This is a genomic window from Shimia gijangensis (assembly GCF_900142085.1).
GTDB lineage: Bacteria > Pseudomonadota > Alphaproteobacteria > Rhodobacterales > Rhodobacteraceae > Shimia > Shimia gijangensis.
On record NZ_FQZQ01000017.1, the window covers coordinates 1 to 96,196 of the forward strand.

Annotated in this window: 102 protein-coding genes; 61 read left to right on the forward strand and 41 right to left on the reverse strand. The window is 56.1% G+C overall.

What is annotated here, in order from left to right; genetic code table 11:
• Nucleotides 1–78 precede the first annotated feature (78 nt).
• The 3 genes from BUC32_RS14300 to BUC32_RS14310 all read right to left on the reverse strand — a co-directional run bounded on the left by BUC32_RS14300 (nucleotide 79) and on the right by BUC32_RS14310 (nucleotide 3,422).
• Nucleotides 79–630 (reverse strand): alpha/beta hydrolase family protein, encoded by a 552-nt coding sequence (locus BUC32_RS14300; RefSeq protein ID WP_073254212.1) that lies wholly within the window; start codon nucleotides 628–630, stop codon nucleotides 79–81.
• Between the two features lie 69 nt (nucleotides 631–699).
• Nucleotides 700–2,100 carry a helix-turn-helix domain-containing protein gene (locus BUC32_RS14305; RefSeq protein ID WP_073254215.1) on the reverse strand — a complete coding sequence of 467 codons (1,401 nt, stop codon included), beginning with the start codon at nucleotides 2,098–2,100 and terminating at the stop codon, nucleotides 700–702.
• 107 nt (nucleotides 2,101–2,207) lie between these two features.
• Complete coding sequence (locus BUC32_RS14310) at nucleotides 2,208–3,422, reverse strand: multidrug effflux MFS transporter (protein ID WP_073254218.1); 1,215 nt, start codon at nucleotides 3,420–3,422, stop codon at nucleotides 2,208–2,210.
• A gap of 185 nt (nucleotides 3,423–3,607) precedes the next feature.
• Here BUC32_RS14310 and BUC32_RS14315 point away from each other — a divergent pair, with 185 nt between their 5' ends.
• The 7 genes from BUC32_RS14315 (at nucleotide 3,608) to BUC32_RS14340 (ending at nucleotide 9,504) form a co-directional block, all read left to right on the forward strand.
• On the forward strand, nucleotides 3,608–5,140 hold the full coding sequence (locus BUC32_RS14315; RefSeq protein ID WP_073254221.1) for an acyl-CoA carboxylase subunit beta: 1,533 nt from the start codon (nucleotides 3,608–3,610) through the stop codon (nucleotides 5,138–5,140).
• 66 nt (nucleotides 5,141–5,206) lie between these two features.
• Nucleotides 5,207–5,578, forward strand: coding sequence for a hypothetical protein (locus tag BUC32_RS14320; protein ID WP_073254224.1), 372 nt, complete (start codon nucleotides 5,207–5,209; stop codon nucleotides 5,576–5,578).
• Nucleotides 5,571–5,978 carry a DUF6497 family protein gene (locus BUC32_RS14325; protein WP_073254227.1) on the forward strand — a complete coding sequence of 136 codons (408 nt, stop codon included), beginning with the start codon at nucleotides 5,571–5,573 and terminating at the stop codon, nucleotides 5,976–5,978. Before BUC32_RS14320 ends, BUC32_RS14325 begins: the two co-directional genes overlap by 8 nt.
• 214 nt (nucleotides 5,979–6,192) lie before the next feature.
• Entirely contained in the window at nucleotides 6,193–6,339 is a 147-nt protein-coding gene (locus tag BUC32_RS20675; RefSeq protein ID WP_175556944.1) for a hypothetical protein, read from the forward strand.
• Nucleotides 6,340–6,414: 75 nt separating this feature from the next.
• The gene (locus tag BUC32_RS14330) at nucleotides 6,415–6,771 is read left to right on the forward strand and encodes a hypothetical protein (RefSeq protein ID WP_073254460.1); all 357 of its coding nucleotides are present in this window, start codon (nucleotides 6,415–6,417) and stop codon (nucleotides 6,769–6,771) included.
• Nucleotides 6,772–7,114: 343 nt separating this feature from the next.
• A complete protein-coding gene (locus BUC32_RS14335) occupies nucleotides 7,115–7,324 on the forward strand; it encodes a hypothetical protein (protein WP_073254229.1) in 210 nt (69 codons plus the stop codon).
• Nucleotides 7,325–7,458: 134 nt separating this feature from the next.
• On the forward strand, nucleotides 7,459–9,504 hold the full coding sequence (locus BUC32_RS14340; protein WP_073254232.1) for an acetyl-CoA carboxylase biotin carboxylase subunit: 2,046 nt from the start codon (nucleotides 7,459–7,461) through the stop codon (nucleotides 9,502–9,504).
• Nucleotides 9,505–9,579: 75 nt separating this feature from the next.
• On the opposite strand, the gene BUC32_RS14345 is transcribed toward BUC32_RS14340, so the two are convergent.
• The gene (locus BUC32_RS14345) at nucleotides 9,580–10,029 is read right to left on the reverse strand and encodes a DUF4174 domain-containing protein (RefSeq protein ID WP_073254235.1); all 450 of its coding nucleotides are present in this window, start codon (nucleotides 10,027–10,029) and stop codon (nucleotides 9,580–9,582) included.
• A gap of 104 nt (nucleotides 10,030–10,133) precedes the next feature.
• Here BUC32_RS14345 and scpA point away from each other — a divergent pair, with 104 nt between their 5' ends.
• On the forward strand, nucleotides 10,134–12,260 hold the full coding sequence (scpA, locus tag BUC32_RS14350) for a methylmalonyl-CoA mutase (protein ID WP_073254238.1): 2,127 nt from the start codon (nucleotides 10,134–10,136) through the stop codon (nucleotides 12,258–12,260).
• A 108-nt stretch (nucleotides 12,261–12,368) separates the two neighbouring features.
• Here the strand turns inward: scpA and BUC32_RS14355 are convergent, their stop codons facing one another.
• The 6 genes from BUC32_RS14355 to BUC32_RS14380 are packed head-to-tail and all read right to left on the reverse strand — an operon-like array spanning nucleotide 12,369 to nucleotide 18,284.
• The gene (locus BUC32_RS14355; protein ID WP_073254463.1) at nucleotides 12,369–12,752 is read right to left on the reverse strand and encodes a Na+/H+ antiporter subunit G; all 384 of its coding nucleotides are present in this window, start codon (nucleotides 12,750–12,752) and stop codon (nucleotides 12,369–12,371) included.
• Nucleotides 12,753–12,760: 8 nt separating this feature from the next.
• Nucleotides 12,761–13,030 (reverse strand): K+/H+ antiporter subunit F, encoded by a 270-nt coding sequence (locus tag BUC32_RS14360; protein WP_073254241.1) that lies wholly within the window; start codon nucleotides 13,028–13,030, stop codon nucleotides 12,761–12,763.
• Nucleotides 13,027–13,524, reverse strand: a complete 498-nt coding sequence (locus BUC32_RS14365) for a Na+/H+ antiporter subunit E (RefSeq protein WP_073254244.1) — start codon at nucleotides 13,522–13,524, stop codon at nucleotides 13,027–13,029. Before BUC32_RS14365 ends, BUC32_RS14360 begins: the two co-directional genes overlap by 4 nt.
• A complete protein-coding gene (locus BUC32_RS14370; protein WP_073254247.1) occupies nucleotides 13,521–15,065 on the reverse strand; it encodes a monovalent cation/H+ antiporter subunit D in 1,545 nt (514 codons plus the stop codon). Before BUC32_RS14370 ends, BUC32_RS14365 begins: the two co-directional genes overlap by 4 nt.
• A complete protein-coding gene (locus BUC32_RS14375) occupies nucleotides 15,062–15,412 on the reverse strand; it encodes a Na+/H+ antiporter subunit C (RefSeq protein WP_073254250.1) in 351 nt (116 codons plus the stop codon). Before BUC32_RS14375 ends, BUC32_RS14370 begins: the two co-directional genes overlap by 4 nt.
• A gap of 1 nt (nucleotide 15,413) precedes the next feature.
• Nucleotides 15,414–18,284, reverse strand: coding sequence for a monovalent cation/H+ antiporter subunit A (locus BUC32_RS14380; protein WP_073254253.1), 2,871 nt, complete (start codon nucleotides 18,282–18,284; stop codon nucleotides 15,414–15,416).
• A gap of 324 nt (nucleotides 18,285–18,608) precedes the next feature.
• Here BUC32_RS14380 and BUC32_RS14385 point away from each other — a divergent pair, with 324 nt between their 5' ends.
• Genes BUC32_RS14385 through BUC32_RS14405 form a run of 5 tightly spaced genes read left to right on the forward strand, consistent with a single transcriptional unit; the run spans nucleotide 18,609 to nucleotide 21,852 of the window.
• Nucleotides 18,609–19,214, forward strand: coding sequence for a VOC family protein (locus tag BUC32_RS14385; protein WP_073254256.1), 606 nt, complete (start codon nucleotides 18,609–18,611; stop codon nucleotides 19,212–19,214).
• Nucleotides 19,211–19,690 (forward strand): GNAT family N-acetyltransferase, encoded by a 480-nt coding sequence (locus BUC32_RS14390; protein WP_073254259.1) that lies wholly within the window; start codon nucleotides 19,211–19,213, stop codon nucleotides 19,688–19,690. Before BUC32_RS14385 ends, BUC32_RS14390 begins: the two co-directional genes overlap by 4 nt.
• 42 nt (nucleotides 19,691–19,732) lie before the next feature.
• A complete protein-coding gene (locus BUC32_RS14395; protein WP_073254262.1) occupies nucleotides 19,733–20,413 on the forward strand; it encodes a molecular chaperone DjiA in 681 nt (226 codons plus the stop codon).
• A complete protein-coding gene (locus BUC32_RS14400; RefSeq protein WP_073254265.1) occupies nucleotides 20,413–21,438 on the forward strand; it encodes an endonuclease/exonuclease/phosphatase family protein in 1,026 nt (341 codons plus the stop codon). The genes BUC32_RS14395 and BUC32_RS14400 overlap by 1 nt, the downstream gene beginning before the upstream one ends.
• Before the next feature lie 36 nt (nucleotides 21,439–21,474).
• A complete protein-coding gene (locus tag BUC32_RS14405; RefSeq protein WP_073254268.1) occupies nucleotides 21,475–21,852 on the forward strand; it encodes a hypothetical protein in 378 nt (125 codons plus the stop codon).
• 5 nt (nucleotides 21,853–21,857) lie between these two features.
• Here the strand turns inward: BUC32_RS14405 and BUC32_RS14410 are convergent, their stop codons facing one another.
• The 4 genes from BUC32_RS14410 to BUC32_RS14425 all read right to left on the reverse strand — a co-directional run bounded on the left by BUC32_RS14410 (nucleotide 21,858) and on the right by BUC32_RS14425 (nucleotide 27,459).
• Nucleotides 21,858–23,399 (reverse strand): Ppx/GppA family phosphatase, encoded by a 1,542-nt coding sequence (locus BUC32_RS14410; protein WP_073254271.1) that lies wholly within the window; start codon nucleotides 23,397–23,399, stop codon nucleotides 21,858–21,860.
• A 52-nt stretch (nucleotides 23,400–23,451) separates the two neighbouring features.
• The gene (locus tag BUC32_RS14415; protein ID WP_073254274.1) at nucleotides 23,452–25,626 is read right to left on the reverse strand and encodes an RNA degradosome polyphosphate kinase; all 2,175 of its coding nucleotides are present in this window, start codon (nucleotides 25,624–25,626) and stop codon (nucleotides 23,452–23,454) included.
• A gap of 95 nt (nucleotides 25,627–25,721) precedes the next feature.
• Nucleotides 25,722–26,390, reverse strand: coding sequence for an HdaA/DnaA family protein (locus BUC32_RS14420; protein WP_073254276.1), 669 nt, complete (start codon nucleotides 26,388–26,390; stop codon nucleotides 25,722–25,724).
• Nucleotide 26,391: 1 nt separating this feature from the next.
• Nucleotides 26,392–27,459 (reverse strand): AI-2E family transporter, encoded by a 1,068-nt coding sequence (locus BUC32_RS14425; protein WP_073254279.1) that lies wholly within the window; start codon nucleotides 27,457–27,459, stop codon nucleotides 26,392–26,394.
• A gap of 51 nt (nucleotides 27,460–27,510) precedes the next feature.
• On the opposite strand from BUC32_RS14425, the gene BUC32_RS14430 reads away from it, so the two are divergent.
• Complete coding sequence (locus BUC32_RS14430; RefSeq protein WP_139280740.1) at nucleotides 27,511–28,131, forward strand: cupin domain-containing protein; 621 nt, start codon at nucleotides 27,511–27,513, stop codon at nucleotides 28,129–28,131.
• A 6-nt stretch (nucleotides 28,132–28,137) separates the two neighbouring features.
• On the opposite strand, the gene BUC32_RS14435 is transcribed toward BUC32_RS14430, so the two are convergent.
• Nucleotides 28,138–29,994: an SLC13 family permease gene (locus BUC32_RS14435; RefSeq protein ID WP_175556946.1), complete on the reverse strand. Its 1,857-nt coding sequence runs from the start codon at nucleotides 29,992–29,994 to the stop codon at nucleotides 28,138–28,140.
• A gap of 233 nt (nucleotides 29,995–30,227) precedes the next feature.
• On the opposite strand from BUC32_RS14435, the gene proS reads away from it, so the two are divergent.
• The 3 genes from proS (at nucleotide 30,228) to BUC32_RS14450 (ending at nucleotide 33,693) form a co-directional block, all read left to right on the forward strand.
• The gene (proS, locus tag BUC32_RS14440; protein ID WP_073254287.1) at nucleotides 30,228–31,580 is read left to right on the forward strand and encodes a proline--tRNA ligase; all 1,353 of its coding nucleotides are present in this window, start codon (nucleotides 30,228–30,230) and stop codon (nucleotides 31,578–31,580) included.
• A 150-nt stretch (nucleotides 31,581–31,730) separates the two neighbouring features.
• Nucleotides 31,731–33,017 (forward strand): lipoprotein-releasing ABC transporter permease subunit, encoded by a 1,287-nt coding sequence (locus BUC32_RS14445; protein ID WP_073254289.1) that lies wholly within the window; start codon nucleotides 31,731–31,733, stop codon nucleotides 33,015–33,017.
• The gene (locus BUC32_RS14450; RefSeq protein ID WP_073254292.1) at nucleotides 33,010–33,693 is read left to right on the forward strand and encodes an ABC transporter ATP-binding protein; all 684 of its coding nucleotides are present in this window, start codon (nucleotides 33,010–33,012) and stop codon (nucleotides 33,691–33,693) included. Before BUC32_RS14445 ends, BUC32_RS14450 begins: the two co-directional genes overlap by 8 nt.
• 12 nt (nucleotides 33,694–33,705) lie before the next feature.
• Here the strand turns inward: BUC32_RS14450 and BUC32_RS14455 are convergent, their stop codons facing one another.
• Complete coding sequence (locus BUC32_RS14455) at nucleotides 33,706–34,152, reverse strand: DMT family transporter (RefSeq protein ID WP_083599340.1); 447 nt, start codon at nucleotides 34,150–34,152, stop codon at nucleotides 33,706–33,708.
• A gap of 13 nt (nucleotides 34,153–34,165) precedes the next feature.
• The gene (locus BUC32_RS14460) at nucleotides 34,166–34,570 is read right to left on the reverse strand and encodes a PaaI family thioesterase (RefSeq protein ID WP_073254469.1); all 405 of its coding nucleotides are present in this window, start codon (nucleotides 34,568–34,570) and stop codon (nucleotides 34,166–34,168) included.
• A 141-nt stretch (nucleotides 34,571–34,711) separates the two neighbouring features.
• On the opposite strand from BUC32_RS14460, the gene BUC32_RS14465 reads away from it, so the two are divergent.
• From BUC32_RS14465 to BUC32_RS14475, 3 genes are read left to right on the forward strand one after another with little or no spacing between them, the layout of a single operon-like run.
• Complete coding sequence (locus tag BUC32_RS14465; protein WP_073254472.1) at nucleotides 34,712–35,077, forward strand: c-type cytochrome; 366 nt, start codon at nucleotides 34,712–34,714, stop codon at nucleotides 35,075–35,077.
• 25 nt (nucleotides 35,078–35,102) lie between these two features.
• Nucleotides 35,103–35,495 (forward strand): c-type cytochrome, encoded by a 393-nt coding sequence (locus tag BUC32_RS14470; RefSeq protein ID WP_073254296.1) that lies wholly within the window; start codon nucleotides 35,103–35,105, stop codon nucleotides 35,493–35,495.
• Nucleotides 35,492–35,896 (forward strand): c-type cytochrome, encoded by a 405-nt coding sequence (locus BUC32_RS14475; RefSeq protein ID WP_073254299.1) that lies wholly within the window; start codon nucleotides 35,492–35,494, stop codon nucleotides 35,894–35,896. The genes BUC32_RS14470 and BUC32_RS14475 overlap by 4 nt, the downstream gene beginning before the upstream one ends.
• Nucleotides 35,897–35,905: 9 nt before the next feature.
• On the opposite strand, the gene BUC32_RS14480 is transcribed toward BUC32_RS14475, so the two are convergent.
• The 4 genes from BUC32_RS14480 to BUC32_RS14495 all read right to left on the reverse strand — a co-directional run bounded on the left by BUC32_RS14480 (nucleotide 35,906) and on the right by BUC32_RS14495 (nucleotide 38,611).
• Nucleotides 35,906–36,562: a DNA-3-methyladenine glycosylase I gene (locus BUC32_RS14480; protein ID WP_073254302.1), complete on the reverse strand. Its 657-nt coding sequence runs from the start codon at nucleotides 36,560–36,562 to the stop codon at nucleotides 35,906–35,908.
• A gap of 81 nt (nucleotides 36,563–36,643) precedes the next feature.
• Nucleotides 36,644–37,711, reverse strand: coding sequence for a YeeE/YedE family protein (locus BUC32_RS14485; RefSeq protein WP_073254305.1), 1,068 nt, complete (start codon nucleotides 37,709–37,711; stop codon nucleotides 36,644–36,646).
• Between the two features lie 52 nt (nucleotides 37,712–37,763).
• Nucleotides 37,764–38,102: an ArsR/SmtB family transcription factor gene (locus BUC32_RS14490; protein WP_073254308.1), complete on the reverse strand. Its 339-nt coding sequence runs from the start codon at nucleotides 38,100–38,102 to the stop codon at nucleotides 37,764–37,766.
• Nucleotides 38,103–38,242: 140 nt separating this feature from the next.
• The gene (locus tag BUC32_RS14495) at nucleotides 38,243–38,611 is read right to left on the reverse strand and encodes a thioredoxin domain-containing protein (RefSeq protein ID WP_073254311.1); all 369 of its coding nucleotides are present in this window, start codon (nucleotides 38,609–38,611) and stop codon (nucleotides 38,243–38,245) included.
• An 83-nt stretch (nucleotides 38,612–38,694) separates the two neighbouring features.
• On the opposite strand from BUC32_RS14495, the gene BUC32_RS14500 reads away from it, so the two are divergent.
• The 16 genes from BUC32_RS14500 (at nucleotide 38,695) to BUC32_RS14575 (ending at nucleotide 52,489) form a co-directional block, all read left to right on the forward strand.
• A complete protein-coding gene (locus BUC32_RS14500) occupies nucleotides 38,695–39,432 on the forward strand; it encodes a cytochrome c biogenesis CcdA family protein (protein WP_073254314.1) in 738 nt (245 codons plus the stop codon).
• A gap of 25 nt (nucleotides 39,433–39,457) precedes the next feature.
• Nucleotides 39,458–40,048, forward strand: coding sequence for a thioredoxin family protein (locus BUC32_RS14505; RefSeq protein WP_073254475.1), 591 nt, complete (start codon nucleotides 39,458–39,460; stop codon nucleotides 40,046–40,048).
• Between the two features lie 173 nt (nucleotides 40,049–40,221).
• The gene (gene soxX, locus BUC32_RS14510; RefSeq protein ID WP_073254317.1) at nucleotides 40,222–40,695 is read left to right on the forward strand and encodes a sulfur oxidation c-type cytochrome SoxX; all 474 of its coding nucleotides are present in this window, start codon (nucleotides 40,222–40,224) and stop codon (nucleotides 40,693–40,695) included.
• A 33-nt stretch (nucleotides 40,696–40,728) separates the two neighbouring features.
• Nucleotides 40,729–41,145: a thiosulfate oxidation carrier protein SoxY gene (gene soxY / locus BUC32_RS14515; protein ID WP_073254320.1), complete on the forward strand. Its 417-nt coding sequence runs from the start codon at nucleotides 40,729–40,731 to the stop codon at nucleotides 41,143–41,145.
• Nucleotides 41,146–41,163: 18 nt separating this feature from the next.
• Nucleotides 41,164–41,493, forward strand: a complete 330-nt coding sequence (soxZ, locus tag BUC32_RS14520) for a thiosulfate oxidation carrier complex protein SoxZ (RefSeq protein ID WP_073254323.1) — start codon at nucleotides 41,164–41,166, stop codon at nucleotides 41,491–41,493.
• A 72-nt stretch (nucleotides 41,494–41,565) separates the two neighbouring features.
• Nucleotides 41,566–42,420, forward strand: a complete 855-nt coding sequence (soxA, locus tag BUC32_RS14525; protein ID WP_073254326.1) for a sulfur oxidation c-type cytochrome SoxA — start codon at nucleotides 41,566–41,568, stop codon at nucleotides 42,418–42,420.
• Nucleotides 42,421–42,529: 109 nt separating this feature from the next.
• Nucleotides 42,530–44,227, forward strand: a complete 1,698-nt coding sequence (soxB, locus tag BUC32_RS14530) for a thiosulfohydrolase SoxB (RefSeq protein WP_073254329.1) — start codon at nucleotides 42,530–42,532, stop codon at nucleotides 44,225–44,227.
• A 110-nt stretch (nucleotides 44,228–44,337) separates the two neighbouring features.
• Complete coding sequence (gene soxC, locus BUC32_RS14535; RefSeq protein WP_139280741.1) at nucleotides 44,338–45,615, forward strand: sulfite dehydrogenase; 1,278 nt, start codon at nucleotides 44,338–44,340, stop codon at nucleotides 45,613–45,615.
• On the forward strand, nucleotides 45,599–46,645 hold the full coding sequence (locus BUC32_RS14540; RefSeq protein WP_073254332.1) for a c-type cytochrome: 1,047 nt from the start codon (nucleotides 45,599–45,601) through the stop codon (nucleotides 46,643–46,645). The genes soxC and BUC32_RS14540 overlap by 17 nt, the downstream gene beginning before the upstream one ends.
• 6 nt (nucleotides 46,646–46,651) lie before the next feature.
• The gene (locus BUC32_RS14545; protein ID WP_073254335.1) at nucleotides 46,652–47,362 is read left to right on the forward strand and encodes a c-type cytochrome; all 711 of its coding nucleotides are present in this window, start codon (nucleotides 46,652–46,654) and stop codon (nucleotides 47,360–47,362) included.
• 29 nt (nucleotides 47,363–47,391) lie between these two features.
• Nucleotides 47,392–48,654: an NAD(P)/FAD-dependent oxidoreductase gene (locus BUC32_RS14550; RefSeq protein ID WP_073254338.1), complete on the forward strand. Its 1,263-nt coding sequence runs from the start codon at nucleotides 47,392–47,394 to the stop codon at nucleotides 48,652–48,654.
• A gap of 354 nt (nucleotides 48,655–49,008) precedes the next feature.
• Nucleotides 49,009–49,641: an ATP-dependent Clp protease proteolytic subunit gene (locus BUC32_RS14555; RefSeq protein WP_073254341.1), complete on the forward strand. Its 633-nt coding sequence runs from the start codon at nucleotides 49,009–49,011 to the stop codon at nucleotides 49,639–49,641.
• 122 nt (nucleotides 49,642–49,763) lie between these two features.
• The gene (gene clpX, locus BUC32_RS14560; RefSeq protein WP_073254344.1) at nucleotides 49,764–51,026 is read left to right on the forward strand and encodes an ATP-dependent Clp protease ATP-binding subunit ClpX; all 1,263 of its coding nucleotides are present in this window, start codon (nucleotides 49,764–49,766) and stop codon (nucleotides 51,024–51,026) included.
• 117 nt (nucleotides 51,027–51,143) lie between these two features.
• Nucleotides 51,144–51,530 carry an NADH:ubiquinone oxidoreductase subunit NDUFA12 gene (locus BUC32_RS14565; RefSeq protein ID WP_073254481.1) on the forward strand — a complete coding sequence of 129 codons (387 nt, stop codon included), beginning with the start codon at nucleotides 51,144–51,146 and terminating at the stop codon, nucleotides 51,528–51,530.
• Nucleotides 51,531–51,539: 9 nt separating this feature from the next.
• Nucleotides 51,540–51,989, forward strand: coding sequence for an outer membrane lipid asymmetry maintenance protein MlaD (gene mlaD, locus BUC32_RS14570; protein ID WP_073254347.1), 450 nt, complete (start codon nucleotides 51,540–51,542; stop codon nucleotides 51,987–51,989).
• A complete protein-coding gene (locus BUC32_RS14575; protein WP_083599342.1) occupies nucleotides 51,986–52,489 on the forward strand; it encodes a DUF2155 domain-containing protein in 504 nt (167 codons plus the stop codon). The genes mlaD and BUC32_RS14575 overlap by 4 nt, the downstream gene beginning before the upstream one ends.
• Here BUC32_RS14575 and aat read toward each other — a convergent pair.
• The 7 genes from aat to topA form a co-directional block, all read right to left on the reverse strand.
• Entirely contained in the window at nucleotides 52,420–53,091 is a 672-nt protein-coding gene (gene aat / locus BUC32_RS14580; protein WP_073254350.1) for a leucyl/phenylalanyl-tRNA--protein transferase, read from the reverse strand. The genes BUC32_RS14575 and aat overlap by 70 nt on opposite strands.
• Nucleotides 53,091–54,443, reverse strand: a complete 1,353-nt coding sequence (accC, locus tag BUC32_RS14585) for an acetyl-CoA carboxylase biotin carboxylase subunit (RefSeq protein WP_073254353.1) — start codon at nucleotides 54,441–54,443, stop codon at nucleotides 53,091–53,093. Before accC ends, aat begins: the two co-directional genes overlap by 1 nt.
• A gap of 9 nt (nucleotides 54,444–54,452) precedes the next feature.
• Nucleotides 54,453–54,953 (reverse strand): acetyl-CoA carboxylase biotin carboxyl carrier protein, encoded by a 501-nt coding sequence (accB, locus tag BUC32_RS14590; RefSeq protein WP_073254356.1) that lies wholly within the window; start codon nucleotides 54,951–54,953, stop codon nucleotides 54,453–54,455.
• Nucleotides 54,954–55,125: 172 nt separating this feature from the next.
• Nucleotides 55,126–55,668, reverse strand: coding sequence for a LuxR C-terminal-related transcriptional regulator (locus tag BUC32_RS14595; RefSeq protein WP_073254359.1), 543 nt, complete (start codon nucleotides 55,666–55,668; stop codon nucleotides 55,126–55,128).
• A gap of 127 nt (nucleotides 55,669–55,795) precedes the next feature.
• Nucleotides 55,796–56,425 (reverse strand): CoA transferase subunit B, encoded by a 630-nt coding sequence (locus BUC32_RS14600; protein ID WP_073254362.1) that lies wholly within the window; start codon nucleotides 56,423–56,425, stop codon nucleotides 55,796–55,798.
• Nucleotides 56,425–57,147 (reverse strand): CoA transferase subunit A, encoded by a 723-nt coding sequence (locus tag BUC32_RS14605; protein WP_073254365.1) that lies wholly within the window; start codon nucleotides 57,145–57,147, stop codon nucleotides 56,425–56,427. The genes BUC32_RS14600 and BUC32_RS14605 overlap by 1 nt, the downstream gene beginning before the upstream one ends.
• 138 nt (nucleotides 57,148–57,285) lie before the next feature.
• On the reverse strand, nucleotides 57,286–59,841 hold the full coding sequence (topA, locus tag BUC32_RS14610; RefSeq protein WP_073254368.1) for a type I DNA topoisomerase: 2,556 nt from the start codon (nucleotides 59,839–59,841) through the stop codon (nucleotides 57,286–57,288).
• 139 nt (nucleotides 59,842–59,980) lie between these two features.
• Here topA and BUC32_RS14615 point away from each other — a divergent pair, with 139 nt between their 5' ends.
• Complete coding sequence (locus BUC32_RS14615) at nucleotides 59,981–60,418, forward strand: hypothetical protein (RefSeq protein WP_073254371.1); 438 nt, start codon at nucleotides 59,981–59,983, stop codon at nucleotides 60,416–60,418.
• A gap of 21 nt (nucleotides 60,419–60,439) precedes the next feature.
• Here BUC32_RS14615 and dprA read toward each other — a convergent pair whose 3' ends face one another.
• Both dprA and tldD read right to left on the reverse strand, forming a co-directional pair.
• On the reverse strand, nucleotides 60,440–61,588 hold the full coding sequence (dprA, locus tag BUC32_RS14620; protein WP_073254374.1) for a DNA-processing protein DprA: 1,149 nt from the start codon (nucleotides 61,586–61,588) through the stop codon (nucleotides 60,440–60,442).
• A gap of 110 nt (nucleotides 61,589–61,698) precedes the next feature.
• A complete protein-coding gene (gene tldD / locus BUC32_RS14625; RefSeq protein ID WP_073254377.1) occupies nucleotides 61,699–63,120 on the reverse strand; it encodes a metalloprotease TldD in 1,422 nt (473 codons plus the stop codon).
• Between the two features lie 184 nt (nucleotides 63,121–63,304).
• Between tldD and coxB the strand changes: the two genes are divergently transcribed.
• The 10 genes from coxB to BUC32_RS14670 all read left to right on the forward strand — a co-directional run bounded on the left by coxB (nucleotide 63,305) and on the right by BUC32_RS14670 (nucleotide 72,257).
• Nucleotides 63,305–64,159 carry a cytochrome c oxidase subunit II gene (gene coxB / locus BUC32_RS14630; protein WP_073254379.1) on the forward strand — a complete coding sequence of 285 codons (855 nt, stop codon included), beginning with the start codon at nucleotides 63,305–63,307 and terminating at the stop codon, nucleotides 64,157–64,159.
• A 50-nt stretch (nucleotides 64,160–64,209) separates the two neighbouring features.
• Nucleotides 64,210–65,148, forward strand: a complete 939-nt coding sequence (gene cyoE / locus BUC32_RS14635) for a heme o synthase (RefSeq protein ID WP_073254382.1) — start codon at nucleotides 64,210–64,212, stop codon at nucleotides 65,146–65,148.
• Between the two features lie 3 nt (nucleotides 65,149–65,151).
• On the forward strand, nucleotides 65,152–65,313 hold the full coding sequence (locus BUC32_RS20680; protein ID WP_175556945.1) for a hypothetical protein: 162 nt from the start codon (nucleotides 65,152–65,154) through the stop codon (nucleotides 65,311–65,313).
• Nucleotides 65,313–65,888, forward strand: a complete 576-nt coding sequence (locus BUC32_RS14640; RefSeq protein WP_073254385.1) for a cytochrome c oxidase assembly protein — start codon at nucleotides 65,313–65,315, stop codon at nucleotides 65,886–65,888. Before BUC32_RS20680 ends, BUC32_RS14640 begins: the two co-directional genes overlap by 1 nt.
• 24 nt (nucleotides 65,889–65,912) lie before the next feature.
• Nucleotides 65,913–66,716: a cytochrome c oxidase subunit 3 gene (locus BUC32_RS14645; RefSeq protein WP_073254388.1), complete on the forward strand. Its 804-nt coding sequence runs from the start codon at nucleotides 65,913–65,915 to the stop codon at nucleotides 66,714–66,716.
• A gap of 100 nt (nucleotides 66,717–66,816) precedes the next feature.
• Complete coding sequence (locus BUC32_RS14650; RefSeq protein ID WP_073254391.1) at nucleotides 66,817–67,506, forward strand: SURF1 family protein; 690 nt, start codon at nucleotides 66,817–66,819, stop codon at nucleotides 67,504–67,506.
• Between the two features lie 5 nt (nucleotides 67,507–67,511).
• A complete protein-coding gene (thrC, locus tag BUC32_RS14655; RefSeq protein WP_073254394.1) occupies nucleotides 67,512–68,900 on the forward strand; it encodes a threonine synthase in 1,389 nt (462 codons plus the stop codon).
• Nucleotides 68,897–70,159 (forward strand): M16 family metallopeptidase, encoded by a 1,263-nt coding sequence (locus BUC32_RS14660; protein ID WP_073254397.1) that lies wholly within the window; start codon nucleotides 68,897–68,899, stop codon nucleotides 70,157–70,159. The genes thrC and BUC32_RS14660 overlap by 4 nt, the downstream gene beginning before the upstream one ends.
• Entirely contained in the window at nucleotides 70,159–70,749 is a 591-nt protein-coding gene (locus BUC32_RS14665; RefSeq protein WP_073254400.1) for a GNAT family N-acetyltransferase, read from the forward strand. The genes BUC32_RS14660 and BUC32_RS14665 overlap by 1 nt, the downstream gene beginning before the upstream one ends.
• A 95-nt stretch (nucleotides 70,750–70,844) precedes the next feature.
• On the forward strand, nucleotides 70,845–72,257 hold the full coding sequence (locus BUC32_RS14670; RefSeq protein ID WP_073254403.1) for an FAD-binding oxidoreductase: 1,413 nt from the start codon (nucleotides 70,845–70,847) through the stop codon (nucleotides 72,255–72,257).
• A 51-nt stretch (nucleotides 72,258–72,308) separates the two neighbouring features.
• On the opposite strand, the gene BUC32_RS14675 is transcribed toward BUC32_RS14670, so the two are convergent.
• The 3 genes from BUC32_RS14675 to BUC32_RS14685 form a co-directional block, all read right to left on the reverse strand.
• Nucleotides 72,309–72,848, reverse strand: coding sequence for an adenine phosphoribosyltransferase (locus BUC32_RS14675; protein ID WP_073254406.1), 540 nt, complete (start codon nucleotides 72,846–72,848; stop codon nucleotides 72,309–72,311).
• An 83-nt stretch (nucleotides 72,849–72,931) separates the two neighbouring features.
• Entirely contained in the window at nucleotides 72,932–73,561 is a 630-nt protein-coding gene (locus BUC32_RS14680; protein WP_073254408.1) for a LysE family translocator, read from the reverse strand.
• Entirely contained in the window at nucleotides 73,558–74,433 is an 876-nt protein-coding gene (locus tag BUC32_RS14685; protein ID WP_073254488.1) for an S-methyl-5'-thioadenosine phosphorylase, read from the reverse strand. The genes BUC32_RS14680 and BUC32_RS14685 overlap by 4 nt, the downstream gene beginning before the upstream one ends.
• Nucleotides 74,434–74,591: 158 nt before the next feature.
• Between BUC32_RS14685 and BUC32_RS14690 the strand changes: the two genes are divergently transcribed.
• The gene (locus BUC32_RS14690) at nucleotides 74,592–75,521 is read left to right on the forward strand and encodes a proline racemase family protein (protein WP_073254410.1); all 930 of its coding nucleotides are present in this window, start codon (nucleotides 74,592–74,594) and stop codon (nucleotides 75,519–75,521) included.
• 99 nt (nucleotides 75,522–75,620) lie between these two features.
• Nucleotides 75,621–77,291 carry a SulP family inorganic anion transporter gene (locus tag BUC32_RS14695; RefSeq protein ID WP_073254412.1) on the forward strand — a complete coding sequence of 557 codons (1,671 nt, stop codon included), beginning with the start codon at nucleotides 75,621–75,623 and terminating at the stop codon, nucleotides 77,289–77,291.
• Nucleotides 77,292–77,321: 30 nt separating this feature from the next.
• On the opposite strand, the gene BUC32_RS14700 is transcribed toward BUC32_RS14695, so the two are convergent.
• From BUC32_RS14700 to BUC32_RS14710, 3 genes are read right to left on the reverse strand one after another with little or no spacing between them, the layout of a single operon-like run.
• Nucleotides 77,322–77,963 (reverse strand): glutathione S-transferase family protein, encoded by a 642-nt coding sequence (locus BUC32_RS14700; RefSeq protein ID WP_073254414.1) that lies wholly within the window; start codon nucleotides 77,961–77,963, stop codon nucleotides 77,322–77,324.
• Complete coding sequence (locus BUC32_RS14705; protein ID WP_083599343.1) at nucleotides 77,957–78,601, reverse strand: CatB-related O-acetyltransferase; 645 nt, start codon at nucleotides 78,599–78,601, stop codon at nucleotides 77,957–77,959. The genes BUC32_RS14700 and BUC32_RS14705 overlap by 7 nt, the downstream gene beginning before the upstream one ends.
• A 2-nt stretch (nucleotides 78,602–78,603) precedes the next feature.
• Nucleotides 78,604–79,209 carry a flavin reductase family protein gene (locus BUC32_RS14710; RefSeq protein ID WP_073254416.1) on the reverse strand — a complete coding sequence of 202 codons (606 nt, stop codon included), beginning with the start codon at nucleotides 79,207–79,209 and terminating at the stop codon, nucleotides 78,604–78,606.
• Between the two features lie 79 nt (nucleotides 79,210–79,288).
• Here BUC32_RS14710 and BUC32_RS14715 point away from each other — a divergent pair, with 79 nt between their 5' ends.
• Nucleotides 79,289–79,780, forward strand: coding sequence for a GNAT family N-acetyltransferase (locus tag BUC32_RS14715; protein WP_073254418.1), 492 nt, complete (start codon nucleotides 79,289–79,291; stop codon nucleotides 79,778–79,780).
• Nucleotides 79,781–79,811: 31 nt separating this feature from the next.
• Complete coding sequence (locus tag BUC32_RS14720; RefSeq protein WP_073254420.1) at nucleotides 79,812–80,600, forward strand: EcsC family protein; 789 nt, start codon at nucleotides 79,812–79,814, stop codon at nucleotides 80,598–80,600.
• Between the two features lie 258 nt (nucleotides 80,601–80,858).
• On the opposite strand, the gene ptsP is transcribed toward BUC32_RS14720, so the two are convergent.
• The 5 genes from ptsP to BUC32_RS14750 form a co-directional block, all read right to left on the reverse strand.
• Complete coding sequence (gene ptsP, locus BUC32_RS14725; protein WP_073254422.1) at nucleotides 80,859–83,102, reverse strand: phosphoenolpyruvate--protein phosphotransferase; 2,244 nt, start codon at nucleotides 83,100–83,102, stop codon at nucleotides 80,859–80,861.
• 214 nt (nucleotides 83,103–83,316) lie between these two features.
• Nucleotides 83,317–84,555, reverse strand: a complete 1,239-nt coding sequence (locus tag BUC32_RS14730; RefSeq protein ID WP_073254425.1) for an aspartate kinase — start codon at nucleotides 84,553–84,555, stop codon at nucleotides 83,317–83,319.
• 180 nt (nucleotides 84,556–84,735) lie between these two features.
• Nucleotides 84,736–85,380: an SDR family NAD(P)-dependent oxidoreductase gene (locus BUC32_RS14740; RefSeq protein WP_073254432.1), complete on the reverse strand. Its 645-nt coding sequence runs from the start codon at nucleotides 85,378–85,380 to the stop codon at nucleotides 84,736–84,738.
• Nucleotides 85,381–85,395: 15 nt separating this feature from the next.
• On the reverse strand, nucleotides 85,396–85,881 hold the full coding sequence (locus BUC32_RS14745; RefSeq protein WP_073254434.1) for a DUF1178 family protein: 486 nt from the start codon (nucleotides 85,879–85,881) through the stop codon (nucleotides 85,396–85,398).
• 111 nt (nucleotides 85,882–85,992) lie between these two features.
• Complete coding sequence (locus BUC32_RS14750) at nucleotides 85,993–86,475, reverse strand: NUDIX hydrolase (protein ID WP_073254494.1); 483 nt, start codon at nucleotides 86,473–86,475, stop codon at nucleotides 85,993–85,995.
• A gap of 234 nt (nucleotides 86,476–86,709) precedes the next feature.
• On the opposite strand from BUC32_RS14750, the gene BUC32_RS21225 reads away from it, so the two are divergent.
• From BUC32_RS21225 to BUC32_RS14800, 10 genes are all read left to right on the forward strand, one after another.
• Nucleotides 86,710–86,925, forward strand: coding sequence for a GFA family protein (locus tag BUC32_RS21225; protein ID WP_456114787.1), 216 nt, complete (start codon nucleotides 86,710–86,712; stop codon nucleotides 86,923–86,925).
• An 801-nt stretch (nucleotides 86,926–87,726) separates the two neighbouring features.
• Nucleotides 87,727–88,230 carry a division/cell wall cluster transcriptional repressor MraZ gene (gene mraZ / locus BUC32_RS14760; protein ID WP_073254497.1) on the forward strand — a complete coding sequence of 168 codons (504 nt, stop codon included), beginning with the start codon at nucleotides 87,727–87,729 and terminating at the stop codon, nucleotides 88,228–88,230.
• Between the two features lie 4 nt (nucleotides 88,231–88,234).
• Nucleotides 88,235–89,227 carry a 16S rRNA (cytosine(1402)-N(4))-methyltransferase RsmH gene (rsmH, locus tag BUC32_RS14765; RefSeq protein WP_073254437.1) on the forward strand — a complete coding sequence of 331 codons (993 nt, stop codon included), beginning with the start codon at nucleotides 88,235–88,237 and terminating at the stop codon, nucleotides 89,225–89,227.
• Nucleotides 89,227–89,586, forward strand: coding sequence for a cell division protein FtsL (ftsL, locus tag BUC32_RS14770; RefSeq protein WP_073254440.1), 360 nt, complete (start codon nucleotides 89,227–89,229; stop codon nucleotides 89,584–89,586). The genes rsmH and ftsL overlap by 1 nt, the downstream gene beginning before the upstream one ends.
• Complete coding sequence (locus BUC32_RS14775; RefSeq protein WP_073254443.1) at nucleotides 89,583–91,367, forward strand: peptidoglycan D,D-transpeptidase FtsI family protein; 1,785 nt, start codon at nucleotides 89,583–89,585, stop codon at nucleotides 91,365–91,367. The genes ftsL and BUC32_RS14775 overlap by 4 nt, the downstream gene beginning before the upstream one ends.
• A gap of 21 nt (nucleotides 91,368–91,388) precedes the next feature.
• A complete protein-coding gene (locus tag BUC32_RS14780) occupies nucleotides 91,389–92,870 on the forward strand; it encodes a UDP-N-acetylmuramoyl-L-alanyl-D-glutamate--2,6-diaminopimelate ligase (RefSeq protein ID WP_073254446.1) in 1,482 nt (493 codons plus the stop codon).
• The gene (locus BUC32_RS14785; RefSeq protein ID WP_073254448.1) at nucleotides 92,867–94,309 is read left to right on the forward strand and encodes a UDP-N-acetylmuramoyl-tripeptide--D-alanyl-D-alanine ligase; all 1,443 of its coding nucleotides are present in this window, start codon (nucleotides 92,867–92,869) and stop codon (nucleotides 94,307–94,309) included. The genes BUC32_RS14780 and BUC32_RS14785 overlap by 4 nt, the downstream gene beginning before the upstream one ends.
• Entirely contained in the window at nucleotides 94,309–95,391 is a 1,083-nt protein-coding gene (gene mraY / locus BUC32_RS14790; RefSeq protein ID WP_073254451.1) for a phospho-N-acetylmuramoyl-pentapeptide-transferase, read from the forward strand. Before BUC32_RS14785 ends, mraY begins: the two co-directional genes overlap by 1 nt.
• 210 nt (nucleotides 95,392–95,601) lie before the next feature.
• Nucleotides 95,602–95,808 carry a hypothetical protein gene (locus BUC32_RS14795; RefSeq protein WP_073254454.1) on the forward strand — a complete coding sequence of 69 codons (207 nt, stop codon included), beginning with the start codon at nucleotides 95,602–95,604 and terminating at the stop codon, nucleotides 95,806–95,808.
• Nucleotides 95,805–96,173 carry a hypothetical protein gene (locus BUC32_RS14800; protein WP_073254457.1) on the forward strand — a complete coding sequence of 123 codons (369 nt, stop codon included), beginning with the start codon at nucleotides 95,805–95,807 and terminating at the stop codon, nucleotides 96,171–96,173. Before BUC32_RS14795 ends, BUC32_RS14800 begins: the two co-directional genes overlap by 4 nt.
• Nucleotides 96,174–96,196 lie beyond the last annotated feature (23 nt).

Consider the following 96,196-nt stretch of genomic DNA (forward strand, 5'->3'; position numbering starts at 1 on the left):
AGCGCTGCTGACATAAAACATCCTCCCAATCAGGATGAATCACAAATCAAACCAAATGGGAATCCCATGATTCAGCTTTCAAGCTCGCCGCTTTAGAACAGTGGCTGCGGGCGGACCAAAGGCCTTGTCTGGGTGCATGGCCGGGGTGTTGAGCAAGGCAATTGTGACTGCAGCTCCAAGGCTTTCGCCATAAAGAACAACCTGCCTTGAGGTCAGATCCGGAAAATGCTGAAACATCGCATGGTAGGTTGTTTCCACGTCCCAAATGAGCGCCGCCTCAGAGGGGCTTCCACTACTGCCCGACGATCCACGATAGGCGGGCGCAAACAGGCCATATCCGCGCGAAATAAATCTATCGAACCGGCCGGCTCGCGCCGCCAGATTGCCCGCGTTGCCATGTAGATAAAAGATCACCGGTTTACCGGCTTTGGGCTTGGCGACCCATGCAATCAGGGTTTCGTTATCATTTTCAAACTGAATCTGGTCAACGCGCTCAAGGCCCGCGTCATGTGGTGATGCCTCTGTGCTGTCAAATGGATAGATCACCCAACGCTCAGCCAGGTTGCCCAGCACCACAGTGCCAAATGCCAGTACACCCAAAATCACTGTTAACCGAAACAGAAACCGCATCTTCACTTTTTCCAAAATACGCCCGCTGGAGGCATCCGACGGTGCAAAGAAATCTCCAAAAATGCGGAATTAGCCCACTTCATATGGCAGTACCCCGCGCTGGTTTTCATCAATGTTCAGACGTCGTTCCAAAGGCGGCACTGAACGCTGGTGACAATGGGTGCGTTCACAAATTCGGCAGGATATCCCAATCGGCTCAAAGGCTTCCGTGGTCGAGATGTCCATGTGATCCGCATAGATAAGCGCGTCCGCATGACGAATTTCGCACCCCAAAGCAATGGCGTAGCGGCGCACCGGTGCACCATAATGCCCCCCGGTTTTGGAGACGTCCCGCGCCAGAGAGAAATATCGCACACCATCCGGCGTCTCGGCCAATTGGCGCAGAAAACGACCCGGTGTCTCAAACGCCTGATGCACGTTCCATAAGGGGCAGGCGCCCCCAAAACGGGCAAATTGCAACCGGGTGGCAGAATGGCGTTTGGTTATGGTGCCTGCCTGATCGACCCGCACGAAAAAGAACGGAATGCCTTTGGCGCCCGGGCGCTGCATGGTCGACAATCGGTGCGCCACTTGCTCGATGGAGGCGCCGAAACGATTGGCCAGCACCTCCAGATCATGGCGGGTGTCGCGCGCCGCCTGCAAAAACTTGCCATAGGGCATCATAGCTGCTCCGGCAAAATAGTTGGCCAATCCGATTTTGGCGATCGCGCGGGCGGCGTCGGTCTGGAACCGGGCCAGATCCAGCGTGGCTTCTAACAGCTTGTCCGCTTGCAAAAGCGCGACCTGCAGCAACATCTGAAAGGTCTGGGTTTCGCTGACGGCACGGCTGGAAAGATACAAGGTTCGCGTTTCTGGATCATAGTGGCGCAAGGGGTCTTTGTCGGCAAATTCAACGGAAATGCCCTTCGCGCTAAGGGCGCGGATGGTTGCGGGGCGAATGCCGCCTTCGGCAACAGCCCGGTTGGCAAAGTTTTCGGCGGCGTGATCGACTGCATCAATGTAGTTGTCGCAATAGTGAAAGAAATCGCGCACTTCATCCCAGGGGCTGGGCTGCATTTGGACGTCTTCGCGCCCCAAGGCTTCGTCCAGCGAGGCCAGTCGCTCATGGGTCTGACGATAGGCCCGGTGCAGTTCCAAAAATGCCCGTGCCAAGGCAGGTGCATTGGAAGCCGTGAGGCGCAAATCAGCCAGAGGTGCGGTGTTTTCAGCCAGCACCGGATCGGCCATCGCCTCGCGCATATCACTGACCAGCCGTTCGCTGTCACCTGTACTCAGTTCGGTGACATCCAGCCCGAATTCCTGTGCCAGCGCCAGAACCACAGTGGTTGACACCGGACGGTTGTTGTTTTCCATCTGATTGAGATAGGGCAGGGACACGCCCAGTTTTTGGGCGAATTCCTTTTGGGTCAACTCAAGCCGCGTACGGATTTCACGCAGCTTGGCGCCAGCATAGAGTTTTTGAGTGGCCATATGTCTCTCACGGGTTTGCTGCTGCAAACATAGCTTTGCAAACTCATGCCGTCACCCCTAATCAGGCGTCGTACTATGCCGGTGTGACTGTGCCGCGCCAAAGGCAATCACATCGACAGCTTGTTTTCGCGGCGTACCACCAGGCCAATCGCCACGATGCCTAAGACGGAAGTAATGAACATGATCCACAGCAGCGGCATCGCCCCGCTATCGACCGTGAGCATGGCGCCAGCCAGCATAGACAACGCCGCCCCGCCGCCAATCATTATGGACCCGGACAATCCAGATGCGGTTCCGGCCAGATGCGGGCGCACGGACAAGGCGCCTGCCGTTGCGTTCGGAATGGTCATTCCATTGCCCAGTCCCACAAGGGTCATGAGGCCAAAAAAGCTTTCGGCACTGCCGATGCCAAACAAGAAAAAGGCCATGGAAATGCCAACGCCAATCGCATTGATGATGCAGCCCCAGGCGACCATTCGATTAACACCGATGCGGGCCGACAAGGCGCCCGACAGAAAGTTACCTGCAAAATACCCGATCGACGGGGTCGCAAAATAGATGCCGAGCTTGGCAGGATCCATATGAAACAGCTCTGTGCCAATGAACGGAGCTCCGCCCAGATAGGCAAAAAAGGCACCCGATGAAAATGCGGAAGCCAGAGTGTACCCCCAAAACCGAGGACTACGCAGAAGCTCTGGGTACTCGCGAAATTGCTGGCCCATCGTGAGCCCGCTTTTATGTCCGGTTTCACCTAGGTCTGCCCAGCAAAGGGCGTAAATCAAAACTCCGAGGCCCAAAAGCATCCAGAAGTTAGCCTGCCAGCCGTAAAACTCGTCCAGAACACCCCCGATTGCGGGGCCAATCATCGGCACAATCGTCATACCCATTGTGACATAGCCGATCATCGACGCGGCCTGATCTTGCGGAACAATATCACGCACAATCGCGCGGCTTAGCACCATCGCTACGACCACTGCAGCCTGCGCCATCCGAAACGCCAAAAACACCTCGGCATTTGGGGCAAGCAAACAGCCCAGCGTCGCCAATAAAAACAGCGCCAATCCCCAAAGGATCACCGGGCGGCGGCCCAGCTTGTCGGAAATAGGGCCGACAAAAAGCTGCAGAACTGCGTTGACGCCCAGGTAAATGCCGACCGAAAGCTGGAGAATGCGGTAGTCGGTTTCAAAGTAGACAGACATACCGGGCAGTGACGGCAGAAAGATATTCATGCTCAGCGCCGACAGCCCCGCCAGCAGGATCAACGTGGAAATATGAGGCGGACTCGTGCGATCCAGGTATCGGATTGATGATTTTGGCTGCATTAGAAATCGTTACGCCGAAGTTTCAAAGATGTCTATGGCCTGCTTGAGGCAATTTGAGCGCCAAACTTTGCAATATTGCATTTTGCTCAATGGCACTCATTTGAAGTTTGCAAATTTGCGCAATTCTGCTTTGCAGCGCGACCTTCACACCCTATTGTCGCACCAAATTCAAGGGGAACCCGATTATGAAAGATATCCTGCAGGAACTGGAAGATCGCCGCAGCGTAGCCCGTCTGGGTGGTGGACAGCGTCGAATCGACAGTCAGCACAAGCGCGGCAAACTGACTGCGCGTGAACGTATCGAACTTTTGCTCGATGAAGACTCGTTTGAAGAGTTCGACATGTTCAAGGCGCATCGCTGCACCGATTTTGGCATGGAAGCCGACAAGCCCGCAGGCGACGGTGTTGTAACTGGCTGGGGCACAATCAACGGCCGTATGGTCTATGTGTTTTCTCAGGACTTCACGGTTTTTGGCGGCTCGCTCTCAGAAACCCACGCCGAAAAGATCTGTAAAATTCAGGATATGGCTGTTCAGAACGGCGCGCCTATCATCGGTATCAACGATTCCGGTGGTGCGCGTATTCAGGAAGGCGTGGCCTCGCTTGCCGGATATGCCGAAGTGTTCCAGCGTAACATCATGGCCTCGGGTGTGGTGCCGCAGATTTCCCTCATCATGGGTCCATGCGCCGGTGGTGCGGTGTACTCACCTGCGATGACGGACTTTATCTTCATGGTCAAAGAAACGTCCTACATGTTCGTGACTGGCCCTGACGTGGTGAAAACCGTCACCAACGAAGTGGTCACCGCCGAGGAACTGGGTGGTGCATCCACTCACACCAAAAAATCTTCTGTCGCAGATGGGGCATTTGAAAATGACGTCGAAGCACTCGCCGAAGTGCGCCGTCTGGTCGACTTCCTGCCGCTCAACAATCGTGAAAAACCGCCCGTGCGTCCGTTCTTTGATGAACCAAACCGGCTTGAGGCTTCGTTGGACACGCTGATCCCGGCCAACCCCAACACGCCATATGACATGAAAGAGCTGATCACCAAGATCGCGGACGAAGGCGATTTCTTTGAAATTCAGGAAGATTACGCCAAGAACATCATCACCGGTTACATCCGTATGGAAGGCCAGACCGTGGGCGTTGTCGCCAACCAGCCAATGGTGCTGGCGGGCTGTCTGGATATCGACTCGTCGCGCAAAGCGGCGCGTTTTGTGCGCTTCTGTGACTGTTTTGAAATTCCTATCCTCACCTTGGTTGATGTTCCGGGCTTCTTGCCGGGCACAAGCCAGGAATATGGCGGCGTGATCAAACACGGCGCGAAACTGCTGTTCGCTTACGGCGAAGCCACAGTGCCAAAAGTCACAGTGATTACCCGCAAAGCTTACGGCGGTGCCTATGACGTGATGGCGTCCAAACACCTGCGCGGCGACTTTAACTATGCCTGGCCCACTGCCGAGATTGCTGTGATGGGCGCCAAGGGTGCGACCGAGATTATTCACCGCGCCGATCTGGGTGATCCTGAGAAAATTGCAGCCCACACCAAGGATTACGAAGACCGTTTCGCCAATCCGTTTGTGGCCGCTGAAAAGGGCTTTATTGACGAGGTGATCCAACCCCGCGGCACCCGCAAACGTGTGGCACGGGCCTTTGCGAGCTTGCGCAATAAGAAGCTCGAAAACCCGTGGAAAAAGCACGACAACATTCCGTTGTGAGGTGCTGGGCGGGGCAATGCCCCGCCTGAAAAACCTGTTTCGTACATTCAACCCAAAGGGAGTCGCATGACCCGCAACCGCTGGCATATCATTCGTGAGGACAATTGCCTCACCGTGACACGGGCCTTGCCTGTGCGCTTTGATGTGGTGGCGGAAACCGTGGTGCCGGATGGGTCGCGCCGCAGGCTTGCGCAGCAGGTCCGTCAGGACCTTTGGCGTCGCTTGCAGGACGTGCGAGGGTTCCAGCCCGCGGTGCAGGTGACACGCGAAGCGGGGGGCTGTCGGATCACAGCAGGAGGCCGCATCGCAGGCCATTTCCCTAAGGCGCGCATTGAATCCGAGATTGCCGATCTGTTGGCGAGCCCAAAGCATCGTGATCGCTGGAGTGCTCAGGCGGCACACAGGACCCATGCAAGAGGAGATCTCGCGCATGGGTAAATGGCTGACAGTTTTCACCGCGTTAGGTGGGGCCTATGCGGGGCCGGCCACAGCCGGAGACCTGAAGGAGGTTCTGACTGTGCCCTCGGGCTACGAATTCCATCTACAGGAAATGCTGTTTGAGACCCGTCAGGACAACAGCGAAGTTGCCCGTTTTCGCTATGTGATGCCGATCATAGGGCAAGAGGGCGTGACCTTTGATGATGTCGAGTTTGATTTTCTGTTTCTGTGCGAAGTTGAGGCCCTCAGATCACTGGAAAAACAGTCCAAAACCGTCGATCAGGTGATCATATCACTCTCGGACCGTGAAACCGAATTCGGAGCCACGACCTCGGTTGCGACCCAGTTTTTTGAGGCCTATAGCGTCAAAGACGGGTCCTGTATCTGGGAGGGTTTCTGATGTTACCACTATATCTTGCGCTTGGTCGCAATCCCCGGGTCCAAAATGCGACTTTCCGGTCACAACGCATTAGCTTGGGCCGCTATCTGTATATTTTTACATCTGAATCCAGTATCCTCGCCCTCGGTTACCTACGTGTGGCCGTGTTAACTATTGTGGGGCAGGCAGGGCAAACTAGCCCTGTTCCAACAGAAAAAAAGAACTGGAGTAAGACATGTCGAACAGTATCAAAACTCTGCTGGCCATTGGTCTGGTTGCGGTTGTCGCAGCCTGTGCAGATACAGCACCCGTCGAAGAGTATGTCGTGGTTGATCCCGCACCAATCTCAGAAGAGCCAGTGTACACCGGCAAATACAAATAATTCCGCCCTAACGGGCCGGCGGGCCGCAATGTGGCCCGCCATTCACCGCAGCCTTCAACCATGGGAGGGCGCGGCATGCTAAAGCACCGTGGTTTCCCCGGACGCCTTCCGGGTACTGATTTTCAATTTGTTATTCGCCGCCCCAATCCCAAAGGGGTCACACCGCTGACCAAGCGCGAGCGTTTTCGTGACCGCAGACCCGCGGACAAGCGCGCTGATGCGGGCTTTATGCAGGCGCTGTGGGAGCAATTCGGCAATGAGCCGTTCGAGCGCGGCAATCTGGATGCGGGGCGCCTGAGCTGGCTGTTTGGCCGCGAAGTGATCCCGGCGACCGACCCGTTTGACCCTGCCAGCTATGACGCAATGCTGGTGATTGATGTGGCCGTCGCGCAGGCGTCTTTCCCGGATGTTTTTGATGGAGATTGGGCGTGATGTTGCCGAACCTGTCATCAAATGCGCAAAAAGCGGCTCAAATGGCTGGGGCAACCCCCAAGGGCGTTGCAACGCGATCCCTGTCTTCCGATAGTCGACCTATGGTTTGCGGGCACACCAGGGCTTGCACCTGTAACAGTATTTTCCGTTACCCTTCCCCTTATGGGTGGTCCGATAGTGTCCCTGTCGGATCACCTATTTTTTGTTTTCATTCAAACGTTTACGGGCAGACTCGGCAAGCACTTGCCGAATCCGGCCCATCACTTCAAAAGAGCTTTTCCCCCGAGTTCAAACGCGCCATCTGTGCTCCTGAGGCAGACAACTTTTGGAGAGGCAGAAAAACATGCGCAAACTCACGGCAACACTTCTTTGTACAGGTGCCCTCGCGGCGCTGGTCGCCTGTGGCGAAACCACGAGCGAACAGGCGCTCATCGGCGCGGGTGCAGGCGCGGCAACTGCCGCTGTTCTTAGCGGCAGCCTTCTTACCGGCGCGCTTGTCGGGGGGGCAGGCAACGTCATTTACTGCAAAGAAAACCCCGGCAAATGTAACTAACCCGAATTTCTCGGCCGCAACCCTGCGGTCTGAAACCCACACAAGAGCCATTGGTGCCACGACGGCGCCAGTGGCTCTTTTCGTATCCACCGCCCGCGGACTGCCTGCGGGACAAGAACCAGAAGGGACATGAAATGTTCGACAAGATCCTGATTGCCAACCGGGGCGAAATCGCCTGCCGCGTGATCAAGACGGCCCGTAAGATGGGCGTCAAGACTGTGGCCATCTACTCAGACGCAGACAAACAGGCACTGCACGTACAGATGGCGGATGAGGCGGTTCACATCGGACCACCCCCGGCGAACCAGTCCTACATTGTCATCGACAAGGTGATGGATGCAATCCGCCAGACCGGTGCGCAGGCTGTTCATCCCGGTTATGGGTTCTTGTCGGAGAACTCAAAATTCGCCGAAGCACTGGCCGCCGAAGGTGTGGCGTTTGTGGGTCCTCCAGTGGGTGCGATTGAGAAAATGGGTGACAAGATCACCTCGAAAAAGATTGCCCAGGACGCCAATGTGTCGACTGTGCCCGGTTACATGGGGCTGATCGAAGACGCCGACGAGGCTGTGAAGATCTCGAACGAGGTTGGTTATCCGGTGATGATCAAAGCCTCTGCTGGTGGTGGTGGCAAAGGCATGCGAATTGCCTGGAATGACGATGAAGCGCGCGAAGGCTTCCAATCCTCCAAGAACGAAGCCGCAAACTCGTTTGGCGATGACCGTATTTTCATCGAAAAATTCATCACCCAGCCGCGCCACATCGAAATTCAGGTGCTGTGCGACAGCCACGGCAACGGTATTTATCTGGGCGAGCGCGAATGCTCGATCCAGCGTCGCCAGCAAAAAGTGGTCGAAGAAGCGCCATCGCCCTTCCTTGATGAAGCCACCCGCAAAGCCATGGGCGAACAAGCCGTCGCCTTGGCCCAAGCCGTGGATTACGCCAGCGCCGGGACGGTGGAATTCATCGTTGATGGTGACAAGAACTTCTACTTCCTTGAAATGAACACCCGCCTGCAGGTAGAGCACCCGGTGACCGAGCTGATCACTGGTGTGGACCTTGTCGAACAGATGATCCGTGTTGCCAACGGCGAAGCACTGAGCATCTCTCAGGATGACGTGCAGCTGAATGGTTGGGCGATCGAAAATCGCTTGTATGCCGAAGATCCCTATCGCGGCTTCCTGCCATCTATTGGCCGTCTGACACGCTATCGCCCACCTGCGGAAACCGCAGCAGGCCCGTTGTTGGACAACGACAAATGGCAAGGCGATGCGCCTTCGGGCAAACTGGCCGTGCGCAATGATACCGGCGTCTATGAAGGCGGCGAGATCAGCATGTATTATGACCCTATGATTGCCAAGCTGTGCACATGGGCTCCAACCCGTGATCAGGCGATCGAGGCCATGCGCAACGCGCTGGACGGTTTTGAGGTCGAGGGCATTGGCCACAACCTGCCGTTCTTGTCTGCCGTGATGGACCATCCGATCTTTATGTCTGGCGACATGACCACTGCCTTTATTGAAGAACAGTATCCGGATGGCTTCCAAGGCGTTGAACTGCCCGAGGAAACCCTGCGCCGTGTGGCCGCTGCAGCCGCCGCTATGCACCGTGTCGCTGAAATCCGCCGCACCCGTGTGTCGGGCCGTATGGACAACCACGAGCGCCGCGTGGGCAAGAACTGGGTTGTGTCGATGCAAGGTCAGGATTTTGCCGTGAAGGTAAAAGCCGACAAGAAAGGCTCGACCATCAAGTTTGACGATGGCAGTAAACTGCGGGTGACCTCTGACTGGACACCGGGCGATCAGCTGGCCACACTTAAGGTCGGTGGCGAGCCGCTGGTGCTAAAAGTTGGAAAAATTCCGGGTGGCTTCCGTCTGCGCAGCCGCGGTGCCGATTTGAAATGCCACGTGCGTACCGCCCGCCAGGCTGAGCTGGCCAAACTGATGCCAGAAAAGGTCGCTCCGGATACATCCAAACTGCTCTTGTGCCCAATGCCGGGTCTGATTGTGAAGGTCGACGTCGAAGTGGGTGATGAAGTTCAGGAAGGCCAGGCGCTTTGCACGGTTGAAGCCATGAAAATGGAAAACATCCTACGCGCAGAGAAAACCACCGTGGTCACCAAGATAAATGCCGCGCCGGGCGACAGCCTTGCCGTGGACGATGTCATCATGGAGTTCGAATAAGGTCATGACAGAACACGCGCATAAAATGTGGGTTTTTCTGGGGGACCATCCCCCGGTGAACCGCTTGCGCGTGACTTATCGGATGGGATCGGCCCGCCTGTCGCGTTCTTCTTGCTGGCGCAGGGGCAGCTTGTCGATGGACCGGGTGATTTCACGCACGTTCCAAGGCGAGGGTTTGCGCAGATATACGGTGCCGTCCTTGCCGATCAGCACCATCATGAACCCACGCGGGCGCAGGGCCTCGCGCAATGTACTGTCTGCGGAGGGGTCACTGTCCAGCAACACCACAACATCGCGGGTCTCAAGCTGGTCCGGCCCTTTCTCCAGCAGGGCAACCTGCTGTTGGAAACGCGGATCATTGGGATTGTCCGCAAACACCACAATGGGGCGCTTGACCCAAAGGTATTCGTCCAGCGTGGCGGATGTACCGTCCACGAACAACGGATCATCCACCGTCTCGGCGGTTTCAGCCGCAACAGCTGTGGTTCCCAGAAATGCAATCAAAACAAATGCCAAGCGGCGCATGGGCGAAGTCTCCTGTCAGACCCAATATAGGTCCCTGCAGCGCGATTAACAGAGATAACCGGACCTGATGCGCAAGCAATCGATCCGAAGACGAGGAATAGAAGATGACCAATAAAGACGACTGGTCCAAGCTGGCCGAAAAAGAACTGCGTGGCCGTCCGCTGGATGATCTGACATGGGACACGCTGGAAGGTATTCCGGTCAAACCACTTTATACGGCGGAAGACACGGCAGATCTTGATCACATGGGCGGAATGCCCGGTTTCGGTCCGTTCACTCGGGGCGTCAAGGCGACGATGTATGCGGGGCGCCCGTGGACCATCCGTCAATATGCCGGGTTCTCGACTGCCGAAGAGTCGAACGCGTTCTATCGCCGCAATCTGGCTGCCGGTCAGCAAGGTGTGTCAGTGGCCTTCGATCTGGCCACCCACCGTGGTTATGACAGCGACCACCCCCGCGTGGTGGGTGATGTCGGCAAGGCTGGTGTGGCGATCGACTCGGTTGAGGATATGAAAATCCTGTTTGATGGCATTCCGCTCGACAAAGTGTCAGTTTCGATGACCATGAACGGCGCTGTGGTGCCGATTTTGGCGAGCTTCATTGTAGCAGGCGAAGAACAGGGACATGACAAGGCGCTGCTGGCAGGCACAATTCAGAACGATATTCTGAAAGAGTTCATGGTGCGCAACACTTACATTTACCCGCCTGAACCTTCGATGAAGATCATCTCGGATATTATTGAGTACACCTCGAACGAGATGCCGAAATTCAACTCAATCTCGATCTCGGGCTACCACATGCAAGAGGCCGGTGCGAACCTCGTGCAGGAACTGGCCTACACGCTGGCTGATGGGCGCGAGTATGTGCGCGCGGCGATGAATGCGGGCATGGATGTCGACAAATTCGCCGGCCGCCTGTCGTTCTTCTTTGCTATCGGCATGAACTTCTTCATGGAAGCGGCCAAACTGCGTGCAGCACGCACGCTCTGGCACCGCATCATGACCGAGTTCGGCGCCAAATCCGAACGCTCCAAGATGTTGCGGACCCACTGCCAGACATCCGGTGTGAGCTTGCAGGAACAAGACCCCTATAACAACGTGATCCGTACCGCCTATGAGGCGATGTCGGCCGTTTTGGGTGGCACGCAGTCCCTGCACACCAACGCGCTGGACGAAGCCATCGCGCTGCCCACGGACTTCTCGGCCCGGATCGCGCGCAACACACAATTGGTCTTGCAGGAAGAAACCGGCGTGACCAATGTGGTCGATCCCTTGGCAGGGTCGTATTACGTCGAAAGCCTCACAGACGACCTGATCAACAAGGCATGGGCCCTGATGGAAGAGGTCGAGGAAATGGGCGGCATGACCAAGGCCGTGGCCTCTGGCATGCCGAAACTGCGCATCGAAGAAAGTGCGGCCACCCGTCAGGCGATGATCGACAAAGGCGACGAAGTGATCGTTGGCGTTAACAAATACCGCAAAGAAAAAGAAGACGTGATCGACATCCTTGATGTGGACAACGTCGCGGTTCGCGAAAGTCAGGTGGCGCGTCTGGAAAGCATCCGGGCCAGCCGCGATGAAAGCGTGTGCACCGCAGCGCTTGAAGAACTGACCCGCGTCGCTCAAACCAGCGGTAATTTGCTTGCCGCCGCAGTCGAAGCTGCACGCGCTCGGGCAACTGTTGGAGAAATCAGCATGGCTATGGAAAAAGAGTTCGGTCGTCACCGCGCCGAAGTGAAAACACTGGCCGGCGTTTATGGCGCCGCTTACGAAGGCGATGAAGGCTTTGCCGCGATCCAGAAATCGGTTGAAGACTTTGCCGAGATCGAAGGTCGCCGCCCCCGCATGCTGGTGGTCAAGATGGGGCAGGACGGTCACGACCGTGGCGCCAAAGTGATCGCAACGGCCTTTGCCGACATTGGTTTTGATGTCGACGTTGGGCCTTTGTTCCAAACCCCGGATGAGGCGGCCCAGGATGCGGTCGACAACGATGTGCACGTCATCGGTATTTCGTCTCAAGCGGCGGGCCACAAGACATTAGCACCGCAGTTGATCGAAGCACTGAAAGGCAAAGACGCCGAAGACATTCTGGTGATTTGCGGCGGGGTAATTCCGCAGCAGGACTATGAATTCCTGCAAAAGGCGGGCGTCAAAGCGATCTTTGGGCCGGGAACCAACATTCCTGAGGCGGCACAGGATATCTTGCGTCTGATCCGCGAAACGCGGACCTAATAGGACAGGCCGGGGATTTTACCCCCGGACCCCAAAGTGTTTTTGCAAGAAAGAAGCTAAAAACGCGGCCCGGTTAAAGGGGCCGTGTTTTTTTCATGCCAAGAAAAACTAAGACGTTTCATTTTCCGGGAGATCTTCGGGATCGCATTGCAATGTTGCCCAACCATGGTCGCCACCCGGATCAGGCAGATCTTCTGGGGTTTCATGGCGGTGAATATGGGCCTTTGCAATAAAGTGGGCCGTGATCGGCGCGGTCAGAAGAAGAAACAGTGTGATCAGCAACTCATGCAAAGACAGTTTACCTTCGATCAGGATGGAATGCAGCATGGAGGCAATGAGAACACCGCCCACACCCAGCGTTGTCGCCTTGGTTGGTGCATGAAGCCGCGACATCGGGTCACCCAGTTTGATCAGGCCGAAAGAGCCGACAATGCCAAAGATTCCGCTGATGACGAGAAAGACAACAATCAGGATTTCGTAAACTTGTTCCATCTGCATCCTCACTCAATAATATTGCCGCGCAGCATAAAGCGGGCATAGGCAACAGTGGACACAAACCCGAGCATCGAGATGATCAGGGCGCTTTCAAAGATGATTTCGGTGCTGTATTGCATCCCATACAAAACGATCAGCGCGATGACGTTGATGACCATCGTGTCCAATGCAAGAACGCGGTCGCCGACCCCTTCGGCTCTTAGGATTTTCCACAAATTCATGAACAGCGAGGCTGTGAAACAGCCAAATGTGAACTGGATGGCGATATCGATCATTCGAAAATCTCCTTCAGGCGGCCTTCATACCGGGTTTTGATGTCTTCGCAGACGGCGTCTGGATCAGGTGCATGCAGGCAGTGCACCAAAAGCGCGTGACCTTCACTGGACACATCACTTGAGACCGTGCCCGGGGTCAGGGTGATGGTTCCGGCCAGAACCGTGATTGCCTCGGGCGATTTCAATTCGAGTGGTACAGAAATCCAAGCGGCCTTTAGGTTTTCGTTTTTGTGGAACAGGACCAGTTTCGCCACCACCACATTCGCAACAACGATGTCATACAGCACCACAAGGATGTACTCGACAATCTTTAGTGGATGGCGAATGCGCGGCATATTTGGCCAGTAGGGGCGGGTGATGAACGGAATGACGATGCCCAAAAAACCACCAAACAGCAGAGAGTTGATCGAGAACCTGTTGACCAGAAGCAACCAAACAATTGTCAGCAACAGGCTGAGCAAAGGGTGCGGGAAAATTCGGCGTATCAGTTTCATTTCACTGTACTCCCCAAGACCGCTTCGATGTAGCGGGCTGTATCAAACAACTGTGCCGCCGTGGCCTCGGCATAGCGCATGGCCGGGTCTGCAAAGATGGTCAGTGCCACCAAGCCAGCAAGTAATCCAAAACACGCGACAAACGGCAATGCCGCGATTGGCGACGCAGTGGCGGCCTGATCAATCGCGTCGTCCTCGCCCGAGGTGCCATCAGGTTCTTCGGGCTCCAGGGTTTTCCAGAAAATTATCCCACCTGCACGCGCGAACCCCATGATCGCAACCAGCGAGGTCACAAGAATAACGGCCCAGATCAAAGTTTGCTGTGGCAACCCATATGAGGCCTGCAGAACCATCAGTTTACCAAGGAAACCTGATAAGGGCGGCATCCCGGCCATGGCAATGGCCCCCGCAAAGAACAACGCCGAGATCAGGCCGCTTTGGGGCATGCGCTGGGCGGGTTGAAGCGCGCCACCACGACGTTCAATCACCATGTCCGCAATCAGGAACATCATTGCAGTCGCTAAAGTGGAATGCACGATGTAGTAAACCGCAGCCCCGGTCGACAAAGGCGTAAAGAGGGCGATCGCAACCAGCAGAGTTCCCATAGAACCGATGGCCGCAAAAGCCACCATGCGGGCAATATCGCGGGCACCGAGAACGCCAATCATTCCAACCGTGAGTGTCAAAAGGGATGCGGGCAGCAGCCACTCTGCGACAAGGCCAGCGCTGACAGGTTCGTTGGGGCCAAAGACCAGCGTGTACATCCGCAAGATGGCATAGGCACCGACCTTGGTCATGATCGCAAAGAGGGCCGCCACAGGAGCTGGGGCAAAGGCGTAGCTGCCCGGTAGCCAGAAATGCAATGGCAACACGGCGGCCTTGATCGAAAAGACCAGCAACAACAGGATCGCGCCCACCCGGATCAGGGCGGTGTCTTCGGCGGAAAGTGCTGCAACCCGCTCGGCAAGGTCTGCCATGTTCAATGTGCCAGTCACCGCATAGATCGTACCTAGCGCAAACAGGAACAAAGTTGATCCCAATAGATTGTAGACCACATATTGAACGCCAGCGCGCAGTCGTTCGGCACCGCCACCATGGATCATCAGCCCGTAAGAGGCGATCAACAGCACCTCAAAGAACACAAAGAGGTTAAACGCGTCACCGGTTAAAAACGCACCGGCCACGCCCATCAGCTGAAACTGGAACAAGGCATGGAAATGGTACCCGCGTTTGTCCCAATCGGATCCGATGGCATAGAGCACCACCGCCAAAGCCAGAAGGGATGTCAAAAGAACCATTAAGGCTGATAGTCGGTCCAGCACCAGAACAATGCCAAATGGGGCTGGCCAATCGCCCAGTTCGTAAACCTGAATGTCACCAGACACAGCCTGACCTGTCAAAGCAAAAGCCACGCCGACCAACGCAAGCGTTCCTGCGACGGAAAAAATGCGCTGGAGATCAAGGTGATGGCGAATGACCATCAGGATAAATGGCGCAATAAACGCCGGCATGACGATCGGAAGGATAATCAGGTGACTCATTGTGCCTCTCCTGACTCTGGCGTGTCCTTCATATCGATCTCATCTTCATCCGATGACAGGAATGCCCCAAGGGCGATCATCACAACAAGGGCCGTCATGCCAAAGGAAATCACAATCGCCGTAAGAACCAGCGCCTGAGGCAACGGGTCCGTGTAGCTGGTGTGCCCGTGTTTGATAAGTATCGGTGGCAGGTGTTGCACCAAACGTCCCGTCGAGAACAAAAAGATGTTCACGGCATAAGACAACAACGAGATCCCAAGGATCACAGGAAACGTGCGTCTGCGCAGTACGAGGTACACGCCGCAAGTGGTCAGAACGGCGATGGCGCTGGCTACAAGAATTTCCATATCAGACCTCCGCCTTTTCAGTATTGTCCAAGGGTGGGTCATCCCTCTCTGGGTTGATGTCCATTGGGTGTTCCGGTTCGATACCGGGCTGCCATGCATACCGGGCGAGGCTTTCCAGTGCCAAAAGAACCGCGCCGGAAACCGCCAGGAAAACACCAAGGTCAAATAACGCGGCTGTGGCCAGTTCGAATTTATCCAGACCAGGCAGATAGACATACCCAAAGGCGCTGGTCAGGAAGGGCAGATCGTTGAACCATGCCCCCATACCTGTGGCGGCTGCGATAAGAACGCCGCTGCCGATCACACCATGATACGGAAAGGTTTGGCGGGCCGCAGTCCATGCAAACCCCGACGCCATGTATTGCATCACAAATGCAATCGCGACGACGAGCCCTGCGATAAAGCCCCCCCCCGGAAGATTGTGCCCACGAAAGAAGATATACACACCCACCATCAAGGCGATCGGCATCATCACGCGCGTGACGACAACCATCATCAACGGGTGCGCGTCTCCGGCTCTTTGCCTGTCGGGTTTACGGTTCAAAAGCTTGGCGCGCACATTTGAGGCTAGGATCGCTTCGGTCAGCGCGAAAATCACCACTGCGGCAATACCCAGAACGATGATCTCTCCAAAGGTATCAAATCCACGAAAATCGACCAGAATAACGTTCACAACATTGGTACCACCGCCGCCCTTATACGAGTTGGCAAGGTGAAACTCGGAAATGGAGGGTTGCGAAAATGTGCCTCGCAGAATGGCATAGGCCAATCCGCCAACCCCCAGACCCGCCGTGCCTGCAATCACGAGGTCTCTGGCACGTCTTTGCAGGGTGCTTGCGACAGGGGTGGTTTTGGGCATGAAGTTCAATGCGAGCAACAGCAAGATGATGGTCACCACTTCGACCGATATCTGCGTCAGTGCCAAATCCGGCGCTGAGAAATAGTTGAACAACAGCGACACCATCAGGCCTGTAACACCAATGACCACCAACGCCAGCAGGCGGTTGCGGTGGAACACGACGACACAGCTGGCCGAGACCACCAGACAAACCCATCCGACGACGGCCAATGCGTCAATGTCGGTCATGGCGGATTGCGCGGCTGGCAAAGTGCCGGTGAAATAGGCGTAGAGCCCCATGACAAGCGTAAAGACTGTGAAAATCGCAGCATACCGGGTCAGCGCGCCATCATGCAGCGTGGCGGTAATGCGATCGGACAGACGGCTCACGACCCCAACACCCGCGTCAAAAATGGTCTTGGCCTCTGGGCGCGGCGCAGCATTCCACAACCGCTCTAGGGCTTTGTGCTGCCACAGCAGGAACAGACCCGCGACCGTGGCAAAGGCTGACATGTAAAGGGCAGGGGTGAAGCCGTGCCAGATTTTGAGAGAGTAATACGGGAGTTTCGCATCCCCTATCACCGCCTGCGACGCAATCGCCACAAGTGGCCCCACGATGACACTCGAAAACAGGCCGATCAGAACCACGAGGCTGACCAGCAAGGCTGGCGGCAACCAAAGACCGGGGCCAGGATCATGGGGATGTGCCGGATAATCGGATCGTTCAGGGCCAAGAAAGGTGTGGGCAATCAGGCGGAAAGAATAGGCCGCCGAAAACGACGCGCCAATCACCACAAGGGCCGGAAGGATGTAATGCGAATGCCACCAAACCGTATGGGCCGCTTCTTCGAGCATCATTTCCTTGGACAAAAACCCATTCAATGGCGGAATGCCCGCCATCGACAGGCTGGCAAGTGCGGCCATGGCAAAAGTCACAGGCATCAGTTTGCGCAAGCCCCCCAACCGTTTGATATCGCGTGTACCGGTCTCGTGATCGATGATCCCGGCCGTCATAAACAGGGCGGCTTTGAATGTGGCGTGGTTGATAATGTGGAACACGGCGGTGACAGCGGCAATCTTGGTGCCAAACCCCAAGAGCATTGTGATCAGACCAAGGTGGCTGACAGTCGAGAACGCCAAAAGCGCCTTAAGATCATCCTTGAACAGCGCGATCTTGGCCCCCAAAACCATTGTCACAAGGCCCGTTGTCGCAACGATATAGAACCACGCTTCGGTGCCCGCCAACACTGGCCAAAGACGCGCCATCAGGAACAGCCCAGCTTTGACCATCGTGGCCGAGTGCAAATAGGCCGAAACCGGGGTGGGGGCCGCCATCGCGTGCGGCAGCCAGAAATGGAACGGAAACTGCGCCGATTTAGCAAACGCACCAATCAGGATTAGGATCAGTGCCGCGAGATAATGAGGCGACGCCTGAATGACATCCTTTTGGGTGAGGATAACACTAAGGTCATAGCTCCCTGCGATTTGCCCAAGAATGAGCAACCCAGCAATCATCGCAAGCCCGCCCATACCCGTGACGGTCAGCGCCATACGTGCACCTTGGCGTCCTTCCGGCAGGTGTTTCCAAAACCCGATCAACAGGAACGATGACAGGGATGTAAGCTCCCAAAAGACGAGTAAAAGCAGTATGTTGTCTGAGAGAACGATGCCAACCATCGCCCCCTGAAACATGAGCAGATACGCATAGAACTGCCCCATAGGATCCTGACGCGACAGATAAAACCGCGCATAGACGATGATCAGCAGCCCAATCCCCAAGATGAGACCCGCAAACAGCAAACCCAGCCCATCAAGGAAAAAGTTTGCATTGAGGCCCAGTCCCGGCACCCATTCAATCCGCGTGTGAACAACCTGCCCCGAGAAAACCTCGGGTGCGTGGGTTAACAACCCAACCAATGCCAACAGAGTGGTCAATCCCGCAGACCAAGCCGCAGCATTGCGCCCCGCACGGATAAGCAAAGGTGGAAGGAATGCGCCCAGAAACGGCAACAGTGCAATTAGGATTAAGGACACTGGAGATACCTCTTCGATCTACAAGTGGAAAACGCCGAATTTTCGATCTGAGAGAAGTCTTCGGGTATATAAGTGCGAATATAGCTCATACTGTGCATCGTTAATTGAAATTATCCTTCGTAGCCAGTGTCAAGGCATGCGCATCGACTAATCCACAATGTGGGCTGACTTAAGGGAAGATTCTCGTGTTGAACTGCATCGTTTTGCCCAAGGGTCGCAAATTGAATTGGCGCTCGGGCCGTCTTGTGGTTTTGTTTTTTGAAACTCATGCTGTAAGAACGCTTTTTGGCGTTGGTTCGGCAATACCTAATTCTGGGGATTTTCATGTATTTGGATCATTTAGCGGTTGCTGGGGACACTCTGGAAGCGGCGGTCGCCCATGTAGAGGCCTCATTGGGTGTCAAAATGGGCGCTGTTGGCCGCCATACACATTTCGGAACGCACAATCGGCTGATTGGTCTTGAGGATGGCTTGTATCTTGAGGCCATTGCCATTGATCCGGATGCAGCCCCCTTGCCCTATGCGCGCTGGTTTGACCTTGATGAATTTTCCGGCGCCGCGCGACTGAACAACTGGATTTGTCATGTCGATGATCTGGGAACGGCCTTGCGTGATCTTCCCAAAGGGGCAGGGCAGCCCGTTGCCCTCACCCGGGGGGATTTGCGCTGGCTGATGGCAGTGCCTGACAATGGCAAACTGCCCTGTGACGGCGGATTTCCCGCATTGATCGAATGGCAAGTGCCGGAACCACCGGGAAAAAATCTGCCATCCTCGGGTCTTCGTATGACGTTGTTGGAGGTGGCCCATCCCGAAGCTGCATGGCTGCGAGAAACCTTGCCCATAAAAGACGCGCGTTTGGCGTTTGTGGAAGGGCCTTTTGCTTTGCGGGCCCATTTTGAAACACCAAATGGTACGCGGGTTTTGGAGTGATCATCCGGCCGGCCAAAGGTTCTGACGCCAGAGCCATTACCGCGATCTGGAATCAAGAGATCATTGAAGGCGTCAGCACGTTCAATTCCCAGGAAAAATCAGTGTCTTCCGTTTGCGACGCAATACTCAGCCGCCCAAATGCGTTCCTTGTGGCAGAAAGTGACGGGGTCGTCGCAGGGTTCGCAACCTATTCCCAGTTTCGGGCGGGCGTTGGCTATGCCCATTCGGTTGAACACACAGTTTATCTTGCGGCGGAATATCGTGGGCAAGGGGGGGGGCGTGCCCTGATGGCCGGGCTGGAAAAGGTGGCAAAAGAGGCTGGCGTTCATGTGGTAGTTGCCGGAATTGGGGGCGAAAACCTGTCTGGAATTGCGTTTCACAAGGCGCTTGGCTTTGTCGAAACCGGTCGAATGCCGCAAACAGGGCGCAAGTTTGATCGTTGGATGGACCTTGTGCTGATGCAGAAAATTCTGTGACGCAGCACTGGCAATCGCAGGCTTAGGACTTACAATACCACTATGTCGATCTGGACCCGAATAAGTGACGCTGTCTCGGCGCTGGCCAAAGGCGAAAGCCTGTCCAGCGTATTTGACCGCCTTAATTCCCCGCCGGAGCGGTCGGTGGCCTTTGCCATTGCCGTGGTCGCGCTTGGCGCCAAGATGGCCAAAGCCGATGGGCTGGTGACCCGTGATGAGGTCACTGCCTTTCGCGAGGTGTTTCAGATCGCCCGGGCGGACGAGGCAGGGGCTGCGCGTATCTTTAATCTGGCCCGCAAAGATGTCGCCGGGTTTGAAGAATATGCCTGGCGGATCAAGGGGTTGTTCGGGCAGGCAAGCGAAAGCTATAGCGACCTGATGGAAGGCCTGTTCCACATTGCCATGGCCGATGGTGAATATCACGAAAACGAAGATGTGTTTTTGATGCGGGTGGCTGAAATCTTTGGCATGTCTGATCGCGATTTCCGTGCGTTACGGGCGCGCTTTGTGCCGGATGCACACCATGACCCCTTTACCGTTTTGGGCGTCAGCCCGGACATGTCTTACGATGAGATTCGCAAAATCTGGCGAAAACTTGTGCGTGAAACCCATCCTGACAGCATGATGGCGCGCGGCGTACCCGAAGAAGCCATCAAACTGGCCGAAAAACGCATGATCGACATCAATCGCGCCTGGGACGAGATCAACGGATCGTCAACCTGATGCGCATTGCCACTTATAACGTTGAGTGGTTTTCCAATCTGTTTGATACAACCGACCATCTTTTGATGGATGACGGCTGGTCGGGGCGTCAGGACGTCACCCGTGCTCAGCAGATTGAGGCGTTGGGCATCGTGTTTACCGCCGTAGATGCGGACGCTTGGATGATCATCGAAGCCCCGGATCAAAACGGCAAGCATTCAACTGAAATGGCGCTGGAAAACTTTGCTGCTGCGTTTGAGCTACACGCCAGCAAAGCCTTGTTGGGTTTCGGCAATGACACCCAGCAAGAAATTGCGCTGCTTTATGACCCGAAAAAGTTGCGGGCGCGGCATGATCCCCAAGGGGTTGAGATCGGCCAAAAGGGTGCCGCGGATACCCCCCGATTTGATGGGGTGTTTCGCATAGATCTGGATGTGGATGCGACCCAGGATACTGTACGGTTTTCCAAACCGCCACTAGAGGTCGCGCTGACGACGGACAAAGGCAACGACCTGCGCCTGATCGGGGCGCATCTGAAATCAAAAGCGCCGCATGGGGCGCGGGGTCGCGATGCGGTGATGCGTCTTTCGATTGCAAATAGGCGCAAACAATTGGCGCAGGCGATCTGGCTGCGCCAGCGCGTGGAGCAACACCTTGACCAAGGCGATCCTCTTATTCTTCTGGGGGATCTCAATGATGGTCCTGGGCTGGATGAATACGAAAATCTGTTTGGTCGATCCTCGGTTGAAATTGTGATGGGAGAAGAGGGAGAGAACTGTTTGTTTGACCCCCATGCCCGGCAGGCGGCGAGGGCCCGGTTTGGCCCGCAAGCGACAACCTCCAGATTCTATTTGTCTAAGAAAAAGAAATATATACAGGCATTGTTGGACTACATCATGGTGTCGCCCGATCTGCGGTCGAAGAACCCGCAATGGCGTATCTGGCATCCCTTTGACGACCCAGATTGTTTTTCGATTCCCGAGTTGCGAGGCGCGCTTTTAACGGCCTCGGACCATTTTCCTGTTGTGCTGGATGTGGATGTCTAGGGTTTAAATACGCGCCGGATTTCCTATGTTAGGGTCATGAAACCTGTATCGATTGCCCCTCGTTTTGTTCTATGTCTTGCGTTGATCGCAAGCCCGGTTGTTGCTGAAGACTCTGAGGACGGCCTGAGCCTCATGGAAGAAGGCGCAATGCTGTTTTTGAGGGGATTGCAAAAGCAGGTTGAGCCAACATTGGAAGACCTCGGGGCTTTGGCCGAAGAGGTTGGACCGGCGCTGAAATCCTTTGCCGATGAGATGGGCCCCGCTTTGGGTGCGTTGTTGGACGAGGTTGAAGACTGGAGTGCCTATCACCCACCAGAAATTCTGGACAACGGGGATATCATCATCCGTCGCAAGCCTCCTGAGGCGGCGCCAGACGCGGCCCCGGAAGATGACAAAGAACAGATTGATCTTTAAAAAGTCTACTTTGCCAAACGTACGATTGGCATTGATTCCAACGCCTCGGCCAAGGATTGAAACCGCGCTTCTGCCACTTCGCCAAACAGCGGCGCCGCGGATTTTGGCAATGTCAGATGCAGCTCGCGTTTTTTGGGACGCCACTTTAACGTGCCCATCTCGGCAGAACTGTCCAACCACAGAATTGCGCCAAAGCGCAGGGCTTTGCCCAGAACTTCGGCTTGTTTTAACTGTTTTTCGTCCAAGAGTTCGTAAAGATCAGCAAACCGGGTGCCCTCTCGTTTGTTACGATAGCGATGCAGCAATGCCAGCCCAAGAAACACCCGCTCTGAATGGCGCAGGCCTCCCAGATTGGCGCGGGTTGCGTTGTCAAAACAGGTTTCCGCGCGATAATCGGGGTGCGCTCGCCAGCTGACATCATGCAGCAGGCAAGCCGCTCTGATGATGCGTTTGCGCTCATCCTTGGCGTTAGCAAACAGGGGCAGGATAAATTTGTACAACTCTTTGCCCAAACCGGGCAGGCGGGCATCCTTGGCTTCGGCAAAACGACAAGATTCAATCAACGGATCACGCCGTCGCAGCCTGTCTGGCATTTGCTCATACAACATGCCTTCGCGAATACCATAAGAACTGACGGCGATATCGTGCGGTTTGAACCGCCGAACCACGCCTTTCAGGACATCAATCGCATAAGGCACCAGCGACATTCGGCTGGAAGAAACACCGCAACGTTGTCGCAACGCTTCCAGATCATTGCTCTTGATGTACTTGGCCGTTGCGTTGATGGCTTTTGCGGTCATCCTGTATTCATGCAGAACATGTAGCGGATACCCGCGCCTTTCCATGTCGATGCGCGCAATCGCCCGCCACGAGCCCCCCACCAGAAACAGGCGATTTCGCTGGCTACCCATCTGTTCTTTGAGCTGATCCAGCGTCTCATTGATATAGGCGTTGCGGCCTTTTTTGCCGCCTTTGATATCTCGCAATTTGAGTGGGCCAAGCGCAGATGTGACCCGTTTACCGACGCGGTCTTTGTCAATCTCGGCCAACTCCATGGACGACCCGCCAATGTCGCAGACCAACCCATAAGAGCCGGGCCAGCCCAGCAGGACCCCCTGAGCAGACAGGCGCGCTTCTTCGGCGCCATCAATAACATGCACTTTCAGCCCCGTTTCGCGCAGGACCTCGGTGCAAAAATCGGCACCATCGTCGGCTTCGCGCACCGCAGCAGTGGCCACGGCCGTCAGGTCACTATGGCAAATCTGGCGGGCAATCTCCTGAAATCGGCGGATGGCCGACAAAGCCCGTTTGCGCCCCTCGGGGTTCAGTTTGCCTGTCTCAGACAGGCCCGCCCCCAACGCACACATGATCTTTTCGTTATAGAAATAGGCCGGGCTTCGGGCCGCGCCATCAAACACCACAAGCCGGACCGAGTTTGACCCAACGTCGACAACACCGACTCGCGACAAGGCGCGCGATGTGGCATCATCGAACAATGGCCGTCCAAACGGCCCCCACTCTTGTGCAGGTTCGTTGTTCCCGTCCATGATGCTCCCCGGTTCGGTTCCCGCTCCAATGTGCGACAGAGGGCGGGCGCGGTCAATCTTCGGTGTGGGTCAGTTTGGGCACATCCGACGCCCCGGCCGAGCCGCGCCCAGACAGGGAAGGGTTTTCCATAAAGAACCTGTGGCAATTGAACGCAAATTCACCTTCAGGGACAGCGCAACGGTCAAACTTGCCATCTGGCTTCATCACCCAGCTTTGCGCCACGTCCGCAAGGTTTGCGGCCATGATCTGGCTGACAATCTGGGCTTTGACGGTGGCGTTGGTCACCTCAATAAGGGTTTCGACCCGACGATTGAGGTTGCGGCCCATCCAGTCGGCCGACGAGATATAGACCCGTGCTTTCCTTGAGGGTAAGCCATGACCATTGCCAAAGCAGGCAATGCGAGAATGCTCCAGAAAGCGCCCCACAATAGACTTCACCCGGATGTTTTCCGAAAGACCTTTGACACCGGGGCGCAGCCCACAGATACCGCGAATGACCAGATCAATCTTCACGCCTGCCTGACTGGCTTCGTAAAGGGCGTCAATCACCTGCAGTTCGACCAGAGAGTTCATCTTTGCCCAAATCTGAGCAGGCTTGCCCGCCTTGGCGTGTTCCATCTCGTCTTTGATCCGCTGGATCAGCGTGGCTTTCAGCGAATGCGGAGAAATCGCAATGTTTTCCAACTTTTCAGGTTGCACATAGCCGGAGAGATAGTTGAACACTTTGGTGGCGTCGCGGCCCAGTGACGTGTCACAGGTGAAAAAACTAAGGTCAGTGTAAATCTTGGCCGTAATGGGATGATAGTTGCCGGTGCCGTAGTGGGTGTATGTGACCAGACGGTCATTCTCACGACGCACCACGGTCGAAATTTTTGCGTGAGTTTTCCATTCGGTAAACCCGTAGACCACATGCGCGCCCGCACGTTCCAATCGACGGGATTGGCGGATATTGGCAGCTTCGTCAAAGCGGGCTTTCAATTCAACCAGCGCGGTGACCGATTTGCCATCCTCAGCAGCCTCGCACAGCGCCTCAACAATGGGCGAGTCCTTGGAGGTTCGATAAAGCGTTTGTTTGATCGCCAGAACATTTGGATCAGCGGCGGCCTGTTTCAGGAACCGCACAACCATATCAAAGGTTTCATAAGGATGGTGCAGCAACATGTCCTTTTGTTTGATGGCGGCAAACATGTCTCCGTCGTGGTCTTGAACCCGTTCCGGCACACGCGGCGCAAATGACGGCCACAACAGGTCGGGACGTTCGTCCAAAACCAGCTCGCTCAGATCAGCGATGCCGATCATACCGTCCACTTCGACCACCTCGTCAGGGTCGACATGCAGTTCGCGCATGATTGTCGATCGTAGGACCTCAGGTGCGCCGGTCGAGATTTTCATCCGCACGACTTCGCCGCGACGACGGCGCTTCAGGGCCACTTCAAATTCGCGTACAAGATCTTCGGCTTCTTCTTCGACTTCCAGATCGCTGTCGCGCAGAACACGGAACGTGCAGTGCCCTTTGGCTTTGTAGCCGGGGAACAGGCTGTCCAGATGCAGCAAAAGCAGGTTTTCCAGTGGCAGGAAGCGATGGCAGCCAGGTTCAGACGGCAGGCGCACAAAGCGATCAATTTGATGCGGGATGGGCAGCAATGCCTTAAGCACGCGCTTGTCTTTGTTGCGCACCAGTTGCAGCGCCAGCGTGTAGCCAGTGTTGGGGATAAACGGAAACGGGTGGGCCGGATCGATGGCCAGTGGTGACAGGACCGGGAAGACCTGATTGAGAAACACGTCAGACAGAAATTCTGCGTCAGTCTCGTTGATGGCTTCATAGTCCAGAATGGTGATGTTCTGGCCTTCCATTTCGTGCCTGAGCAGCCGGAACATGCGTTGCTGGGATTGCAGCAAATCACGGGCGTCGTCATTGATCAGATCAAGCTGTTCGGTGGGCGACAAACCGTCCTGTGCAGGGGTCTGGTTGCCTTCGCGTTGCAGCTCTCGCAGGCCAGCAACCCGCACCGTATAAAACTCATCCAGATTGGTGGCCGAGATCGACAGAAACCGCAGTCGCTCCAGCAAAGGTACCCGTGGATTTTCAGCCTCTTCCAGCACCCGCCAGTTGAACCCAAGCCAGCTGAGCTCGCGATTGTAAAAACGGCCCGGTCCGGTCAGATCGATTCCAGGCAGGTCAACAGGAATTGGCAGGTCAGATTTTAAGAAATCAGCATGAGACATGAGGATACTCTGTCAGTCAAAGATGAAGGGTGTATGATGCGAAGTGCTAGTATCTGCCTGTTTTCGCAGGAAGTCCAGCCGACCAAATGTCACTGTTAGTCGCTTTCAATCACGCGTTTTGCCAAGGCTCGGGTGATCGGTCGTTGCTCACTGAGGGACAGCTGATCAAGCTGCTCAACCAGCTGTCGTGCTGCTTCAAACGAGCGATCCATTTGCTTGACCAGATAGGGGATCGTGTCGGGATGTGGTGCAAGCTGGCGATCGCTGAACAGTTTGGCCAATACGACGCTGAGCAACATATCGTCAGGTTGCTCAAGCGAGGCTACTGTGGTGCCCTGCATACGGCTGAGAAGGTCGGGCAGGGTGAGCCCCCAATGCCCGGGTTGGCCTTCGCCGGTAACCAAAAGCGTATGGCCTTCGGCAAGCACAAGGTTGTGCAGGTGGAACAATGCATTTTGGGCATCCGGGCTGTCGGCAATGGCGTGTGCATCCTCGACCGCGACGGACTCGCGCGCCAAATCTGGAATGTCAGACCCTTCCAGGTCTGTCGCTGCGATGATGCGGGCATCACTAAGAGCAGCCCAGACATGTACAAGATGGGTTTTCCCCGAACCAGAAGGTCCGGAAATAATCAGCTTGCCACCAGACCAGTTTGGCCAGCCTTCGACCAGCCCCAGCGCCATAGCGTTGGCAGGGCTGACAAAGAAATCGTCGCGCCCCAGTGCGGTGCGCACGGGTAAGGTCAGGTTCAGCTGTTTGGACATCTCAGTCTTTTTCGGTTCCGGCGTGGCCGGTATAGAGTTTTGAGCCGGTGTATTGTCCAATCATGAAACGCGCAACCACACCAATTGAGGCAGCAAGAGGCACGGCCACCAACATGCCCACAAATCCGAACAGGGCTCCAAACACGGACAAGGCAAAGATCAGCCAGACGGGGTGCAGGCCTACGGAACTGCCCACCAGTTTTGGCGTGAGTACATTGCCCTCGATCACCTGACCAAAGGCAAAAATGCCTCCGACTAGTCCCAGGGAAACCCAATCCCCCCAGAACTGAAATAACCCCAGCCCGATGGCCAGCGCTCCGCCAATCAACGCGCCAATATAGGGAATAAACGTGAGGATACCGGCGACAAAACCCACCACCAATCCAAATTGCAATCCGACCAGCATCAGGGCAATCGCATAGTAGGCACCCAGCAGCATGCATACCGTGCCCATGCCGCGAATAAACGCCGCCAGAGTGCGGTCAATCTCGGCCGCCAGGTGTCGGATGGTCGGCGCATAGTCACGGGGGATCAGATCGTCCACCTTGGCAACCATATCGTCCCAGTCCAGCAGCAGATAAAAGGCGACCACCGGCACGATGACCATCAAAGCAACCACATTGATCAGCGACATGGCCGAGCTGAGAAACCCTTGTAACAAGTCTCCACCGTGGTCTTTCACAGCATCCCCAATAGTCTGCAATGACCGTTGCACAACCGATCCGTCCTGCATCAGCTCGGGGAAGCGGGTGTTCACAAATGCCAAAAGATCGCTGGCAAATTTGGGGGCCAATTCAATCAAAGCCAGCGTTTGTTCGATCAGCATCGGTACAATCGCCAGAAGCATGATGATCGACACGACCAAAGTTGTCAGGGTTATGATCACTGTAGACAAGACTCGGCTCAGTCCCATTTTTTCGAGCCGGTCCGCGACCGGATCAAGGAAATAGGCAATTGCGCCGCCCAAAACAAAGGGCAGCATGATATCTCCGAGGTACCAAAGCGCCAGAATGAAGATGGCCCAGGCGATACCCCAATAGGTGACCTGCTGTCGAACCGGTAATGCCATGGTTGCCTCATATGCTGCGTTGAGGTTCAGTTCTTGCCTATGGAGGCCCCGGTGACAAGCAATAATGGCTGGACCGGCAAGGGTGCGCTGTGGTTGGGTGCGACAGGTTACTTGGAAATTGCAGCAATGGCGCAAGAATTAAACGTTCAGGACATCATCGCGCGACTGCGTGTTGCAGCCACTCAGGATGATGCGACAAAGGCCGTGCGCGCCATTGTCGAGGAGGTTGTGGCCGACCCTGAGAGCGCAGCGCATGCATTTGGCGATCCCGGTGAAGACGTGATCCTGTACGAAGACGAAACCGTGTCAATCTGGTACACCCATTTTCACCCCGCAATGGCCGTTCCGGCCCATGACCACCAACTGTCGGCCTGTATCGGCGTGTTCCATGGACGTGAGCGCAATGATCTGTTCGAAGCCGGCCCCGATGGCGGCATTCGCAAAAGCTCAGAGGTTTTTCTGGAGCCGGGCGACGTGTTCGCGATTGGCCCAAAGGCAATCCATTCGGTCGCGTGCGTCAGCGAAGGCCCGTGCAACGGACTACATGTCTATCTGGGCAATCTGACCGAGGTTGACCGCACGTTGTTTGATGTCGACACCGGACGCTCAATGAAGTTTGACGATGCAAACTACGAGCGCCTGATGGCTGCGGATCGCTTTGCCAGCGGCTAACAGGGGCTAGAAAACAATATTCAACATCACCAGAGACACCACAAGGAACAGCCCGGTCATGATCGTGCCTGAACGGATGAAGTCTTTGACCTTGTAGCCCGCAGGCCCCATCACCAGCGCATTCACCTGATGTGTGGGAATGATAAAGCTGTTCGAGGTCGATATGGCCACGGTCAAAGCAAACACTGCCGGATTGCCCCCGGCGGCCACGGCAATTGAAATTGCCAGCGGCACCAACAAAACCGTTGCCCCCACATTCGACATGACCAGCGAAAAGCCTGTCGCCAGCAATGCAACCCCGGCCTGCAATGCCCAGATTGGCCAGCCATCCAGCACGCCCAGCACCACCTGCGCGATCCATGCCGCCGTGCCGGTGTTTTGCACCGCCTGTCCCAAAGGTATCAGGCAAGCCAGCAGAAAGACCGTGTTCCAGCCTACGGCGCGGTACGCCTCGTCAATTGACAGAACCCGCGTCAACAACATGCCCACTGCGCCGGTCAACAGACACAGCGACAGGCGCACGTCCGAAAACAGGATCAGCGACAGAGAGATCAGAAAGAACAATATCGCCCAGCCGACCTTTTGCGGGCGTAGCTCTTCCTGAGGGAAGTCCGATGTGACCACAATTAGATCTGAGTTCCGTTTGAGCTTGGTCAACGCCTCCCAGCGTGAATGAACCACCAGCATGTCTCCCGCCTGAAACTTGACCAACCCGATCTGGGTTGGTTCGTGTTCAGGTGTCTGAACGTGACTCAATGTATCTTCGCTGCGATGGATCGCCAAAAGTGACACGCCGGTTGCCTTGCGCAACTGCAATTCACGTGGGCATTTGCCGATCATGTCACTGTCCGGCGGGATCACAAGTTCAGCAATCCCGGCATTGGTTGGCGCAAATTCTTCCGCGAAGACCTCCAACTGAGGCAAGACCCGAAGATTGTACATCTTTGCAAACTCTTCAACCACACGATCTTTGCCGATGATAGCCAGCCGGCACGGTGCCGCGATCTCGGCCGTTAGGATCTGTAACATCGAGACCTTACCTCGGTAGCTGGTCGAGATGATGTAAAGGTGATGCTCGTGGTTGATATCTGCCAGCACCTGGCCGACCAACTCGCTGTCTTCAGGGACTTCTACCTCGAACACGTCAGCGCGAATGCCGTAGACCCGCTTGAGATAGTCCTTGGTGTCCTTGCCCGAGGTTGCATCCGACAATGACTGCGTATCCGGCAGTACCCAGCGCCCCAGCAACAGGAAATAGAGGATACCGGTCGCAATGAGCACAACCCCAATCGGCGTGACCGAGAAAAGCCCGAACTCGGCCATCTGCATATCTGGTGGCAAATTCGCATTGGCCGAACGCAAAAGATCGTTCAACAGGATCAACGGTGACGAACCCACCATGGTCATCGTGCCGCCAAGGATTGCGCAAAATCCCATGGGCATCAGCAATCGTGACAGGGGAATGCCCGAACGTGCCGAAATACGGCTGACCACCGGCATGAAAAGGGCTGCTGCACCGACGTTCTGCATAAACGACGAAATAACCCCCACCGTACCAGACACGATGGGGAGAATACGGGCTTCGGTCCCACCGCCAACTTTGAGGATTTTGGCGGCGACTTTGTTCATGATACCGGTTTTGTCGAGACCCGAACCCAGGATCATCACCGCAATAATCGAGATCACGGCATTTGAAGCGAAACCGTCAAATAACTGGGTGACATCCGCCAGATTGCTCAATCCGGGCGCATAAGACAGCAATCCCACGATCACCAGGACCAGAATTGCGGTCAGATCGATGCGGATCAACTCTGACACAAACAGAAAGACCGTCAGGGCCAACACGGCCAAAACCACGGCCATTTCATAATTGAATACGACTGGTTCCAAAACTCAAATTCCTCGTTTGGCTCGCACAACACCCCTGGCACCCAACCGATAAAGCCAATCAGACACTATTGAGTCCCTTCTGTCACTTGTTTTGCTGAATTCCACTTGCCGCGCGCTTGTCAACGCGGGCAGGCTGGCCTACACCGCTGAGCGAATATTTGGGTCCGGCCCGGCCCACACCCCGATGCAATGAAAAAGAGACCCACATGCGCCTGTCCCGCTATTTCCTGCCCGTTCTGAAAGAAACGCCTGCCGAGGCGCAGATCGTCAGCCATCGCTACATGCTGCGTGCTGGCATGATCAAACAGCAATCTGCCGGGATTTATTCCTGGTTGCCGATGGGCTTTAAAGTGTTGCGCAAAATCGAAAACATTGTGCACGAAGAGCAGATGCGCGCGGGGCACATCCCTGTGCAAATGCCAATCCTGCAAGGCGCTGACCTGTGGCGTGAATCTGGTCGTTATGATGACTATGGACAGGAAATGCTGCGCATGCAGGACCGCCACGGCCGTGATCTTCTCTATACCCCCACAGCCGAGGAAATGGTCACCGACATCTTCCGCAGCCATGTGTCGTCCTACAAAGACCTGCCGCTGACACTTTATCAAATTCAGTGGAAATTCCGCGACGAGATCCGCCCGCGCTTTGGCGTGATGCGGGGCCGCGAGTTTTATATGAAAGACGGCTACAACTTTGACTTGACCAAAGAAGATGCGCTGCACGCCTACAACCGCCATCTGGTGAGCTACCTGCGCACTTATGAGCGGATGGGACTGCAAGCCATCCCAATGCGCGCCGATTCCGGTCCGATTGGTGGCGATGACACGCATGAGTTTCTTGTTCTGGCCGACACCGGTGAATCCGAAGTGTTCTATGACAGCGCCGTGACCGACCTGTCGTTTGGCGACCGCGAGATTGACTATGACAGCCACGAGCAATGCGCCGGCGTTCTGGACGAATTCACGTCAAAATACGCCCGCACGGACGAAACCCACGATGAGGCTCTGTTCAACGCCGTGCCGGAAGAGCGCCGCCGCACGGCGCGCGGCATCGAAGTCGGTCAGATTTTCTACTTCGGCACCAAGTATTCCGAAGCCATGGGGGCCACCGTGCAGGGGCCAGATGGTAAACCCGTGCCGGTGCATATGGGGTCGCACGGTATTGGCGTGTCACGCCTGTTGGGGGCCATCATTGAAGCCAGCCACGACGACAAAGGCATTATCTGGCCCGAGGGTGTCACGCCATTCCATTGCGGGATCGTGAACCTCAAGCAAGGTGACGACGAGGCGGATGCGGCCTGCGACGCGCTGTATAAGTCATTGATCTCGCTGGGCTTGGACCCGCTTTATGACGACCGCAAAGAACGCGCAGGTGGCAAATTCGCGACGATGGATCTGATCGGTTTGCCTTGGCGCATCACTGTGGGCCCACGTGGTTTGAAAAACGGTGTGGTTGAATTGACATGCCGCCGCACTGGCGAGAGCGAAGAAATGCCGCCGGAACAGGCCGTCGCCAAAGTAGCGGCGATTTACGAAAAGCATATGGTGCGCGGGCTGTAAGCCGCGTGACTTAACGGGGCGCCTTACGGCGCGCTGGGCATCTCGGCCAATGGCCTCGGGGTGAAAAGGGGCAGCAGCCCCTTTTTTCTCTACGCTTGACCCGAGTCCTGCACCCAAATAGGTTTGCGCCAATAATAAGCCGGAGCAGTCATGGCAGGCACACCACCCCCTTTTGCCCCCTTCGAGTGGATGATCGCATGGCGTTATCTTCGCGCGCGTCGCGCCGAAGGTGGTGTGAGTGTGATGACCTGGATTAGCCTGATCGGGATCACGCTGGCGGTGTTCGCATTGATCGCAACTCTGGCAGTGCGTTCGGGGTTTCGCGCGGAGTTTGTAGATACGATCCTTGGGGCCAACGCACATGTGACGGTCTATCGCTCTGGGCTTGTGGATTCGACTGGTCGTCTTGACCGGACGATCCCGGATTATGAAGAGGTGGCGACCCGACTGCGCGACGTAGAAGGTGTCACGCGCACAGCCCCATTGGTCAAAGGGCAGGTGATGTCCAGCTTGCGTGGCCGCAACGCCGGGGTGGAAGTCTTTGGAATTGCCAGGGAAAACCTGAAAGAACTGCCGCGTATTGCAGACCCGCTCACAGGGCGCGGAGACATCGACCGCTTTGACGATGGTATTGCCATTGGGTCCGGTGTTGCACGCGAGCTGGGGGCAATCGTTGGTGACAAGATCAAGATCATTTCGCCCAACGGTGTGAAAACGGCCTTTGGAACCTCGCCACGTATCAATGCCTATGAGGTTGTCTATGTCTTTTCCGCGGGCCGTTATGACATCGACCGCACACGGGTTTATCTGCCTTTTAGCGAAGCGCAAAACTTCTTCAATCGAGATGGGGTAGCCGACGAAATTGAAGTGATGGTTGAAGACCCGGACGCGGTGGATGATCTGAGCCTTGATTTATTGCGAGCGGGCGGCGAAAGAACACTTTTGTGGACCTGGCGGGATGCTTCAGGCGGGTTTTTGCGCGCTTTAGAGGTGGAAGACAACGTGATGTTCATCATTATGTCCATCCTGGTGTTGATCGCCGCGATGAATATCGTCTCGGGGCTCATCATGTTGGTAAAGAACAAGGGGCGCGATATCGGTATCCTGCGCACGATGGGATTGACCGAAGGGGCCGTGCTCAGAGTCTTCTTTATCTGCGGGGCGTTTACAGGGCTTATTGGAACGGCGCTCGGCGTCACTTTGGGATGCCTGTTTGCGATCTACATCGATCCGGTGTTCGCTTTTGTAAACATGATGATGGGCGGCGGGGTCTGGGATCCGGCAATTCGTGGGATTTATCACCTCCCGGCCAAGCTTGAGCTGGCTGATGTTCTGAGCGCGGTCATTCTGTCGTTGGGATTGTCCTTTGTGGTGACAATATTCCCGGCGCGCCGTGCGGCGCGCATGAACCCGGTGGAGGCGCTGCGTTATGAGTGATGCTGTCCTACACCTGAAAGGGTTGAAGAAAAGCTATAACAAAGGCTTGGTCAACGAAGTGAATGTTCTTCGAGGGGTTGATCTGACGTTGACCTCGGGAGAGATTGTGGCCCTTGTCGCCCCCTCCGGAGCCGGAAAATCAACCTTGTTGCACATTGCTGGATTGCTGGATGTGCCTGACGCGGGGACCGTTGAAATAGGTGGTCAGTTGCTCAGTGGAAAATCTGATCGTCGTCGCACGGTGTCCAGACGGCAGGATGTCGGATTTATCTATCAATTCCATCACTTGCTGCCCGAGTTTAATGCCTTGGAAAACATCGTTTTGCCACAACTTGCCAATGCTGTGCCGCGCGCCAAAGCGGAAGATCGGGCAAATGAGTTGTTGCAGCGTGTCGGTATCAAAGAGCGCGCTGCACACCGCCCTGCAGCGCTGTCTGGGGGCGAACAGCAACGTGTTGCGTTCTGTCGGGCGCTGGCCAATAGCCCGCGTGTTCTGTTGGCGGATGAGCCCACCGGCAACCTTGACCCGGCGACGTCAGATCAGGTGTTTGCAACGTTGATGCAACTGGTCCGAGAAACCGGCCTGTCCGCACTTATCGCCACACACAACATGGAACTGGCGGCGCGAATGGACCGGATTCTCAAGCTTGAAAACGGCGTCCTTGTTCCGGGGTGACCGGTTTTGTGATCAGGCTTGCTGCGTGAGCCACACGCCCGCTGCCATCAAGGCGATCCCACCTGAACGCGCCAAGGATAGCGGACTGATCTGAGCCCCAAACAAGCCAAAGTGGTCGATGGCCGCTGCCGAAATCAGCTGTCCCAGCAACACAAAAAATACGGCGTTCCCGACGCCGAATTTTGGCGCCACCCAGGTGATCGACAAGACGTAAAAGGCGACCAGAAGCCCCGCCAGAAACAAATGCTTGGGGGCCGCGCTGGCCTTGGCCAGATTGGGCACCCCGCCGCTGAGCACCAAAACAACAATTGCCGCAACAAGTGCCACGCAAAACAAAATTGCTCCGGCGGCAAAGGGCGAGGCCAGACGCTGACCAAGGGCGGCGTTTAGCGCGGCCAGAACAGGAATTCCAATCCCTGCGGCCAGCATAATCAGGGCATATTGCATCGTGGCGGACATGAGGTTTCCTTAATCAGGGGATATAGAATGTCGCGGTGGCTGTCGCGACAGGCTTGTTCAGAGGCAATGCCGTCATTGTGGCGCGTGCGAAAATAAGAGCTTTTCCGGCGCGCACGATTTCGGCGTCGCAGCGGATCATGTCCCCAGTGGCAGGGCGCAGGAATTGCGTGTCGAGATTGGTTGTCGCAACCGGGTGCGGCTGCCCAAGATGCCCAATTGATGCGAAAACCATCGCCGTGTCTGCCATTGCCGCCAAAGCCTGACCCGACACGATCCCCCCCATTCGGGCTAAATTGTCTGTAATTGGCATGGTTAGCGTCGCACCACTTGAGGAAATGTCAGTGATCGTGAGATCCAGCGCCTTCACCCATGGCGCAAATGCTTGCTCCAACAGTTCGTGGGCCGTTGCCGGGGTCATTGCCATTTCCAAAACTCCAATTGCGTTGCCCCAAGAATGACGGTTGTTCCAATGCTTGTCACCAGCATATGATCGGGATCAAGGAGAAACCCAGTGTTTGGTCTAGGCTTGGCATGCGGGCACGAATTGCAGGAGACGCTGATGCGGCTTGGGTTAAGTATTGTTGGACTTGCGGCGGTCGCGGCCCTTTTGGGATGCGTCCACAACGTTGGTGCGGGTCGATTGGTTTACGACAAAAACTGCGTGATGTGTCATGGTGCCGAAGGGCGCGGCGATGGTGATTTTGCAGATAAGTTGTTGAAATTGCCACCTGACCTGACCGCGTTGGAACGTGTAAACGGTGGAGAATTTCCTCGGTTACGGGTCAGCGAGTCCATTATTGGCGATGGGCGGGGCGATCACTTTAGCGGCGCGATGCCCGAATTTTCGGATATGGCCGGAAGCGGTGCTGTCGCAAGTTTTCAACTGGACGCAGTGCTTGATTACCTGGAATCCATTCAGGAATAGACGGCTCAGTGTAGGGAGGCAGACGATGCAAAAAGCAATTTTGACAATGGCTATACTGACTGCGGGAATGGCGTCAGCAGAAGGCGCCACCAAAGGCGAGGCGCTATATCTTGAACATTGCGCGACGTGCCACGGTCTGGATCTGGACGGGCAGGGGCCCATGGCAGGGGTAATGGTCATCAAACCTGTTGACCTGACGGCTTTGACATCAGGAAATCAGGGTGTTTTTCCGGTTGAGAGGGTGGTCAAGCGTATTGATGGCCGCGATCCGCTGGTGGCACACGGAAGCCCCATGCCTGTCTACGGCCATTTCTTTGAAGGTGGAGCCGGCGCATTAAAAACCGCCTCTGGTCAGCCCATTGTGACAAGCAGGGCGATTGTGGAGCTTGTGACGTACATCGAAGGTAAACAGCAATGAGATGGGTCGTAGGTATTGCAATGGCCGCGACGGTGGTTTGGGCCTGTGGCGAAGCCGAGATTCCTGATCAGGAAGATGGCGAGCGTATCTACGAGGCCAATTGTGAAACCTGTCATGGGATCACCGGGCGTGGTGATGGCGTTATCGCGGCAAGCCTGACACCACGGCCCGCAGATCTTAGCGTTCTAGCGCGGCGAAATGGCGGCACGTTTCCTGTGTCAGACGTGCTTAGTAAAATTGATGGCTACACGAGCAATCAGGATGTTCGGGCCGTGATGCCTCAGTTTGGTGCCATGTTCGAAGGCGATCTGGTGCCGGTTGAAACCGAAGACGGTGTTCTGACCCCGACGCCACGAAAACTGGCTGCCCTTCTGGCATATCTGGAGACGATCCAGCGCTAATAATCTGCGCTAAACTGTGAAGGCCAGAACCCGGCTGATCTCGGTCAGCCCGCGCCCGGATTGATCCATCCAGGTGTTAAACCCGGCTTGCACCGCTGTCATGGCACCTTTGGATGTGGCGGGCTTGTCGATTACGCCTTCGCCGATCAGACGCGCGGTTACATCGCGGCTCAGGATAAAAGCATCACGCCCGGCAAAGCGCATGGCATATTGCCCGGTCATCCCGCCAAGCCGCGCGCCGTTCTTTTTCATGGTTTCCAACAGGCCGACATAGTCGGTTGACGGCCAGCCCCCAAGAACCTGGCCTGCGCCACCCTGATCGCGCAACCCTTGCAGGAAATGCGCGTTTTCCAGAACGGTGCGGATTTTTGGGCCATTGCGGACAATGGCTTTGTCCGACATCAACCGATCCATATCTTCGTCATGCATGAACGCACAGCGATCAATGTCAAATCCGTGAAAAGCGGTTTCAAACCCATCCCATTTGTTTTCCACAACCTTCCAGTTGAACCCGGCCTGAAAGATGCATTTGGTCATCGTCGATAACCATCGGTCCTCTGGCAAAGAGGTGACATTCGGGTCAGGGTAAGAGATCAGTTCTTCCAACGCGTCCACACCGCCTTTGCGTTCGGCGGCAATGTCGTAAAGCTCGTCAAATGGGCGCATGGGGCTGACTTTCGCGAAAAGGATTGCGGGCAGAATGCTTAGAATGCATTCGTCACGCGGAGTATTGCAAGAAAGAAGCGGCTATTGCGCAGCCTGGAAGCCTTCGATTAGCTGACGCAGACCCACGGCTGCTCCGGCAAATATTGCCAGAAACGTCACCGGCGCTGAAAAAGCGAGCAAGGAAAATGCTGTGATCCCCTGACCAACGGTGCAGCCGATGGCCAGAATCGCCCCGATGCCCATGATGATCGCGCCAAATATCTGGCGGCGCAATTCGCGTGGGTCTTCGCAGGCCTCCCAACGGAAATGACCCTTTGCGGTTGAGCCGATGAACGCGCCAAGCCACACGCCCGCGACCGAGCCTACGGCAAAAGTCAGCGGGCGCACGGATCCGTTCATGGCAAATAGTATGGTTTCGCCCACCGGTGCCGAGAAACTGTGGGACACCACTGGCACCCCATCAAATCCATTGGTGGCAACCCATTGGCTACCGGACCATCCAGAAACCACTGCAAATGCGACAACCAGCGACCAAAAGATCGACTGGGGATCTTGGCGTATCTCTGAGCTCGACAAGGCGCCGATAATCAAGGCCGCGCCAACCGCAACGCCTATCCAGATCGCAGAAATGCCGGTCAGAGCACCAATCTGATGCGCAATGCCGGGTGGAGCAGGTGAGGTCACATCAATCTGGGGAAAGGCCCAGTTGCGCAACGGCGCCAAAGGGCCCGCGAGGACGACATAGGCCGAAACCCCCATCACCAGAACGATCACAAAGGACCGCAAATCACCGCCACCCAACCTCGCGATCGCGCCAAAGCCACAGTTGCCGGACAACGCCATGCCATACCCAAACATCAACCCGCCCAGAATGCTGGCCAGCGGCATCCAGCGGATCGACAGATAAAACGAGGCATCCGCCTCCAACAGTCCCAACCCCATCAGGGCAAAACTGCCGACAATAGACGTGCCAATTGCCAAAACCCACATGCGCATGCGCAGTGATGAGCCGCCATAAAGCAGGTCTTCGATGGCACCCAGCGTACAAAAGCGGCCGACTCGTGCGGCCAATCCCAGCATGACGCCCCCGATCAGCCCCAACAGAGCGACGGTGTTGTTGTCTCCTAAGATATCAAGCAGGGCTGACATGGTTCGGGCGCTTTTTAGTTGGTCACTAACCTGTCCCGATCAGATGGTCGGGTCAGGCGTCGTCGTTGCAAAACAGGTCGTAAACCACTTCGAGCATACGGCGTGGACGGTTGTCTGCCAATCGGTAATAGATTGTCTTGCCTTCGCGGCGTGGAATGACCAGCCCCTCAAGACGCAAGCGCGAGAGCTGTTGTGACACAGCTGCCTGACGCGCCGAGATCAGGTCTTCGAGTTCAGTCACAGATTTTTCACCGCTGACCAGATGGCAGAGAATCATCAATCGGCCTTCATGGCTGATTGCTTTCAGAAAATTGGACGCTGTCGTCGCATTGTCCACCATGCGGTCCATTTCGGCGTCCGAAATGTCATCCTTGAACACCGGAAGTGTCATGGTCTTTCCCCTTGTCGTCATCTGCGCCCTGATCAGAGCACCTTAGTGCGGTTTGCTACTGGAACCGCTTTTTTTCGTCTTTGCGCTTTGTCAAACTTTGCCACAGTCCGACGTTTTGTAAATTCTGGGCTCTAATGTACCTATTTTGTCGCGCCGTCAAAGGCTGCGTGTTTGATCAGCATGTTTTCGATGTGCCACCAAAAGAAATCTTCGCCGGGATACCCTTCCAGCCGGGCAATCTCCTGACCTTCGTCAATCAGGATAAAGGTGGGTGTATAATTGACTGCCCTTGCATAGGTCAGATCATCGGGCCGCTCATGCAATTGTTCACGCCGCAACGGTGCCAGCTCTCCGGCTTCGGTGCGTGGGTATATCGGACCAATCTCGGCGTTCCACTGCTTGCAGGTATAGCAGCCGGGTTGCTCGACCATGACCAGTTCAACCGCCCAGACCGGCAGGGCAGGTAACAGTGCAAATGCGGCACCAAAAAGAAAACGATGAAACTTCATGACCCACTCGCATTGAGAGACGCATTGACGAACCCATTACGCACAACATAATCTGAATATGTGCATAAATCAAGGAGAGCAGCATGCTCGAGATTTCCTTTGCAGGGGCAGCGCTGGCAGGTCTGCTGTCGTTCTTTACCCCCTGCATCCTGCCAATGGTTCCGTTTTACCTGTGCTACATGGCCGGGATTTCCATGGCGGATTTGCAAGGAGATGGCGACATCGCACCGGGGGCCCAACGACGGCTGGTGATTTCGGCGATTTTCTTCGCTCTTGGTGTCACAACGATCTTTGTTTTGCTGGGGATTGGCGCCACAGCCCTGGGACAGGCCTTTGCTCAGTGGAAGCAACCTTTGTCCTATGTTGCGGCGGCTGTTTTGGCGCTGTTCGGGCTGCATTTTCTGGGCATCCTGCGCATCCCGCTGCTCTACCGCGAGGCGCGCCTTGAAAGCAAAGCCGAGCCGACAACGGTCATTGGGGCCTATGTTATGGGGCTGGCGTTTGGTTTTGGCTGGACGCCCTGCGTTGGCCCCGCTCTGGCATCGATTCTGATGGTGGCCAGCGGCATGGGCGACATATCCCGCGGCGCGATGTTGTTGATGGTCTATGGGTTGGCCATGACCGCGCCCTTTGTGATCGCTGCCCTGTTTGCCAAACCTTTCCTGCGCTGGATGCACCGCAACCGCAAGTATCTGCCTTATGTGGAAAAGGTGATGGGCGTTATGCTGTTGGTCTTTGCGGCCCTGATCGCGACCAACACCGTGAACCGGATTGCCGACCTGATGATCCGCTATGTGCCGGGCTTTGGCGGGCTTGGTTGACCGAATTGAAATTGGAGGAAATGCGATGAAACGATGGATTTTGACCCTGGTGGCCGCAGTGATGACTGCCGGTATGACCGTGCCTGTCCTGGCGGCAGAGCTTGGAGACGACGGGCTGCACAAGACAGAGTGGTTCCGTGACACGTTCAAGGACTTGCAGGAGGACTATGAAGAGGCCAAGGCCGAAGGCAAGCAACTGCTGATTATCGTTGAACAACGCGGCTGCATCTATTGTCAGGACATGCACGAAGACGCCTTTACCCACCCGCGTGTGCTGGCGCATCTGACCGACACCTATTACCCGGTTCAGCTGGATTTGCATGGCGCAAATGAGATGACGGATACGGACGGCGAATCCTTGGAAGAACGCGAGGCGGCACGCAAATGGGGAGTGATGTTCACTCCGACAATGATCTTTCTGCCGCCAGAGATTGATTTCTCGAAACCAGCGATCCGGCAGGCTGTTGCGGTGATGCCGGGGGCGTTCAAATCCGGCACCACAGGGGACATGATGACCTGGGTCGCAGAAGAGCGGTATCTGGATCAGTCCGAAGAGGATTTTCAGCGGTATCACGCGCGCATGATTCGAGAGCGTAACGACGGGGATACGCACTGAATCACAATCATGCGGCAGGCAATGCAATCGAAAAACTTGTGCAAAGCCCGCATGTTTCAAAGGAAACATTCGCAAAAATTCATTTTAATGAATTTGTTGTTGCGTTAAGTCGCGTCGGTGGCCTACGGTATACCGAGCTTACCAAGCGAACATGGTAGCCCAAGGGAGGAAACATGAAGCTTTCAACACTGACACTGGCGGCAATTATGACCGCTGGCGCAGCCATTGCAGGGCCAGTCGCCCCTGCTGATGTGGTCTTTTCCGAGGGTGCTGTTGCGGCATCTCTTTCGGGGCAACCGGGCGATGTCGCCAATGGTGCCAAGATCATGAGTTCCAAAAAGCTGGGCAATTGTATTGCCTGTCACGAGGTCACAGCGCTCAGCGAAGCGCCGTTCCACGGCGAAGTCGGGCCCCTTCTGGATGGCGTCGGCGATCGCTGGAACCAAGCAGAACTGCGCGGCATCTTGTCGAACGCAAAGCTGACCTACGAAGGCACGGTTATGCCGGCCTATTACAAGGTTGATGGGTTCAACCGTCCGGGCAAGGCCTACACAGGCAAAGCCGCAGACGGACCGCTGGATCCACTTTTGAGCGCGCAACAAATCGAAGACGTGGTCGCATTCCTGATGACTCTGAAAGACGAGTGATCCCGAGAGACTAAATTACCTAAGGAGAAACAGATGGACTTCACGAGACGTGAAACTCTGGCACTCGGGGCAGGGGCGGCAGTCATGGCCGTACTTCCTTTCCAGGTGCAGGCTGCTGCGGATGACGCAATAGCAGAATTTACTGGTGGCGCCGATGTGGCGATGGGCGGCGTCGAGCTGACCGCACCTGAGATCGCAGAAAACGGCAACACCGTGCCTGTATCCGTAAGCGCCCCCGGTGCAACGGCAATCGTGATCTACGCGACCGGCAATCCGACGCCGGGCGTTGCGACCTTCAACTTTGGCCCCTTGGCCGCGTCGCAGACTGCGTCCACGCGGATCCGTCTGGCTGGCACGCAAGAAGTTGTCGCTATTGCCAAAATGGCAGACGGCAGCTTTGCCAAGGCATCGTCCACCGTCAAGGTGACCATCGGCGGCTGCGGCGGCTAATCTCAGGAGTATGAAAAAATGGCATCTGGTGTAAAACCCCGCGTCAAAGTCCCCAAAACAGCTGCGGCTGGTGACACAATCACCATCAAGACACTGATTTCCCACAAAATGGAATCGGGTCAGCGCAAGGACAAAGAAGGCAACGTGATCCCACGGTCGATCATCAACCGTTTCACTTGCGAATTTAACGGTCAGTCCGTGATCGATGTGACGCTCGAAGCCGCCATCTCGACCAACCCGTATTTTGAATTCGAATCCACCGTGCCAGAGGCCGGGGAATTCAAATTCACATGGTATGACGATGACGGCGACGTCTACGACACAAGCAAAAAAATCGCTATCGGCTAAACGGCCGGTGCACCCAACAATACACACCTTGTCCCAGTCGCGGGACAGGGTGGACCCAAGGGAGGAAACGCGATGAAATTCAAGGCAATGACAGCAATTGCCGCTTTGGTCATTTCGACGCCGTTCATGGCATCAGCGGATGCAGACGACGATCAACTGGTTGTCAACGGCGAGATTGAAATGATCACCAAAGCCCCGGCACCTGCACATTTGGCCGACGCACTGGACGAGGTGATCTCGGGCTGGCACATGCGTTCGGACGAGACACAGGAAATGCAGGCCGACGACTTTGACAACCCGGCGATGATCTTTGTCGAACAGGCACAAGACGACTGGAACACCGTGATGGGCACCAAGGACAAGTCCTGCGCGTCCTGCCACGACAATGTCGAAGACAGCATGGCCGGCGTGCGCACAGTTTATCCAAAATGGAACGACGCCAAAGAAACCGTCTACACCATGGAAATGCAGATCAACGACTGCCTTACCGATGGGATGGGCGCCGACGCCTGGAAAAAGTCCGGCGCGAAAATGGCCCGTATGGAAGCGCTGATTTCTGTGCAATCGCGCGGCATGCCGATGAACGTGGCCATTGATGGCCCGGCAGAGGCAACGTGGGAGCAGGGCAAAGACCTGTATTACAGCCGCACCGGTCAGCTGGATCTGAGCTGTGCGTCTTGCCACGAAGAAAATTATGGCAACCGCATCCGTTCGGACCACCTTTCACAAGGGCACATCAACGGGTTCCCAGTGTACCGTCTGAAAAACTCCAAACTGACAACACCACACGGCCGTTTCAAAGGCTGCGTGCGCGACACCCGCGCCGAAACCTACAAACCGGGTTCGGCTGAGTTTATCGCTCTGGAACTCTATGTGGCCTCGCGTGGCAATGGCCTTTCGGTCGAAGCACCGTCCGTTCGCAACTAAACACCTTCAAACCCGCCCTGACCAAACGTCGGGGCGGGTTTTCTCGCTTAATACAAATTCACGTTCATGAATGTCATGAGCGCGAGACACTTAGAAAGGCGCTAAGCCCATGATTTCTCGTCGTGATTTTCTTCAGGTTTCTATGGCAGCATCGGCCATGGTGGGCGCGTCCGGTTTTGGCAACTGGTCCCGTTTGGCGGCAAAACAGTCCCTCACTCAGGACGATCTGCTGCAATTTGATACCTATGGCAATGTCTCGTTGATCCACATCACCGATATTCATGCGCAGCTAAAGCCGATCTATTTCCGCGAGCCCGAGATCAACCTTGGCGTCGGCGACGCCTTTGGCCATGTCCCGCATGTCACCGGTGCCGATTTTCGCAAGCTTTATGGTATCGCCGACGGCTCCCCCAGCGCCTATGCGCTGACCTACAATGATTTCACCGCAATGGCCCAGACCTATGGTCGGGTCGGCGGCATGGACCGTGTGTCCACCGTGATCAATTCGATCCGCGCCGATCGGCCTGATGCCCTGTTGCTGGATGGCGGCGACACGTGGCACGGCTCTTACACCTGTCACCACACTCAAGGGCAGGATGTTGTGAACGTCATGAACGCGCTGAAACCTGACGCGATGACCTTTCACTGGGAATTCACGCTCGGCTCTGACCGCGTGAACGAGATCGTCGAAGGATTGCCGTTCGCTGCCCTGGGCCAGAACATCTTTGACGCTGAATGGGACGAACCTGCCGAACTGTTCAAGCCTTACAAATTCTTTGAGCGTGGCGGCGTCAATATCGCCGTGATCGGTCAGGCCTTTCCCTATATGCCCATCGCCAACCCGCGCTGGATGTTCCCGGAATACTCCTTTGGTATCCGTGATGAGAACATGCAGGCCATGGTCGACGAAGTGCGCGGCATGGGCGCGGAACTGGTGGTGGTGCTGTCGCACAACGGCTTTGACGTCGATAAAAAGATGGCGGGCAAAGTCTCTGGCATTGACGTGATCCTGTCGGGGCACACCCACGACGCTCTGCCCGAACCGGTTCTGGTCGGTGACACCATCATTGTTGCCTCTGGTTCGAACGGCAAATTCATCAGCCGCGTTGATCTGGATGTGCGCGACGGCAAGATGATGGGCTTTCAGACCAAACTGATCCCGATCTTCTCGGATGTGATCGCGCCGGACCCTGTCATCACCAAGCTGATTGATGAGCAACGCGCGCCTTACATCAATGAACTGACCGAAGTCATCGGCCAGACAGATTCGCTTCTGTATCGTCGTGGCAACTTTAACGGCACATGGGACGACCTGATTTGTCAGGCCCTGATCGAAGAGCGCGAGGCCGACATTTCCATGTCACCCGGCGTGCGGTGGGGCCCATCGATCCTGCCCGGTCAGGACATCACCCGAGAAGACATCTGGAACGTCACCTCGATGAGCTACGGCGAGGCATACCGTACTGAAATGACGGGTGAATTCATCAAGGTGATCCTTGAAGATGTGGGCGATAACCTGTTCAACGTTGACCCCTATTACCAGCAAGGCGGCGACATGGTGCGTATCGGGGGCATGGGCTACAGCATTGATGTGTTCAAGCCCCAGGGCAGCCGGATCAGCGACATGACCCTCTTGAAAACCGGTGAGTCGATTGACCCGGCCAAGACCTATCAGGTTGCGGGCTGGGCGTCGGTCAACGAAGGCACCGAAGGCCCGATGATCTGGGATGTGGTCGAGGATCACATTCGCCGCAAAGGCACTGTGCATGTTGAACCTCATGAAAATGTAAAAGTCACAGGCGCCTAAGAAAATCCGGGCGCCTGAAAAGGCGCCCAACCGCGACCGTTTGACGGGTTATTTTGGCCCGTCAAATTCACTAAGATGAATTTATAAATGTATTGAGGAGCCAGTGTCGGATGACAATGAACTTCAAAGGCAAACCTTCACGCCGCGCGTTCCTGAAAGGGGCCGTTGCAGCAGGGGGCACCATGGCCAGCGCCAGCGTGGCCACCGCAGCGGGCGATCCGCTGATTACCGAAATGCAGGACTGGGCCAGTGGTCTGGGCGATGGTGTTGATGAGACGCCATATGGCCTGCCGATCAGCTATGAATCGGATGTGGTGCGCCGCAATGTGGAATGGCTGACGGCCGACACGATCTCTTCGATCAATTTCACGCCTATTCACGCGCTGGATGGCACCATCACGCCTCAGGGCTGCGCGTTTGAACGCCACCACTCGGGTGCGATTGACATGAAGAAGGGCGATTACCGGTTGATGATCAACGGGTTGGTCGACACGCCGCTGGTCTTTACTTACGAAGACCTTGAGCGTTTTCCACGTGAGAACCGCGTCTATTTCTGCGAATGCGCGGCGAACACTGGTATGGAATGGGCCGGTGCCCAGCTGAACGGTGCACAATTCACCCATGGCATGATCCACAATATGGAGTATTCCGGCATCCCCCTGCGGACCTTGCTGGAAGAGGCTGGTCTGGACGCTGCGGGCGATCTCAAAGACAAATGGGTTTATGTTGAAGGCGCTGATGCGTCGTCAAACGGCCGCTCAATCCCGATGGAAAAAGCGTTGGACGATGTGCTCGTGGCGTTCAAAGCCAACGGCGAGGCATTGCGTAAAGAGCACGGGTATCCAGTGCGCCTCGTCGTGCCCGGTTGGGAAGGCAACATGTGGATCAAGTGGCTGCGCCGCATTGAAGTCACGGACCAAGCCGTTGAAAGCCGCGAAGAAACCTCAAAATACACCGATACGCTGGAAGACGGCACCAGCCGCAAATGGACATGGGTGATGGATGCCAAATCCATCGTCACGTCGCCCAGCCCGCAAGCCCCGATCAAACACGGCCATGGCCCCTTGGTCATCACCGGCCTTGCATGGTCCGGTCGCGGTGCGATCACAGGTGTGGATGTCTCAGTCGATGGTGGCAAAAACTGGCAACCCGCGCGCCTTGGCGCGCCCGGTGTCGATAAGGCGCTGACGCGCTTTTACCTCGACTACAACTGGCAGGGCGAAGAGATGTTCTTGCAGGCCCGTGCCAAAGACTCCACCGGATACGTGCAGCCGACCAAGACCGAGCTGCGCGAAACCCGCGGTGAAAACTCCATCTATCACAACAACTGTATCCAGACCTGGTGGGTCAAATCGGACGGGGAGGCTGAAAATGTCGAAGTTTCTTAAGCTGGTCGCAGGCACAACGCTTGCCACGTCCCTGATTGCCGCCCCTGTCTGGGCCGAAAAATTCGGGTTAGGCCGCGCCGCTTTGCCCGAAGAAATCGCGGCCTGGGACAAGGACGTTGCACCCGATGGCACGGGTCTGCCTGCGGGCTCTGGGGACGTTCTGACCGGTGAAGAAGTGTTCGCCGACAACTGTGCAATCTGCCATGGCGATTTCGCAGAAGGTGTTGATAACTGGCCCAAACTGGCCGGTGGTGACGGCACGCTGGCGGACAAGGACCCGCTGAAAACCGTGGGCTCTTACTGGCCATATCTGTCGACCACATGGGACTATGTGAACCGCTCCATGCCCTTTGGTTCGGCCCAAACCATGTCGACCGATGATGTCTATGCCATCGTTGCCTACATCCTTTATTCGAACGATCTCGTGGACGAAGACTTTGTCCTTTCAGACGAAAACTTCCTCGACGTGGAAATGCCCAACGCGGGCGGCTTCATCATTGATGACCGTGAAACGTCCGAGGCGCATTTCTGGAAGCCCGAGCCTTGCATGAAAAACTGCAAAGACACGGTCGAGATCACCATGCGCGCAGCCGTCCTGGACGTGACCCCGGACGAGGGTGGTACCCAAGAAGCCACCACCCCAGCCGAGGAGGCGGCTGCCGCTCCTACACCCGCCGAAGAAGCCCCTGTTGCAGAGGCGGCGCTTGATCCAGAAGCGGTCAAAAAAGGCGAGAAGGTCTTTAAAAAGTGCAAGGCCTGCCATCAGGTGGGCGACACAGCCAAAAACAAGACCGGCCCAACTTTGAATGGCATCGTGGGAGCTTCGGTGGGCGCGCGTGATGGGTTTAAGTATTCTAAGCCTATGAAAGCGCTTGCAGACTCTGGCGCTGTATGGAGCGAAGAAGAACTGGCCGCCTTCCTTGCCAAGCCCAAGAAATATCTCAAAGGCACCAAAATGTCCTTTGTGGGCCTCAAGAAAGAAACAGATATCGTGGCTGTGACAACCTACCTGAAAAGCTTTCAGGAGTAAGCAGGCATGCGCACCGCAGCATGGGTCATATCACTTTGGGCGGTCCTCTCGGGGGCCGCCGTTTGTGAAGAAACGGCCGCCGCTATTGGCGACGCTGAGCGTGGGCAGAAGATGTTCAAACGCTGCCAGTCCTGTCATGAACTTGGCGAAGGGGCAGAACACAAGGTCGGCCCGCATCTGAATGGCATTTTCTTTCGTCCAGCGGCCACATTCAGCGACTACAAATATTCCAAAGGTATGTTCGCCGCACGTGAGGGCGGTCTGGTCTGGGACATTGACGGCCTTTCCCGTTTCCTTGAGGCCCCGAAAAAGACCGTTCCACACACCAAGATGAGCTTTAAGGGCATGCCCAAAGAGCAGGATCGCAATGACCTTCTGGCCTATTTGCGTGTCTTCTCGGACAATCCCCAAAACATTCCCGAGGCCGCACCCACCGCCCGCAAGGTCGAGGTTGTGTTGTCGCCCGAAATTCTGGCGATTGTGGGCGATCCGGAATATGGTGAGTACCTCGCAGCGGAATGTACCACCTGTCATCAGGCAGACGGGGGTAATGACGGCATCCCAACGATCACGCATTGGCCGACCGAATCCTTCGTGATCGCCATGCATGCCTACAAAGAAAAACAACGACCGCATCCTGTGATGCAGATGATGGCGGGCCGGCTTTCGGATGAAGAGATTGCTGCCCTTGCCGCCTATTTTGAGATTTTGGAGTAAACGCGCATTTGATCCGGGGAGGATAAGATATGACTTTGAACAGACGTAACTTTATTGGGGCAGGGGTTGTGACGGCTGCCAGCCTTGCGGCACCGATGGTGCTTGGCGCAGGCAAGCCCCGCGTCGTTGTGATCGGCGGTGGCCCCGGTGGCGCCACAGCCGCGAAATACATCGCCAAAGGGTCTAAGGGCGCGATTGATGTCACCTTGGTGGAACCATCCCGCACCTATTACACCTGTTTCTTTTCCAACCTCTACATCGGTGGTTTCCGCACCTTGTCCAGCATCGCGCACAGCTATGGAACGCTGGCGTCGAAATACGGCGTCAACGTCGTGCATGACTGGGCCGTGGGCATCGACCGCGACGCCAAAACCGTGACTTTGGCCGGGGGTGCCGCGTTGTCTTATGATCGTTTGGTGTTGTCTCCGGGGATCGATTTTGTCGATGGCTCTGTGCCCGGCTGGGATCTGACCAAGCAAAACAAAATGCCCCACGCCTATAAGGCCGGATCGCAAACCGAATTGCTCAAGGCCCAGATCGAAGCCATGCCCCAAGGCGGCACCTTTGCCATGGTCGCCCCCCCCAACCCGTACCGCTGCCCACCCGGGCCTTACGAGCGGATTTCGATGGTGGCGCATGTTCTGAAGGAAAAGAATCCGACCGCCAAAATTATCGTCGCTGACCCCAAGCCCAAATTTTCCAAAATGGGCCTGTTTCAGGAAGGCTGGGCCGATCACTATGAAGGTATGATTGACTGGATCGGGTCCGACTTTGGCGGAGACAACGTCGAAGTGAACGCCGATGAAATGACCGTCAGCATCGACGGCGAAGTCACCAAGGTGGATGCCTGCAATGTCATTCCGGGCATGAAAGCCGGACGTATCTGCGAGATGGCCGGTGTGACTGAAGGCAATTGGGCACCGGTAAACGGCCATACGATGCAAAGCCGCATAGATGAAAACATCCACATTCTGGGCGATTCCGCGGCGCAAGGTGACATGCCGAAATCGGGGTTCGCGGCCAACTCGCAAGCCAAGGTCGCCGCCATGGCCATTCGCGGAGCGCTGACCGGTTCCAAAGTGTTCCCGGCCAAATTCTCGAACACCTGCTGGTCGCTAATCGATACCGACAATGGTGTCAAAGTTGGCGCGACCTACGAGGCCACCGACGAAAAGATTGCCAAGATTGACGGCTTCATTTCACAAACCGGCGAAGACGCGGATCTGCGAAAGGCCACGTTCGAAGAATCCGTTGGCTGGTACGCGGGCATCACCTCGGACATGTTCACCTGATCTTATCGAAAGTATTTCGCGGGCCATCCTTGGGTGGCCCGTTTTTTGTTCAAGTGATTTTTCGGTGTACAGGCACCGTTCCAATGGCGTCCCGCCGGGCTATTTGAAATTGTACAAAACGGTTATTTTGGCCCTGAGTTTTGTACAAAACGGTCAAAACGCCGGAATTCTCGCATGTTGAGCGGATTTCACTCAGAGGGGTTTGGCCGTAAAAGAGGCATGAACAAGGACACAAGTTCACCTAATGTTAATCTTATTTTCGCTAGCTGCCCTTGCAGCCCCCAAACGCCAACACTAAGACTCGTTCTGTAGGCTTTGGCCACGTGGACGGACGCGAACAACAGGCAGGCGGATATGAACGACCCAATCGACACATATATGAATACACTCGTGCCCATGGTGGTGGAACAGACCAGCCGTGGTGAGCGCGCTTACGATATTTTTTCGCGTCTTTTGAAAGAGCGGATTATTTTCCTCAGTGGTCCGGTGCACGACGGCATGTCGAGCCTGATCGTGGCGCAGTTGTTGCACCTTGAGGCCGAAAATCCGGCGAAAGAGATTTCGATGTATATCAATTCACCCGGTGGTGTGGTGACATCCGGCCTCTCGATCTATGACACAATGCAGTACATCAAACCCAAGGTCTCAACGCTTGTGATTGGTCAGGCGGCCTCGATGGGCTCGCTATTGCTGACTGCTGGTGAGCAGGGCATGCGTTTTTCGCTACCGAACTCTCGCGTAATGGTGCACCAACCTTCTGGTGGCTATCAGGGGCAGGCGACGGACATCATGATCCACGCGCAGGAAACCCAAAAGCTGAAAACCCGCCTGAACGAGATTTACGTGCGCCACACCGGCCAAAAACTGAAAGCTGTCGAAGCTGCGCTTGAGCGCGACAATTTCATGTCGCCAGAAGAGGCCAAAGAATGGGGCCTTATTGACGAAATCGTCGAAAGCCGCGCCAAAGGCGACGACGAAGAAACCTGATATTGAAGCGCCCTGATGTGACCGCATCAGGGCACTTTCCACATTGTACTCGGATTGTGGCTGGCCTAAGCTGCCCGGGACGCGACGGCGCAGACCAATAATGGGAGCCCGAAAGGACTGACATGGCAAGCAATTCCGGGGATAGCAAAAACACTCTGTACTGCAGTTTTTGCGGCAAGAGTCAGCATGAAGTGCGCAAACTGATTGCTGGACCGACAGTATTCATCTGTGATGAATGTGTCGAGCTTTGCATGGATATCATCCGTGAAGAGACAAAAGCGAGCGGCCTCAAAGCGTCCGAGGGCGTGCCAACTCCGATGGATATCTGCACTGTTCTGGACGACTATGTCATTGGTCAGGCGATGGCGAAACGGGTTCTGTCCGTGGCTGTGCACAACCATTACAAACGCCTAAATCATGCGCAAAAATCCGGCGATATTGAGCTGGCGAAATCCAACATTATGCTGATCGGCCCGACAGGGTGCGGTAAAACGCTGCTCGCCCAGACGCTGGCGCGAATTCTGGATGTGCCTTTCACAATGGCCGATGCCACCACACTGACCGAAGCCGGTTATGTTGGCGAAGACGTTGAGAACATTATCCTGAAACTGCTACAGTCGTCGGAATACAATGTTGAACGCGCCCAGCGCGGCATTGTTTACATTGACGAAGTCGACAAGATCACCCGCAAATCCGAAAACCCGTCGATCACGCGTGACGTGTCGGGGGAGGGCGTTCAGCAGGCCTTGCTGAAACTGATGGAAGGCACGGTTGCATCTGTGCCACCGCAAGGTGGGCGCAAGCATCCGCAGCAGGAGTTCCTGCAGGTCGACACCACCAACATTCTGTTCATCTGCGGCGGGGCCTTTGCCGGTCTTGACCGGATCATTGCTCAGCGCGGCAAAGGCTCGGCGATGGGCTTTGGGGCAGATGTGCGTGGCGATGATGAACGCGGCGTGGGCGAGATTTTTCAGGATCTGGAACCAGAGGATCTTTTGAAATTCGGTTTGATCCCGGAATTTGTTGGCCGTTTGCCCGTTCTGGCAACGCTGGAAGATCTGGACGAAGACGCGCTGGTGACCATTCTGACCGAGCCCAAGAACGCTTTGGTCAAACAGTATCAACGCCTGTTCGAATTGGAAGATGCACAGCTGACCTTTACGGATGATGCCCTGAGCGCAATCGCCAAACGTGCGATTGAACGCAAAACGGGTGCGCGTGGTTTGCGGTCGATTCTGGAAGAAATATTGCTCGATACAATGTTTGAACTTCCCGGCATGGACAGCGTGACCGAGGTGGTGGTCAACGAAGAGGCCGTTGTCTCTGATGCTCAGCCACTGATGATCCACGCAGATGCAGAAAAAGAACCTGCCAACGTGGGTTAGGCGGAAAATAACCAAATCAACAGGGGTGGGCAATTTGTCCGCCCTTTTTCGTAGTCTGCCATACTGGACCTTTGTCCACGAATGGGGCATACGGGGTATGAATTTGCGGAGGCATCCATGGGTATTCTGAGCTCGATCAACAGCGTTTTCACCTGGTGGCATGGCGCCACTTTGAACACCAAGCTTTTCACTCGTCGCAAGGGTGTGAAAGTTGGCGAGGACGCGCAGGGCAACAGCTATTATCGCACCAAAGATGACAGCAAACGCTGGGTGATCTTTGCAGGCGACGTCGAAGCAACACGCGTCAACCCCGATTGGCACGGCTGGCTGCACCGCACCTATGACGAAACACCAGACGACAAGCCTCTGGTCCACAAGGATTGGGAAAAACCACATCAGGAGAACCTGAGTGGCACCGCGATGGCCTATGCGCCGGCAGGCTCGATTCGTAAAGCCGCAGCGCCCGCCGCCCGCAGCGATTACGAAGCCTGGGTGCCGGAATAAGACTGGACCATGTCGGCTGTTCGCACTGAAATCACCGTTGGGGCGGGCGTTGTAGCGGTTGCTATTGGCTTTCTGGTTTATGCTGGGCAAGTCAGCGGCTTTTCATCTTCGACCACAGGGTATCCGTTGACCGCGTCGTTCCGCTCGCTTGAGGGCGTTTCTGTGGGCACTGATGTGCGGCTGGCCGGGGTCAAGATTGGTTCTGTAACAAATGTCACGCTCAATCCTCAGACTTTTCGTGCGGACACTGAGTTTTCGGTTTTGAACGGTATCGAACTGCCGGATGACAGCGCGATTGTGATCTCTTCCGAAGGTCTTCTTGGCGGTAATTTCGTGGAAATCCTGCCGGGTGGGTCACCGTTCAATCTTGAATCTGGCGCTGAAATTGAAGACACCCAAGGGGCCGTCAGCCTGATCGGCCTGTTGATGAAATTTGTGTCTGGCGGAGACGGCGAATGATCCGCGCCGCAATTTGCTTGATGTGTGCCGCCGGAATGGCTGCTGCACAAAGTGAGATTACGGTCGAAACACTCGATTTTGATTCCGGCCCGCAAATCATCGTTGTTCCGCAACAACCCGAAGTGTTTTCGCTGCAGCGCGATCTTGGTGTTGTGACGTCTGAGGTTGCGACGCCAGCGATCAAAGGCGATGGCGCGATGCTGCGTGGCCTCGACAAGTTGAACGGTCAGGTCGTCGATATAGAGCTGGAGAACGGCTACAGCGTGACCTTTGGTGACTTGCGTGTTGATCTGGCTGAATGCCGATATCCGGAAGATAACGCAGCAGGAGAAGGCTATGCTTTTCTGACCATCTATGATGGGCAAGAGGCTGTTGATCCGTTGTTTCAGGGATGGATGGTGGCTTCATCCCCGGCGCTGAGCGCATTGGATCACGCGCGATTTGATATTTGGGTGCTGCGCTGCAAAGCGACGCCTTCGGCGGAAACTGCGTCTGAGTAAGTCAACGTAGCGGTGCCTTTTTGCGCCTCTTTCAGCAAGGTGTGATACTCTTCCCGGCTGATTTCAACCGCTCCCAGCGTTGCCAAATGCGGTGTGATGAATTGTGCGTCGAACAGCGTAAAGCCATTCAAATTCAACAATTCCATCAGCCATGCCAGTGCAATTTTCGACGCATTGGGGGTGCGAGAGAACATACTTTCCCCAAAAAATGCAGTACCCAACGTCACCCCATACACACCGCCAACCAGTTTTGAATCTTGCCAGATTTCTATGGAATGTGCCCGTCGTTGGGCGTGTAACACACTGTAAAGGCACCTGATTGTTCCGTTTATCCAGGTGTCCGTACGGTCAGCGCAGCCGTCTACCACCCCTTCAAAATCATGATCGACGGTGATGTTGTAGGCTTGGGCACGGATCGCCTTGGCCAGAGACCGCGACACGTGAAACCCGGCGAGCGGAAAAATGCCCCTCCGGTGTGGATCAACCCAAAAAATCTCGGGATCATCGCGGTGTTCAGACATGGGGAATATCCCCATGGAATAGGCGCGCATCAACAGGTCGGGGGTAATCTCGTCCTGCCAGGGATGCGCGCCATGAGCCATCAGCCCTCGGCCAGATTGGTTTCCAGCCAGTGTTCCAACCAGTGGATGTTATAGTTGCCGGTATGAATATCATCCTCGGCCAGAAGGGCGTGGAACAAAGGCACAGTGGTGTCCACACCATCCACAATCAACTCACCCAAAGCCCGGTTCAAACGCGCCAGCGCTTCAGGTCTGTCGCGGCCATGCACGATCAGTTTGCCAATCAACGAGTCATAGAAAGGTGGGATAGTATACCCGTCATAGAGGGCAGAATCCATCCGAACCCCCAAGCCACCGGGTGCGTGATACTGAGATATCCGACCTGGGCAGGGCGTGAAGTTCGGCAAGCGTTCAGCGTTGATACGGACCTCAATAGAGTGGCCATTAATCTCCAGATCATCTTGCGTGAACGACATGGGCATGCCTTCGGCCACCCGGATTTGTTCACGAACCAGATCGACGCCAAAAATGGCTTCGGTCACCGGGTGTTCCACCTGAAGGCGGGTGTTCATTTCGATGAAATAGAACTCACCTTTTTCGTAAAGGAACTCGATCGTGCCCGCACCAATATAGTTGATGTTGGCGCAGGCATCTGCACAGACTTTGCCGATGGCTGCCCGCTCTTCGGGCGAAATCGCCGGACCGGGCGCTTCTTCGAACACCTTCTGGTGGCGGCGTTGCAAAGAACAATCACGCTCACCAAGATGAACGGCGTTGCCTTTGCCATCTCCAAAAACCTGAATTTCGATATGGCGCGGTGTTGTCAGGTATTTTTCGATGTAGACTTCGTCGTTGCCAAAGTTCGATTTGCCCTCGGCACGGGCGGTTTGAAAAGCGCTTTTCATCTCTTCGGCGCTACCCGCAACTTTCATGCCTTTACCACCGCCGCCAGCTGTGGCTTTGATGATGACCGGATAACCGAATTCTTCACCAATCTTCAAAGCGGATTCCAGATCAGGCACGCCGCCATCGCTGCCGGGAACACAAGGCACGCCAAGCGCCTTCATCGTGTCTTTGGCGGTGATCTTGTCGCCCATGACTCGGATGTGTTCGGCTGTAGGGCCAATAAACGTCAGATCGTGGTCTTCAATGATCTGCACGAAATTCGCGTTTTCCGACAAAAAGCCATAGCCTGGATGGATCGCTTGCGCGCCGGTGATTTCGCAGGCCGCGATCAAAGCGGCCATGTTGAGATAGCTTTCCGTACCGGGTGGTGGCCCGATACACACCGCTTCGTCCGCCATGCGCACATGCATAGCGTCGGCATCGGCGGTCGAATGTACTGCAACCGACTTGATGCCCATTTCGCGGCATGCACGGATCACGCGCAGAGCGATTTCTCCGCGGTTTGCGATTAGGATTTTATCAAACATATCAGCCCCTTATTCGATGATGACCAAGGGTGCGCCATATTCCACAGTGTCGCCGTCTCCAACCAGAACCCGCTTCACAGTGCCGGATTTAGGAGCCGGAATGTGGTTCATGGTTTTCATGGCCTCAACGATCAGGATTGTGTCGCCTTCGGACACCTGAGTGCCAACGCTTACGAATGCGGGCGCGCCAGGTTCAGCCTGCATGTAGACAGTGCCAACCATCGGAGACGTGACCGCGCCGGGGTGGCTGGCGGGATCATCTTCACTGGTTGAAGCTGCAGGTGCTGCGGCAGCCGTAGGGGCAGGAGCAGCAGGAGCGGCAGCGACAGGGGCAGCCGCTGGGGCCATGACAGTTGTTGCGATCTGGTGTTGGCGGCTGACGCGTACGTTCAAGCTATCGTCGGATCCGTACTCGCGCATGACTTCCAATTCGGTCAGGTCATTTTCCCGCAGAAGTTCAGCCAAGGCCTGAATGAAGGCAACGTCGTTGTCGTGGTTCTTTTTGCTCATGTTTCTCTGTCCTCTTCAGCGCTTCGCCGCGCAATGTGAGTCTATTTTGGTTTCCCTTGCGTCGGGTTATATGGCATCCCAGCGTCCGTGAAAAGCGCACTTGCATTCTGACTATCTGGGGATGATCACGCAGATTTCGAGGGCAAAGCGCCTAGAATGGTGAACAACATGTCTAAAGCGGCATGCCAGATAGTTTCGCCACCAACTCAGCCAGCTTTCGCGCGCCGAATTTACGTAAAAGCCGGGCGCGGTATTCTTCCACGGTTCTGTAGGATAATTTTAACTCCAGACCGATTTCTTTGCTGGTCATCCCACGGCAGGTTAGAATCGCAACTTCGCGTTCTCGTTGCGTGAGCTCGACGATGGGGCGATCTTCGGAAAGGTCTGCAAAACTCCAGACACTTTTCTGAAAAGGGTCTTTCGGCGTCGTCGACTGGCCGCGGGTCCGGCACCAAAACAAAGACCCATCGCGGCGGCGCATCACACGTTCATCGTTGTAACGTCCGGTCTTTTGGATCGCGGTGTAAACTTTGACGCCGATGGTGCGAAAATCCTTTTCTGACGCATAAAAATCCGCCAAAGACCGCTCTTCACAATCTGCAGGGTCAGCTCGAAACATCGCCCCAAATGCCTGATTACAACGCACAATGGTGCGGTTTTCCAGAACAGCCAGCCCGATCGGCGCGTGTTCGAATGCGATTGCGTCCAGTTCCATGGTTCTAGATGTGCACAATGCAGAACAAAGGCCAACCCCTGAGATCCGAATTGCAGGTGATCGCACCTGTTAGAAAATGAAAAAGCCCGGCGCGTTGGCCGGGCAATCTCGTTTGAACGGGCAGGTCTTAGTTGACCAAAGTTGCCTCGGTCGCAGCGCGGAACTCTTCCTCGCTCACGCCATCGGCCAATTCGACCAACTTCAAGCCACCTTCAACCACGTCCATCACGCCAAGGTTGGTGATGATGCGATCAACAACGCCTCTGCCTGTCAGCGGCAAGGTGCATTCTTTCAACACTTTGGAAACACCGTGTTTGTTGGCGTGATCCATCACCACAACAACGCGGCCAACACCAGCCACCAGATCCATCGCGCCGCCCATGCCCTTGACCAGCTTGCCGGGGATCATCCAGTTGGCGAGATCGCCGTTTTCGGCCACTTCCATCGCGCCAAGGATCGCCATGGCAATCTTACCACCACGGATCATGGCGAAAGATTGTGCGCTGTCAAAATAGGCGGTTTGCGGCAGTTCAGTGATGGTTTGCTTGCCTGCGTTGATCAGGTCTGCATCCTCTTCTCCCTCATAAGGGAAGGGGCCCATGCCGAGCATGCCGTTCTCGGATTGCAGTGTGACTTCAACACCTTCCGGGATGTAGTTTGACACCAGTGTCGGAATGCCGATGCCAAGATTCACATACCAGCCGTCTTGCAGTTCCTGTGCCGCGCGTGCGGCCATTTGGTTACGATCCCAAGCCATTACGAAGTCTCCTTCTGACGAACGGTGCGCTGTTCGATGCGCTTTTCGTGATCGCCCTTGATGATGCGGTTCACATAGATGCCGGGCAGGTGGATTGAGTCCGGGTCAAGCGATCCGGTCGGCACAATCTCTTCCACTTCGACAACGCAGATTTTGCCGCAAGTGGCTGCTGGAGCGTTAAAGTTACGCGCGGTTTTGCGGAACACGAGGTTGCCGGTCTCATCGGCTTTCCATGCCTTAACAATGGCCAGATCGGCAAAGATGCCTTCTTCCATGATGTAGTCTTCCATGGCGCCGTCTTGGCCAGTCGGAAACTGTTTTTCAAACTTTCCGTCAGCAATCACTGTGCCCACGCCAGTCTTGGTGAAAAAGCCCGGAATACCAGCACCACCGGCGCGCATGCGCTCGGCCAATGTGCCTTGGGGATTGAACTCAAGCTCAAGCTCGCCGGACAAATACTGACGCATAAACTCGGCGTTTTCGCCCACGTAGGACGAAATCATTTTGCTGACCTGTTTGGTCTGCAACAGGATGCCGATGCCAAAATCATCGACGCCTGCGTTGTTTGACGCAAAGGTCAGGTTTTTGACGCCCGATTGTTTGATCGCTTCGAGAAGCAGTTCAGGGATGCCGCACAGACCGAACCCGCCAGAGGCGATGAACATGTCGTCTGTCAGCAGCCCGTCGAGTGCCTCAGTGGCATTCGCATAGACTTTTTTCATGGAATTCTCCCTTCAATTCGGAATTGAAGCCGTTTTGACGGGGCACCCTGTCAGAGTCAATCTTTGTGGGCGATGCGCGTATTACTACGGGTGATGATACGTAGTAAAAAGCCCCGCCAAGTTGGCAGGGCCATTATCTTATTTCTTGGCGGCTGTTTTCTTCGCGGGCGCCTTTTTCTTGGCGGGTGCTTTGCGTTTGGCAGGCTTTTTCTTTGCTGCCTTTTCCGAAATCCACTGTACGGCCTGTTCCATGGTCACGTCTTTGGCTTCGACCTCTTTAGGAATAGTAGCGTTTACCTTTTCCCATTTTACATATGCGCCGTAACGCCCATCCATGACGTTGACGGGACCACCACTCTCTGGATGTTCCCCAAGCTCTTTCAGAGGTTTGACCGCGGCACCACCGCCGCGACGACCGGGATTGGCCCGTTTTTCCGCCAAAATTTCCACTGCCCGGTTCATGCCAATTTCAAAGACATCGTTGGGATCTTTGACGTTGGCATAGACGGGTTTTGCGTCATCCGGCAGCTTGTGCATCACATAGGGACCAAAGCGTCCAAAGTTCGACGTGATCATGCCGCCTTCCGGATGTTCGCCAATTTCTCGGGGCAGGCTAAGAAGCGTGAGGGCCTTTTCAAGGTCCATGTCTTCTTTGTTCCAACCGCGTGGCAAGGAAGCGCGCCGGGGCTTCTTGTTTTCGGGGGTTGGCTCGCCGCGTTGAACATAGGGCCCAAATCGACCGGCCTTCAGCCAAATCTCGTCGTCTCCGTCTTCACCAAGTACCCGTTCGTCACCGTCGGCACCTTCGCCTGCAATCGGCCGTGTATAGGTGCATTCAGGATAGTTTCCGCAACCGACAAAACCACCAGTCCGCGAAGATTTTAGGTGCAACTGGCCCTGTCCGCATTTTGGGCAAACGCGAGGGTCAGAACCGTCTTCCTTGGGCGGATAAAGTTGCGACGCGAGAGCGTTATCCAACACATCCAGAACTTCCGAAATCCGAAGCTCCGAAGTTTCCGCAATAGCCGCCGAGAAGTCTTTCCAGAAGCGGCTTAGTACGTTTTTGTAATTACGTTCACCGGCGGACACATCATCCAGTTCTTCTTCGAGGTTGGCTGTGAACTCATAGCCCACATATTGGCAGAAGAAGTTCAGCAAAAAGATCGTAACAATCCGGCCTTTGTCTTCGGGGAAGAGGCGGTTTTTGTCCTTGCGAACATATTCACGATCCTGGATCGTGGTGATCACGCTGGCATAGGTTGATGGGCGACCAATGCCCAGTTCTTCCATACGCTTAACCAGCGTGGCCTCGGTATAGCGGGGCGGAGGTTGGGTGAAGTGCTGCTCAGGTGACACGGTTCGTTTGTCAGCCTTTTCGCCTTCCATGATTTGCGGCAGACGTTTGTCATCGTCATCCACCACGTCATCGCGGCCTTCTTCATAGACCCGCAGAAATCCGTCAAACAAAACAACCTGACCTGTGGCGCGCAGACCTACCTGACCATCGTCACTGGCAATATCGACCGAGGTTCTCTCAAGCCGTGCGCCTTCCATTTGACAGGCGATAGTGCGCTTCCAGATCAGATCATACAGCTTACGCTGATCCGGCTCCGAGATTTTGATGTCTTCGGCGCTGCGCATCATGTCTGTGGGGCGGATACATTCGTGGGCTTCCTGCGCGTTCTTGGCCTTGTTTTTATAGATGCGCGGGCTGGATGGAACATATTCGGCACCATAGCGGCTGGCGATGGCGTCGCGGGTTGCGGTCACGGCTTCGGGGGCCATGTCGATGCCGTCGGTTCGCATATATGTAATGTATCCGGCCTCATACAGGCGTTGCGCTGTGCTCATGCATTGGCGCGCGCCCAAGCCAAATTTACGACTGGCTTCCTGTTGTAGGGTTGAGGTCATGAACGGTGCTGATGGGTTGCGGCTTGCCGGTTTGGCTTCGACCTTGGCAATGCTCAGATCGCGCGATGAGATTGCCTGAACCGCCAGCTCGGCTGCTGTGCTGTTTTCAAGGCTGTATTTGTCGAGCTTATCGCCACCCAGAACGGTCAGGCGGGCTTCATATTCCTTGCCGCGGGGCGTGGCCAAAACTGCCTTTACGCTCCAGTATTCGCGCGCGTTGAACGCCTCGATCTCCATCTCGCGTTCCACGATCAGGCGCAGGCACACGGATTGCACACGACCCGCAGACCGGGCACCGGGCAATTTGCGCCATAATACCGGTGAAAGGTTAAAGCCAACAAGATAATCCAGCGCACGGCGGGCAAGATAGGCGTCGACCAGCGGCTGATCCACCTGACGTGGGTTTTGCATCGCTTCTGTCACGGCAGCCTTGGTGATTGCATTGAACACCACGCGGCTGACCGGGGTATCCTTTTTAATCGCCCGACGTTTGCGAAGCGCCTCTTCAAGGTGCCAGCTGATCGCTTCACCTTCGCGGTCCGGGTCAGTCGCAAGAATGAGGTTGTTGTCTTCTTTCAGGGCGTCGGCGATGGCTTTGACGTGCTTGCGAGAATCAACGCCAATCTCCCAGGTCATGTCGAAATCCTGATCTGTGTCGACGCTGCCGTTCTTGGCTGGCAGGTCACGCACGTGGCCGTATGACGCCAAGACAGTATAGTCGGACCCCAAGTATTTATTGATGGTTTTGGCTTTTGCCGGGGACTCGACGACAACTACAGGCATAAAATTTCCTCTCGACTCGGGGCGCCGTTATGGCGGCGAAAACTGTGCGGCGGAAGGGGGTAATGTCAATGCAGGGAAAAAATTCATGTGGTAAAATTGACGCGGATTGTATTCGCACCACGGGTTTTAAGGTGAATTTATGAAACGAATTTTGCTTATGCTCTGTCTTGTCGCAAGCGGTCTGTCTGCTGAAACCTGGACTGAGCCTGCGGTCGGATCACAGGCACGAAGGGACATGTTGGATGCAATGCGGCCACATGCGGAATGGCTGTTGGGCGCACCGGTTCAGTTTGTCGTCGAGGATCTGCGCCAGGCAAACGGGCTGGGGTATGGGTATCTGCGTGCGCAACGCCCCGGGGGGCGCCAAATTGATGTGTTGTCCACTCCGGGATATCTGCGCGGCGACATTGATATCGAACTGGGCGACTCGACTGACATCCACGCTTTGTTCCAGCGGTCTGGTGGAACATGGGTAGCACTGCAATGGACGATGGGTCCATCGGATGTCTGGCACCATTGGGATGAATACTGTCGCGTGTTTGATGTGGTGATCAGGGACCTGTGTCAGGCCAATTAAAGATATTGGTGTGGATTGAAATCAAACCTTTGACAGCAAACCTCCGGCTTGGCGGGTGATCTGGCCATCCAGTTCCAGATCGACAAGAACCGGCGCGACATGTCGGGCAGGGGCTTGCAGGTCGCGTATCAGTTGATCTTCGGCCACCGGGGCAGGTCCGAGCCTGTCGAGAATTTGCATGTGCAGGGCAGAGGTCTCTCGCAGGCTGCGAGGATTGTCCGTGACCGCAGCCTCAAACGGAAGCGGTTGTTCGTCGCTGACCTGAGGATTGGGACGTGCTTCGCCAATGGCTTCAATCACATCGCCCGCCGTGCGCACCAATGTCGCGCCATCGCGGATCAACATATTGCAGCCAGAAGCGCGGGCATCAAACGGATGTCCCGGGACTGCCAGAACTTCGCGCCCTTGGTCCAGGGCTTCGCGCGCAGTGATCAGGCTTCCGGAACGCACCGCGGCTTCAACCACGATAACCGCCCGGGTCAGACCAGAAATGATCCGATTTCGCGCTGGGAAATGACGGGCCTGCGGAGTGACGCCCATGGGTTGTTCGGACAGGCTCAGACCGTGCGTGTTCAACTTTTCCGAAAGGGGCAGGTTTTCGGCCGGGTAGATCACATCCACCCCTCCTGCCAGAACCGCAATTGTGCCGGTTTTCAACGCAGCATGATGGGCCGCCGTATCGATGCCACGCGCCATGCCTGAGACAATTGTATATCCCATTTCACCCAGTTCGCGGCAAAGGGCGCGGGTCATCCGGGTACCCAGTGATGACGCATTGCGAGCCCCAACAACGGCCACAAGAGGTGTTTCAAGAAGGGACGTGTCGCCTTTGACCCAAAGCAAGGGAGGGGCGTTGGGAATATGTGCCAGCAAAGTCGGATATTCGGCGTCATTCAAAGCGACCAATCGAGCCCCTGACGCCGCCCCGGCTGCCAATTCGGCATCGATGCGTGCGGGATCACAGGTTTTGTAATGAGTTTCACCGGCTTCGCTTGCGATTTCGGGCAGGGCAATCAGGGCCGCCTCGGCCGAGCCGTGTTCTGCCAGCAATCGGTGAAAGGTCGCGATACCAACGCGACGGGAACGCAAGAGGCGAAGCCACGAAAACCGTTGTTCTTCCGTGGTGGGTGGGAGTTGGGGGTGAGTGGAAGAAATTTGGGGTCCGGTCATCCGTTGCTCCGCCTGCTTGCAGAATCACATCTACCGCGTTGGTGGTTAACAGCGCGTAAACCATAGCTTTCTTTTTGCTGAGAACCTTACGCCGAGACCTCGCTTTTTTGTTACGTCGCCGAGCCGCCCACCGTGAGACCATCCATCAAAACTGTTGGCTGGCCGACACCCACGGGCACCCATTGCCCCGCCTTGCCGCAATTGCCCATGCCGGGATCCAGCGCCATATCATTGCCAAGACCCAGAATCTTAGTCATTGCGCTGGCGCCATCGCCGATCAATGTCGCCCCTGTCACCGGCGCGCCGATTTTGCCGTCTTGTACGCGGTAGGCTTCGGTACAGGAGAACACAAATTTGCCGTTGGTGATGTCGACTTGGCCACCGCCAAATCCCACCGCATAGATACCGTCCTTGAGCGATCCAACTAAATCCATAGGATTGGCATTGCCGCCTTCCATATAAGTGTTGGTCATACGTGGCATTGGTGGATGCGCAAAGCTTTCCCGCCGACCATTGCCCGTGGGGGCAACGCCCATCAACCGGGCGTTTTGGCGGTCCTGCATATAGCCGACAAGAATGCCGTCTTCGATCAGAACATTGCGGGCCGACGGCGTGCCTTCGTCATCGACGCTGATCGATCCACGACGATCTGGAATCGTGCCATCATCAATAACGGTCACGCCGGGTGCAGCGACCCTTTCACCGATACGACCCGAGAATTTTGAACTGCCCTTGCGATTGAAATCACCTTCCAGCCCGTGGCCAACCGCTTCGTGCAGTAAAATACCCGGCCAGCCAGGGCCTAGCACCACTTGCATGGGGCCTGCAGGGGCGGGGATGGCTTCGAGATTGACCAAAGCAATACGCAGCGCCTCGCGGGTTTTTGCCTGCCAGTCGATAGGATCGATCAGACCATCAAGACCCAACCGTCCGCCGCCGCCTGCACCGCCGCTTTCGCGTCGACCGTCTTTTTCGACTATGACCGAGACATTGACCCGGGTCATCGGGCGGGTATCAGTGACCTGCTGGCCGTCCGGGCGCAGAATAACCACCTCTTGGTGGGATGCCGCCAGTGTCGCTGACACCTGCACCACGCGCGGATCGAGATCGCGGGCAAAGGCGTCGATCTCGCGCAGCGTTTCGATTTTCACCGGCAAGGTTGCCCCAATGATGGGGTCATCGTCCGTATAGAGCTTTCGGTTGGTTGGGGTGGGGCCCAGGGCCAGTGTGCCGCCACCTTCTCCGACTGCAAGTCGCGCTGTTTCCACGGCGCGCGACAATGCGGCTTCGGAAATCTCGGAAGAATGCGCATAACCCGAGACCTCTCCACGCACCGCCCTTAGACCAAATCCTTCCGAAGCATCGTAAGAGGCCGTTTTGAGACGGCCGTCATCGAACACCAATGCCTCAGACCGGCGGCGTTCCAGGAACAATTCACCATCATCCGCGCCATTTGTGGCCGCCTGCAGGTGGCGCTGGGCCGCATCAAGGCCAATAACTGACTCAAAAGGGCTAAATTTGATCTGCGTCATATGGATTTTCCCTTCGGAATTTGATCTAAGTCAAAAAAAGCGTCCGTTTGACGCGGGCTGCCTTCTTTATTTGGCTGATAGAATATGGTTTCTAACAGCGATACAACAGCAGGATTCCACCTTAGGGGGTGGTTTTTTGCAAAGAGATAACAATGAACAACACCGCAACCGATCAGGGTGAACTATGCGAATTCTAACGAAAATCCTGGGCTTTCTTGCTGCTTTCACTGCTTTTCCTGCCTTCGCGCAGGAGGTTGAAACCGTGGGTAAGCCCGTCGATGGATTGATGGGCTGGCAGCCTGCCGCGACCGAACTGGCGCGTGACCTGCAGTCGCTGGACTATATGATTCTCGTCATCATCACGGCAATTGTGCTGTTTGTCTGCGCACTGCTGCTTTACATCATCGTGCGTTTCAACAAGCGCGCCAATCCGACACCTGCAACATTTACGCACCACACCCCGATCGAGATTGTCTGGACCATCGGTCCGATCCTGATCCTTGTGTTTATCGGCGCGTTCAGCCTTCCGGTCCTGTTCAAGCAACAGGAAATCCCCGAAGCCGACATCACCATCAAAGTGACCGGCTATCAGTGGTACTGGGGCTATGAATATGTCGACCACGGGTTTGAGTTCGACAGCTTCCTGCTAGCCAAAGAAGACTTGGTGGAAAATGGCTATAACGAAGACGAATATCTTCTGGCCACAGACACTCAGGTTGTTGTGCCAATCGGCAAGACCATCGTCATGCAGGTCACCGGCGCTGATGTGATCCACGCGTGGACCATCCCGGCCTTTGGTGTGAAGCAAGACGCTGTGCCAGGTCGTCTGGCAGAGCTTTGGTTCAAAGCCGAGCGTGAAGGCATCTATTTTGGTCAGTGTTCCGAGCTTTGCGGCAAGGATCACGCCTATATGCCGATCACGGTCAAGGTTGTCTCTGAGGCCGCTTACGAAGAGTGGCTGAAGGGTGCGATTGAAGAGTACGCAGGTGACATGTCGACCATTCCGGCCGGCGTGCATCTGGCTTCGGTCAACCAATAACAGCTTAAGGGCAGGGGCGCGATTGGCGCGCCCGGCCTATGGGGACATCTATGAGCGACGCAAGCATCAACACATCTGTCCAGCCGCAGGAAGCAGGCTTTGGTGACTATTTCGCACTGCTCAAGCCGCGCGTGATGTCTCTTGTTGTGTTTACGGCGATGGTCGGCCTGTTGGCCGCCCCGGTTGCCGTGCATCCGATGGTGGCCTTTGCGTCGATCCTGTTCATCGCCGTGGGTGGGGGTGCTTCGGGTGCGCTGAACATGTGGTGGGATGCGGATATCGACGCGGTGATGAAACGCACCCAGTCGCGGCCCATCCCGGCAGGTAAAGTCACCCGTGACGAAGCCTTTGCCATTGGCATCACTTTGTCGGTCTTTGCCTGTGTCATGCTCGCACTCGCGGCCAATATCTTTGCCGGTGCCTTGCTGGCCTTTACGATCTTTTTCTATGTGGTGATCTACACCATGTGGCTGAAACGCTGGACCCCGCAGAATATCGTGATTGGTGGGGCTGCAGGCGCTTTCCCCCCGATGATCGGCTGGGCCGTGGCTACGGGCGGCGTGTCGGTTGAAAGCGTTCTGATGTTTACGCTGACATTCATGTGGACCCCGCCTCATTTCTGGGCGCTGTGTCTGTTTATGAAGTCTGACTACAAAGACGCGGGCGTGCCGATGCTGCACGTCACCAACGGACGTCGTTCCACACGGAACCATATTCTTGTCTACACAGTGCTTTTGGCGATTGTCGCCGTGGGCATGGCCTTTACCGGCGTCGGTGGTCCGATCTATTTGGCGGTTGCCCTGATCCTTAACGGTCTGTTCATCGCCGGCGCAATCTCGATCTGGTGTCGCAACGAAGACGTGTCCGAGGCGGATGGCTACAAACGCGAAAAGTCGTTCTTTGGCCTGTCGCTTCTGTATCTCTTCCTGCATTTTGGTGCGATCCTGGTCGAAGCCACATTGGCCCCTTATGGTCTGGGAGGCTGGTAGGTCATGAGCTTTCGCGAAGATCACGAACTTCATAAACGCCGTCTGGGTCGCAATGTCGGTCTGGCACTGGTGTTGGCGGGCTTTATTGCAATCGTGTTTGGTCTGACCGTGGTCAAGGTCACACGCGGCGATTATGAGCCCGAGAACGCAAGGATCCAGAACTGATGGCAATGGATCGGCAAAGAAAGACGGTGCTTCAGCTGGTGAGCGTGGTTGTGACCATGGGCGCTTTGGCTTGGGCCTCGGTGCCGTTCTATGACTGGTTCTGCCGCGTCACTGGATTTGGCGGTGCCACAAGCGTGGCCGAAGCCGGATCAGACGTGATCCTCGAAAAAACCATCAACATCCGTTTTGACGCCAGCAAAGAGCGTGACTTCCCATGGGAGTTCAAGCCGCTGCAGCGCAAGATGGAAATCCGTATCGGCGAAACCGGGCTGGCCTTTTACGAGGCGTATAATCCCACAGATCGCCCAATTGCGGGTTCTGCCAGCTACAATGTCTCCCCCTATGAGGCGGGTGGCTTTTTCACCAAAATCGACTGCTTCTGCTTTGAAGAGCAGGTGTTGCAACCCGGTGAGCGGATTACAATGCCGGTGTCCTTCTATGTAGACCCCGAAATCGTGACGGACCGGGATGGCAAGTATGTGCATAGCATCACCCTGTCTTACACGTTCCACGAAATAGATCTGCCCGAGGAAACAGCTTCCTTGAAGCAGGCAAATGAAACCGAAGTTAACTAAAAGCCTTCCAACGAGGGAATAAAAATGGCGCACGCTAAAAATCACGACTATCACATTCTGCCGCCGTCGCTGTGGCCTCTTTTGGGCGCGGTTGGCGCGTTCATCATGCTGTTCGGCGCGGTGCTTTGGATGAAGGATGTGACACCGTACATGTTCTTTATTGGCCTCGTTATGGTCCTTTACGTTATGTACGGCTGGTGGGCCGAAGTTGTTGCCGAAGGCAATGGCGGTGTCGACCACACACCCGTTGTCCAGATCGGTTTGCGCTACGGCGTTGTACTGTTCATCATGTCCGAAGTGATGTTCTTTTCGGCCTGGTTCTGGAGCTTCTTCAAACACGCCATGTATCCGATGGGACCCGAAAGCCCGGCGGTTGATGGTGTTTGGCCTCCTGTTGGCATTGAAACCTTTGATGCCTGGCACTTGCCACTGATCAACACGCTGATCCTGTTGTGTTCTGGTATGGCGGCCACTTGGGCGCACCACGCGATTGCCCATGAAAACAACCGCTCGGACATGAAGTGGGGCCTGATTATCGCTGTGGCTCTGGGTGTATTGTTCACAGGCTTTCAGGCTTATGAGTACAGCCACGCGGCCTTTGGCTTCTCGGGTAACATCTATGGCGCCAACTTCTTTATGGCGACAGGCTTTCACGGTTTCCACGTGATCATCGGCACGATCTTCCTGCTGGTTTGCCTGCTGCGTTTGCAAGCGGGTCATTTCACACCTGAAAAACATGTCGGGTTCGAGGCTGCTGCCTGGTACTGGCACTTTGTGGATGTGGTCTGGCTGTTCCTGTTTGCTGCCGTCTACATCTGGGGTGGCTAAGCCTGCTGTAGGTTTGCGGTTGAAAAATCGCGATCAAAGCGCATAAAGCAAGTCGCGGGTGGCCACGCCATCCGCGACTTTCCTTTTGAAAGAGAGCCCCTTGTCCCGCCTTATTGTTCCCCTGATCTTTGGCATCGTTGGCACCGCGATCCTCGTGTCGTTGGGCAACTGGCAGGTCCGGCGCATGGCCGAAAAAGAGGCGTTCCTGGCCGCAATTGATGCGCGGATCGGAGACGTTCCCGTGGCGGTCCCGATCGATCCAAACCCCAAGGTTGATCGCTTTCTTGCTGCTACCGCCACCGGTACATTCACTGCGGATGAGCTGCACTTTCTTGTCAGTGTGAAAAAGGTCGGTGCAGGTTATCGGATCGTATCTGTGTTTGAGACTGAAGGCGGCCGACGTATCATGGTTGATCGCGGGTTTGTTTCGATACCCGACAAAAATGCTCCGCGCTTTATCGGTCCGGCCACGGTCAGCGGAAACCTGCACTGGCCGGACGAGCGCGACAGCTATACGCCGGAAAATGACGTGGCCGGGAACATCTGGTTTGCGCGCGAAGTCCCAATCATGGCAAAGGCTCTTGGCACAGAACCGATTCTTCTGATTGCCCGCGAAGTTTCGGAAAATGACCCGCGTGTGACGCCGCTACCGCTCGACAGCTCCGGAATTCCCAACGGTCACCTTGAATATGTGGTCACATGGTACGGTCTGGCGATTGTATGGGTGGCCATGACCCTTTATTACCTGCGCCAGAAATCCAACCGAATGCGCAAAACCAAAAAGGCCTGAGACCCGTGAAATACATCTCAACCCGCGGCAACGCCCCGGAGCTGACTTTCGAAGACGCCATGCTGACCGGGCTTGCCCGGGACGGCGGGCTTTATGTGCCTGAAACCGTGCCAACCATGTCCAAAGAGGAGATCGCGGCACTGGCAGGATTGTCTTACGAAGAAACTGCCTTTCGGGTGATGAAGCCGTTTTTGGGCGGTGTTTTTTCAGATGAAGAATTCAAGGGCATTATTGCCCGGGCCTACACGGGCTTTCGCCATGACGCGCGCGCGCCATTGGTGCAACTTGGTCCGAACCATTTCCTGATGGAACTGTTCCACGGACCGACACTGGCGTTCAAAGACTTTGCGATGCAGCTGATCGGTCAGTTGTTTCAGTTCTCCTTGGCGCGGCGTGGCGAGCGTGTCACCATCGTGGGAGCGACGTCGGGCGACACAGGTTCCGCCGCGATTGAAGCCTTTCGTGGGCTGGACAATGTGGATGTGTTCATCTTGTTCCCACACGGTCGAGTGTCCGACATTCAGCGCAAACAGATGACCACGCCGGAAGATGCCAATGTGCATGCGCTGGCGATGGACGGTGATTTCGATGATTGTCAGGCCAAGCTGAAAGACATGTTCAACGATTTTGAGTTCCGTGATGGCGTGAAACTGGCTGGTGTGAACTCGATCAACTGGGCGCGGGTGTTGGCTCAGGTGGTGTACTATTTCTCAACCGCCGTGTCGCTTGGAGCGCCAGATCGCAAAATCTCGTTCACCGTGCCTACTGGCAACTTTGGCGATATCTTTGCCGGCTACATTGCCAAAAAAATGGGCTTGCCGATTGATAAACTGGTGATCGCGACCAACCAGAACGACATCCTGCATCGCACGATGGAAACGGGAGCCTACACCAAAGAAGGAGTCACCCCGTCGATCAGCCCGTCGATGGATATTCAGGTGTCGTCCAACTTTGAGCGCGCCTTGTTTGACGCCTATGGTCGTGACGGCAGTGCCGTGGCGCAGTTGATGGACGAACTCCAAGACGGCTCTTTCACAGTGAGCCAGGGGGCAATTGACGTGTTGCGTGATACCTTTGCGTCCGGCCGTGCCTCGGAAGAGGAAACCATGGCCGAGATTACGGCGGCGTTTACACAAACCGGAGAAGTGCTTTGCCCTCATTCCGCGGTTGGGGTAAAGGTCGCGAACGAGAATCTGGGTGATAGCCCAATGATCACACTGGCAACCGCCCATCCGGCCAAATTCCCCGATGCTGTGGAACAAGCCATGGGCGCGCGTCCCGACCTGCCACCGCATATGGCAGATATGATGGATAAACCTGAGCGTGTCACGCGGGTGCCCAATGATCTGGAGCATCTGAAGGCCCTCATTAAAGAGCGGATCGCCGCACGTTGACGACACAAATACACACGCTGCCGAATGGCTTCCGGATCGTGACCGAGCATATGCCCGGTCTCGAATCTGCATCAATTGGGATTTGGGTCAGTGCCGGTGGGCGCCATGAAACCAGCGCTCAGAACGGTATCGCCCATTTTCTGGAGCATATGGCCTTCAAGGGCACCAGCAAACGCAACGCACTTGAGATCGCCGAGGCGATTGAAGATGTGGGGGGCTATATCAATGCCTATACCAGCCGCGAGGTGACCGCCTATTATGCCCGGGTGCTCAAAGGCGATGTGGCTTTGGCGCTGGATGTGATTGGTGATATCGTTCTCAATCCGATTTTTGATGCCAACGAAATCGAAATCGAGCGCGGTGTGATCCTTCAGGAAATTGGCCAGTCGCTGGACACACCTGACGATGTGATTTTTGACTGGCTTCAGGAACGCGCTTATCCCGATCAACCGATTGGACGCACCATTCTGGGTGCTGAAGAACGGGTCAAAGCCTTTGGGCGCACCGATCTGGCCGGGTTCGTTGCCGAACATTATCGCCCAGAACGCATGATCCTGTCTGCGGCTGGCGGGGTCGATCACGACGAGATTGTGCGCCTTGCTGAAGACATGTTTGGTGGGCTCAGTGGTGGCAAAACCCCGGTCTATCTGCCTGCGCGTTTTCAGGGAGGCGAATACCGCACCGAAAAAGCGCTGGAACAAGCCCATTTCGCGCTTGGACTGGAAAGCCCGGACTATTGCGATCCCGAGATTTATACGGCCCAGATTTACAGCACAGCGCTTGGTGGCGGCATGTCGAGCCGCCTGTTTCAGGAAGTGCGGGAAAAACGCGGGCTTTGCTATACGATCTATGCGCAGGCCGGAGCCTATGCCGATACCGGCATGACAACGATCTACGCCGGTACGTCCGGGGCTCAGGTGGCGGAACTGGCCGAGATCACCATTGATGAGTTGAAGCGCGCCGCAGACGACATGAACGCAACTGAGATTGCGCGCGCACGCACGCAGATGAAGGCTGGCATGCTGATGGGGCTCGAAAGCCCGTCCAGTCGCGCTGAACGACTGGCGCGGATGTTGTCGATCTGGGATCGTATTCCAACGTTGTCTGAAACGGTTGAACGCATTGATGGCATCAGCGACGACGACGTGCGCTGCTTTGCCGAACATATGGCGTTGGTCGCACGGCCTGCAATGGCGCTTTATGGCCCGGTGTCATCCGCACCTGATCTAGCCACACTGCAGGAGCGACGAGCGGCGTGATGCTATTGAACCGGCGCAAGGTACGAATCGAAACCGAGCGGCTGACATTGCGCCCGCCGGTGCATTCGGACTTTCGTGACTGGGCAGAGCTGCGCGGAAGCAGTGCGGATTTTCTGATCCCGTGGGAGCCGGCCTGGTCTGCAGATCACCTGACCCGTAAAAGTTTTACCAATCGAGTCTACTGGGCCCAACGATCAATTTCGGGCGGAACCGCGGTGCCTTTGTTCCTGACCCGTCGCAGTGATAATGCGTTGATGGGGGCGATCACTCTGGATAATATCCGCCGCGGCCCTGCGCAATCGGGGACGTTGGGCTATTGGGTGGCCAAGCAATTCACCCGTCAGGGGTATATGCGCGAAAGCATTGAGGCAGTGGTGCACCACGCTTTTGCACAAATGGACCTCAGCCGGATCGAAGCTGCCTGCTTGCCAGAAAACACACCGTCGCGTGGTGTGCTGGAAAAATCCGGTTTCAAATACGAAGGCGTGGCTCAAAGCTATCTGCAGATCAACGGACGCTGGCGCACTCATGTGCTGTATGCGGCGCTGCGCAATGACCGCCGTGGTCGCACGATGGCCGGCCAAGCCTGAGTACGGGCAGGGCACCTGGGCGTAACCTGATGTTTCGCCGACCTGTAATCGCAACGGCACTGGACGAATTTATGAACCATGCTAGGACTTAAGGCATGATCCTGAATTCTTTATCCCAAAATTTGATCGAAACTCTGTTCAACGCTCTGCCCGAAGATTGCCTGCGTCGCGCCGAACCACGCTATCTCGAAGAACCACGCAGTCGGTATCGGGGAAACAACGCCTCTTATGTGGCTCTGCCACGCACCGTGGACGAAGTGGCCACTATTGTGCGCGCTTGCAACACGGCCGGTGTGGGGATTGTCCCATACGGCGGCGGCACAGGGCTTGTGGGGGGGCAGGTATTGGATCAGGGTCCTGTGCCTCTGATCCTGTCGCTGGAACGCATGAACAAAATCCGCGCTGTTCATCCTTTGGAAAACGTTCTTGTGGCCGAGGCCGGTGCGATCCTGGCGTCCGTTCAAGACGCGGCAGAAGAGGTGGGGCGTTTGTTTCCGCTGTCGCTGGCCGCTGAAGGGTCTGCAACAATTGGCGGCAATCTGTCGACCAATGCAGGCGGTGTGAACGTGCTGCGCTATGGCAATACGCGCGACCTTTGTCTTGGGCTAGAGGCCGTGTTGCCATCCGGCGAGATTTGGCATGGTCTGACACGCTTGCGCAAAGACAACACTGGCTATGATTTGCGCAACCTTTTGATTGGAGCCGAAGGCTCTTTGGGCATTATCACCGCCGCGGCCCTGAAAATGGCCCCAAGACCGGCGTCTTATGGCACAGCCTTCATGGCCGTCAACGGCCCCGATGCAGCGCTCCAGCTTTTGGCGCTTGCGAGATCTCACGTCGGCGAGAGTGTCAGCGCTTTTGAGTTGATCCATCGCCAGGGTCCCTTGTTTGTGGCCGAAACACTGCCAGATGTGCGCCAGCCTTTTGTGGACCCACCTGAATGGATGGTTCTGGTCGAATTTGGCATGCCTGCCGGGGCGGATAGTGCTCTTGAAATGGTCTTCGAAGTTGCATTGGAAAAAAACTTGGTCAACGATGGGGTGATCGCTCAAAGCGCGGGCCAGCGCGCCGATTTCTGGTCCCTGCGCGAGCACATTCCAGAGGCCAACAAGCGCATCGGCTCAATCAGCAGCCATGACATCTCTCTGCCTCTGAGCGCTGTGTCTGAGTTCATCATCGTGGCCAACAGCGCGCTTGCCGATCTGGGCGAGTTCCGCATCAATTGCTTTGGCCATCTTGGCGACGGTAATCTGCATTTCAATGTCTTTCCCCCAAAAGGGCAAGACCGCGAGGATTTTGTCCATCTGCGCGACGCGGTCAAAAACTGCGTCCACAAGCTTTTGCAAGGCTTTGAAGGGTCGTTTAGCGCCGAACATGGCGTGGGACGGATGAAGGTCGAGGATCTTGAAAAATACGGAGATCCCACGCGTCTGATCGCCATGCGCTCGATCAAAACGGCCCTTGACCCCAATGGCATCATGAACCCCGGCGCCGTGCTGCGCGCCTGAGTTTCATCTTTGCAAAAATATTTCGTGGGGAAGGGGTGTGTCCTTTAAGTCTTAAAGCCCTTCAAATTCACAGAGAACCTGAACGTTCATACCCATGTCTTCGATCTTTTTGCGCCCGCCCAGTTCAGGCAGGTCAATGATGAAAGAACAGGCAATAATCTCGCCGCCCAGACGTTCAATCAATTTGATGCTGGCCTCGGCCGTACCGCCGGTTGCCAACAGATCATCGACCACCAGAATTTTTTCGCCCGGCTGAATGGCGTCGTCATGGATTTCCATGATCGCTTCGCCATATTCCAGTGTGTATTCCTCAGAAATCGTAGTGCCGGGCAGTTTACCCTTTTTGCGGATTGGCACAAAGCCAACAGACAACTGATGCGCGATGGCTCCGCCAAGGATAAACCCGCGCGCCTCAAGGCCGATCACCTTGTCGATACGCTCTCCTGCAAACGGGTGCAACATTTGGTCAATCGCCATGCGAAACCCGCGCGGGTCGGCAAACAATGTGGTGACATCGCGAAACAGAATGCCTTCGTGGGGGAAGTCCACGATGGTGCGGATGTAATCTTTGACGTCGTTGCTTCTGCGCATGGCCGGGCCCTTTGAAAAATATCGGTTACCGTTTGGCGGAACTTGGGAGGTGACGCAAGGGGCGTATGGGCGCAGATAACAAATCAGGTACTACGCCGCATCAGGGCGGTGAAGATACCCATTCCCATCAGAGTGACTCCGCCCAACCGGGTCAGATTGCGCAACACCGTTGGGCGCGACATACGTGCCCGCAGACGGTCGGCCAACAATGCATATGCCAGCGCATTGAGCGACGCAAAACTCACGAATGTCACGATCATGATCGCAAACTGCACCGAGATTTGCCGAGTGGGGTCAATGAATTGCGGTACAAAGGCGATAAAGAAGCCAATACTTTTTGGGTTTAGTGCTGTCACGATGGCCGCGTGGGAAAACACCGCGCGTGGGGTTTCCGCAGGCGCGTCCAGCAGACCGTCCATTCGGGCCCGACCGGCACCCTTGAGCATGCGAAACCCAAGCCAGATTAAATAGGCCGCTCCGACCCATTTTAAAACTGTAAAGGCCGTGGCCGAAGCCAGCACCAACGCACCAAGCCCCAACAGCGACGCGGTCATCGCCAGAAAATCACCCAACGCCACGCCTGCCACGGTGGCCAAGGCGACTTTGCGCCCCTGGCTCAGCGCGTAAGACAGCACCAAAAGCACGGTTGGACCGGGGATTAGTAAAAGCACGTTTGATGCGGCCACAAAGGCCAGCCACATTTCTAAACTCATGTCAGCACACGGCCTGCAACGGCGGACAATCTGCTGACCATGGCCGGGTCCCGCGCCTCAGGTGCGGTCAGGATTGCGTATTCCAATGCCCGATCACAACCATGCGGGCAGGGCGCGCGTTCAGTGCCAAGCATACCCGGAAGGCGGCGTACCAGATCACGGGCTTTGCCGGCATTTCCGGTCAATGTGGCAATGATATCAGAGACATCGACCTCACCATGATCAGGGTGCCAGCTGTCATAGTCAGTGACCATTGCAACGCTGGCGTAACAAATCTCGGCTTCGCGGGCGAGTTTGGCTTCGGGCATATTGGTCATGCCAATCACATCACAGCCCCAGATTTCGCGGTACATTTTGGACTCGGCCAGTGAAGAAAACTGCGGCCCTTCCATCGCGAGATAGGTACCGCCCCGATGCACAGTGATCCCTGCGTCTTTGGCGGCTGTTTCGCAGGCATCGCTCAGGCGTTCGCATGTCGGATGCGCCACGCTGACATGCGCCACCAGACCGGGGCCAAAAAAGGATTTCTCGCGCGCAAACGTGCGGTCAATGAACTGATCCACAACCACAAAATCCCCCGGCGCCATGTGTTCGCGGAACGACCCCACCGCCGAAACCGAGATCACATCCGTCACGCCGATCTGCTTCAACGCGGCAATATTGGCCTGATAGGGCACTGATGAGGGCGTGTGCACATGTCCACGCCCGTGACGCGGCAGAAAAGCCATTTTCACGCCGTCCAGCGTACCGGTCAGAATCTGATCCGACGGCGCCCCCCATGGGGTTTCAACCGCGGTCCAGTTTGCGCCTTTCAGCCCGTCGATGTCATAGATGCCTGAGCCGCCGATCACGGCAATCATGGTCTCGGTCATGGGGTGCTCCTGTTGATTGTCTTGCGGCCATTTTTGGCGGGGCTTGTCGTAGAAGACAAGCCGCGTGTCGCCCAAGTTGCGCGACATCATCGCAAACGACACGCTAAGGTATCACTAAGGGGCTGTCGGATCAGGAATGGCCACCACAGGAGAGTCACATGCGCGCCCAGGTCGCTGATGTCGAGATTTGCAAAGATATTCTGCGCGTTGTGCTAGAGGGCGCGCCAGAGCTGCAGGCCCGAACGCCGCTGGATGCGCTGGCGGAACTGCGCGCAAACCATGATGCATTCCGTCGCTTTCTGCTGGAGCCACCGCATGGACATGCGGATGTCAACGCCTGCCTGTTGCTGCCCGCAATGGAGGTGGGGGCGCAAAACTGTCTGGTGGTTGCAGCACAGTTTGGCTATGCGCCCGTGGCAGGGACCATGGTGATGGCAGCCTGTGCTGCCTTGTCGGAAACCAAAGAGATTGCGCATGATACCGGCGGAACACTGTGTTTTGACACCGCCGCGGGGAGGCAACGGGTCACCCGCCGCGACCTTACCGGCGAACACCCGCAAACCGTTTGGCAAACCTCGCGGCCGCGTTTGTGCGAAACAGATGCTCTCTTGTCGGTGGGCGGGCGCGCGGTTCGGGTCAGCCTGGTTCATTCCGGAATGGCCTATGTCGTGGTTGCGGCCCGTGATCTGGCGATTTCAATGCAGGACCATGTGGCCCTTTCGCAGGCGGGCAGGGCTGTTGTCGCCGCTGCACGCGAGGCCTTTGCACTGAAAGATTATGGTCTGCAGGGGCTGGTTGAGACCTATCTGGTCATGGTGGTTGGTGACATCGACAGACAAGGCGCGCGGCCCACGGTGGACGTCGCCTGGGTCTCGGGATCAGGTCTTGTCGCAAACTCGGCCGGAGGCACCGGCGCCCTTGCGGTTGCCGCCCATCTGCAGAGCCTCGGCGCGCTAGAAACAGGCGAGGTGCTTGTCACACAGGCCCCCGGCGGCCCGTTTGAATGCACGTTGCTTGACGATCACGCCGAAGTCGCCGGGTATCCCAGGTTGCTGGGTATCAGGACGTTGCAGGACGGGTCGTTTTAGCTGGATGCCCCAGTGCGCTCACATATCAACTGTTGTGCGATTGCGGCAATTCCGCTAGGGACGGCGCAGCGAACACTCCCAATTTTGCAGGTACCCCGCATGAGACGCGCCGCGCTGGCCCTCTTGGCCAAAAACATTTCCCCGCCCAATCTTTCTGTCATGCAGGACGAAGGGCTGACCGTCGGACGTGTCCGCACCGAAGTTCTCTCGGGGCTGACCGTGGCTCTGGCATTGGTGCCCGAGGCTGTGGCCTTTGCCTTTGTCGCCGGGGTGCACCCTTTGGTGGGGCTTTATGCGGCATTCCTCGTGGGGTTGATCACAGCGATTATCGGTGGACGTCCGGGCATGATTTCGGGCGCGACGGGCGCGCTGGCGGTGGTCATGGTGGCACTGGTGGCGCAGCATGGCGTTGAGTATTTGTTCGCGACCGTGGTTCTTATGGGCGTTCTGCAGCTTATCGCAGGCGCGATGCATTGGGGCAAGTTCATCCGGCTGGTGCCGCATCCGGTGATGCTGGGCTTTGTGAATGGCCTTGCGATCGTTATTTTCCTGGCCCAAATGAGCCAGTTTAAAGTGCCGGGTTCAATGGTTAGCGATGGTCACGGAATGACCGGTGGCGAATGGCTCTCGGGCATGCAGATGGCCACGATGCTGGGTCTTGTGGTGCTGACAATGGCCATCGTTTGGGGCCTGCCCAAGGTCACAAAAATCATTCCGGCCCCACTTGCGGGCATCGCGATCACGGCGTTTGTGGTGATCGGCTTTGGTCTGGATGTGCCGCGGGTTGGCGATATGGCCTCTATTCAGGGCGGTTTCCCGAGTTTTCACATCCCGTTTGGTGACGGTGTTGGCATCTATGGCACAGCACTTGCGCCGTTTAACCTTGAGACGTTCTGGATCATCCTGCCTTTCGCCGTAATTCTGGCGGCGATTGGCCTGATTGAGAGCCTGCTGACGCTGAACCTTGTGGGTGAGATGACCGGCAAACGTGGCGGTGCGTCGCAAGAATGTATCGCCCAGGGCGTGGCCAATGTCACAACCGGTTTTTTCGGCGGCATGGGGGGCTGTGCGATGATTGGTCAGTCGATGATCAACGTGAAATCCGGTGGCCGCACGCGGATCGCTGGTATCGCTGCGGCACTCTTCCTGCTGATTTTCATCGTTGCGGCCAGCCCGCTGATCGAACAGATCCCGTTGGCCGCTCTGGTCGGTGTGATGTTCATGGTGGTGATCGGCACATTTGCGTGGAACTCGTTCAAGATCATGCGCCGCGTGCCCCTGATGGACGCCTTTGTCATCGTGCTGGTGACGGTTGTGACCGTGATGGAAGACCTCGCGGTTGCCGTCGTGGTGGGCGTGATCGTCTCGGCACTGGCCTACGCCTGGCAAAATGCGCGGCGCATCCACGCCATCACCCGTGAATCCGAAAGCGATCCGGGTGCCAAGGTCTATGAGATCCAGGGCCCGCTGTTCTTTGGTTCGTCCGAAGGCTTTATCGAGCTTTTTGATATCGCCCATGACCCCGACCATGTGATTATCGATTTCCAGGAAAGCCGTGTGGCAGATCAATCCGCCTTGCAGGCGATCGAGGCCGTGGCAGCCAAGTATCAGGCTGCTGGCAAACAGGTCGCCCTGCGCCACCTCAGCCGTGATTGCCACCAGTTGCTCAGCCGGGCAGGCCATCTGGTGATCGACAGTGACGATGATCCCGAGTACGAAATTGCGGTGGATTACTCGGTCAAAACCGGCATTCTCGGCGGCGGTCACTAATCCAAACAGTCAACAAAAAGCTGCGGGTGTTCAGAGCACCCGCAGTTCTTCGTATGAGATCATAACAGTGTTGCGGTAGGCGGCCCGGGTCTTTAGCCGCGCATAATAGGCCTCAAGTGCCGGCCACTCAGGTCGCGCAATGTCAATATCGAAATACCGATATAGGACATGACCCAGCTGGATATCTGCTAGGCTGAACTGATCTCCAGCCAGATATGCGTGCTTCGATACTTGTTCCTCAGCAATGGCCAATTTCACCGACAACCCGTCCAGCGCCCGCGCGATGGCGGCTGGATCTTGGTCCTTGGGGGCTGTGCGCACCACCTGCCAAAACACCGGCACGGTAAAGGCTTGGGCGATATTCAGCTTGGCCCACTCAGCCCATTTGTCGACCCCGGTTCGAGCAGCAAGATCGCTTGGCCACAAGACGTCCGATCCGTATTTGTGCCCCAAATAGCGCAGGATTACGCCGGTCTCCCACAAGGGCGCAATGCCGTCGTCCTCGATCACGGGCACCGTGCGGTTCGGATTGAGAGCATAAAACGCGTCTGTGTCGACCACGCCATAAATGTGTCCTGCATCGTGACGGGTATGCTCCATCCCCAGCTCTGCCACCGCCCACATCACCGCCTGCACATTGGACGAGGTCTTGCGCCCCCAGATCCTCAACATGTCGGTTGCTCCTGTTCCAGCGCGTCGATATCGCCCTGCAGAATAGCGGGCAGTGCGGCTTCAATCTGCGCCAATGGCCAGTCCCACCACGCCAGCGCCAGCAGACGCTGAATGATGCCTTCGTCAAAGCGAAACCGCTCAACGCGCCCCGGATTGCCGGTCACGATGGCATAGTCCGGCACCTGACCGCGCACCACGGCACCCGCGCCAATGATGACACCATTGCCGATGCGCGCACCCGGCAGGATCAGCGCGCCGTAACCGATCCACACGTCATTGCCGACCACAGTATCGCGAGTGTCAGGCTGAAACCCTTGCATGTTCTCAGGGTCAAACACCGGAAATGGATAACAACTCAGCCCGTCCATAGCATGATTGGCCGAGCTGGTCAGAAACCGCACCCCATGGGCGATCTGGCAGAACCTGCCAATGCGCAGCGTTTCCTCTGAGAAGGGAAACAGATAGGGCGCAAGCCTCGCGGCCCAATCCTCCGGTGGGTCAAAGTCCGAGGCATAGGAAAACGCCCCCGCCTGAAACTTGGGGTGCTCAATCACGTCGGATAGAAAAACCGTGCCCTTATGATCCGTGCCATCCGGCAAGGTGATCGGATAACGTCGTGAAGGGTCGGGCAGGGGCATGATCAGTCGTCCGGGCGCGCCAGAGTAAAGGTATTGTCGACCACAGAATAGTCCCGGTATCCCAACCGTGCCAAGGGACGAAAGGTTGTGACATCAAAAATGCCTTCCACGATGCAATTGTCGCGCATGTGGATGCCGGTGACTTCGCCGTGGATCACGTAGTTGTTGGCGCCTTTCATCTGAAGGATATCGCTCACCTGACACTCCATACTGGCAGGCGCATCCGCAAGTCTTGGGCAGGTTATGGTCTCGCACTGTGCCGCTGTCAGGCCTGCGCGTTCAAATTCATCCACTTCCCTGGCGTACCCTTCGGTCGAGATATTCATCGCGTCCGTCATCGCCTGTTCTACGATGTTGATGCAAAACACGCCTGTTGCGCGAATATTGGCCAGTGTGTCTTTGGCGTTGGTTTGATCTTCTTTGGTGCCTGTGCTGGCGAACATCACTTGCGGCGGGACATATGCGGTGCCATTGAAAAACGAATAGGGTGCCAGATTGGCGTTTCCGTCCTGATCCTGCGTGGATACCCATGCGATCGGACGTGGGGTGATAAGCGCATTAAACGGATTATGCGGCAGGCCGTGGCCATTTTCTGGACGATAAAACATTTGAAAGCCTTCCTATGGTTTGCCCAACAGGTAACGCCGTGCTAGGGCGGTTTCCACGAAAAAATGCGAGGCAGGTCAGGTGATCCGGCTGACAGCAGAAACGGACGAGGATTGGTGGGAAGTTGAAGCCCTCTATGACCTGTGCTTTGCACCGGGGCGGGAAGCCTTGTCATCTTACCGCTTGCGTGATGGCGTTCCGTCGGTTTCCGGGTTGTCCATGGTGGCGCGTGACGCAGAGAATATTCTGGCTGGTGCGATCCGCTACTGGCCGGTGAAAGTTGGCGAACAAGACGTGTTGCTCCTGGGACCTGTGGCCGTACACCCAACCCATCAGGGCGAAGGTCTGGGCGGATTTTTGATCCGCGAGAGTCTCGCTGTTGCCGTCCCCTTAGGGTGGGAGCGTGTCCTGTTGGTTGGAGACGCGCCTTACTATGGCAAATTCGGATTCCAAAAACTGGACGGCGTGGTGATGCCACCCCCGACCAATCCGAACCGTGTATTGGGGTTTGAACTTGTTTCCGGCGCATGGACAAGTGTGCGCGGAGAGGTGGTTTCGGTTGCCCACTCTTGAACCTGGGCACTTTCCAACCAATCTATAGAGCATGACAAAGGATCTTGTGTTTGAAAGTGACACCCTGCTACCGCAGGATGTGGACGACGAACTAAGCCGACTTGTTGCGCGGTATCATGGCGCCGGTGGCCTTGGGTTTGAGTTACTGAATGCCTTGGGCGGTCAGATCGAAAATGTTTTCGATAAGCTGCCCCGAAACATCGTTGATGGCCTTGAAGGCGCAACCGGGCAGGCTTTGAGCAGCGCAATGAAAGTGGCGCACCGGTCACGCGGTGTCATGGATGATCGAATTGGGTGGCTCAATACTGCTTTGGCCAGTGCACTGGGTGCGGCCGGAGGAATGGGCGGCACCCCCACTGCCTTGGCCGAACTGCCTGTGACCACAACTGTTTTGCTGCGCGCCATCCAAAGTGAGGCCGTGAAACTTGGCTTTGATCCGGCCTCTGAGAACGTGCAATTCGATTGCATTCAGGTATTTGGCGCGGCAGGACCTTTGGCCAAGGATGATGGGGCTGATATGGCTTTCGTCAGTACGCGGCTTGCTTTGACCAGCGGCAGTATGCAGGCCCTGATCGCCAAGGTAACCCCAAAGCTTGCTGTGGTGCTTGGTCAAAAACTGGCGGCCCAAGCCGTGCCAGTGTTTGGCGCGGTGGCTGGGGCAACGGTCAACTATGCATTTGTGACCTATTATCAAGAGATTGCACATGTGCACTTCGGCCTGCGCAAGCTGGCGATCGACAGCGGTGTGGCGCATGACACATTGGTCGCTGAATTGAAGGCCCGCATGCGGCCGCCTAAGCTATCGGGAAAAACCGTCTGAGGTCGGTGACTTTGATGCGCAAAGGAGCCTCCGGCGGGAGTATTTAGAATACACTGAAGCCGTTCAGCATTCGTTTGCCATGCTGCGGCAATCTCGTTATCCGTCACAGGCCGGAGAGCCGATGGGCGTAAATAGTGCGGCTCCGTTTCGGTGAATCCGACAAACAAGCGGTTATGCAAAGCAGGGTAATCGCTAAATCCCACTACATTATTTCAAGAATACTCTCGCTAAAGGTTTTGCGCCTATCGGGTGCAAACTTCAGGATTGGGCACGTAGGTAGTCCATCACAGCCGGGCGCACGGATTGGTCGCCGCGTTCTCGGGCATCCACGATCACCTGACGTAACTCAGAGAGATTTGTGCGTCGGATCAGGCTTTTGACCGGGCCAATGGACGCCGGGCGCATGGACAGCGTGCGCAATCCCATGGCAGCCAGACAAATGGCTTCAATTGGGCGACCAGCGTCTTCGCCGCAGAAACTAAGCGGCGTATTGGTGTTGTTGCAGCGGTTCACGATGCTTTCGAGGAAGGTCAGAAAGCTGACGTTCAGTGTGTCATAGCGGCGGCGCACCCGTTCGTTCTCGCGGTCGGCGGCAAAGAAGAACTGTTTGAGATCATTGCCGCCAATCGACAGGAAGCCAACCTCTTCAAAGAATTTCTGTGGCGCAAAGGCCAAAGACGGCGTTTCAAGCATGGCCCCAAGTTCCAGCGTCTCGGGTAAGGGATGTCCAAGTGCGCGTTCACGTGCCTTGGCTTTTTCCATTTCAGCCAGGGCGCTGGTGTACTCTTCAAATTGCGCCACAAAAGGGAACATCACTGTCAAAGGACGGCCATTGGCCGCGCGCAACAAGGCCTGCAACTGCATACGCATGATACCGGGTTTGTCGAGCCCAACTCGGATAGCACGCCACCCCATCGCCGGATTTGGTTCATCCTGTGGTGTCATATAGGGCAGTACTTTGTCCGACCCGATGTCAAGCGTGCGAAACACCACGCGTTTGCCGTGGGCTGCGTCCATAACCTTGGAGTAAAGTGCCGCCAGTTCGGTGCGCTTGGGCATTTGGTTGCGGATCAGAAACTGCAGTTCGGTCCGAAACAGGCCAACCCCTTCGGCACCGGAATTATCCAGACTAGGTAAATCGGCCATCAGTCCGGCGTTCATATGCAGGTTGATTTCGGTGCCGTCCAGCGTGGTGCCGGATTTATCGCGGATCGACGCATAGCGTTCCTGCGCTTTGGCCTGCATCGCAATCTTGTCGCGAAAAGCGGTCACCACGGAATCGTCGGGCCGCAGGTGCACCGTGCCTTCATCCCCGTCGACCATGATATGATCGCCGTTCAACGCTTCGGTGGTCACGCGCTCTGCATGAATGACCAATGGAATTGCCAGCGCGCGCGCAACAATGGCCGCGTGCGAGCCAACCGAGCCCTCTTCGAGGATGATGCCACGCAGACCACGGCCATACTCCAGCAATTCAGCCGGGCCGATATTGCGCGCCACAAGAATTGGATCGGTGGGCAACTCAGCCCCGGTTTCCGCGCCCTGACCGGTCAGTATCCTCAACAGGCGGTTGGACAGGTCATCAAGATCGTGCAGGCGTTCGCGCAAGTAAGCGTCGGTCACCTGCTCCATGCGCGTGCGCGCAGTGTTTTGTTCTTTTTCTACGGCGGCTTCTGCCGAAAGGCCTTGGGCGATGTCATGTTCCATCCGGCGCATCCAGCCTTTGGAATTGGCAAACATCCGATAAGCTTCGAGCACCTGAAGCTGTTCCTTGTCGCCGCCCGCCGCTCCATCAAGCATCTTGTCGACGCCGACGCGCAGCTGATCCACTGCATCGTTCAGGCGCTGCGATTCGACCTCGGGATCATCCGCAATCGGGTTGGTCACCACCACACGCGGTTCATGCAGCCAGACGTGGCCTTCTGCGGCACCTTCTTGGGCGCAGGCTCCTTTGAACATCACAGATTGCTGATGGCGCGCGCCCATGGCGGCGTTGTCGCCCAGAAAGGCTCCAAGCTCGGTCATTTCCGCGAGCACCATGGCAACAACTTCAAGTGCATAGGTCTCGTCAGCGGAATAATTGCGCGCGTCGCGCGATTGCACCACCAGAACCCCAAGGTTTTCACCCAGACGTTGGATCGGCACGCCGCAGAAGGATGAGAAAACCTCTTCCCCGGTTTCCGGCATAAAACGGAAGCCTTTTTCAGATGGCGCATCCGCCGTGTTGACCACACGGGATTTCTTGGCCACCCGACCCACGAGGCCTTCGCCAATACGTAGTCGCGTCTGGTGCACGGATTCTGGGTTCAAACCTTCGGTGGCGCAAAGCTCGAGGGTTTCTTCATCACGAAAAAGGTAAATCGAACATACCTCAGTGCCCATCGAAGACGCGATCAAATGGGTGACCTTGTCCAGACGGGTCTGACCAGCGCTGTCCTCGGCCAGCGCTTCTCGCAAGCGTCCAAGCAGCTTGCGGCTTTCAGTTTGAGAGCGTTCCGACATGTCCCCCCAGAGGCCCCGTTATTGGTTAATTTTTTATGAATAGAACACATGCCGGCGGGAATCGGAACGCGTTTTTGTATCTAAGCTGTCAGCCCATCGGCGCAAGAGCGGTGTTTCGCCAAAAATAGCGGCAATTCGAAACGGAATTGATCTTAAAAGAAAACGCCCCGGACACCAAAGGCCCGGGGTGTGCATTGGTTAATATCAGTGTAACTCAGGCGGCTTTTTCCAGCTCGAACGCGTCATGCAAAGCCTGAACCGCAAGTTCAAGATATTTGCGGTCGATCAGAACCGAGATTTTGATTTCAGAGGTCGTAATCACGCGGATGTTGACGCCGTCGTCGGACAGCACTTTGAACATCTTGGCCGCTACACCGGATTGTGAGCGCATGCCGATGCCCACGACAGACACTTTGGCCACGTCCATGTCGACGTCGAGGTCGGCAAAGTTCAGGCCGCCCGAGGATTTCAGTTCGTCCAGAGCCTGCTCGGCGCGCTTCACCTGATCGGTGGGCAGGCTGTAGGTCATGTCGGTGCGACCCTCTTCCGAGATATTCTGCACGATCATGTCAACGTTGACACCGGCCTCGGACAGGCAACCAAAGATGATCGAGGCGATCCCAGGACGGTCAGCCACAGACAGAAGGGTCATTTTGGCTTCGTCGCGGCTAAAGGCGACCCCTGCAACTACGTTGGATTCCATGATTTCCTCCTCATCGCACACCAGTGTGCCAGCTTCATCGGATTGTTCTTCAAACGAGCTTAGCACTCGCAGTTTCACTTTGTAACGCATGGCCAGTTCGACCGAGCGGGTCTGCAGGACTTTTGCACCAAGCGAGGCCAGCTCCAGCATCTCTTCGAACGAGATCTTGTCCAGTTTGCGCGCTTTGGGCGAAACGCGTGGGTCAGTGGTATAGACCCCGTCTACATCGGTATAGATATCGCAGCGTTCGGCGCCAAAGGCGGCAGCAAAAGCCACGGCAGTGGTGTCCGAGCCACCGCGGCCCAAAGTTGTAATGCGGCCTTCCGGGCTGATGCCTTGAAATCCGGCGACAACAGCAACGCGCATGCCTTCGCCAAACTTGGCCATGATATTGTCGGTTGGGATTTCTTCGATCCGGGCGGACGCGTGCGCGCTGGTGGTCATGACCGGCACTTGCCAGCCTTGCCAGCTGCGCGCAGGCACATCCATTTCCTGTAGGGTCAGGGCCATCAGGCCCGCGGTCACGTTTTCGCCGGATGACACCACCGCGTCATACTCGCGGGCATCAAACAAGGGCGAGGTTTCATTGACCCAGCCAACCAGTTCGTTGGTTTTGCCTGACATGGCCGAGACGATGACGATCACGTCATAGCCCTTGGCGACTTCAACGCCGATGCGTTTAGCAACGCGTTTGATGCGGTCCAGATTGGCGACAGAGGTGCCGCCAAATTTCATCACGAGAACGGGCATGGGTTTTCCTTGCGCTTGGTTCGGGACGCGGTTTACGCGTCTGCGCGCGGGCTTGCAAGCGGGGTTGCTTGTCGCAGAGTCAATCCTTGCGAAAACACAAAGGGAAACAGGGGGCATTGCCCCTCTGGTCGCCATTGGCGTGCATTCGCCCCAGGGTACTAACTTCCACTTGGCAGCGGGTCAGAAAGCGTGAGTGCGCCCGCCCCATGTGCGAAAACACCCCGTCGTGGCAAGATCAAGTTCGTCAAACCGCGTCACAAGTCCCTCGGCGCTTTCATCTACAGTGATATCAGCGGCCTCAGACCCCATATCGGTTTTGACCCAACCCGGATGATAGATGCCCACAGCGATGCCGATGTGTTCCAGATCCTTGGCCAGATTACGCCCGAGATTAAGGGCTGCGGCTTTGGAGGCGCGGTAGATATAGGACCCTCCGGGCGCGCGTTCCTGTGAGGCCATTTGGGACGAAATAATGGCGATCTTTGGGGTTTTCGCCAATTGGAGGTTGGGCAGCAGGCTTTGTACGGTCAGGAAGACGCCTGTTACATTGGCCGCAAAGGTATCAGCCCACATTTCGGCCGGGTAGCCATCGGCAAGGCTTTCTCCTTTGTCAAAGTACACCCCGGCGTTACAGATCAAAAGGTCAACCGGGCGACTGTCCAGCGTGCGGGCCATGGCTGCGTGGTCATCGGGTTTGGTGACGTCCAGCGACAGAAACTCACCGGCGTTGCGTGCTGTGCCAGTCACATCATAGCCGCGAGCGCGATAGCGCGTGTCAATGGCTTGGCCGATACCTCGGTTTGCGCCAGTGATGACCACATGCATGGCGTTTCCTTCTCTTTAGTTGGTTTTGCGACCCGGTCGGAATGGCAAAGGCAGGACGGAAATGCCGTCTTCTATGAGAGCCTTGGCTTCTTCAGGTTTGGCTTCGCCATAGATGGATCGTTCAGGCGTGTCGCCGTCATGCATGGCGCGGGCCTCTTTGACAAAGTTCACACCGACATAATCGGAGTTTTCTTCGACTTGCTTCTTCATATTCGCGATGGCTTGCTCGGCCTCGTTGGCCGGAGCGCTGAGCGAAGCAGGGGCAGTGGCTTGATTTTGGGGTGTCGGTTCGCAAGCGGGGCCCGGGGATTCAGCTGGCTGGTGCGCGACGTTGCGCGCGGGTCGCACCCGGGGCGCCATCATTGCTTTTTCAACCGAGGTGTCACCGCATATTGAGCAGGCGATCATGCCTGCGGTCAAGAGTTTGTCATAGGCGTCGGCAGACTGGAACCAGCTGTCAAAGCGGTGGTCCTGTGTGCATTTAAGTGTGTATTGGATCATGCCGGTTGCGCCTTTGAGGCTCCTGCGAGCTGCTGAACAAAGATAGGGTTGCCGTCTCTGGTGATCAAGCAATAACCGCAGGTTCGGGTCTTGGTGTGTGGCCTAAACGGATCAAAGCAATTGCGAGGCGTCAAAATTGCGCAATATCTGCGCCAATTCTGGTTCGCGTACCCGTGACGCCGCTTTTTGCGGACTCAACCATTTTCGCCGGCGTTGGTCCGCTTCGGGAAATACGTTGCGCGTTTTGCGCGCAGCGAGCGGGTAGACCGAGACCATCACCGGCACAGGTCTTTCACCGCGGCGGGTTGGTATGGTTTTGAAATACGAAAAATACCCGATGGGCTGATTGTAAGTGGTGCCTTTGACACCCGCTTCTTCCCAGGCCTCCTGAGCGGCGGATTCGGCTGGAGTTTTGCCCCCCATCGGCCACCCTTTGGGAATGCTCCAGCTATGGGAACGTCGGGTGGTGATCAGCAAAACCTGGGTCTTTCCATCGCGCACCCGAAAGACCAATGCTCCGAATTGCGTGCGCAAATCGGTTTTGCGTGCTTTACGCATTGAGATTGGGTGTTGTTTCGGGAGGTGCATTGTCATGCGTTTGACCCGTTTGCCTGATAGTCTGCCCTTCATTTGGGTTAGGATACGACAGCTTCAAGCCCGCGCCAACAGCAACTTGGTCAAAAATCACGAAATCTTGTAACGTTGCAATGAGCAAACACCATATCGTGGGCAAATTGGCAGGCGGGAGTGCGGTATATGGAGAAAACTTCAGGACGATGTTTTTGTGGGCAGGTGACATAGCGGTACGCTGGCTCGCGTCTGCGCAATCTGATTTGCTATTGTGAATGTTGCCAGAGAGCCACCTCGGCACCCTTTGCGGCGTTCATTGTTTGTGTGTCCGATCAGGTAAAGTGGGAAGGCCCGCTGACCCATTTTGAAAGCTCGCTGTCAACGCAACGCGGGTTTTGTTCTGCCTGTGGTGCGCGCATGTGTTTCGTTCCGAAAAATGGCCGGATGAAATCCACATTCTTGCAACCACTTTAGATGATCCGTCAAAGTGCACTATCGACCGTCATGTTGTCTGGGGTGCACACGCACCTTGGTTCGAAGAGATCGGGGCTTTGCCGAAGGGTCGTAGTTTTGCTAAAAAGCCGGAGATAAAGCCTTCATAGTGGGCTGCATCCCGAATTCCCGATGTTATTAGGCGACGCGCCACTTTGCGCGTCATTCTTTTCCCGCCTTGGGTAGCGTGGGAATTCATGGGAATGGCCACGAAAAGGGTGATGAAGGTCGAATCATGCCCATGTCCATCTACATTTTCCGAGCGTCTTTTGTGGTTGAGAAGCGAAGTTTTTAAAGAAAACTCGAAATTATTGGGAATTTTAGGGAGGTTTCGCTACGGGCTTTGGCTTGTCTATATATCGCGTCTCCTGCGAAAATTTACTCCATATCTTGTGGTTGAGGGGTGTGTTCTTACACGATATGTTGTTTTTCAGCGTCGCCATGAACAAGATATTGTGCAAATTCCCAAAGATTTCTATTGATTCCCATGAATTCCCATGGCAATCATTTGTTACACGATGAGGACGGGATCAAAAATAGGGGCGCTAAAGACCCCGAACAGACTCCCAAGTCAGGTTTCATACAGGCACCCGCTTTCATCGAACCAAGAGATCCGGCGCGCGGGCGAGCAGACATCCCCCCAGGTGGCGCGCGCAGCTGGACACCCCGCTAGACGGGACGAGGGCGGCGAATTGATGTGTGGCAGCAAATCAATTCGCCGTTTCCCGTCGGGGCTCCAAAAAATGAAACATGACACGGGGACAAGAGAGGGACCGGCACGCAGTGGCACGCAGGTTCAGAGGCGAAAGCCATCATAAGGTGGACAATAAGGGCAGGGTGTCTATCCCGGCCTCGTTTCGCCGTGTGCTCGAATCCGGTGATCCCAATTGGCAGTCTGGCGGCTCTCCTGAACTGGTGATTGTTTACGGCGACCACCGTCGCAATTACCTTGAATGCTATACAATGGACGCGATTGATGAGGTCGACGATAAAATCGCCGCCCTTCCGCGTGGATCGATGGAGCGTAAGATGTTGCAGCGCCTGTTCCACGGCCAGTCTTTTCCAACAAACGTGGATGAAACCGGGCGCCTCGTGTTGCCTGCCAAGCTGCGTCAGAAAATCGACATTGATAACGAGGCCTTTTTTATCGCGGCAGGTGACACGTTCCAGATTTGGAAGCCGGAAACCTACGATCAGGACGAGCTGGCCAAAACCGAAGAGTGGCTCGACGATCTGCCCGAGGATTTCGACCCTCTGATCTTCCTGGATAAGCAGAAGGAGGAGTGAGGCCATGTCCGTCGTGACCTCTCCTTCTGATGATGCCCCCCATATTCCTGTCTTGCTTGAACCGATCTTGCGGCTTTGTGCGCCCATAAAAGGCGTGTGGCTGGATGGGACGTTTGGGGCTGGTGGCTATACGCGTGGTTTGATCGACGCCGGGGCTGATAAGGTGATTGGCGTAGACCGCGACCCATTGGCCTTTGAAATGGCGGCCGATTGGCTGGATGGCTATGGCAACCGCATTGAAACGGTACAGGGCGTGTTTTCCCGGCTTGATGAATACGCCAGCGACCTGGATGGTGTGGTTCTGGATCTTGGGGTCAGCTCCATGCAGCTTGATCTGGCAGAACGTGGCTTTTCCTTCCTGCGGGATGGCCCTTTGGATATGCGCATGTCCCAAGATGGACCAAGTGCTGCTGATCTGGTGAACACTTCGGACGAAGGTGATTTGGCGGACATCCTGTTTCAGTATGGCGAAGAACGGGCCAGCCGCCGTATTGCGCGGGCAATTGTCCGTGAACGCAACGCCGAACCAATTGAAACCACCTTGCGGCTGGCTGAGATCATTGAGGGCTGCCTTCCACGCCCCAAACCCAACCAGTCCCACCCGGCCACGCGCAGCTTTCAGGCGCTTCGGATTGCGGTGAATGACGAATACGGTGAATTGTTTCGCGGCATGATGGCAGCGGAACGTGCATTGAAGCCAGGTGGCTTGCTGGTGGTTGTGACCTTCCATTCGATCGAGGATCGCATGGCCAAGCGGTTTATGCAGGCCCGCGCTGGTCGTTTGAACAGCGTCAGTCGGTATGCCCCTGAAGTTGAACAGGAAAAACCCGCATTTGAGCTGATGACCCGCAAGGCTGTTGTCGCGGATGACGACGAACTGGCGATCAATCCACGGTCGCGTTCAGCCAAGTTGCGGATTGCACGACGCACTGATGCGCCAGCGGGTGATGTTGCAGGAAAACAAATTGGAATGCCGACACTCGGAGGGCGGCGCTGATGCGTAGTATGTTGTTTATAGTCACCGCACTTGCGGTCATCAGTCTGGCAGTTTGGGCCTATCGTGAAAACTATCAGACCCAGCATGTGATTAATGAAACCGAACGTCTGCAGCAGGAAATCGGGGCCGCGCGGTCTCGTTTGGCGGTGTTGCGGGCGGAATGGGCCTATCTTAATCGCCCTGATCGTTTGCGCGATCTGGCTGAGTTGAACTTTGACAGCCTCCAGCTGTTGCCCCTGCGCCCGGATCAATTTGGCAAAGCCGATCAGGTCTCTTACCCGCCATTGCGGCAGGTTGAGTTTTCCGAAGCCGTGGATGTGTCTGGCATCGATGGGCCCGGCCCAGAGGATCAGCCATGATCCGCACCCCCCTTCGTCCCTTGGCTCGAATTCTGAAAGCCCGCGACACCGGTGAAAATCCGGACGCGATTGAACGTGAAAACATTCGTCTGCGCCACGAAGAAATGCGCGACAAAGCCCGCAACCGGGCAGAAGGCCGCCTGTTGGTTCTGTCGGTCGCCTTTCTGGCTGGGTTCATTGTGGTAGGTGTTCGTATGGGCACTCTGGCGTTTTCCGAGGCGCAAGAACCGCGCGCTGGGGCCGCTGGGTCAGAGATTGTCGCGCAGCGCGCCGATATCGTGGACCGCAAGGGCCGTATTCTGGCGACCAATCTGGAAACCCATTCGCTATACGCACAACCGCACCAGATGATCGACAAGGAACGCGTCGCCAAAGAACTGGCCGCAATTTTCCCCGATCTGAAGGAAGAGCGTCTGACCAAGGACTTTATCGGTAAGCGCAAGTTCCTGTGGATCAAGAAAAAAATCAGCCCTGAACAAAAGCAGGCCGTGCATGACATCGGGGATCCCGGTCTGTTGTTTGGCCCGCGTGAGATGCGGCTCTATCCCAATGGTAAACTGGCAGCGCATGTGTTGGGCGGGGCCAGCTTTGGCAAAGAAGATGTGCGTGCCGCCGAAGTGATTGGCGTTGCTGGTGTCGAGAAACATTTTGACGATGCTCTGCGTGATCCGTCGAATGGTGGCAAGGCGCTGACATTGTCGTTGGACCTGACGGTGCAGGCTGCAGCCGAGCGCGTGCTGTATGGTGGTATGAAGTTGATGAATGCCAAAGGGGCTGCTTCGGTTCTGATGGATGTACACACCGGTGAGATCATCTCGTTGGTCAGCCTGCCGGATTTTGACCCGAATGATCGCCCACGCCCTCCGACCGAGGGCAACCCAAGCGACAGCGCGCTGTTCAATCGCGCAGTTCAGGGGCTTTATGAGTTGGGCTCGACGTTTAAAATTTTCACCGCCGCACAAGCGATGGATCTAGGTATTGCCAACCCATCAACGCTCATCAAAACAGCCGGGCCGCTTAAGTGGGGCAAGTTCAAAATCCGCGATTTCCACAATTATGGCTCCGAACTGACCCTGACCAAAGTCATCGTGAAATCTTCTAATATTGGCACAGCCCGAACCGCTCAGGTGATTGGCGCTCAGCGACAGCAGGATTTCCTGCGAGACCTTGGTTTCCTTGATCCAACGTCAATAGAATTGGTCGAAGCCAAGGGGTCGCAGCCCTTGTTGCCGCCCAAATGGTCCGAGCTTTCAGCGATGACAATTTCTTACGGCCACGGTTTGTCGAGCAGCCCGCTGCATCTGGCAGCAGGCTATGCGGCGATTGCCAATGGCGGCAAACGGGTTGTGCCAACGATCCTGAAACGGGACACACCTCAGGATGGCGCACGTATCATGTCTCTGGCCTCGGCCCGCGAAGCGCGGTCCATGTTGCGTCAGGTTGTGACAGAAGGCACCGCAAGCTTTGGTGAGGTTCCGGGCTATGCCGTGGGGGGTAAAACCGGCACCGCAGACAAGCCCAAGGAACGTGGCGGCGGCTATTATGAAGACAAGGTGATCGCCACCTTTGCGTCAATGTTCCCGGCCCATGATCCGAAATACGTTTTGATCGTCACATTGGACGAACCGGTGGAAACATCCGGTGCAAAACCACGCCGCACGGCGGGTTGGACCGCGGTTCCAGTGGCGGCCGAGATGATCGGCCGCATAGCGCCCCTGTTGGGCATGCGACCCGAAGTTGAACCCGGACAATTGGCTGGTATAACGCTGACATCCAATTGACGCCGAAAAAGGGCAGAGCAGATGGCAGCACTGGCACGACCGCTACATGAACTGGGGCTGACAGCTGCAGTCGGACGCAACCCTGAGATTACAGGTATGGCGGTGGACAGCCGCGAGGTCAAAGACGGTTTCCTGTTTGCCGCCCTTCCCGGCACCCGTGTGCATGGCGGCGAATTTATCCAATATGCTTTGCGCATGGGCGCCTCAGCGATCCTGACCGACGCAGAAGGCGCGGCGATCGCGCGCGACGAACTGGCCGCCTCTGACGCCGCATTGGTGATTGCCGAAGACCCGCGCCAGACGCTGGCCTACACTGCCGCCTTGTGGTTCGGCGAACAGCCCGGCGTCATGGCAGCCGTCACCGGCACAAATGGCAAAACCTCGGTAGCGACGTTTTTGCGGATGATCTGGCAGGAGTTGGGTCTTGAGGCCGTCAACCTTGGCACCACCGGGGTTGAGGGCGATTTTCAGGCGCCATTGCAGCACACGACACCTGAGCCGATCACCTTGCACCGCACATTGGCTGCAGCCTGTGAGGCAGGGATCGAATTTGCTGCGATGGAAGCGTCCAGCCATGGGCTGGAACAACGCCGCCTTGATGGGGTTCAACTTCAAGCCGCTGGATTCACCAATTTCACCCAAGACCATTTGGATTATCACGAAACCTTTGAAGACTATTTTGCTGCCAAGGCCGGGCTTTTCGCCCGTGTTTTGCCCGAAGAGGGCACTGCGGTAATCAACATCGACGACGCGCGCGGTGTTGATATGGTGGCCATCGCCAAGGCGCGGGGGCAGGACGTGATCACGGTCGGGCGCAATGGCGCCGACCTTAACCTTGATGCGCAGCGTTTTGATGCCACAGGGCAGGACGTCAGGTTTACGTTTCGGGGCAAAGCCTACACGCAACGTCTTGGTTTGATTGGTGGGTTTCAGTCAGAAAACGTGTTGCTGGCTGCAGGGCTGGCCATTGCCTGTGGTGCCGAGCCCGAGCGGACTTTCGAAGTTCTGCACGAATTGAAAACCGTGCGGGGTCGCATGCAACACGCCGCGACCCGCGCCAATGGCGCAACGGTTTTTGTCGATTACGCGCATACTCCTGATGCGGTTAAAACCGCCTTGCAAGCTATGCGCCCCCATGTGATGGGCCGGCTTGTGGCGATTGTGGGCGCTGGTGGCGACCGCGATGCCGGTAAGCGCCCATTGATGGGCCAGGCGGCAGCTCAGAACGCTGATTTGGTGTTTGTGACCGACGACAATCCGCGCAGCGAAGATCCGGCCAGCATTCGCGCCATGGTCCTCGAAGGCGCACCCGAAGCCGTTGATGTTGGCGACCGCGCCGAGGCGATTCTGCGCGCCGTCGATGCGCTGCAACCAGGCGACGCATTGTTGATTGCCGGCAAGGGGCACGAAAGCGGTCAGATTGTGGGTGATGATATCCTGCCGTTTGACGATGTGGAGCAAGCCAGCGTGGCGGCGGCGGCATTGGATGGAGGGTTCGCATGAGCCTTTGGACCGCTACAGAAGCCGCACAAGCCACGGGTGGGCGCGCGATTGGCGACTGGACCGTAAACGGCGTTTCCATCGACACGCGCACGATTGAGCCGGGGGACTTGTTCGTGGCCCTCAAGGCCGCGCGAGACGGGCACGAGTTTGTCGCGCAGGCGCTCAAAAAGGGTGCAGCAGCGGCTTTGGTCACACATGTTCCTGAAGGAGTGACGACCGATGCACCACTTTTGATTGTTGAGAACGTTCTTGCCGCATTGGAAGCCTTAGGGCAGGCAGCACGCGCACGCACGAATGCGCGTGTCGTGGCCGTGACCGGCTCAGTTGGTAAAACCTCGACCAAGGAAATGCTGCGGGCCATTCTTTCGGGGCAGGGGAAAACCCATGCTTCGGTGGCCAGCTACAACAACCATTGGGGTGTGCCGCTGACTTTGGCACGGATGCCAATCGAGACCGAGTTTGCCGTCATCGAGATTGGTATGAACCACCCCGGCGAAATCGGACCCTTGGCAAAAATGGCTCGCCCGCATGTTGGGTTGATCACAACGGTTGCAGCCGTGCACCTTGAAGCCTTTGAAAACGTTGAAGAGATCGCGACCGAGAAAGCCGCCATCCTTGAAGGGCTTGAACCCGGCGGCGTGGCCGTTTTGCCCGCGGATATTGAGACAGCGCATGTGTTGGCCGAGGCGGCGCAAAATCACGGCGCAAAGATCGAACAGTTTGGCGAAACCGCGCCAGACTGGACCTTGGGCAAAGTGACCCTCAAGGGCAACACCACGGTGGCACAGGCCAAAGTTGAGGGCGCGCCTCTGGTCTTCAAGATCAACTCGGCGGGCCGTCATTTTGCGATGAATGCTCTGGGCGCGCTGGCAGCAACCCAGGCGCTGGGGGCTGATCTGGCGATTGCAGCGTCTGATCTGGGGCGTTGGGTACCCTACACGGGGCGCGGTGCCCGTGAAGTTATCTATCTGGACCCGGTGGAGATTGATCGCACTCTGGATCTGATTGATGACGCTTACAATGCCAACCCGACCTCATTGGGTGCGGCGCTGGACGTTTTGGCGGCTGCTGAGACGACCGATGGCGTTGGGCGGATCGGCAAAGGACGGCGGATCGCTTTTGTCGGCGACATGAAAGAGCTGGGACCGCAGGAAAATCAGATGCACGCAGATATGGCCACGCATGACGCGATAACATCTGTCGATGTGGTTCATTGTGTCGGCCCCTTGATGCGCCATATGTACGACGCACTTCCGTTGGACAAACGTGGCAGTTGGGTGACCACCAGCGAGGAGATCGCGAAAGACATTCGCCATCTGGTGGACGCAGGCGATTCTGTGCTGGCGAAGGGCTCTTTGTCGATGGGATTGGCAAAGGTTGTTGACGCGATCCGCAAACTGGGTCATCCCGCCCCGCAATCAGATAACGAGGACGCATAATGCTGTATTGGCTGACCGAGCTTTCGGATGGCGGGGACTTTTTCAACCTGTTCCGCTATATCACTTTCCGCGCCGGCGGAGCGTTCCTGACGGCCTTGCTTTTTGGGTTCCTGTTTGGGCGTCCGTTGATCAACGTGCTGCGCCGCAAGCAAGGCAAAGGCCAGCCGATCCGTGATGATGGCCCCGAAGGGCATTTCGCCAAGGCTGGCACACCGACCATGGGGGGGTTGCTGATCGTGGGGGCTTTGCTCACGTCAACCTTGCTGTGGGCGCGTCTGGACAATGGCTTTGTCTGGCTGGTGCTGTTCGTGACGATGGCTTACGGCCTGATCGGCTTTGCGGATGACTATGCCAAAGTGTCCAAACAGAACACGGATGGCGTTTCGGGCAAGCTGCGGCTGGCCATCGGCTTTGTGATCGCAGCCATCGCGGCGTGGTGGGCAACGGTGTTGCAGCCCGAGGCGATGCAGATGCATCTGGCGCTGCCGTTCGTCAAAGATACCCTTATAAACTTGGGCTTTTTCTTTGTACCCTTTGCGATGATCGTCATTGTGGGCGCGGCCAATTCGGTCAACCTGACAGACGGTCTGGACGGTCTTGCCATCATGCCTGTGATGATTGCTGCGGGCACTTTGGGCATCATTGCCTATGCGGTGGGACGGGTCGATTTCACCGACTATCTGGACCTGCATTACGTTCCGGGCACCGGTGAAATCCTGATCTTTACCGCCGGGATTGCGGGCGGCGGATTGGGCTTTTTGTGGTACAACGCGCCCCCTGCCGCCGTGTTCATGGGCGACACAGGTTCCTTGGCTTTGGGCGGTGCTTTGGGGGCGATTGCGGTCGCGACAAAACACGAACTGGTGCTGGGCATCGTGGGTGGTTTGTTTGTGGTGGAAGCCCTGTCTGTGATCATCCAAGTGCTCTATTTCAAACGCACGGGAAAACGCGTTTTCCTGATGGCCCCGATCCATCACCATTACGAGAAAAAAGGCTGGTCCGAGCCGCAGATCGTGATCCGGTTCTGGATCATTTCGCTGATTTTGGCGATGATCGGTCTGGCCACGCTGAAAATCCGCTAAGCCACGAAAAGAGGCGTTTTGTCCGGTTTGTACAAAGTTTCCGGGGGCAAATATCCGTTTTGTACAAAACTGGTTGCTAACCCTTCGTTAGGATTTGCACCGAAAACGCTGCCTGTCGTGCGGTGAAGTAACCCACTTACAAGAGAGGTTAAGGCTTTCTTGTTGCCAACGATCTGCTAACTTAATCACAGGTTGAAATGAGGTGGCGGAATGCAAGGTTCGGTGTTTGACTATTGGCAGGCGATTGTAGGTCTGATTGCGGTGATTGGCGTTTGGATCGCGTGGAGGCAATTTAAAGGCGGTTCAACCAAGACCCAAAACACGATCAGCCACGGCGATCGGAACACGCAGAGTGGCGGTGCTGGATCGACCGAGAACTCAGTCGAACACGGAGACGATAACCAGCAGAGTGGATGACTGTGCTCGGGCCTAAGACCGGAAATAAGATTGAGAGTGGCGACGGCAATATACAAGCTGGTGGGAATGTAGGTATTGAGCCTGCACGGCACGAACGCATGCTTCAGGAAGCCCGTGATGAACTGAGGGTCGACCTTGAAGCGAAATTTGCTGAGGCCAAGCGGGCAGATACTGCGGAACGCGAAGTTCTCGATCTGAAGATTGAAGTGCTTCAAGGCAAGATTGCAGAGTATGAAAAACGACTGGCGAATCCGGAGGTGGCTTTCCGAGAATTTCAGCGGACGAACCAAGACCTAAAGCTACGCGCTTTTAACCTGATGCATACCCGGCCTCGCAAAAGTAGTTCCAGCATTCTTGCGGTGTGAACATGTCGCAGACTTCGGCCAAT

Coding starts and splice junctions, on each gene's coding strand:
- BUC32_RS14300 (WP_073254212.1), bottom strand. CDS start 630: ATGCGGTTTCTGTTTCGGTTAACAGTGATTTTGGGTGTACTGGCATTT.
- BUC32_RS14305 (WP_073254215.1), bottom strand. CDS start 2,100: ATGGCCACTCAAAAACTCTATGCTGGCGCCAAGCTGCGTGAAATCCGT.
- BUC32_RS14310 (WP_073254218.1), bottom strand. CDS start 3,422: ATGCAGCCAAAATCATCAATCCGATACCTGGATCGCACGAGTCCGCCT.
- BUC32_RS14315 (WP_073254221.1), top strand. CDS start 3,608: ATGAAAGATATCCTGCAGGAACTGGAAGATCGCCGCAGCGTAGCCCGT.
- BUC32_RS14320 (WP_073254224.1), top strand. CDS start 5,207: ATGACCCGCAACCGCTGGCATATCATTCGTGAGGACAATTGCCTCACC.
- BUC32_RS14325 (WP_073254227.1), top strand. CDS start 5,571: ATGGGTAAATGGCTGACAGTTTTCACCGCGTTAGGTGGGGCCTATGCG.
- BUC32_RS20675 (WP_175556944.1), top strand. CDS start 6,193: ATGTCGAACAGTATCAAAACTCTGCTGGCCATTGGTCTGGTTGCGGTT.
- BUC32_RS14330 (WP_073254460.1), top strand. CDS start 6,415: ATGCTAAAGCACCGTGGTTTCCCCGGACGCCTTCCGGGTACTGATTTT.
- BUC32_RS14335 (WP_073254229.1), top strand. CDS start 7,115: ATGCGCAAACTCACGGCAACACTTCTTTGTACAGGTGCCCTCGCGGCG.
- BUC32_RS14340 (WP_073254232.1), top strand. CDS start 7,459: ATGTTCGACAAGATCCTGATTGCCAACCGGGGCGAAATCGCCTGCCGC.
- BUC32_RS14345 (WP_073254235.1), bottom strand. CDS start 10,029: ATGCGCCGCTTGGCATTTGTTTTGATTGCATTTCTGGGAACCACAGCT.
- scpA (WP_073254238.1), top strand. CDS start 10,134: ATGACCAATAAAGACGACTGGTCCAAGCTGGCCGAAAAAGAACTGCGT.
- BUC32_RS14355 (WP_073254463.1), bottom strand. CDS start 12,752: ATGGAACAAGTTTACGAAATCCTGATTGTTGTCTTTCTCGTCATCAGC.
- BUC32_RS14360 (WP_073254241.1), bottom strand. CDS start 13,030: ATGATCGATATCGCCATCCAGTTCACATTTGGCTGTTTCACAGCCTCG.
- BUC32_RS14365 (WP_073254244.1), bottom strand. CDS start 13,524: ATGAAACTGATACGCCGAATTTTCCCGCACCCTTTGCTCAGCCTGTTG.
- BUC32_RS14370 (WP_073254247.1), bottom strand. CDS start 15,065: ATGAGTCACCTGATTATCCTTCCGATCGTCATGCCGGCGTTTATTGCG.
- BUC32_RS14375 (WP_073254250.1), bottom strand. CDS start 15,412: ATGGAAATTCTTGTAGCCAGCGCCATCGCCGTTCTGACCACTTGCGGC.
- BUC32_RS14385 (WP_073254256.1), top strand. CDS start 18,609: ATGTATTTGGATCATTTAGCGGTTGCTGGGGACACTCTGGAAGCGGCG.
- BUC32_RS14395 (WP_073254262.1), top strand. CDS start 19,733: ATGTCGATCTGGACCCGAATAAGTGACGCTGTCTCGGCGCTGGCCAAA.
- BUC32_RS14400 (WP_073254265.1), top strand. CDS start 20,413: ATGCGCATTGCCACTTATAACGTTGAGTGGTTTTCCAATCTGTTTGAT.
- BUC32_RS14405 (WP_073254268.1), top strand. CDS start 21,475: ATGAAACCTGTATCGATTGCCCCTCGTTTTGTTCTATGTCTTGCGTTG.
- BUC32_RS14410 (WP_073254271.1), bottom strand. CDS start 23,399: ATGGACGGGAACAACGAACCTGCACAAGAGTGGGGGCCGTTTGGACGG.
- BUC32_RS14415 (WP_073254274.1), bottom strand. CDS start 25,626: ATGTCTCATGCTGATTTCTTAAAATCTGACCTGCCAATTCCTGTTGAC.
- BUC32_RS14420 (WP_073254276.1), bottom strand. CDS start 26,390: ATGTCCAAACAGCTGAACCTGACCTTACCCGTGCGCACCGCACTGGGG.
- BUC32_RS14425 (WP_073254279.1), bottom strand. CDS start 27,459: ATGGCATTACCGGTTCGACAGCAGGTCACCTATTGGGGTATCGCCTGG.
- BUC32_RS14435 (WP_175556946.1), bottom strand. CDS start 29,994: ATGGCCGTGGTTTTGGCCGTGTTGGCCCTGACGGTCTTTCTGTTTGTG.
- proS (WP_073254287.1), top strand. CDS start 30,228: ATGCGCCTGTCCCGCTATTTCCTGCCCGTTCTGAAAGAAACGCCTGCC.
- BUC32_RS14445 (WP_073254289.1), top strand. CDS start 31,731: ATGGCAGGCACACCACCCCCTTTTGCCCCCTTCGAGTGGATGATCGCA.
- BUC32_RS14450 (WP_073254292.1), top strand. CDS start 33,010: ATGAGTGATGCTGTCCTACACCTGAAAGGGTTGAAGAAAAGCTATAAC.
- BUC32_RS14455 (WP_083599340.1), bottom strand. CDS start 34,152: ATGTCCGCCACGATGCAATATGCCCTGATTATGCTGGCCGCAGGGATT.
- BUC32_RS14460 (WP_073254469.1), bottom strand. CDS start 34,570: ATGACCCCGGCAACGGCCCACGAACTGTTGGAGCAAGCATTTGCGCCA.
- BUC32_RS14465 (WP_073254472.1), top strand. CDS start 34,712: ATGCGGCTTGGGTTAAGTATTGTTGGACTTGCGGCGGTCGCGGCCCTT.
- BUC32_RS14470 (WP_073254296.1), top strand. CDS start 35,103: ATGCAAAAAGCAATTTTGACAATGGCTATACTGACTGCGGGAATGGCG.
- BUC32_RS14475 (WP_073254299.1), top strand. CDS start 35,492: ATGAGATGGGTCGTAGGTATTGCAATGGCCGCGACGGTGGTTTGGGCC.
- BUC32_RS14480 (WP_073254302.1), bottom strand. CDS start 36,562: ATGCGCCCATTTGACGAGCTTTACGACATTGCCGCCGAACGCAAAGGC.
- BUC32_RS14485 (WP_073254305.1), bottom strand. CDS start 37,711: ATGTCAGCCCTGCTTGATATCTTAGGAGACAACAACACCGTCGCTCTG.
- BUC32_RS14490 (WP_073254308.1), bottom strand. CDS start 38,102: ATGACACTTCCGGTGTTCAAGGATGACATTTCGGACGCCGAAATGGAC.
- BUC32_RS14495 (WP_073254311.1), bottom strand. CDS start 38,611: ATGAAGTTTCATCGTTTTCTTTTTGGTGCCGCATTTGCACTGTTACCT.
- BUC32_RS14500 (WP_073254314.1), top strand. CDS start 38,695: ATGCTCGAGATTTCCTTTGCAGGGGCAGCGCTGGCAGGTCTGCTGTCG.
- BUC32_RS14505 (WP_073254475.1), top strand. CDS start 39,458: ATGAAACGATGGATTTTGACCCTGGTGGCCGCAGTGATGACTGCCGGT.
- soxX (WP_073254317.1), top strand. CDS start 40,222: ATGAAGCTTTCAACACTGACACTGGCGGCAATTATGACCGCTGGCGCA.
- soxY (WP_073254320.1), top strand. CDS start 40,729: ATGGACTTCACGAGACGTGAAACTCTGGCACTCGGGGCAGGGGCGGCA.
- soxZ (WP_073254323.1), top strand. CDS start 41,164: ATGGCATCTGGTGTAAAACCCCGCGTCAAAGTCCCCAAAACAGCTGCG.
- soxA (WP_073254326.1), top strand. CDS start 41,566: ATGAAATTCAAGGCAATGACAGCAATTGCCGCTTTGGTCATTTCGACG.
- soxB (WP_073254329.1), top strand. CDS start 42,530: ATGATTTCTCGTCGTGATTTTCTTCAGGTTTCTATGGCAGCATCGGCC.
- soxC (WP_139280741.1), top strand. CDS start 44,338: ATGACAATGAACTTCAAAGGCAAACCTTCACGCCGCGCGTTCCTGAAA.
- BUC32_RS14540 (WP_073254332.1), top strand. CDS start 45,599: ATGTCGAAGTTTCTTAAGCTGGTCGCAGGCACAACGCTTGCCACGTCC.
- BUC32_RS14545 (WP_073254335.1), top strand. CDS start 46,652: ATGCGCACCGCAGCATGGGTCATATCACTTTGGGCGGTCCTCTCGGGG.
- BUC32_RS14550 (WP_073254338.1), top strand. CDS start 47,392: ATGACTTTGAACAGACGTAACTTTATTGGGGCAGGGGTTGTGACGGCT.
- BUC32_RS14555 (WP_073254341.1), top strand. CDS start 49,009: ATGAACGACCCAATCGACACATATATGAATACACTCGTGCCCATGGTG.
- clpX (WP_073254344.1), top strand. CDS start 49,764: ATGGCAAGCAATTCCGGGGATAGCAAAAACACTCTGTACTGCAGTTTT.
- BUC32_RS14565 (WP_073254481.1), top strand. CDS start 51,144: ATGGGTATTCTGAGCTCGATCAACAGCGTTTTCACCTGGTGGCATGGC.
- mlaD (WP_073254347.1), top strand. CDS start 51,540: ATGTCGGCTGTTCGCACTGAAATCACCGTTGGGGCGGGCGTTGTAGCG.
- BUC32_RS14575 (WP_083599342.1), top strand. CDS start 51,986: ATGATCCGCGCCGCAATTTGCTTGATGTGTGCCGCCGGAATGGCTGCT.
- aat (WP_073254350.1), bottom strand. CDS start 53,091: ATGGCTCATGGCGCGCATCCCTGGCAGGACGAGATTACCCCCGACCTG.
- accC (WP_073254353.1), bottom strand. CDS start 54,443: ATGTTTGATAAAATCCTAATCGCAAACCGCGGAGAAATCGCTCTGCGC.
- accB (WP_073254356.1), bottom strand. CDS start 54,953: ATGAGCAAAAAGAACCACGACAACGACGTTGCCTTCATTCAGGCCTTG.
- BUC32_RS14595 (WP_073254359.1), bottom strand. CDS start 55,668: ATGGAACTGGACGCAATCGCATTCGAACACGCGCCGATCGGGCTGGCT.
- BUC32_RS14600 (WP_073254362.1), bottom strand. CDS start 56,425: ATGGCTTGGGATCGTAACCAAATGGCCGCACGCGCGGCACAGGAACTG.
- BUC32_RS14605 (WP_073254365.1), bottom strand. CDS start 57,147: ATGAAAAAAGTCTATGCGAATGCCACTGAGGCACTCGACGGGCTGCTG.
- topA (WP_073254368.1), bottom strand. CDS start 59,841: ATGCCTGTAGTTGTCGTCGAGTCCCCGGCAAAAGCCAAAACCATCAAT.
- BUC32_RS14615 (WP_073254371.1), top strand. CDS start 59,981: ATGAAACGAATTTTGCTTATGCTCTGTCTTGTCGCAAGCGGTCTGTCT.
- dprA (WP_073254374.1), bottom strand. CDS start 61,588: ATGACCGGACCCCAAATTTCTTCCACTCACCCCCAACTCCCACCCACC.
- tldD (WP_073254377.1), bottom strand. CDS start 63,120: ATGACGCAGATCAAATTTAGCCCTTTTGAGTCAGTTATTGGCCTTGAT.
- coxB (WP_073254379.1), top strand. CDS start 63,305: ATGCGAATTCTAACGAAAATCCTGGGCTTTCTTGCTGCTTTCACTGCT.
- cyoE (WP_073254382.1), top strand. CDS start 64,210: ATGAGCGACGCAAGCATCAACACATCTGTCCAGCCGCAGGAAGCAGGC.
- BUC32_RS20680 (WP_175556945.1), top strand. CDS start 65,152: ATGAGCTTTCGCGAAGATCACGAACTTCATAAACGCCGTCTGGGTCGC.
- BUC32_RS14640 (WP_073254385.1), top strand. CDS start 65,313: ATGGCAATGGATCGGCAAAGAAAGACGGTGCTTCAGCTGGTGAGCGTG.
- BUC32_RS14645 (WP_073254388.1), top strand. CDS start 65,913: ATGGCGCACGCTAAAAATCACGACTATCACATTCTGCCGCCGTCGCTG.
- BUC32_RS14665 (WP_073254400.1), top strand. CDS start 70,159: ATGCTATTGAACCGGCGCAAGGTACGAATCGAAACCGAGCGGCTGACA.
- BUC32_RS14670 (WP_073254403.1), top strand. CDS start 70,845: ATGATCCTGAATTCTTTATCCCAAAATTTGATCGAAACTCTGTTCAAC.
- BUC32_RS14675 (WP_073254406.1), bottom strand. CDS start 72,848: ATGCGCAGAAGCAACGACGTCAAAGATTACATCCGCACCATCGTGGAC.
- BUC32_RS14680 (WP_073254408.1), bottom strand. CDS start 73,561: ATGAGTTTAGAAATGTGGCTGGCCTTTGTGGCCGCATCAAACGTGCTT.
- BUC32_RS14685 (WP_073254488.1), bottom strand. CDS start 74,433: ATGACCGAGACCATGATTGCCGTGATCGGCGGCTCAGGCATCTATGAC.
- BUC32_RS14690 (WP_073254410.1), top strand. CDS start 74,592: ATGCGCGCCCAGGTCGCTGATGTCGAGATTTGCAAAGATATTCTGCGC.
- BUC32_RS14695 (WP_073254412.1), top strand. CDS start 75,621: ATGAGACGCGCCGCGCTGGCCCTCTTGGCCAAAAACATTTCCCCGCCC.
- BUC32_RS14700 (WP_073254414.1), bottom strand. CDS start 77,963: ATGTTGAGGATCTGGGGGCGCAAGACCTCGTCCAATGTGCAGGCGGTG.
- BUC32_RS14705 (WP_083599343.1), bottom strand. CDS start 78,601: ATGCCCCTGCCCGACCCTTCACGACGTTATCCGATCACCTTGCCGGAT.
- BUC32_RS14710 (WP_073254416.1), bottom strand. CDS start 79,209: ATGTTTTATCGTCCAGAAAATGGCCACGGCCTGCCGCATAATCCGTTT.
- BUC32_RS14720 (WP_073254420.1), top strand. CDS start 79,812: ATGACAAAGGATCTTGTGTTTGAAAGTGACACCCTGCTACCGCAGGAT.
- ptsP (WP_073254422.1), bottom strand. CDS start 83,102: ATGTCGGAACGCTCTCAAACTGAAAGCCGCAAGCTGCTTGGACGCTTG.
- BUC32_RS14730 (WP_073254425.1), bottom strand. CDS start 84,555: ATGCCCGTTCTCGTGATGAAATTTGGCGGCACCTCTGTCGCCAATCTG.
- BUC32_RS14740 (WP_073254432.1), bottom strand. CDS start 85,380: ATGCATGTGGTCATCACTGGCGCAAACCGAGGTATCGGCCAAGCCATT.
- BUC32_RS14745 (WP_073254434.1), bottom strand. CDS start 85,881: ATGATCCAATACACACTTAAATGCACACAGGACCACCGCTTTGACAGC.
- BUC32_RS14750 (WP_073254494.1), bottom strand. CDS start 86,475: ATGACAATGCACCTCCCGAAACAACACCCAATCTCAATGCGTAAAGCA.
- rsmH (WP_073254437.1), top strand. CDS start 88,235: ATGTCCGTCGTGACCTCTCCTTCTGATGATGCCCCCCATATTCCTGTC.
- ftsL (WP_073254440.1), top strand. CDS start 89,227: ATGCGTAGTATGTTGTTTATAGTCACCGCACTTGCGGTCATCAGTCTG.
- BUC32_RS14775 (WP_073254443.1), top strand. CDS start 89,583: ATGATCCGCACCCCCCTTCGTCCCTTGGCTCGAATTCTGAAAGCCCGC.
- BUC32_RS14780 (WP_073254446.1), top strand. CDS start 91,389: ATGGCAGCACTGGCACGACCGCTACATGAACTGGGGCTGACAGCTGCA.
- BUC32_RS14785 (WP_073254448.1), top strand. CDS start 92,867: ATGAGCCTTTGGACCGCTACAGAAGCCGCACAAGCCACGGGTGGGCGC.
- mraY (WP_073254451.1), top strand. CDS start 94,309: ATGCTGTATTGGCTGACCGAGCTTTCGGATGGCGGGGACTTTTTCAAC.
- BUC32_RS14795 (WP_073254454.1), top strand. CDS start 95,602: ATGCAAGGTTCGGTGTTTGACTATTGGCAGGCGATTGTAGGTCTGATT.
- BUC32_RS14800 (WP_073254457.1), top strand. CDS start 95,805: ATGACTGTGCTCGGGCCTAAGACCGGAAATAAGATTGAGAGTGGCGAC.